This window comes from Chitinophaga horti (assembly GCF_022867795.2).
Taxonomy (GTDB): domain Bacteria; phylum Bacteroidota; class Bacteroidia; order Chitinophagales; family Chitinophagaceae; genus Chitinophaga; species Chitinophaga horti.
Window position 1 is genome coordinate 57,672 of record NZ_CP107006.1, and the last position, 115,343, is coordinate 173,014.

A 115,343-nucleotide genomic window follows, 5' to 3' on the forward strand; every position below is an offset into this window, starting at 1 on the left:
TGGTACGTGATGAATGCGATCCCTGTAAAATGGGAGGTGACCGGGCTGCACGCAGAAAAGGGGCAGGTCGCGATCGAATCGCTGACGCTCAGCTACAATTATTTTAAGATTATTTCCCCGGTATCACTGGCGGCAGGACTGACAGGAGGCCTGTCTGCCAGTGTATCGGTGGGAATTTAAACTTGCGATATGCCGGTTATTATACAGGAGATACAAATTACGGCCGAAGTGGGGCCTGGTAGCAGCAATACGTCTCTACCAGCACCCGCTGCGGGACCAACAGCCAGTGCCATCGACCGCGAGGCGATCATTGCGGCCTGTGTGGAAGAAGTAGTGCGTATCATGCGCGAAAAGCAGGAACGGTAACCTCTCACGGCCGATCATTTACCTCAAAATATACCAAAGCATATGTTCGACGAGGGTACACTGGAGAAGATGAAAATCATTCCCTGTTCTGATGCCAACTATACGGAGGCGCCGGGCATGGAGCCTTACCTGGTGCAGATCAACCCCGAATCGTATTCGCTCAGCCAGCAGATACGGTTCAATGAAGCACAGGCACAAGGCAACAGCGCCGCGCAGTTGCAATTCAGCAGCAGCAGCCCGCAAGAGCTGGAGTTCGACTTCATTTTCGATGGCACAGGGGTGATCAGTCAGGGTAACGCGCTGCTGAAGATTGCCAGCATTTTCGGTGCCGGCGAGAAGTTGAGCGTGCCGGAGGAGCTGACGAAGTTTAAAGCCGTGGTGCTGACTTACGTAGGTGATATTCACGAGCCTCGTTACGTGAAACTCGTGTGGGGAACGTTGTTGTTCAAATGCAGGCTTACAAACCTGCGTGTTACTTATAAACTGTTTAAGCCGGACGGTACGCCGCTGCGGGCTTCCGCGAAATGTACCTTCCGGGAAAGTATAGAGCCGGTGGAGCGTGAAGCGATCGAAAGTAATAGTTCTCCCGACCTCACGCATATGCGCGTGGTAAAAGAAGGCGACACGTTGCCGCTGATGACCTATCGCATTTACGGGGATAGTAAGTACTACCTGGAAGTAGCGCGGGTAAACAAGCTCGTGAACTTCCGCAAACTTACGGCCGGACAAAAAATCTATTTTCCACCTATTCAAAAATAAACCGCTTGAGTCTTAGCAGAACCATTCCCGTTAATGGACTCGCCTCCCGTGTATCGTTCGCCGTTAGTGTTGACGGTACGGAAGTGCCGCATACGGTGAACCTTATGCATATTACCGTGTACCGCGAAGCGAACCGTATCGCCCGGGCCACGCTGTTCATTATGGATGGCAATGCAGCTGCAGCCGACTTCCCGGTAAGCAACGGAGATACCTTTTTGCCCGGTAAAGAAATTACCGTACAACTGGGTTATAACAATGCCAACGAGAAAGTATTTATCGGCGTCATTGTGAAGCACAGCATCAAAGTGCGCACATCCGGTTCGCCCTTATTATGCATCGAGTGTATGGATAAACTGGCGAAGCTAAGCATCAGCAAAAAGAACAAATACTTCGCTGATATGAAAGACAGCGAAGTGATAGAAGAGATGGTGAATAACGCCGGCCTCATCTCCGATGTGGAAGCCACCGACGTAAAGCACAAAGAACTCGTACAATACTATGCTACCGACTGGGATTTCATTATGACGAGAGCGGAGGCAAACGGGAAACTTTGCTTCACGGACGACGGTGTGCTGGTGATTAAACGTCCCGACCTGTCGCAGGAGCCAGCGTTCGACCTGTTGTTTGGCTCTACCATCCTGGAGCTGGATGCAGAGATAGACGCCCGTCACCAGGTGATGTCCGTAACCACCAGCAGCTGGGACCCTGCGTCGCAATCCCTGATCACGGCGGCTGCGGAAGAACCGGGATTTCCGGAACAGGGCAATATTAACAGTGAGGACCTGGCAGCAGTATTCCAGGCAGATCCTTACGCGCTGCAACATGGGGGCGCGTTACCGGAAAGCGAATTACAGGCCTGGGCAGATGCGCAGCTGATGAAGTTTCGCCTGTCGAAGATCCGCGGGCGCGTAAGGTTCCAGGGATTTGCAGGTATTATGCCGGGACAGGTGGTGAACCTGGGCGGTATCGGAGAACGCTTCAATGGCAAAGTATATGTAAGCGGCGTGCGTCACGAAGTGAAAAATGGAGCCTGGCATACGGACGTTCAGTTTGGCTTGTCGCCGGATTGGTTCGCGGAAAGACATGCGGTTACACAACCTGCTGCCAGCGCATTATTGCCAGGAGTACAGGGGTTGCATATCGGCGTGGTGACCGACCTGGAAGATCCGGACGGCGCTTTCCGGGTGAAAGTGAAATTGCCCGAGATCGCCGTGCAGGAAGAAGGTACCTGGGCGAGGATCGCATCCTTTTATGCGGGTAATGAACGAAGCTCCTTTTTTCGTCCCGAGATAGGGGATGAGGTGATCGTGGGATTCCTGCATAATGATCCTAACCACCCGGTGGTATTAGGGGCGGTGCACAGTGCGGCTAACGCGTCGCCAGAGGCACATAGCAATGACAATTACATAAAGAGGATCGTGACGGCCAGCAACCTGGAACTGATCTTCAATGATGATAAAAGATCGGTGACCGTGCAAACGCCTGCCGGGAAAGTGATTACAGTGGACGAAGATGCGGGCATGATAAAGCTGGAAGATGAATACGGCAACAAAGTGACCATGGAGCAGTCGGCCGTGAAGCTGGAAGCCGTCGCTAACCTGGAACTGAAGGCCGGGGCAGAACTGAAGATTGCGGCACCGAACGTTTCGGTAAAAGCGGATGCGGCCTGCGAACTTAATGGCAGCGCATCCATGAAAGTGGCCAGCAGCGGCACCTGTGTGGTCCAGGGTGCGTTGGTGCAGATCAACTAAAAATAACGTATGTCAAAACCAGCAGCCAGAGTAGCAGATATGCACGTTTGTCCGATGGTGACAGGCACCGTACCGCATGTCGGCGGCCCGGTATTGCCCCCGGGATGTCCGACGGTGTTGATCGGCGGGATGCCTGCTGCCAGGGTGGGAGACATGGCTGTATGCACCGGTCCGCCCGATTCGATCGTGATGGGATCGGCTACAGTGATGATCGGCGGAATGCCGGCTGCGCGGATGGGAGATAGTACGGCGCACGGCGGCTCGATTGTGATAGGATGCTTTACGGTCTTGATCGGCGGGTAAAACCACAAATTGTAAAAACCTCAAAAATATTTCACCATGGCAGATCAACCTTTCTTAGGAAGAGGCTGGAGTTTTCCGCCGGTGTTTTCGAAAAGCGCCAGGCAGGTAGCAATGCTGGAAGGCGAAGAAGACATTCATAGCAGCCTGGATATATTACTGTCTACCACTTTGGGCGAGCGTGTGATGCAGCCGCGTTATGGCTGCGATATGAAAGACCTGCTGTTTGAATCGGTCAACACATCGCTGAAAGCCCTCATGGCCGACCGCGTAAAAACGGCGCTCCTGTTTTTTGAACCGCGTATCGAAACGGAAAAGATCGACATCCTGACTGATAATTCGCTCGAAGGACTCATACAGGTACAGATTGTATACCGCGTGCGCAGTACGAATAGCCGCATGAACTATGTGTTCCCTTTTTATCGTAACGAAGGCACCGAAATTCCCAGCAGTCAGCGCATGGCTGCAGGCGGTCCATCATCCTTTTAATGAATATCATGGCCCCCAAAACGCATATCAATACACATCTCCGCGATGGCGCCAGTCAGCTGGCGCGAAACAGCGCGGCGTTGCGAGGCGGATTTGTCAGCGTGGACGAGCGCAGTCTTACCGACCTGCTCAACTTCGCCCGGCAATATGCCCGCTCCGTGAAATACTTTGATCATACTGGTGCCGTACCCAACTCCGAGAACGGCTCCTGGGATGCCTTCTTCGACTTCGACAGCGCGGCGATCGAGCGGCAGCTTACTTCGCGCAACGACTTTGAGCCACACCTGGCGTTGTACCTCGCCTTTATACAATTGTTCCAGCACGCACGGCAGCAGGTAAACACCTTTACACAACAGCACCTCGACTTTTACTATCAGCAGGTGCTGGGCATGCAACCGCTTGCCGGCAGGCCCGACGAAGTGCATGTGGTATTCGAGCTGGCTAAAAACATCAGCGAGCAATTTCTGCCCGCCGGTACTGCGCTGGATGCGGGGAAAGGCCCCGAGGGGCATAAACTTTCCTACAAACTTGATAATGAGATCGCCGTCAACACCGCTGCCATATCCGCCTTACGCAGCACCTACGTGACAGCCGGCGAACCCGATGTGGTCCACTACGCCGCTATCGCTAACAGCAGTGATGGTATGGGCGGGAAATTGCCTGCGGATGCACCTTCGTGGGCGGCGTTCGGCAGAGATGGCGAGCCAGTGCTGCCTGTGCAGAAGACCGGCTTCGCGGCAGCATCTGACCTGTTGGCATTAAAGGAGGGCGACCGCACGGTGATCGCCGAGATGACCCTTTCAGTAGATGCGAGCTTTAACCTGGCGACGGCGAATACGTTGACCAGTGGCGCGTTCGAAGTGTTTTACAGTGGGGAGAAAGGGTGGATCGGTCCTAACGCGGCCACAGTGTCTTTTAAACAATCCGGTCAGCGTGTGATCATGACCGTTACGGATGCGGGGCTCACCAAAAATGCGCCCGCCGTTACCGGGTATGACGCAGCGCTGCTGGGTAAGGGTTTTAATACGACACTGCCGCTCATGCAGGTGCTGTTCTCCAAAACGACCACCGGCACTTTGCGTAAGATGTTGCAGAAGGCCGTGGTGCATAACATCAAACTAAAAGTGGATGTAAAAGGTGTGACCAGCCTGCAACTGCAAAACGACATGGGCGTACTCGATCCCAAAAAGGCTTTTATGCCCTTTGGTCCCATTCCCGTCAAGGGCGCAAGCTTTTACGTGGGATATGAAGAAGTGTTGAAGAAAAACATCGATACTTTTTCTTTCGATGTAGACTGGCAGGGGGCGCCGGTGAGTTTCAGGGATCACTACAAAAACTATTTTCCTCCGGCGATGATCCTTGGTTATTCCACCGGCGGCTTCTCTTATGTGGGTATTCACGCGATCAATAATATCGTGCTGAACAGCAGTTCGCCGGTGAAAGATAACAACTACTTTACGGCGAGCATCAGCATGAAAGGTCGCAATGATAAATTGGAAACGCGGTTGTTCGCCAATGATGGCACGGCTCACCTGCAATGGCCGTTCCGGGAGAACAATACGCCCGTGGTGACGAGCATTTTTTCTGATTATTCCAATCTCGCTACCACGTTTAATGCTTACTACCCAACACAGTTCAGCCTTTACTCGAATCCTAACTTCTCTGTTTATGCCGGACTGAGTTTGAACGCCATCTGGCAGATGCCGGTATTCAGTATTCTCAATCCTGCCAAACCGGTAGATACCAGTAAAGGTTTTGTGAGGATTGATCTGAACAAAGACTTCTTTCACAAAAAATATCCCTTAGTATACGCGACAAAAATGCGCGCGGAGGCGGATGAGGACGAGCTGCCGGCAGAACCGTACACGCCGTTGATCAAAACGTTTTCATTCAATTACACCGCGTCTACGAACGTGGTAGCTTTGGATACGAACAGCTTTGGCGCTTACAACACCCGGGGCATCCAGTTCTTTAGCGTGGATGTATTTGGCGTGGCAGAGCAACACCGATACCTGAAGGGCAGTCTGCAGGCGACTTCTGTAAATGTGCACCTGCTGCCGCAATACGAGGAGGGCGGCGCATTCTACATCGGGCTGGAAAAGGCTGCACATGGACAGTCGGTCAGTTGCCTGTTCCAGCTGGCCGAGGGCAGCGCAGACCCGGAGGCCGATACGCAGGACGTGGAGTGGAGTATTTTATGTAGCAATGAATGGCGGAGGTTATTGCCGGAGGAGATCGTGCTCGACCGGACCAACCACCTGTTACGCTCTGGTATTATACAATGGGCGATTCCCAACGAAGCCACTGCGGACAACAGCCTGATGGGTAAAGGTGCGTTCTGGATCCGGGGGCGGGTAAAACATCCGCCGGGCGTATGTAAAGTTGTGCAGCTCCATACACAGGCCGTGCGGGCTACGTTTATGGCCGAAAGTGGTACGCCGCTCATGAATACATTGGCGGCAGGCACCATCGCCAAACTAAAGGAGAAGCTGGCCACCATCAAAAAAGTAAATCAGCCCTACAGCTCCTCACAGGGAAAACTGCAGGAAAGTAACGAGGCATTCTCGATACGCGTGAGTGAACGGCTGCGGCATAAGCAACGGGCAATCATGGCCTGGGACTATGAACATATAGTGTTACAGCAGTTCCCGGAAATCTATAAAGTGAAATGTTTGCAGCACAGTGCGGGTGCCACCGCGTTTTGTTGCGCGCAGGAGGCGCCCGGCAATGTGACCCTCATCGTGGTGCCCGACTTGCGGAATGCGAACGCCATCCATCCGCTGGAACCGAAGGTGGGTAAGGATACGTTGGTACGGGCTGCCGGATACCTCCAGCAGCATTGCTCGTTCTTCACCACGGTGTTCGTGGAAAATCCACGGTATGAAAAGGTATTGCTTGAATGCAAAGTGCGTTTTACCACACAGGGAGCGAACGGGTATTACAAGAAACTGCTGAACGAAGAGCTGGTGCAATTCCTGTCGCCATGGGCCTTCGATAGCAACATCGACATCACTTTCGGTGGAGCGGTGCGCAAAAGTGTGCTGCTCAACTTTATCGACGAAAGGCCGTATGTCGACTTCGTAACCGACTGCCGCATGTATCACCTGGTGAACGGGCAGCGCAGCGGCGATGTGAGTGAGATCATCGTTTCAGACCCGCGCGCCATTTTAGTATCTGCCAGCCAACATACCGTTACCGACTTCACCCTACAAGATGTTTGTACATGAATAACGCCATCAGCATATCGCCCCAGCCACCGGTCGCCAGTAGCATGAATTACCAGCTGCTGCGTGAACAGGGATTGCAGTACATCGAAAAAATAGCCAGCGGTTTGTGGACGGACTATAATGTGCACGATCCGGGTATTACGCTGCTGGAGCTTTTGTGTTATGCCATCACCGATCTGGGCTACCGTACAGGCTTCCCGGTGGCCGACCTGCTAGCCACCCGCGACAATAACCGCGATACGTTTGCTAGCCAGTTCTATTCCGCTGCGCAGATATTGCCGGTACGGCCAGTGACTGTGAACGACTACCGCAAGTTGTTCATCAACATACGTGGTGTGAAAAATGCCTGGTTACGTAAAGGCTCGTACACGCTTCTGCATGACCTGAAGGATGATGTGTTGGTGGGCGCACCGCCCGAGGGGCACAAGTATGCACCGCTGTCGCTCAACGGTATTTATGATGTGCTGCTCGAACTGGATGCACCATCGCCTGAAGACGATGATGAAGAGCGCGCGGAAAATATTATCGCGCAGGCACGGGAAGTGTTTCACCGCAACAGGAACCTCTGCGAAGATTTGGGTAATGTTTACATTATCGAGGAACAACGTTTCCTGGTATGCGCGGATATAGAAATTACCGCCGCCGCGAACCCGGAAACCGTGATGGCAGAGATACTGTTCGTGATCGGCCAGTACCTGTCACCGCCTGTGCGCCAGTATTCCCTGCAAGACATGCTCAGTATGCAGCATGCCGACAGCACGCCTTATCGCACCGACGAAATATTTGAAGGCCCCTGGCTGGAGAATGGATTTATACCGGACGAGGAGCTGGAAAAAGCCATCCTGCGCACCAATATTTATACCTCTGATATCATTAGCCTCGTGATGGATATTCCCGGTGTGCGCTCGGTGAAAAAGATATTATTGAACTATTGCGATACGCCGGCCTCCAAACGTTATGAATGGTGTATACCAGTTACACCCTGGCGTAAGGCGGCGTTGTGTACCGATAAAAATGCCATCCATCTCTTTAAAGATGTGATCCCGGTAAGTGTAGATAAAGTGAAGATGCAGCAACAGCTGGATGCCCGCATACAGGCGGAGCAGGATGCGGCGGCTGTGGTGAAGAGCACAGACTGGCCCTATACATTCGGGACCCATCACCAGCTGGCGGACTATACACCACTGTTGCACCAGTTGCCCGCCACTTATGGTGTTGGTCCGGACGGGCTGCCCGCTAATGCATCGGCTGTGAGAAAGGCGCAGAGTAACCAGTTAAAAGGCTATCTCTCCTTTTTCGACCAGGTACTCGCGAATTACCTTTCGCAGTTGGCCAATGTGCGTGAACTGTTCCAGGTGCGTTTTTCTGATACCGAGCTGCTGGAAAAACCACAGACTTACTTCTTCCAGAAAATAGCGAAGCAAACTTTTCCAGGGGTAGATAAGCTGCTAAGTGATTACGACACTTTTGAACAATCTGCCCCCGGCGCACTTACACCGCATTTGCCGGAGCTGGTGGCGGAGTACGATGATGCGGTGGAACGATCGAACCGTTTTCTCGATCACCTGCTGGCGCGTTTCTCGGAGCACTTCTCTGACTATGTGATGCAGTTGTATTCGCTCTACGGCCAAAAAGCCGCGGGCGATGTAGTGACCGACAAACGTATCTTCCTGAATGAATACCCCAAGATCAGCGCGAACCGGGGCGGAGGATTCGATTATTACAATGAGGACGTAACCGTATGGGATACCGATAATGTGAGCGGAATGGAACATCGCATCGCGCGGTTGCTGGGCATGCCCAACTTTAACCGGCGCGTGTTATCGACCATCAAATACGAAATTTTCCAGGAGAAAGACAGCGATGGAAAAGACGAGTATCGCTTCCGACTGATGGACCCCGTGACCAATAAGATTTTATTGAGCAGCAGTACGAAATACTACATAAAAGCTGACTGTGAAGCTGTATTTAAAACCGCCATGCGCCTGGCCGCAGACCGTACCAACTATCGGCTGAAAACAACCGTGGATGGGAAGTTCTATTTCAACCTGGCGGATGAGACCAACGACGTTGTGGCGCGGCGCATCGAGTATTTCGATACAGAGCAAAAGATGGAGGACGCACTGGCTTTCCTGCTGCAGTTCGTCAGGAAAAACTATAGCGACGAGGGCCTGTTCGTGGTGGAACATCTGCTAATACGCCCCGACCTGGTATGGCTGGGTGAGCAGCCCGATGAGTTGCCGAACGCACAAAACTTCCTGCCTGTTTGTGCGGAGCAGGATTGCGCAGATGGCTGTGGGGAAGATCCTTACTCCTTCCGCATTACAGTAGTGTTGCCCGCAGAAACGGCACGCTTTCGTGATACCGGGTTCCGGCAATACATTGAGCAACTCATTCGTATGGAAACGCCTGCACACATACAGCCGAAGATTTGCTGGCTGAACGACAGGGAATTGCAGCAGTTCGAAGAGGCTTTTCGGAACTGGCTGGAAAAGAAACACTCCGGCGAGCTGAATACGCCCGAAGGCCTGGAAGCATTGCAACAGTTTGCCGCGGTACTGTATCGGGTGAAAAGCATCTACCCGCCGGGTAACCTGAGCGACTGCGCGCATCCTTCCGATACGCCGATCGTGCTGGGGCGCAGCAGCCTTGGCAGCCTGGACGCATAACATCAACTTAAAAATTATAAACAGCGATTTATGGAAAACGTTCCCGTAAAACTGAAAATAACCCCTCCGGCCCTGCATTATTTTGAGGATAACCAGGTGTTGACGGCCTCACAGCTGAACAACCTTGTGCGTTACTTCGATTACCAGGACCGCCTTACCCGCACCCGCCTCCTGGGCGCCGGCATTGTTTGCGGATTGAAAGTGGTGAACGGCAACGGTTCAATTACCGTCACGAAAGGTTGCGGTATTACGTCCGACGGAGACCTGATCACGCTGGAGCAGGACGTGCAGTATACACAGGCATTGCCCTTCGACGATAAAAAAGCGCAGTATGCATTATTTCACCAGGCAGAAAATACGCAGGTCGGGTTGTTTGAACTGTTGCCGGCCAGGGGAGATGGAGGCGGCAGTACAGAGGTGCAGCCGTTACGCAGCTTTTTTGCGAACAGGCAGCCGGCTGATTATGTAGTGTTACTTTACCTGAGCCAATATATAGAAGATACTGACATCTGCTCTTCCAACGATTGCGACAATAAAGGTATACTGATGCAATCGGCCTTAAAGCCATTGTTGATCAGCAAAGCCGACTACGATCGCATCCGGAAGGAAGATGATTGCTGCGGTGAGAGTTACTTCGGTTTGCCAGATGCTTATGTAACACGCCCGGTCTGGAACCCGGCGAACAATGGCATTTACACTTATGGTGAGATGTGGAACCGTTATAACCAGGCGATCCAAAGTTCTGCCAAGGTGTTGGACGTGGCATTGGCGCAGGCCGATGCAGTGGCTGCGTCGCTGGAGCGTTGCTTTGCGCAGAACGGGGAATTGCCGCAGGCTACTACGGTGATTACACGCACGACGGGCAATACGCCTACACGTGTTAACGAGATAGACGCAGTTGCCACCAGCATTGCCGGGTTATCGTTACGGTTGCCGGCCAGTTTGCTGAATCGCTTCCGCGCGCTGGCGGGAGCAGCAGCACCCTCGTTTAACGCGGCTTTGCAGCGGGAAGCACCCAAGGCGCAAAACGACTACAGCATCCAATATTTTTACGACTTCATCAAAGATATTACAGACGCTTACCAGGAGTTTAAAGATTCTACACTGGATCTTTGCCAGGGCTGCTGTCTCGACGCGGCGCTGTTCCCGAAACACCTGGCGTTAGGCCTGGTAGTGGATTCGTCCCCGGTGCCCAGCTGTCACTACCGGCAGTGTTTTATCGAATCGCCTATTTTAAATCATAAGGATGCGCAGATGCGCCGCTCGTTGTTTTTGTACAATCGTTTGGTGCAAATGATCCAACATTATCAATATGAAGAAAAAAATGTGAACGTGCTGCGGGTGACGCCCAGTGTAAGTTACAAGGGGGCGATCGGGGCGAGAAGTATTCCTGCTTACTACGAGGCCGGCTCCTTAAATGAAGAATGGGACTATGACAAATTCCGGCGTAACGAGACGGGTAAACACCTGTCGTATTTTGCTACCCCTTCCGCACCACCGCACATCGCCAATCCATTAGATTACGACCTGGATAAATTCGATTTCTTCCGGATAGAAGGGCACGTGGGAAAGACATATGAATCTGTATATGGACAGCTGAATAAACTGTGCCAGGATAGAGATCTTCCCTTCGATATACTGGGTTTGCAACTGGATAATAATCCCCGGTTCGTGCTGCCTAAATGGGACTTTACGCCGCCGCATCTCGATATGGTATTCGAGCTGCAAAAGTTCAAATTCAGTAATTACTTAGATAAGATGAAGTCGTATAACGACGAGCTGGAAAAAAACATCCCGGCTGAAAAAGACCTGGACGTGCCCGGTGTAACGGAGCATTACGGAAGCCCCAAACAACTGCGCTCATCGGCCATCGAACGGAAAAAAGCATTGGATACCGAGCTGGAAAATGTAAAACCATTTTTCCAGGTGACCGCCGCACAAGCTTCGCCCAACCAGTTCACGAATATTCATGCATCGATCGCAAACAAAGCGGCCGTGGTGAATAACAGTGCCAAGCTGCTTACACGCACCGCGCTGGCTACCCCGCTGCAGAACGTGGCACAGATCGCACATCCGGAGGCACTTTCGTGGCTCACCCAGCTGGTGGTAGATACACGTGAGGCATTAAAGCAATCGTACATCTTCTCCAACTTCATCCGTGTAAATCCGGGGGTGATCCATAATGCAGGCGTAACCAAAGGAGGTACCTTCCTGCTGTTATATACACAAACAACAGACGCCAACGGCACCACGCAACGTCGCGTGGTAGGCGACTTCTACCTGCCATACGCCGTGAAGCCCGAAACGATAGCGGCTACTACCGTGCCGCCCGTTCGTCCGGGTACGTTGCCTACGCCGCCGGTGTATATACCGCCAGACATCTTCCAGATCAGACCCGACCTGATCAAGCCGCCATTACTGAACGCCGATCTGTTGAAACTGAAAGACAATGTTATTCTCGACCGCACCGACCTGTTGAGCAAAGTGACCGACCTGCAAAGCTCCGTCAACACGAAACTGTTCGACATCAACGAACATGTAGATACACGCCTGAATGGCGTAGCGAAGAAGACAGACCTGGAAGATAATATCGCATCCGTGAAATCGATGATCAATAGTAACATGACCACGGTGGTGCAGAACTACCAGGAAACCTTTAATCGCGTAGTAACCTCGTACGACAACGTATTGAATAAAACCAAAGTGACAGCTCCCGGAAAAGTGGAAGTGGCTGACATGGGCCGCATGACCCTCGACGAGGCGAGCATCAAAAACATGAGCAAAGCCGAAATGGCACTGGTGGCTAAAAACTACCAGGACGCCCTGTCGCTCATGCAGAAGTCGCGCAATGACTTTGGAGAGTTTTTTAACATCAGGCAGTAACAGATGACTAGTGACAAGCAAACACATATTATCCGGAATATGCACCTCCGCCTGAAACTGCCGGCGGTGGACAAGGCCTTTCGCCTGCAACAGCAGCTGAAAGCCTGCCTGGATAGTGAATGGATGGACGCTTTAAGTCGAACCCTTGATCAATACGCAGGTGCGGCCGAGTACCTGCACGTGCCGCGATTGGAAATTGACCTCGCGCAGCTGCCTGAAGAAGACATAGAGAAGCACTTCCGGAAGGCTGCATTGGAGGCCGTAGAAAAGGCCCTGGTGGAACTGCTGCAACAGCAGGCGATGCAAAACGCCGCTCCGGCCACACCTGCAGCATCGGCTGTGCTGGCGCGGGTGTCGCTGGAACAACAGGATATGGACGGCTGGTTTTACTTTCTGGAAAAGGGCACATTGCCTTGGTGGATGGTGGCCGATCAAAAAACTGATCAACGCTGGATCGGGGCGATACGGGCAAAGCCGGCATTGTTTCGCGAACGTTGGAAGCAAGCCTGGCGGCATAACGAAATAAACGTGGTGCGCTGGGTGGAGCAAAGTTCGCCGGCCTTACGGCAGGTGATGCTGGAGCTGTTGTGCGATACCGTCCTGTACGAGCAATTCCGGTTGTTGCTGACAACGATCGAACAATGGTTACCGCGCCTGCCGCTGGCGAAGGTGCGATACACCAGCTGGCACTGTTTCTTCGACTTCATTGATAGTGAGGCGCTAAGTCGGCAGTCATTACGACAAACCGTAATAGGACGATTTACAACGCGATGGGCCACTTATTGCGGCCAGCCGCTGACAGCACAGCAAGTGGATATACTGCTGGGTCAGGGTGCGCCATCCCCGGCTATAGAAAGCAAAGCAACGTCGTGGCAAAAGGCAACAGCAGCAACGCCGTCGCAACAGGCAAAACCGGCAATGACGACGCTACCTGAAGAAGGCCTCGCGATCAATAACGCGGGGTTAGTATTGTTACATCCTTTCCTGGTACACCTGTTCCGCAAGCTGGAATGGTTAACCGAAAAGGACCATCAATTAAGAGAAGATGCGGTGGACCGCGCGGTACACCTGCTGGCTTTCCTGGCCAGTGGAGAAACTCAACTGCCCGAGTATGAGATGGTGTTGTGTAAGATATTATGCGGCGTGGCCCCGGAACGGGCCATCGTAAGAGAAGTAACGTTAACCGAGGAGGAAAAACAACAGGCGGAAACGCTGTTGCAAGCTGTACTGGAACACTGGACTCCGCTGAATAATACGAGCATCGCCGCACTTCGCGAAACGTTCCTGCAACGGCCAGGACTATTATTTAACAAGGATGGAGAGTGGGTTATACAAGTGGAACAACGTACGGTGGATGTTTTGTTGAATCGTTTGCCCTGGGGCGTATCCATTATCCGGTTGCCCTGGGTGCCGCAGTTGTTCCGTGTGAATTGGGCGCTTTAAAACTATTAATAAAACAGTGTTATGATTAGTCCCGAGATCAAAAAGAAAATCATCCGTATTGTAAATGTTTTCGAAACCGGTACCCCCGAAGGCCGGTACGAACAGGTCACTATTTTACCCGACGGCCGCAATGGCAGTCGCCAGATTACCTATGGTCGCAGCCAGACGACGGAGCAGGGGAACCTACGCAACCTGGTGGAAAGATATGTGCAATTACAAGGCACTTATGCCGACGAGTTTAGGGCGTTTCTGCCGAAGATTGGTGTGACTCCGCTGGTGGATAACAAGGCTTTCAAGGACCTGCTCCGCAACAGTGCCAAAGAAGATCCGCTGATGCGGCAGGCGCAGGACGAAACGTTTGAAGTGCTGTACTACCAGCCTGCACACCACTTCTTCGAATCGGAGCGCTTCACGCTGCCATTGAGTATGCTGGTGATTTACGATAGTTATATTCATTCGGGCAGCATTCCGCCTTTCCTGCGCAGCCGTTATCCCGAGCGTACGCCGTTACGTGGCGGCGATGAAAAGGCCTGGATACGCGCTTATACGAAAACACGGCAACACTGGCTGGCTACGCATAAACGCAGGGTGCTCCATCCCACTGTGTACCGCACCGAATGTTTTCTGAACGAGATGGATAAGGATAACTGGGGATTGGAGAAAACGGTACTTGCACATGGGGTGAAGGTGGAATAGGAAGAACAATCAACTTGTAAATGCTAAAACTAATACTGTATGCACCAGGCCCCCGAACCGGCTAAAACCGCTTCCCGCCAGCAGGAGGAAAGTCTCCGTAACGGGTCGCCCTTCTTTTCGTTTGACGCGCCTCAGCCGCCTCTCTTCTTTCAGACCAAACTTACCGTAAACGAACCCGGTGATGAGTTTGAAAGAGAAGCGGATGACGTGGCCGACAAGGTCATGCGCATGGAAAACGTGCAGGTGCAAAGGAAGTGTGCCGAATGCGAGCAGGAGGAAGAACAGGTTCACCGTTCTGCAGAAGGTGCCACCTCCATTCCGGCCGGTATGGAGGCCTCCCTGGCAGCGTCCCGCGGCGGAGGCCGGGGCTTGGAGCCGGAAACGCGATCTTTCATGGAGCGTAAATTTGGTGCAGGTTTCGGCGATGTGCGGATACATGCTGATGGAATGTCTGCTGGAATGAACCGGCAGTTGCAGGCCAGGGCTTTCGCGATCGGCACCGATATCTATTTTAACAACAATGAATATCAGCCGCAAACGCAATCAGGAAAACACCTGCTGGCACATGAACTAACGCACGTACTGCAACAGCGTAATGGGCTGAAGCAGGTATCCTGTTTTCGTTATAACGCCGGCACCACTGCCAACCCGGTGAATATCGAGATCGACTACAGTTTTTTGGATACGACCTACTTCGGCCATTACGACCGGGGCTGCGAGGCGCTGTATACGCAGCTGACCACTCGTCCGGCTACGCCGGTACAGGCGGCTATTGCAGCACTAACGCCCGGTCAGCAAAGATGGTTGTTGTTTGCGCTGGATATACTGATCGATAATCCGTTGCCAGGCTTCAATGTGACCAGGGCCGCTAACGCCTTGATCGCCTTTGCGCCACAGGCATTGTACCAGCCGCTGGATGGTACGCTCAGCACCACCTTCGAGAACGAGGTGTTACGGAGCAGTGGATGGTTTGAACGTGCATTTACCCGCGGACTGACGGCGCCTACTGCTACGGAGGTAGCCGCGTTGGACGTATTGTTTAACGGAACCTCCAGCGGTGGCAGTGCGGGCAGTTCCAGTTGTCCGGCTACGCGTATTGCGGCGCTAAATGAAGTGCGTTTACGGGCTGATACGCCAGGCTTGCTCACTAATTACCTCGCTACCCAGGTGGCGGCGGTGAGCGGTGCATCGGTGGCTTCTCAGAACACCTCCGACGTGCTGCCTATCGCTGACCTGGTACACCAGGAAGCGTTATCCTTTTTTAGTCCGTATATGGGCCGTGGCAGCTCGCGGCACTTCCTCGATAACTGGCGATACTCAAGTCATCTGCAAGCCAGCACGGCTCCCGGAGCGATCCCGCCCGATGTGCGCAGAGCGTATATCGATAACCGTGCGACCATGGAAGCTGACGCGAATGGCCTGTTAGCTGCTACGAACTTCGATCCGCGATGCGCGGCAGACGTCACTGTGTGGGATGATATCATCAACACGCTGGATGCCGATCCGGCGGTGCAAACGAGTGTAAATACGATCCTGGCCTGGCAAACCTTTACCGCGCACGGACCAACGGCAGCTGATGTAACGATCAACCTGCAATATCGCACCAGCGCGAGTGGCGGCGAATGCGGCGCGCGATGGCGTACCGTTAATACGCTTTGCCATGAACTGATGCACGTGTATCATCACCAACGTTTTTACAACATCAATAACGGCCGGCAAATCATTACAGAAGGTTTCCCCGAAATACTCGGCGATCAGTTGTTCGAGCATATTCGCGCTTCCGCAAACAGGAGTACGGCGTATCGCCAACGCTTCGAAGGAGGAATGGCGACAGGTGCGTGCATAGGCGTAAGTATTCCCGCGGCGCAAACCGGATACAGGCAGGCGGGGCAGCATGCAGAGGATGTGCGTGTGATGATGGGCGACGATCGTTTCCGCGCGGCCTTTTTCCTGGGACAATTCGGACTGGTGGGCTTACAGCCCAAGCTGGAACAGGGCGGGGCAGATAACGTTCATGAGCGTGAGGCAGATGCGATGGCAGACAGGGTAGTAAGTTTTCCTTCAAAAACACTTGTATGAAATATAAAAAACGCCAGCCGGACCTACATCAGTCACCGAAGAACGAACCGCCATTCTTTCCATCCACGGTGCAGCGTGCGGCCGAAAACACAGGCGCACCGTTACCCGACCACGTGCAGCAGTTCTTCGCGCCCCGTTTCGGACAAGACTTTGGTCATGTACGGGTGCATACGGACGAACAGGCGGCCAATGCGTTCGGTGCTAAAGCATTCACACAAGGCTCGCATATTGTTTTCAATCAAGGGCAATATAATCCTGACTCCCGCGAGGGGCAACGCCTGCTCGCCCATGAACTTACGCATGTAACGCAACAGCAAAGCGGCCGCACGCAAGGCGTACAGCGCGAACCGCTTGGCGGCAGCGACCAGGATAAAGCTGCTGCGTTATGGACATCCTATCAAAACTCGATAGAAATCGACAGCTTTGAATTTGGAACGGCTGCGCTCACGCCGGAACACATCGAACGTTTGAAAGAATATAAACAACGTATTACCGGGCTGCTGTTGCATTATCCTGATTCGTTCCTCACGCTCTGGGGCCATACCGATGCCGTGGATACAGAAGCGAAGAACGAAGCCCTCGGCCTCGCCCGTGCAGAAGCCGTAAAGCAGGAACTCACCAGTGGCGAAAGTGCGCTGCCGGACGCGATGATCAGCACCCGCACTGTTGGCGAAAGAGAGCCTGCCGTAAAATCATCCGGCCGCGAACCACGTAACCGGCGCGTACAACTGCTGCTATCCGCCCGAAGGTTCATTACGCCGCCCAAGCTCGACTGGACGCCGCAACCGCCGTTAAAAGGTGACTACAAACTGCCCGACTTTCACAATCCTTTCTGGCCTAAAGTACCCACGGAAGACGTGACGCCGGACTATTACCAAAAGATCCCGGACCTGCGGTTACCGCGTAAAACGCCGATTGAAGCCTGGGCGGAAGATGATCCCCTGCTGAAAACGCTGCTTACGCCAGGATTGAAGAAAGAACTGATCGACGCGATCAAGGATGGGGACGAGATCATCGCAGAAAAAATACTCGATGCCCTGCCGATAGAAGATAAACTCAAAAGTGCCCTGAAGGCGACTGCCAAAGGGCTGCTGCAATGGGCTAAAGGCAAACGCTGGACGCCGCCGGAGCCGCCGCTGCACCCGATGCCACCTTCCGGCGCACCGCCATATCAACCCGCACCGGGCGAAACCATCATTCCCGGACCTTCATTGAAATTTGATGAAAATAAGATCATAGATTGGTTCCGGAAATTGTAACGACACATGAATGAATTAATGCAGGCCATCAACCAGTTGGCCATCTTTATACAAGCCAGGTTGGCCGCTCACTTCTCTCATAAAGAAGTAGATACACAGGGTTACGTGAACGACATCGCCGAAAATACATCGGCCCTGCCAGCCTTTGCGCCTTTTTCTCCCACCGAACAGGTGATCCTGCTACTCGCGCTCATGCCGCATCTGCAACCAGGATTTTTCGAATCGATTATACAACAGTACCTGCCGCAGGGCGGTGATTTCCCGGAGTTCGGCGGCGCGAAAGGGAATAATCACCGCGGCATGTTGCCCACCGGCGAAACGGCGGTGTTCCTCCTGGCCGGAAGAAACATCTTTACGCGTCAACAACTACACGCCATTTTTGCGGATGAGGGAGTGCTTTACCAGGAAGGTGTGTTGACACTGGGTGGTGTGAAAGACGGGGAGCCTGCAATGAGCGGCCGGCTGGTGTTGTCTCCTGAATGGTTGCACCAGGTACTTGTAGGCAAGGAGCTGCAGCCACGCTTCAGTCCCGAGTTTCCCGCCCGCAGGCTGCGCACGAAAATGAATTGGGAAGATGCGGTGTTGCACCCGATTACCCGCGAACAGATCGGCGACATCCGCACCTGGCTGCAGTATCAGCATGAATTTAGAAACGATGCCAACCTGTCCCGCAAGGTAAAGCCGGGCTACAGGGCGTTGTTCTATGGCCCGTCCGGCACCGGCAAAACGCTTACGGCCACGTTGCTCGGCAAACAATTCGGCCAGGAAGTGTATCGCATCGACCTGTCGCAGGTAGTGTCCAAATACATTGGTGAAACCGAGAAGAACCTGGAGAAGGTGTTTACCCGCGCGGAGAATAAAAACTGGATACTGTTCTTCGACGAGGCCGACGCGCTGTTCGGCAAACGCACGAACGTGCAGAGCGCCCACGACCGTTTCGCGAACCAGGAAGTATCGTACCTCCTGCAACGGGTGGAAGAGTTCCCCGGCCTGATGATCCTGGCATCCAACTTCAAAAATAACCTGGACGAGGCCTTCCTGCGCCGCTTCCATGCGATCATTCACTTTCCTGTGCCTAATGAAGAAGAGCGCAGGCAGCTGTGGGAGAAATCATTGCCCGCCAGCCTTAAGTTGTCGCCCGGGGTGGATGTTAAGCAATTGTCAGCCCGCTTCGACCTCACCGGGGCGGCTATCCTGAATGTGATGCAATACGCCACCCTGCGCGCTTTTGCCCGGGGAGACGGCCAATTACAACTGCAGGACGTGCTGGAAGGCGTGCGTAAAGAACTGGCGAAGGAGGAGAAATCGCTTTAAGTTGTATTTTCGCTGTTAAACATTCCCTGTTTAGTATGAGAAAATTTTTGGTTTCGGGCCTGCTGGCGCTGTCGGCATTATCCGCTGCAGCACAGTCAGACAGGTGGCAGCAGCGTGTGAAGTATAAGATGGATATTGATGTGGATGCGGCGGCCAACCGTTTTACAGGTAAACAAAGCCTGCAATATTTCAACAACTCTCCGGATACGCTTCATAAAGTATTTTATCACCTTTACTGGAACGCGTTTCAGCCCAACAGCTCTATGGACGTGCGCAGCCGCGAGCTGGGCAAAGTGCTGCTCGGCAAAGATAAGAACGGCAATAACCGCTACGACTGGGACGGCCGCGTACTCGACCGCATCTCTAAATTAAATCCCGACGAAGTCGGTTACCAAAAGATACGCTCCCTCAAAATGAACGGCCGCCAGCAAAACTTCCGCACCCAGGAAACCATCCTGGTAGTGGAGCTGGACCAACCCATTCTGCCGAAAAGCAGCGTAACCTTCGATATGGAGTTCGACGCCCAGGTGCCCGTACAGATCCGTCGCAGTGGCCGTCATAACAAAGAAGGGGTTGACTTTTCCATGGCGCAGTGGTATCCTAAAATGTGTGAATATGATTATGAGGGCTGGCACCCTACGCCGTACATCGCCCGCGAGTTTTATGGGGTATGGGGCGACTATGAAGTGAACATCACCATCGATAAAGCCTATACGATAGGTGGTACCGGTTACCTGCAAAATCCTGCGCAAATCGGTCATGGATATGAAGCGCCGGGCACCAAAGTGATACCGCCCGCCGGTAAAAAACTCACCTGGCGTTTTGTGGCACCCAACGTGCACGATTTCGTGTGGGCCGCCGATCCAAATTACAAACACATCACTAAAAAGATCGACGATTTTACTGCGCATTTCTTCTTTATCGAAACCGATACCACCCGCAAAACCTGGCCACTGCTGCCAGACCTGATGACCAAAGCTTACGCTTATGCCAAAGCGCATTACGGTCCTTATCCATACAAGCAGTATTCCTTCATCCAGGGTGGCGACGGCGGTATGGAATATCCAATGGCCACACTGATACTCGGCACCGGCAAACTCGATGGCCTGTATGGCGTATCGGTACATGAATGGATGCACAGCTGGTACCAGGGCATGCTGGCCACTAACGAAAGCCTGTATCCGTGGATGGATGAAGGTTTTACCACATTCGGGGAAGATAATATCATACAATCCACATTGGATTCCAACGCCAATAAATGGGCACACGAAGGGTCTTACGCTAACTACTTCGGCCTGATCAGGAGTGGTCGCGAGGAGCCGATGAGCACACATGCGGACCATTTCAATACCAACAATGGTTACAGTGTGTCGTCTTATTCAAAAGGAGCCGTATTTCTCGAGCAGCTCGGCTACATCATTGGCGCCGCCAATCGCGATAAAGGCCTGCTGCGTTACTACTGGGAGTGGCGCTTCAAGCATCCTAACCTGAACGACTTTGTACGGGTAATGGAGAAAACGAGCGGCATTCAACTGGACTGGTATAAGATGTATTTCGTCAACACCACCAAACACATCGATTACGCGCTTGACAGCATGTACGAAAAGAACGGCAACGCTGTAGTCCGCCTCCGCCGCAAAGGCCTGATGCCGATGCCTGTTGATTTTGTAGTAGAAACAAAAGACGGCCGAAAAGTAAACCACTATATCCCCCTCGACCTGATGTTCGGCACAAAACCCAACGAAGACGCCACTATACAACGCATCGAACACGACGCCTGGCAGTGGGTAGCGCCTACGTATGAGATAAGCCTGAACGTGCCCTTCAACCAGCTGCGCAGCGTGGAGATTGATCCCAGCCAGCGGATGGCGGATATAGACAGGAGTAATAATAAGGCGGTGGACTAAGCTGCCGGAACATTTTTCAGCCGCCGTTGTGTCACTCACTTCAGCTTTGTTTCTCTTATCGACATCAAACAAAAAAGACCGCCTGTTACAGGCGGTCTTTTTTGTTTAAAATATCATTTCCTCCAAAGCACTGTTCCAGGGATTCTTTCGAAGCTGCTCCCGCGTTTGCAGGTCGTGCAGGTGGTGGGCGGTGTGATACGCGGTAAAGTACAATACCTCCCTTATCGTAATCTTGCCAAGTAACGGATGCGGTAGTACGTAATTGTCCAGCTCTTCTTCCGTCCAGCTTTCTATCTGTTGGATGAGGCGTTCCTTTTGTTGATAAAACTGTTTCAGCAAAGGTTCGCGGTGCGATAGTTCTATAATGCCCGGTATATATTCCCGGGTGGCGGCGAAACCTTTGGATAACTGCTGGCGATAGTCGTTCACCAAAGCTTCGTAACCACGGGAGGGCGTTTTAGGTTTGCCGTACCAGCGAAGTGCCAGTTTGGGCAGGCTTAAGGCCTTGTTCACTGGTTTGGTGCTGCGAAGTAAGTGGTCCAGTTGCTGCCCGGCCGACCATTTGCCTTCCGGCGAAACGGCGAAGCGGTGATTGGACAGTGAGTCTATAAAATGCGCAAATGCGTTAAAGTTTGTATTGAGAAGCGTAGCAATTTCATTCCTGTTCATAGTAAGCTGGTTTTTCGGTGAACAGTGTCGTACAGTTGACGGTTAATTATAAGGCGTGCTGCGTTGATACCGCGGTTAGCTAATGTACCATTCTTTTTGGTGCCGGCCTAATTTAAACCGGCTATTCCAGTATCTCGCACTGGTAGCCCTGCGCCTGTACGAACGCGATCATCTGTGCTTCGGTTACCTTCAGGTCAACGATGCGCAGTACCTTATCGCAATCTTCTATATCGACATTGCAAGGCCCAACGTCAAAGTGCTGGCGGATGGCCTTTAGTACGCTGTGGCTTTCGCCGGGTGTGCCGATGTTCGTTTTAAATATACCGATCATCGAGGTGTGGTTAAGAAAGGCGGTGGTCATGGTTAAATAGTTAGGTGTTAAAAGGCGTTCCGGCCCATGCAAAAGCCGAAACGCGGGGAAGCTTAGATAGATTTATCTTCGGGAGCCTGTGTATCGTGTTTTGTTTCTTCTTCCAGCTCGGACCAGCGTCCGCGCATGCATTTGGAAAGGCTTTGTTTCAGTTTAAGCTTTTCTTCCTCTGACATATGCTTCATTTTAGCCTTCATCTTATCCTTCCAGTGCTGACGGCTTTTTTCGCCCCAGGGAGCGCCGCCGCCTTTAGCAAAGCTGCCGAGCAGCAGTTTGCTAAGCACTAACAGGCCTAATGCCTGCCAGAAGGTAATTACCGGGCCATGGAAAAGTTCCGGCACCAGCCAGTTCCACAGGCCCATGGTCACGAAACCCAGCAGCGCACTACAGGCGGCCACCATCAGTATCACTTTAAGAACAAGGCCTACAGAAAATCGTTTCATACGTATTCGTTTAAGCATTTAAAAACTCTGTGTAAACAGCTGCCAGTCGTTCGCGCAGGTGTAAGATCGCATACCGCTTCCTCGACAGTAAGGTGTTCACGGATACACCCGTTGCTTCGGAAATTTCTTTAAAGGATTTGCCTTCCACTTCGTGTTGCAGAAACACGTAGCGTTGTTCTTCCGGCAGTTCGTCCAAAGCCTCGGTAACGGCCTCCATGGCTACTTTTCGCAGCAGGGGCGCATCGGCAGTGGCGGCCTTGTCGGGCAAAATATCGGAAAGGTATAGCGTGTCTTGCCCGTCTTCGCGTGCAACCTGGTAGTCGGAGAAGTTATCCTCCCGCTTCTTCCGGAACCAGTCCGTGATCCGGTTACGGGTAACGGCAAACAGCCAGCCGGTGATCGAATCCACCTCTGTACCCACTCTTAAATATTGGGTAAACTGGTAGAAAACATCTTGCAAAATATCTTCGGCATCGTCGGCATTATTTACCCGCTTCCGGATAAAATGCAGCAAACGTTTCCGTTCCTTTTGCACCGTTTCCTTTATTCGCTCGTTTTGTTCGGCTGCCATAGCTGTTTTTGTCAGGAGCAACTCTCTCATCTTAATTAGGAAGACGAGCAGGGGAAGCTGATATTTTAAAGGCCTGGTATTTTTTTTGAAAAAAGATGCGGCCACCTGTATGACCCGGCGCTAATCATCTCATTGTCAACATAAGACGCGCCGGCGCATTGCTTACCCCTATTAAAAGACGGCTATTTAACGCTAAGGATGTATTTATCCTTGAAAGATTCTTCGGGGAAAAGTCGGTAGATGTCTACTTTTTTGGGCCGGTAACCGCTTTCGGAAATTTCCTGGGCCAGGTCGCCACCTTTGAGGCAGATGAGGCCGGAGGGTACACCGTCGTTATCCTGCGGGGCCTTTTTCAGCACTGGTTTGCTCCAACGCATCAAATCGGCTAAAGGCGCCACCGCGCGGGACACTACGACGTCGAACTTGCGGTTCTTGATTTCTTCTGCACGGGTGTGCTGGAAGGTAACGTTTTTCAGTTGCAGGGCTTCCACCACAGCTTCCACCACCTTAATCTTTTTGCCGATGGAGTCTGCCAGGTGAAAATGTACGTCGGGAAAGAAAATAGCGAGGGGAATACCCGGGAAACCGCCGCCCGTACCCAGGTCCAGCACTTTCATGCCGGTAGGGAAGTTGGCCACGGCCGCAATGCTCAGGGAATGTAGCACATGTTTCTCATACAAGGCGTCGATATCCTTGCGGGAAATCACGTTTATCTTTTCATTCCATTCGCGGTAAACCGCATCCAGGGCCTTCAGCTGTTCGAGCTGAACGGGCGAAAAATCTCCGAAATATTTAAGGACGATATCCATATGTTATCTGTTCGCTACTTCCACTTGTTCTTCGACTTAAAGAACAATGCGGGCGTGAAGATAACATAATATAGGAACATGAGGATGTCCATCAGCCAGCTGTAGATGAATAAGTCCTTCTCATCCAGCTTTTTAAGTGCGAAATAAGTGATGACGGACTGAACGAGCAGCTTGCCGCCAATGATGCCTAACGTCCAGTACAGCATGGGCGGGTAAAAGATCGCCGCGATCATAGCCGGGTAAAACAGGAAGTGGGAGAGGGAGAAGAGGCCCAGCATCACTTTATGGCTAAACCGGTAAAACTTACCGGTGCTCATATGGCGCGTTTTCTGCCGGAACCAGCTCTTCCAGGTGTCTTTCGGCTCACTATAGGCAAAGGCCTGCTTGTGGATAACTACGCTGGTGTTGTGGCTGGTGGCGGCTTTGTTCACAAACAGATCGTCATCGCCCGATGCAATATGCTGGTGAGAGGTAAATCCTTTATGTCGGAAAAACAGCTCGCGTTTGTACGCCAGGTTACGGCCCACGCCCATGTAAGGCAGTCCGGCCATGGCGAACGACAAGTATTGCAGCGCAGCAAAGTAAGTTTCATAGCGGATCAGTTTGTTCAGGAAGCCGGGCTTTTTGTAATAAGGTCCGTAACCCAGTACGATCTCGGTACCGTTGGTAAAGCCCTGGCTCATCATCGACAGCCAATGCGTGCTGCCCGGCTTACAGTCCGCATCCGTCAGCAGCACGGTGCTGTTCTTAGCGCCGTTAATGCCCATGCTCAGCGGGAACTTCTTACCCGGGATGAACTGGGCAGATTGTTTCAACTCGATGTGGCGGTAATGGGGATAACCCGGTTCGATGGAACGCAGGTAATATTTAGTATCGTCCTCGGAGTTGTCGTTCACCACGATCACCTCGTAAGCCGGATTTTTATGCTGGTGGTAGCGCTGTTGCAGCACGGTAGGGAGGTTGCGCGCCAGGTTGTTTTCCTCGTTCTTGGCACAAATCACGACCGACATGTCGAGCTGGGGGGCCAGGTCCTCGTCGAATTTGCGTTTGTAAAAGGCTACCCGCGAAAAGAAAAACAGGTAATAAAGCGTTTGCACCGCGGCGGCGGCGGCGAAGATATAGAAGATAATAATACCGATCTGGTCAGACATAACGGGAGCAAAAATATATGTTTTTATTTGGCTATGTATTGCTGTGGAAAAAAAGAGGTTTTTCCCTTCTTTGTTTTTCCAATAGCTTTGCAGCCTGTATGGATTTTGAACTGATTTCTACCGATAGCGGCTCCAGCGCCCGGGCCGGCAAAATCACCACCGCACACGGGGTGATAGAAACGCCTATTTTCATGCCTGTAGGCACCGTGGGCAGTGTAAAAGCCGTTACGCAGGAGCAGTTGCGTGCCGACGTAAAAGCCCAGATCATCCTGGGTAATACTTACCATTTATACCTCCGCCCCGGATTGGATGTGATTTCCAAAGCCGGCGGCCTGCATAAATTTAATGGTTGGGACAGGCCTATTCTCACCGACAGCGGCGGCTACCAGGTATTTTCCCTGGCGGCGAACCGTAAGATCAAGGAAGAAGGCGTGGTGTTCCAATCGCACATCGACGGCTCGCGACACCTGTTTACGCCGGAGAATGTGATGGACATTCAGCGTACCATTGGTGCAGATATCATTATGGCTTTCGACGAATGTCCGCCGTACCCGTCCGAATACCGGTATGCCCGTAAATCGATGGAGCTTACCCACCGCTGGCTGGACCGCTGCATTAAACGTTTCGGAGAAACTGAGCCTGCGTACGGTTACGAGCAGACGTTATTCCCGATCATACAAGGTAGTACTTATAAAGACCTGCGCGTCGCATCGGCAGAATATATTGCTTCCCGCGATTGCGCCGGTAACGCCATTGGCGGCCTGAGCGTGGGCGAACCTGAGCAGGAGATGTACGACATGTGCGGACTGGTATGCGAAAAGCTGCCGGTAGAAAAGCCGCGTTACCTCATGGGCGTGGGTACCCCCTGGAACATTCTTCAGAACATCGGCCTGGGCGTAGATATGTTCGACTGTGTGATGCCTACCCGCAATGGCCGTAACGGCATGCTGTTTACCTGGGAGGGCGTGATCAATATCAAGAATAAAAAATGGGCCGACGATTTTAGCCCGATTGATGCCAACAGTACCAGCGCCCCCAGCCGGGAGTATACCAAGGCTTACCTGCGTCACCTGTTTGTGGCCGGTGAATTCCTGGCGCTTACCCTGGCGAGCATCCATAACCTGTCTTTCTACCTGGAACTGGTTACAGAAGCCCGTAAACAGATACTGGCCGGTACCTTTGCTCCCTGGAAAGCGAAAATGGTGCAACAATTGCAGGTAAGGCGCTGATGAAATGTATCAAAAAACTATAATTTTATACCTTCGGCCTTCCGTTCTTTTCCCGGAACGGATAACAACAGCGCAATGAAAAAATTAGACTGGTATATACTCCGCAAGTTCATCGGTACATTTGTTTACTCACTGGGTATCCTGCTGGTTATTTCGGTTGTGATCGACATTACCGAAAAGGTGGACGACTTCATGAAGCACGACTTGTCTTTCTGGCAGGTGGTGACGGAGTATTATATTGGATTTGTGCCGCACATTGCCGCGCTGTTATTCCCGCTGTTCATCTTTATTTCCGTTATCTTTTTTACCTCGAAGCTGGCTTACCGTTCGGAGATCATTGCGATACTCGCTTCGGGCGTAAGCTTCCGGCGCTTCATGCGGCCGTATTGGGTAGGGGCGATTTTGTTCGGTTCGATCCTATACCTGGCCAACCTTTGGGTGATACCAAGGGCCAATCGCATACGTACGACGTTCGAGAACAAATACGTAGGTAAACCGAAAGATGCAGATGGTATGCGGGATAAAACCCTGCGTATCGATACGGTTACTTACGTGACTTTCGGCTACTACGATCCAAAGTTTAAGACCGGCTCCAACTTCACCTTGCAAAAGCTGAAAGGCCTGCAGGTGGTATACAAACTGCGGGCGGAAAGTGTCGCCTGGGACTCTACCAAAAAGTCGTGGAAGCTCAGTTACGTATCCGAGCGCTCTATCAATGGCCTGAATGAAAAAGCTGCCAAGGTGGGGGACACGGTATTGAAAATCGCGCTCTCGCCCAGCGAAATGATTGAAGAAAAAAACATGCAGGAGGCCATGACCACGTCGGAGCTGAATGCTTACATCGCGCGTGAGGAATTACGAGGAGCAGAGGGATTGAGCACTTATTATGTCGAAAAATACCGACGCCTGTCAGCCGGTGTGGCCGTGATCGTATTAAGTTTGATCGGGGTGATTATGAGTAGCCGTAAGGTTCGCGGTGGTAGTGGTTTACACATGGCCATCGGTATCGTGATCAGTGCGAGTTACATCCTGTTCCTGCAGTTCTCCACCGTATTTGCTACCAAGGCCAATCTAAGCCCGTTGCTGGCGGTGTGGATCCCCAACTTTGTATTCGGTGCGCTTGCCCTCTTTTTATACCGGCGGGCGCCAAAATGATATAAACGACGAGGCTGTCCTTACGGGCAGCCTTTTTAATTTGAAGTCGTTGAGTCTTGTGACGAACAGATTTTGTAGAGATGCACTGCTTCCGGGCAGCCTTTTTATTTGAAGTCGTTGAGTCTCTTGAAGAACAGATATTGTGGGGATGCACTACTTACGGGCAGCCTTATTTCACTTAAAGTCGTTGGGCGTTGATCTCGGTGATTGACTGGTTAGCCTGCTCGCGCTGCGCCTCCTCCCGGTAACGGCGGCGCATCAGCGCCATGTACACCGCTGCCAGCACGGCGTTGACCAATAACGGCAGGGCACTTATCCGCGGCCAGAGCTGAATGGTTAATGCAATGATAGTCGCGCCGGCCACTATGATCAATTGCGGCAGCATACTCGCAATCATCCACCTCGTGTGCTGTTCCGGCTTCATACCTGCTGATGCCAGTGCGAACAGCAACGCATAATCTACCAGTATAAATGCTGTAAGCGCGCATCCGGCCACTACCTGGTATGCAGTTTCAAAATCGAACGTTGTGCCGGGCAACCCGGCGAATGGCAGGCCAATGGCCAGGAACAGGATATTGGCGAATGTATGCTGGAGAAATATGCGCCAGCGGCGGAGGAAGGGGATGCGTTTAATCATTTTGAGACATTGATGCTGTTGATGACTTCGTCGGTCTGACTAGGCAGCCGCCGGTTCTTTATCATATAGATGATCGTCATAACGATCGTATACGCGATCGTTCCGGCTAACATCGACACATCGTTACTAAAAGGCGACTCTGATTGAAACCGTGCACCTCTTGCGATATTGATCGTTAGCAGCACGCAGGGTAATGCCATGTAGCCGAGCAGCCAGTGAATACGTTGGTGCTGCTGCATGTTGAGCGATACCAGCGTAAACAGTCCTCCATAAACCACGGTAAAGGCGATTATTGCGAATACGCTGATAGCGGAGGCCTGGTAAATCATATCGCGGATGACAGAGCCCTGCGGTTCGCTTACAACATAATACAACTGGTCCAGGATGGTAAGGAAGAGCCATGTCGCCGCTAAATGCTGCACAAAAAACCAAAACCGCTGTTTAAAGGAAACGTATTCTTTTATGTGTTTCATTAATCGTTAACATTGATACTGTTAATCAGTTCGTCCGCCTCATCCGGCAGCGACCGTTCTTCTTTCTTGTAGGCTGCGGCGGTGATGATCGCGTATACCACGGTGGCCAGCAGCGACGTGAGCCTGTTGTCGCTTGCTCCTATCATTACCGCGTCGTCCGAGGTGACCATGGTAAAATAAGTGAATGCATTAATCGCAAAGGGTAATGCCAGCGCTGCAAGCATCCAGGCAATGCGTTGGCGCATTTTCATTTGAAAAGACGCCAGCGCGAACAGGTAGGCCACGATTACATAAATCGCCAGGCCGGTTCCAAACGACCAGAGCCACATGCTCAGCACAGGCCCGTCCGACCACAGTTCCGGGCCACGGCGCCCAAACACTAACAGGAAATTGATCGTGTTGGACATCAGGAAAGGAAACGTTAGGTGTTTCATAAACATGATGAGCCGTTTAGGCATAGCGATTTGTTGATTCATAGGTGCTTACTTTCTTCTTGGATGTTGATGCTGTTTAACAGGTCATCCGCGTTTACCTCCCGCTCTTTTTTACGAAGCCGGAAGTGAGCGATAATGCTGTAGATAGTGTTTGGGATAGATATCATTACGATCATGCCGAGCGTCATCGTAAGGCCGCCCTCTTCCCGTTCGGCCAGCCACGCAAAGATGGGGATCAGGTAGCCGGCAAACATCAGGTAGAGCAACATGTTACTCTCCTGGACGTTAAACCGCCTGGCAATCGTAGCGGTGATTGCACTCACAATGCACGACAGTAACAAAAAGCTTAGCACGGTGATCATAATTGCCCCTGCGCCAAAATCCGGGTTGGGGTTAAAAATGGCGGCAAGGCTTATAAGCGCTGTGGCGACCAGCGAGGGCAAAAAAGTTGCCCTGAAATAAATCGCGAACCGTTGATCATATGTTCGTTGCATATAGGGATGTGTGGGTTGTCAGATAAAAATACTCATTTTTTCGAAGTAGCCTCTATGCTCTTCAGTATCTCGTCCAGGTCGTCTGGGCGCTCTTCATTGCGCAACCGCCGCGATACAAAATAACTGTACACGGCAAACGGCGTGGCGGTGGCAATAAGTATCAGCACTACCGTGTCAGTCATCTCCGAAATAGCGCTGCTGATCCACAAAAAAAAGCATAACAACAGGTACCAGCCCGGTATCGATACAAATATCAGCCGACTGTCCCGCAGCTTAAATTCCCAGGCCAGCCTTGCCAGTGCGGCCCCTAGTACGCCTGAAAGCAATACGGAGATCAATGCAAACACCAAAAACACCCACGAGCTGGCCGGGTCCATACCGCCTATCAGCAGGAATATGGCTACCAGTACCATCAGCACCAGTTGAGGGATAAGGAAAGCACGAAAGTAAATGCCGAAGCGGTCCATGTAAGGTCGGTCCATAACTTACCGGGTTAAGCTGAATAATATAATGTAGCTGCGCACATAAAAGTATTCTTTTTTTAATATTAATAAGCGTCCGCTGCTTAATCAATTAAGTAAATCGTTGTAAGTCAGTTCCCACGTCGGCGCTATTTTCTTTCCAAATTTTAACCTCAATTTCATCTTAAATTTTGTCATTTATCGTTACTTTTGTACATTGATCGAATTAGTTTTTTGTCTTAAATAATTGCGTCAAAATGAGTTACATAAAAGAAAAATTCAAGGTAAAGGCAGATGAGCTGAGCACAGAGGTGAAAGACTTGCTGAAAAACCACGGCAGCAAGGTGATTGGAGATGTGACGATTGCCCAGGCATACCAGGGAATGCGCGGAATTACAGGGCTGGTAACAGAAACTTCCCTGCTTGATGCTAATGAGGGTATCAGGTTCCGGGGCTATTCTATTCCCGAGCTTCGCGACAACCTGCCTAAAGCGGTAGGCGGTGCAGAGCCCCTGCCAGAAGGTTTATTTTATCTCATGCTCATGGGCGAATTGCCCACAGAAGCCGACGTACAGCACCTTTCCAGCGTATGGGCACGCAGATCCCACGTTCCAAACCACGTTTTTGACGCAATTGAAGCCCTCCCCATCACTACCCACCCGATGACTATGTTTAACGTAGGCATCATGGCGCTGCAAACGGAATCGCTGTTCGCTAAAGCTTATGCAGAAGGTATCAACAAAAAAGATTACTGGAGCTACATGTACGAGGATTCGATGAACCTCATCGCCCGCCTCCCACGCGTAGCAGCTTATATCTATCGCCGCAAATACAAAAACGGTCAGCATATTCAGCCCGACGGTCTGCTCGATTGGGGTTCCAACTTCGCGCACATGCTCGGTTACGACGACGAAGGCTTTAAAGAACTGATGCGTTTGTATATGACCATTCATGCCGACCACGAAGGTGGCAACGTGAGCGCTCACACTACGCACCTCGTAGGTTCCGCCCTCAGCGACGCTTACCAGTCATTCGCTGCCGGTATGAACGGCCTGGCAGGTCCGCTGCACGGCCTCGCCAACCAGGAAGTGATCCGCTGGATACTCGCCATGCAGGAAGAACTGGGTGGTGGTACTCCAACCAAAGAACAGATCGAGAAATACGTTCGTAAAACACTGGCAGACGGTAAAGTAGTACCTGGTTATGGCCACGCAGTACTGCGCAAAACGGATCCACGTTTCACCGCGCAGATGGAGTTTGCGAAAAAACACCTGCCGGAAGACGAGCTGGTGAAAATCGTTTGGATGGTATACGACGTAGTGCCTGGTGTACTCACCGAACTGGGTAAAGCGAAAAACCCATGGCCTAACGTAGACGCGCACTCTGGCGCATTGCTGGTGCATTACGGCATGGTAGAATATGAGTTCTACACCGTACTGTTCGGCGTTTCCCGCGCCCTTGGCGTATTGGCTTCCCTTTGTTGGGACCGTGCCCTCGGCCTGTCTATCGAAAGACCTAAATCCGTTACCACAGAATGGATGAAGAACTTCGTAGAAGGTAAAGTTGAAGCAAGCGCTGAGTAACAATTCAGCCTATCATACCAGGGCCATTCCAGCAGGAATGGCCTTTTTTTGTGTTCCAACAGCATCACTTTCTTCAGCCCCCGTTGCGTCGCACACTTCAGCTGGTAGTTATCCTGCTCAGGCAACAAGAATTGCTCAGCAGAAAAGAAAAAGTACAAGCGTGCGACGCAATGGCGGCAGGGGAGCAGATTGCCGCTGGTGACATAAAGTAGCTTGTTGGCATTTTCTTGTTTTCGCTCAATGCTGTATTTTGCATCCTTAACCAAACGGAAAAACGATTTCCTACATCGCATCCATATTAAACAATCCGATCGAATACCTGAAGGGTGTGGGGCCGCAGAAGGGGGAGCTGTTGCGTAAAGAGGCCGGCATCTTCACCTTTCGCGATCTGCTGGAGTATTTCCCGTTCCGGTATGTCGACCGTACCCGCATCACGAAAATCACCAGCCTGCATATGCAGCTTGATTACGTGCAGGTAAAAGGTCGCATCGTGCATATGGAAGTGATGGGCGATAAACGAGCGAAGCGCCTGGTCGCCAGGCTGCAGGATGATACCGGTACGATCGATCTCGTTTGGTTCCAGGGCTGGCAATGGATGCAGAAGTCGCTGCGCGAAAATGTGCAGTACCTCGTATTCGGAAAGATTGCTGCCTTCAACGGAAACCTGCAAATGAGCCATCCTGAAATGGAGCTGCTGAGCGAGGCCACTATTGATGGCAAACGTCACCTGGAAGCGGTGTATTCCACCACCGAAAAACTCAAGCAACGCGGACTAACGGCAAAGGCTATAGGAAAATTGACGCAGAACCTGCTGGAGCAGATGAACATGAACGAGATACAGGAAAACATTCCTGCACCGGTGCTGCAGCAATATCGATTGATGCCCAGGTCCATGGCCTATTTCAAGATACACATGCCTGCCAGTGAGGAAGAAGCGAAACAGGCGCAACGCCGCCTGAAATTCGAGGAGCTCTTCCTGGTACAGATCAAGATCTGTCGCGTGAAAATGCGCCGTCAGGCACAGTCGCACGGCTTTGTATTCGGCAAAGTGGGCGAGTTTTTTAACGACTTCTATAACAACCACCTGCCGTTCCCGCTTACGGGAGCGCAAAAACGGGTGTTGAAAGAAATACGGCAGGACACTGCCACCGGTAAACAAATGAACCGCCTGTTACAAGGCGATGTAGGCAGCGGTAAAACCATGGTCGCCCTGCTGACCATGCTGCTCGCCAACGACAACGGTGTGCAGGCCTGTTTGATGGCGCCCACCGAAATACTGGCGCAGCAACACTTTAAGAGTATCGCTGCACAGCTGGAAAATATGCCGGTAAACATTGCTTTGCTTACGGGCAACATTAAAGGCAAACAACGTAAGCAGGTACTGGCCGCCGCAGCAGATGGCAGTTTGCACATCCTGGTCGGTACGCACGCCTTATTAGAAAAGGAGGTGGTGTTTAAGAACCTCGGCATGTCTATTGTGGACGAGCAGCACCGCTTCGGAGTTGCCCAGCGCGCCCGCCTTTGGGAAAAAAACACCACACCGCCGCATGTACTTGTGATGACCGCCACGCCGATTCCCCGTACGCTGGCAATGACCGTTTACGGCGACCTGGATGTATCTGTAATCGACGAGATGCCGCCCGGCCGTAAACCGATTACGACTGTGCATCGTACAGAGTATCAACGTCCCCAGGTGATGGACTTCATCCGCGAGGAAATAAAAAAGGGCCGCCAGGCATATATCGTTTACCCGCTCATCGACGAATCCGAGAAGATGGATTACGAGAACCTCATGAAAGGGTATGAGGAGGTAAAAGCCTTTTTTCCCGAGCCCAAATACAACATCAGCATGGTGCATGGCCGCCAGCCGACAGAGATGCGAGAGAATAACATGCATCGCTTTGTGATCGGCGAAAGCCAGATCATGGTGGCTACCACGGTGATAGAGGTGGGCGTAAACGTGCCCAATGCCTCTGTGATGGTGATCGAAAGTACCGAACGCTTCGGGCTCTCGCAGTTGCATCAGTTACGCGGCAGGGTAGGTCGTGGTGCGGATCAATCGTATTGTGTGCTTATGACGGGCAACAAGATCGGTAACGAATCGCGCGAACGCATTAAGGTAATGGTACAAACCAATAACGGTTTTATTATATCTGAGAAAGATATGGAGTTACGTGGCCCCGGCGATCTCGAAGGCACGCGTCAAAGTGGTATCCTGGATTTACGTTTGGCAGACATTGTGCAGGATAAAGCTATGTTAGCAGCTGCCCGGGAATGTGCCGAAAAAATATTAGAAGAAGACCCGGATCTGTTAGCCCCCGAAAATAAAGGTCTTTTCGACTTCCTGGCCAGCCAGAAAACAAAATCCCAGTGGAGTAAAATATCCTAAGGTTTTTTACGTTTATGGTGTAACCATGTTGGTGGGACATAGCCATCTGATAATTAATCGAAATCAGCTTCAGTAAAGGTTTTTTTGACGGAAACGGTAACATTGGGCGACCCCGTGCGTTAAAAAAAATAGTATATTAGTTGTAGTGAGATCATTTTAAATCTAGCCGCTTGAAAGCAATTTTCCCTATCGGTCTGTTTAGCGTTATGTTAGCAATGCTGGTACTTCCCGTTAATGCACAGGATGCCGGTAGTGACTTTACGCCGCTTGAGTTTGTTGAGAATAAGGGACAATGGAAAGGTGACTTCCTTTTTAAAACGGATCTTGGTGGTACCGCGATCTTCCTGAAAAAGACAGGCTTCACTTATCTCATGTTGAGTAAGGAAGATATGGCCCGCGTGCCGGAACTCAATCACGGACATAATCACAGCGCCGACTTTCATTTCGATCCTGCCGGCAAAGGTAACGCCGGTAGTAAGTCTGCGGCCAAACCAGGCAACAGCACACCACTTACCATGAGCCAGATAAGAGGCCATGCGTACGAGGTAACTTTCCTTAATGCCAATCCGAACCCACAAATCATTGCCGATAAACCATCTACCGGTTACAGCAACTACTTCATTGGTAACGATCCAAAGATGTGGGCCAGTAATGTGATGAGCTACGGCTCCATTACTTACAAAGACCTGTATCCGGGCATTGACGTGCACGTGTATTCCGATGGTGGTCAAATGAAGTACGACCTCATTGTGCATCCCGGTGCTGACCCATCCAAGGTGGCTTTGCAGTATACAGGAGCGGAGAAACTCAGTATCAAAAAAGAGCAACTCGTTATACAAACCAGCGTGGGCGAAGCCATGGAGCTGATGCCATTTGCGTATCAGTATGTGAATAGCGAGCGTGTGTCCGTCAAAGTGAGTTATCAACTTAAAGGCAATATTCTTACCTATAAAATTTCAGGCAGATACGATAACAGTAATCCGCTGGTGATCGATCCGAACGTGGTGTTTTCTACGCTCACGGGTTCACGGGCCGACAACTGGGGGTATACAGCGACCTACGATCCGGCAGGCAACTTTTATGCAGGCGGTATCGTGTTCGGTGTAGGTTATCCGGTTACGCCTGGCGCCCTGCAAAATGCCATGGGCGGCGGCGACTACGATATTGCGATCACGAAGTTTAATCCGGTTGGTACAGCTGCTTTGTATTCTACTTACCTCGGTGGTAGCGGTGAAGAGCAACCACATAGCCTGGTGGTAGATTCGCAGGGTAACCTGGTGATCTCCGGCAGGACCAACTCCGGCAACTACCCGGCACCCACATTAATCGGTACGGGCGGTGGCTACGACATGGTGATCACGAAACTAAATGCGACCGGTACTGGCCTGGTGGGCTCTATCAAAATTGGCGGTTCGGGCAACGATGGCGTAAATATGCGTCCGTCTAAATCCGGCGGTGCTTACAGCCTGCTGCGTAACTATGGCGACGACGCCCGCAGTGAAGTGATTGTAGACGGCGCGGATAATATTTACGTAGCCGGCTCCAGCCAATCGAGCAACTTCCCGGTAACGGCAGGTGTGTTCCAGGGTACTTATGGTGGTGGTTTGCAAGATGCGGTAGTGTTGAAGATCAATCCTGCCTGTAACGCGCTTACCTGGGGTAGCTTTTTGGGAGGCAATAAAGAAGATGCAGCTTATGTGCTGGCATTGAATATTGATAATTCATTGTACGTATCCGGCGCTACGGCTAGTGCGAACTTCCCGGGTACCAGCAGCGGTGTATATTCCGCTTACCGCGGTGGTATTTGCGATGGTTATATTTCGCACATCTCGAATAATGGTACAACCCTGATCAACGGCACTTATATCGGTTCGGATAATAACCAGGCCGACGAAGTATACGGTGTGCAGACCGACGTTGGGGGTAATGTATACGTGATGGGCACCACAGAGGGTACCTGGCCGGTGAAGCAACCTCCCGGAACAACGACTTTCTACAACGACAATTCCAAGCAATTTATCATGAAGCTGGAGGCGAACCTCGCGAACGTGGTATATTCTACCACCTTTGGTAAACAGGCTTCTTATCCAAGTATATCACCCACCGCTTTCCTGGTAGACCGTTGTCAGAACGTATACGTATCCGGTTGGGGCGGCGAATTGAACTCACAGGCCAAATACCCTAACTCCGGCACTTACGGGCTGCCTGTTACGCCGGATGCCCGTAAGGCCAGTACCGACGGTAGCGACTTTTATTTCTTCGTGATGGAGCGTGACTGTATTGGTCAGTTGTACGGCACCTTCTACGGCGGCAACCAGTTGCTGGAGCACGTGGATGGCGGTACCAGCCGCTTCGACCGCAATGGGGTCATCTATCAGTCGATTTGTTCGTCATGTGGTACAGGCAACCGTCCGCGGTTCCCGACAACGCCGGGTGCTTATGCGAGCGGGCTGCCCCCGAACTGTAACCTCGCAGCGCTTAAAATTGCCTTCAACCTCGATGGGGTGAAGGCCGGTTTCAAAACGCAGGAAAGGAAAAATAACTATTGCGTGCCCAGCACGATCACGTTCGTAGATACGACCAATTTGCCCGCAGTAAGCTGGGAATGGTCTTTTGGTGATAACTCCGCCCCTGTAACGACTAATACCGGCACTGTATCTTACACTTATAACCTGGTAGGTGATTACACTGTAAGGCTCATCAAATACGATCCGGCCAGCTGCAACGTACGCGATACCGCTTACCTGCCGGTACGCATACGCGCGGATCAGGCGCAGGTAGGTTTTACGGCGACGAGGATCATACCGCCTTGTACCAGCCTGCAATATGTGTTCGTCAATAATTCGACCGCACCGCCGGGCAAACCATTTACCAACCGTTCTTTCGTGTGGGATTTCGGTGATAACACACCAACCGTTACAGCAGATACCACCCGCCAGTTCCATCAATATGCAACGGAAGGGGTGTACAACGTAACCCTTACGCTCGTCGATACGAATTATTGTAACGCACCTGAAGTGATTACGCAACAATTGCGCGTGGCGGCTAATGTGGTGGCTCGCTTCGAAACACCGGCTGATGGTTGTGTGCCTTATACGGCAGTTTTCAACAATACTTCTTCCGGTGGCGTGACGTTTGAATGGGAATTTGGCGACGGTGGCACGTCTACCGACGTATATCCTGAGCATACTTACAATACACCAGGCACTTACACCGTGAAGATGCGCGCCTTCGACCCGAACACCTGTAACCTTGTAGACAGTACCACGTTTGATATAACAGTACACGCAATACCAGTAGCAGATTTTGATTTTCTGCCGCTGAAGCCGCAGGAGAATACACCAACAACGTTCACTAACCTCTCACAAGGGGCGAGCCTTTACTGGTGGACTTTCGGCGATGGTGATACCTCTACACTGGCAAATCCGGTGCACCAATACAACAAGACGGGCACTTACGATGTTTGTTTAGTAGCGGAGAACCAGTTCCAGTGTGCGGACACCATTTGTAAAACGGTAGATGCGATCGTGATACCTTTGTTCGATGTGCCTTCGGCATTTTCACCAAACGGCGATGGTGCCAACGACGTATTTATGGTAAGAGGCTTCGGTATCTCCAAGTTTAACCTGAAAGTGTTTAACCGTTGGGGCCAGCTGATGTTTGAAAGCAATGACCCAAGGGTAGGCTGGGATGGAAGATTTAAAGGACAAATACAACCCATGGACGCATATGCATTCACCGTCGTACTCGAGTTCAGTGATGGACAGAAGGGATCGCGAACGGGTAGTGTAACGCTCCTTCGATAACAGATTTAGTTACAGCCGATTTAAGTTGACAGGATGATCAAGCAGTTTGCAAAATATATTGGGATCGTGACGTTGTGCGTTTTCGCATGGGGGGATGCCGTTGCCCAGGACCTGCACTTTTCGCAGTTCTTTAATTCGCCCCTTACCACCAACCCCGCTAATACCGGCTTTATACCCGATGGAAACTATCGCCTGGGCGTAAACTACCGCAACCAGTGGTCGTCTATTCCGGTGCCTTACAAAACCATGTCGGCCTTCGGCGATTTCCAGTTGTTCCGCGAACAGCTGACTTACGGCTGGGTAGGCGTGGGCGGCATGTTCCTGCGCGACGTGGCGGGGGCGGGCGATCTTACATCCACCAAAGCCTATGGCTCCGTGGCATACCACCAGCTGATGGGCGAAAGCAGCCTGCTTTCCGCCGGTTTCAACGTAGGCATGGCCAACAAACGTATCGATATTACCAAACTTACGTTCGATAACCAGTGGAACGGTTACTTCTTTGATGGCCAACTGCAAAACGGCGAGCCGATCACGCAGAGCGGCATCACTTATTTCGACATGCAGGTAGGTATGAACTATGCTTATTTTCCCAGTGAACTGGTGTATATCAATGGCGGTTTTTCGGTTCATCACGTAAATAAGCCAAAAGAAACCTTCTACGCCTCCGATAACCAGATCGACAGGAGGTACATCGGGTTTTTGAATGCAAGTCTTAAACTTACAGATAACATCATCGCTAACCCGGGTGCGTATTACGCGGTACAAGCGAAATCGTCGGAACTGATGTTTGGTGGTTATGTACAGTATAACCTATCCGGCGATGGCGACAAACAATTACTGGGCGGCGCCTATTATCGCTGGAATGATGCGTTTGCCTTCCTGGTGGGGTACCAGATGAGTAATGTGCGGCTTAACTTCAGTTACGATGTAACCGCATCTTCACTGGCAATATACAATAACCGTCGCGGTGCTTACGAACTGGGACTGGTGTTTACAGGATTGTATCCTAACCGCAGCTTCAGTAACGCAAAACGTACCACGCTCTGCCCAACCTTTTAACCCGGTCTGTCCTACGTTCACTTGGAGCGAATTTGCTGCCTGCTGAGCAGGGAGAACTGCGTAATTCGGTAAAAATCTAATAATTTAGCTACTAAATCTCTTTCTTATGAAGCGAGTATTATTCGCGCTCCTGTTTTTGGCAGCTGCCAGTGCAGCTTCAGCACAGGATTCAACTTATCAGCGCCGTTCTTTCGATAAGCCGGAAGAAAAACAGAAAGGCTTCGACAGGTCACGCCTGTTTGTAGGTGGCGGCCTTGGCCTCGGCCTGGGTAACCGTACCTTCAGTGCAAACGTATCTCCCTTAGTTGGTTACCGCTTTTCCCGGTTGTTTGCAGCCGGCGCCAATATCAACTTCCAATATGGGTCCGATAGATGGGAATATGCCGAAGGCAACATCAAAAATTCTTATACCCTCGTTGGTGGTGGCGTATTTGGCCGCGTGTACCCGCTGGACATCATCTTCGTGCAGGTACAGCCGGAATACAACCACATCATGGCTAAAACGACCGACGAAACGGTGCGTCCCAAACAAGTATACAAAGACAGCTATACCGTGCCCAGCTTGCTGATGGGTGTAGGTTATGCACAACCGATCGGCGGTAACTCCGCTTTTACGATCATGGTGCAGTATGACGTGTTACAAGACGAACGCTCCCTGTATTACCAACGCCCCGTGTTTTCTGCGGGTGTGAATATCGGGTTCTAAGTCTTTCGTTATCAATATGTTGGGGCTGGCTGAAAGTAATAGTCAGCCCCTTTTTATTCGGGTGCCTGATGGAAGACCTGTCACTGTTTAAGCGATTCTCAAAGCCCTCTATTCACTTTGCTCAGCTCATTTATTGTATTTATCCGCAGGAGCCGATCCTGGTTTTAAACGACTCTCAAAGCCTTCAATTCACTTTGGTCAGCCCATTTACCATATTTACCCGCAGGAGCCGATCCTGCTTTTAAGCAATTCTTAAAACCCTCATCCGACTTTTTAGTCAGCCACTCATTGACGGCGTGCTGGTTTTATTTAATTTACGCCCCCGTCCATACCGGCGGCCCTAAGCTTATGGCTCCTGTTGTATTCCTGGCATGTATTGCCGCTTATTTTCTTGTGCTGTTGCTCGTATCCTACATCACTACGCGTAAATATGACGCGCAGTCTTACTTTACAGGCAACCGCAACTCCGTTTGGTACCTCGTCGCCATCGGGTTAATCAGCGATACGTTATCTGGCGTGTCGTTCATTTCCGTGCCTGGCAAGGTGGGCCTGGCGCAGTTTTCTTACCTGCAAACCATCCTGGGTTATATCGTCGGTTATTTCATCATTGCCGCAGTATTAGTGCCGCTCTTTTACAAGCGGGGATTAACTTCTATTTATTCTTACCTGGATGAGCGCTTCGGGCCGGTTACGCAAAAGATCGGGGCGGCGTTCTTTATCCTGTCGCGGCTCACCGGTTCGGCGGCCCGCTTATTCGTGGTGGCTGGCGTGTTGCAGCGGTTTGTGTTCAGCCATTATCACATTCCTTTCACCGTATCGGTAACGGTCATGGTGGCGCTTATGCTGGTGTATACTTATCGCGGGGGGATTAAAACCCTCGTATGGACCGATGCGCTGCAGTCCTTTTTCCTGCTGTCGTCGGTGGTGATTATTACCGTAATGGTGGCGCGCGAGTTGGATTGGACGCTTTTGTCTTTCCCCGCGAAACTAGCCGACAGCCCTTACTCACAGGTGTTTTTCTGGGATAACTGGAAGGCGCCGAACTTTTTTCCCAAAGACTTTTTCGGCGGGATGATGATTGCCGTTGCCATGACGGGGCTGGACCAGAACATGATGCAAAAAAACCTGAGCTGCCGCACGTTAGGAGATGCGAAGAAGAACATTTACACATTCAGCCTGGTGCAGGCGCTGGTGAACGGTGCTTTCGTGATGCTCGGCGGCCTGTTCTACGCATACATCAATAGCCGTGGTATCGCTTTACCGACAGACCCGGTGAGCGGCCGGTTGCTGACAGACAGCCTGTTCCCGTCCATCGCGCTGGACGGCATTGGCGGACTGGCCGCGATTGCATTCATCGTAGGACTTACTGCTGCCGCCTTTTCCAGTGCCGATGGGGTGCTTACCACGCTTACCACATCTTTCTACATAGATATCCTGGGTCGCTCTACAGAAAAGATGCTCCCTGAACAACAACGCGTGAAGAACCGCATTCACATTGGCATGGCCGCCGCCCTGCTGGCGACCATCCTGCTTTTCCAGGCGTATAATAACAGTGCATTGATCGATACGGTGCTGTTCCTGGCGGCAATTACCTACGGGCCTATGCTCGGATTGTTTGCATTCGGCATCCTGCACAGGCAAAAAATTTGGGATAACGGCTCCGTTATCATATGCCTGGTGGCGCCCGCTCTTTGTTTTATCCTCAGTAAAAATGCTCAGAATTGGCTCGCAGGCTATAAATTTGGTAACGAACTGCTGATTTTGAACGGTATGTTTACTTATATTGGGTTATGGTTGATCTCCGCGAAAAGCCATCAAACATTTACTAAATAAGATAGGTGATGAACGAAAGCATTATGAATTTAAAGGCTCGCGACTGGGCAGAAACACGTGCTCACTCCAGCTGGCAGATATTTAAAATTATGGCCGAATTTGTAGAAGGTTTTGAAGCCCTCGCTAAGATCGGTCCCTGTATTTCGATATTCGGATCTGCCCGTACCAAAGAAGGTAATCCATACTACGAAGCCGCATTACAGATCGCTGAAAGCCTGGCACAGGAAGGATTTGGTATCATTTCCGGCGGTGGCCCTGGTATTATGGAGGCCGCCAATCGCGGCGCTCAACGGGCAGGTGGTAAATCGGTAGGTTTAAATATCACACTGCCGCATGAGCAAAACCCAAACAGCCATATCGATAAAGATAAAAGCATCAACTTCGATTACTTCTTTGTGAGGAAGGTGATGTTCGCCAAATACTCGCAAGGTTTTGTGATGATGCCCGGCGGCTTCGGCACCATGGATGAATTTTTCGAAGTAGCTACCCTTATCCAGACAAAAAAAATGACCGAAACACCGATGGTGCTTGTCGGCAAAGAGTACTGGAGCGGCCTGCTGAACTGGATCGATACGGTGATGATGAAGAAAGAAAGCAACATTCACCCGGAGGACCTGAACCTGCTGAAAGTGCTGGATACGCCGGAAGAAGTGGTGGAATACTTCCGGGTTTTCTATACTACCAACAAACTGCGCCCTAACTTTTAGGGTTTTCCCTTTGGGCTTTTTGAAGTAGGTTTGCAAAAAATTAGTTGCATGGAGGTGATGCCTACAGTGGTACAGGAGTTCGCGGAAAAGTACACGACCAAAGAAGACGATTTGTTATATCGCCTTCACCGGGAAACGTATCTGAAAGTAGAACAACCGCACATGCTCAGTGGTCACCTCCAGGGCCGCTTTTTAACTATGGTAAGCCAGATGATGCAGGCTCGCCGCATCTTGGAGCTGGGTACTTACACCGGTTACTCCGCCATCTGTCTCGCGAAAGGAATGCCTGCCGATGGCCATCTGCACACTATTGATATCAACGAAGAATTGGAGGCCATGTGCCGCAAATACTTCGATGAAGCGGGGCTGGGCGATAAAATTACCCAGCATATCGGCCGCGCGCTCGACATTATTCCGCAGCTTAACGAAGTGTTCGATCTTGTTTTTATTGATGCAGATAAAGGCAACTACGGCAACTATTACGACCTGGTATGGGAAAAGGTTCGCCCCGGCGGCTTCCTGCTGGCCGATAACGTACTTTTTCACGGCGATGTCTTCGATGAACCCGCCAGCCAAAGCAACCAGGCCAAAGCCATGATACGCTTCTGCGAAAAAGTAACCGCAGACGGCCGCGCGGAACACTTATTGCTCACCTTGCGGGACGGACTCCTGCTAATACGAAAGAAAGATTAAATTCGTTGTATATAGAATTGTCCGCTCACTTACACCCGAACCATTAAATTCATGTTCATGCAGGTAAGAAAATATTTGCTGCTTCTTTGTTTTCTTATAGGCAGTGTGTCACTTACACAGGCACAAAACATTACCACGGCACAGTACATCAACACATATAGAAATGTAGCTATCGCCGAAATGCAACGTTCCGGCGTGCCTGCAGCCATCAAACTGGCGCAGGGGATTATAGAGACACAGTCGGGTAACAGCTGGCTGGTACAAAACTCCAACAACCACTTCGGTATCAAATGTAAAAACAACTGGACCGGCGCTTCCGTTAACTACGACGACGACGCCCGCCAGGAATGTTTCCGCAAATATGATAACGCCACCGCTTCCTGGAAGGACCATTCCGACTTCCTCCGCAGCAATCCCCGTTACGGTTTCCTCTTCGAATATGATCAAAAGGATTATAAATCCTGGGCTTACGGTCTTAAACAGGCCGGTTACGCCACCAGTCGCACTTATCCGCAGCAACTGATAGAAGTAATTGAACGCTACGACCTTAATCAATATACTTTACAGGGATTAGGTGAAGGTGGCGCACTCGTAAAAAATGATGGTCCGTTTATCGGCGATGACCAGCCTGTGTCGGGCAACATTGTCAATAAGGTAATTCCTAAAGCTGCGCCGGTTAATTATCCTTCGGGAGAATTTAAGATCAACGGCCGTAAAGTGATGTTCGCACCTGCAGGCACTTCGCTGGTGGTGTTAGCAAATGATAAAGACATCCGGGTGAGTAACCTGGTGCATTATAACGATTTGAAGGATGCAGTACTGCTGGAAGAAGATATGCTCATCTTCTTACAACGCAAGAATCGCACGGGTGCTAACGATTATCACATCGTAGCCGAAGGAGAAGACCTGCACAGCATTTCGCAGAAAGAAGGCATTATGCTTGAGTGGCTGCGCAAGCGTAATAAGCTGGACGAAGGGGAGGAGCCTGCTCCCGGTGAAAAATTGTTGCTCGACGGTTACGCTCCTGCTAAACCGAAACTCACGGCCAGCAGCGTAGCGATCATCAAAGAAGAAGACCAGCAGCCCAAAGACCTGAACCTAAAAAAGTTGGTAAGGGATGTGAAGGACGAGATATCCAAAGCGCGTGAAGGCAATGTGCAGGGGACGCCATCGGCCACTCCTGCTAAGTCGGGACCGGCGGCCCAGGAAACGAACAGCCTGCCACCGCAGATGGTAGAAGATCTGAAGAAGATCGATGGCGCCACCGTTAAGCGTGAAACCATGCCGGTTACGCGGCAGCCTTCGGCACCATCCAATACTAAATACCACACGGTACAGGAAAAGGAAACCATGTACGCGATCTCCAAAAAATACAATGTTACTGTAGCCCAGCTGCAACGCTGGAACAACCTGCCCGATAACAACATCAGGACCGGGCAGCAGTTGGTGGTAAGCCAGTAAATCAAACCGACAAAATCCGAATCGACATGTCTATCATTACCGTTCACGACAAACAGTTTCAGCCATATATTACAGCTGCGGACATCCAGCAGCGTATCGCCCAAATGGCGTCCGAGATCAACCGCGATCTGCAAGGCAAACGCCCGTTGTTCATCGCGATCTTGAATGGCAGTTTCATGTTTGCTGGCGATATGTTCAAACACATTACGATCGATGCGGAAATATCTTTTATCAAACTCGTTTCCTATAAAGGCACAAAGTCAACAGGCAATGTGATCACCTCCATTGGCCTGGACGAGGACCTGTACGGTCGCACGGTCGTGATCCTGGAGGACATTGTCGATACCGGCAAAACCCTCAGTATGTTCCTGCCTCAACTGGAACACCAGCAGCCAGAGCAGCTGCTCATCGCCTCCCTGCTGCACAAGCCCGACGCACAAACGCATCCCGTAAAAATCGATTACCTGGGCTTTTCGGTGCCTAACAAGTTTTTACTCGGGTACGGCCTGGATTATGATGGTTTGGGCAGGAACCTGCCGGAGATTTACCAGTTGGTGGATTAGCGGTGCGGTCTGACTAACAGCGTTGCGGTGCCCCGTTTGCGACCCGTATAAGGTGTACCGGCGAATCGCCAAAGAAGCCCTATTCCCGCCCGACGCAGTTTCGTCACGATACCGGCCTCGCGCCTGACGCAGTTTCGTCACGCTGCCCCCTCGCGCCCGACGCAGTTTCGTCACGCTACCGGCCTCGCGCCTGACACAGTTTCGTCACGCTACCCCCTCGCGCCTGACGCAGTTTCGTCACGCTGCCCCCCTCGCGCCCGACGCAGTTTCGTTACGCTGCCCCCTCGCGCCTGACGCAGTTTCGTCACGCTGCCCCCCTCGCGCCTGACGCAGTTTCGTCACGCTGCCCCCCTCGCGCCCGCCCGACAGGTTTTCGTCACGCTACCCGCCCCGCGCCCAACCAAAGGCGTTTCAACCGCGCTTAAGGCTACTCCGCTCGACCGCACTCAACCCACCGACACTAGTTACTGCATCTCGAAAGCAGTACGCCTCATAGTAATCACTTAAAAACAAGCTTTTAACAAGTTATTATTTTTTATTAACTTTATGATGGCTTCTGGCCGTCATATCGTTATTACTGATGCGAAAGCTCCTGTTCAGCCTATTTGTATTGCTGGGGAGCCTGCAGCTGGATGCGCAACAAATCAACTGGGTATCCGGCGCAGTGCAAGACAGCACTACACACAGTCCTATCGCTGATGTCGTTGTTTCCGTTATGAAAGACACCGGCAGCACAGTGAGCAACCGCTTTGGCCTTTTTCGTATAGCCGTCCGAAAAACCAACACCATCCTGCTTTTTCAGCATCCCAAGTATCTTCCTAAACAAATAAAAGTCGATCAACCGGCGCAACTGGTAATAGAACTCGCCCCTCGACCCAAGAGTGCCGATCCTATCGGGTTGGCGAAAGCGAAAGCACGTTTCGCCCGCAACTCCAATCCTAACTACGGTAATGTGGCCATGGGCGTTTCTTCCTTTTTTGATGAAACTTACGGACAGCTGTACGAGAATAAATTCATGGAGGTGAAGAAAGAGGCCAGTTCCACCTTCGCCATTGATGTGGACCGCGCGGCTTACAGCAACATGCGCCGTTTCATTCGCAACAAGGAGCGCATTCCGGCCGATGCCGTGCGGATAGAAGAACTGGTGAACTATTTCCCTTACAGCTATGCCTGCCCCGGTAACGACAGCATATTCGGCATTTACAGCAGTTATGCGGAATGCCCCTGGCAAAAGAAACACAACCTGCTGCAAATCGCCATCCGCGCGCAAAAGGGCGATATCGACAGTTTACCGCGCAGTAACCTGGTATTCCTGATCGATGTAAGCGGATCAATGGCGGATAAAAATAAGCTGCCGTTGTTACAGGCAGCCTTCCGCGTGCTCACCGCCAACCTGCGCGATAGCGATAAGGTGGCCATTGTAGCCTATGCCGGTACGCCTGGCGTTATCCTGGCCAGCACACCAGGCAGCGATAAAGGAAAAATCCTCGCCGCCATCGACAACCTGAGCGCAGGTGGTGCCACAGCAGGCGAGGCTGCTATCAAAATGGCCTATCAAATCGCGGAAGACAATTTCATCCGCGGTGGCAACAACCGTGTGATTTTGGCTACTGATGGGGACTTTAACGTGGGTCAGACGAGCGACCTGGATATGGAAGAACTGATCAGTAAGAAATCCGAAAGCGGCGTATTACTCACGTGTCTCGGCTTCGGGATGAAAAACTATAAAGACTCCAAGCTGGAAACGCTCGCAAGCAAAGGCAACGGCAACTTTGCCTATATCGACGATCTGGAGGAAGGCACTAAAGTATTTGCCCGCGAGTTCGGAGGAACACTGTTTACGGTAGCCCGCGACGTGCGTGCACAGGTATGCTTCAATCCCGCCAGGGTGAAGTCGTACCGCCTGTTAGGTTATGAAAACAAGTCCCTGAAAGATGGGGAGGAAGACACGATCAAAGTAGTGGGTGGCATCGTAGGCACGGGCCATTGTGTAGTCGCCATGTACGAAATAGAACCGATGACGCAGAATAATAATGCTGCGGACAGTTTGTTAGCACACGTGAAGTTATGTTATCGCACGCCGGAAGATACGACGGAACGCCACCTGCAACAGATCGTTTCCACGCCGCGCATGACGTTTGTAAATGCTTCGGAGGATTTTCGCTTTGCGTCATCGGTAGCGCTGTTCGGCATGCTGGTGCGTAAGTCGAAGTTTAAAGGCGATGGCGACGTGCAAATGGTACTGGATATCGGCAAAAAATCCCTCGGCAAGGACGAGGGCGAATACCGCTCGGAATTTTTAAAGCTCGTTAAAACAGTCTGGAAAAAAACGGATTGGCTTAAAGATCCGCCTGAACAATAGCCTTCGGAAAGAACCACCGCTCTATAAAACTCCCGCCGATCATCGCAATTGCGCTGGCCAACAGGCCAATCATCAGGGATGGAATACCACGCTCTACGCTTTCCGCAATAAAATAAGCCGCCGTACCTGCTATGATGGAACCGATCGCTCCCGCATTGGTGGCGCCTTTCCAGTAAAGTCCGGCAGTAAGCGGTACGAACAGCGACACTAAGCTCAATATGGAAGATGCGCCCACCAGTTCATAAATGTTACCGCTGCCGATGGCCATGATCAGTGAAAGAATAGATACCACTACTACGGACAAACGAATAATGAGCAGGAACTTTTTATCAGAGATATTTTTATAGAAAGGACGTATGATGTTTTCGCCTAACACCGTAGCCGGGGCGAGTATGGCGCCGCTGGTCGTGCTCATAATGGCCGACAGCAACGCACCAAAGAATAATATCTGTATAAATAGATTACCGTGTTGCAACACCATCGCCGGTAAGATTCCTTCCGGATCTTCGTTGAATAGTGCGGGATACAGCAAACGTGCGCACAAAATGATCAGCAACGGCAGCGACCCAATTGTAAAATACATAAGCGCACCGAGGTACGAGGAGCGTACCGCCACGCTTTCACTTTTCGCCGACATCAACCGCTGAAACACATCCTGCTGCGGAATAGAGCCTAAGCCAATAGTCATCCAGGCGGCCAGGTAATGCAGCCAGTCGTTCAGGTTACGATCTGGGAAGAAGCGAAAATAGGACGAAGGTGTTTGTGCAATAATGTTACTCATACCACCAGCCTGGTTCACCACGATAACGGTAATAATGATCAAACCGACAATGATCATGATCGTTTGAATAAAGTCAGTCACCGAAACAGACCACATGCCACCCATGTACGTGTAAGCCGTTACCAGTCCGCCGCTGGCAATCATAGCCACCGTTTCATCAATCCCCATTACTTTATTGATCACGATGCCCATCGCCACGATCTGCGCAGCGATCCAGCCGAAGTAGGAAGGTACCATCATGAATGCGGATACCAGTTCAGCCTTACGTCCGTATCGGATGCGAAAGAAATCGCAAAAGGTGAGGATGTTGAACCGGTAAAGCTTACGGGCGTAAAACAAGCCCACTAACACCAGGCACAACGAAGCGCCAAAAGGATCTTCCATGACGCCTAACAGGCCGTGTTGTGCATATTCGGCGGTGGCGCCCAGCATGGTTTCCGAACCGAACCAGGTGGCGAATATCACACAGGCGCTAATGCCTAATGGCAGGTTACGCCCGGCCACTACGAAATCGCTGGCGCTATGCACGCGTTTGGCGGCCCAGCGGCCAATCAGTACAGTTACGAGCAGGTAAACCAGCACAAAGGCGGTAAGCATCTACTTAATAATTTTATAGCACTTGCGGATAATCTTCCCTTCAAAATCGAACGGGATCGTTTGTTTCGTAATGTCCTGGATCGAAGTGGCGTTGATGTTCGGGGTATCCAATTCAAACTTGCGATAGTTGTTGCTGAAGATAATGGTGCCGCCCTTTTTCGTGGCCAGCAGCACTTTATTCAGTATGTCCACATGATCGCGCTGGATGTCTAAAAAGTCTTTCATGCGTTTGCTGTTCGAGAAAGTAGGCGGATCCAGTACCACCAGGTCGTAGGTGTTCAGCTTTAAAGTATCGAGGTATTGTAATACGTCCGCATGCTCAAACTGGTGTTTGGCGGGGTCGTACAGGTTGTTCAGTTTCATATTGTCTTCGGCCCACTGCAGGTAGGTTTTGGACAGATCAACGGAAGTGACCATCGCTGCATCGCCGGCAGCAGCATATACGGAGAAGGAACCGGTATAGCAAAAAAGGTTCAGTACTTTCTTGTCCTTCGCGTCCATACGCACCATATGACGGGCGATGCGGTGGTCGAGGAACAGGCCGCTGTCGAGGTAGTCGGAGAGATTTACTTTAAACGTGAGGCCGTCTTCCTGTACGTTAAACTCATATTTTTCCTCATCGCGTTTTTCGTACTGCGACTGGCGATTGGCTTTGCGTTTGCGCTGGCGTACATAGATCTTTTCGTCTTCCACTTCCATTACTTTGGAAATGATGCCGATGCAGGCTTCCAGCCACTGCTCGTGTTCCGCTTCCTCCATACCATGACGATGGTCGTACTCGGCTACGAACACGTGATCTTCATACACTTCAATGCTGAACAGGAACTCCGGCAGGTCGCGGTCGTACACGCGGTAGCAGGTGATGTTTTGCCGGCGCGCGGTCTTTTTCAGGTGACGGAACACCTTTACCAGGCGGTTTTCGAACATCGGCAATTTGTCGGTATACTGCATAGCTGTAAAAAAACTAAAAAAAACGGAGAAAGACGAGTTGACTGTCTTTCTCCGGTAATCTATCTGAATAAGTATATAAGCTTAGCTAAAGATGTCTCTCACTTTCTCGAAGAAGCCTTTTTCTGACTTTTCGGGATTCGGCTTAAAGTTACCTGAGTTTTGCATCTTTTCCAGCATGTTCTTCTCGTCTGAAGTAAGCGTTTGCGGCGTCCATACATTCACATGGATCAGCTGATCGCCTTTCTCATAGCTGTTTACAGACGGGAAGCCTTTGCCTTTCAGGCGGAAGATCTTGCCGCTTTGGGTGCCGGCTGGTATTTTGATTTTCGCTTTACCGTCGATCGTAGGCACTTCAACCTGCGTACCAAAGGCTGCGTCCGGGAAGGAAATGTACAGGTCGAAGGCGACGTTCAAGCCATCGCGCTGCAGTTCTGCATGCTGTTCTTCTTCTATGAGGATGAGCAGATCGCCCGGTGCACCACCACGTTCGCCCGCATTACCTTTACCGGTAAGGCTTAACTGCATACCCTCCTGTACGCCTGCCGGGATGTCGAGCGATACCATTTCCTCTCCGTACTGACGGCCTTCGCCTTTACAGGAGGTACATTTGTTGGTGATCGTCTGACCTTCGCCATTACAGTTAGGGCAGGTGGTAACGGTTTGCATCTGGCCGAGAAACGTTTGGGTTACTTTTCTCACCTGGCCGGAGCCGCCGCAGGTATTACAGGTGTGGAAGGCATTTTTATCTTTTGCGCCCAGGCCGTCGCAGGTGTTACAGGGCACATACTTCTTTACCTTAATCTTTTTGTTGGCGCCTTTCGCGATCTCCTCGTAGTTGAGGCGGATCTTCACCCGGAGGTTGGAGCCCCTGGTGCCTCTGCCGCGTCGCTGACCACCACGGCCACCGCCGCCGCCAAAGAAGCTGCCGAATATATCGTCCCCGAAAATATCACCGAAGTTGGAGAATATATCGTCCATGTTCATGCCGCCGCCGCCACCGAAGCCGCCGCGGTTGCCCATGCCTGCATGGCCGAAACGGTCGTACTGGGCCCGTTTGTCGGCATCGCTCAGCACTTCATAAGCCTCTGCGGCTTCTTTGAATTTCTCTTCCGCCTCTGTGTTGCCCGGGTTTCTGTCCGGATGGAACTGCATGGCCACCTTACGGTATGCCTTTTTGATTTCATCCTGCGAGGCGCCTTTGGCAACACCCAATACCTCGTAGTAATCTCTTTTTGCTGACATTGTTGGATACTTGTTAGCCTGCTCAATGAGCAGGCTTTTGTGATCAGTGTAATATGTTACATAGCAATCCGGTCTGAACAGTCGCAATTTCCTGTCAGATCGTCATATTTCTCTACTTTCCTACTACCACCCTGGCGTGACGGATCAATTTGTCATTCAGGTAATAACCTTTCTGCAGTTCATCCAGCACTTTTCCCTGCAAGTCGGCTGCAGGAGCGGGAATTTCGGTAATGGCCTCGTGCAGGTCGGCATTAAACTCGGTGTGCAGCGTTTCCATAGGTTTCAGGCCTTTGCCGGTAAGGGTGTTCTTCAATTTACCGAATACCAGCTGTACACCTTCCTTCACGGATGCCACGTCGGTAGCGGTATCCAGCTGTTTCTGGGCGCGTTCCATATCGTCCAGCACATCCAGCATGGCGATGATCACTTCTTTGTTGGCAGTCTGGATCAGCTCCAGGCGCTCTTTCGCATTCCTTTTTTTGAAGTTGTCGAACTCCGCTACCAGGCGTAGGTATTTGTCACGCATTTCTGCAGCCTGCTGTTCTGCCTTTTCCAGGGCACTTTCCTCCGTTAATGCATCGTTCAGGTGGCTGGTTCCGCTCACATTTTCATCAGCATTAATATCTGGTACGTTTTCCTGTATATCTTTCTCTTTGTCTGTCATAATCGGTAATAATTGTTCGCAAAGGTACGACGGACAATAATTTTGCCAAGCGTCCGGAGCCGACAAATTGACACAAGGCGCGGAGGGCCTCATTTTTCTTACCTTTGCGGCTCGAAGTACATATACATGACCAAAGTTTTTTTAAAGAAGAAGATACAAAGCCGCATTCTGACCGGCCATCCATGGATTTTCGGGAACGAAGTAGGCGAAACGTCCGGACCGGTAGAACCCGGCGATATCGTGTCTGTATTCACCCATAACGGTGTTTTTGTAGGCAAAGGTTACATCAACCCGCAAAGCCAGATCCTGGTGCGCCTGTTAACGCGTGATAAGGATGAAGAGATCAATGATGACTTTTTCCTGCACCGCCTGCAAAAGGCCTGGGAGTATCGCAAAAAGCTGGGCTACGTAGAAAACTGCCGACTGGTATTCGGTGAGGCCGACGAACTGCCGGCGCTCATCATCGATAAGTTTAACGACTACCTGGTGATCCAGACGCTCGCCCTGGGTATGGACCGCTGGAAGGATGCGATCTGCAAGGCGCTCACTCAAATATTCAACCCCAAAGGTATTTATGAGCGTAACGACGTGCCTGTTCGCGAACTGGAAGGCCTGAAGCAGCAGAAGGGCTTCCTCAGCGAGCCTTTCGATACCAACGTGATCATCAATGAAAACGGCCTCAAGTTTCATGTGGATATCGTAAACGGCCAAAAAACCGGTTACTTCCTCGATCAGCAGGACAATCGCCGGGAAATCAAACATATTGTACAGGGGGCAGACGTACTGGAAGCTTTCTGTTACACCGGCACCTTCTCCTGCCATGCAGGGTATTACGGTGCTAAAAGCGTACTGGGACTCGATATTTCCGAGAATGCGGTTGCCACTGCCCGTCGTAACGCGGAGCTCAACAACCTGCAGGACGTGTGTAAGTTTCAGGCGGTGAATGCGTTTGACGTGCTGAAGCAGTGGAGTAAAGAAGAGAAGAAGTTCGACGTGGTGATCCTCGATCCGCCGGCCTTTACCAAAAGCCGCGAGAACATCCAGAAGGCCATTACCGGTTATAAGGAGATCAACCTTCGCGGTATGAAACTGCTGAAGCCCGGGGGCTTCCTGGTAACAGCATCGTGTACCAACCTGGTGCCACCATCCCTGTTCCTCGAGATCATCGATATGGCGGCTAAGGACGCCCGTAAAAAGATCCGCCAGGTCTCTTTCCAGACGCAGGCAAAAGATCACCCGATCTTATGGAATATCGAAAATACTACCTACCTCAAATTCCTGATCATAGAAGTATCTTAACATAAGAAAGGCCGCATTTCAAATGCGGCCTTTCTTTTATCTACTATGTTGATTGTTGAAATTACTTCACTACGTTGAACTTTCCCGATTCTATCAACCCACCCGTAACCTTGTCGCGCAACTGGAAAATGTAGATGCCCGGATAGTAATTATCGAGGATTAACTCGTTCTTACTGTTCAGGTTCTTCAAATGGTCCATTTTCTTGCCAAGGAAATTGTACACAATAAGTTCATATCCCTTCTCGTTATTACCTTGAATTTGAAAATTCACCTTCGAGGTAGCAGGGTTTGGGTACAACTTAACGACCTTCTCCTTGTCCTCCGAACCGGAAGGGCCGCTTTTGGACTGTGACCAGGCCGGGACGGCCAGGGTACAGAGAGTGAGTAAAAGTATAAGGGTAAAGTTTCTCAACATAGTATTTCAAAGATAATGATTTTTTTAAATATCTATTAAGAAAGTCGAACCATAGTTCTATGTAAAAATAACAAACGGCGAGCCAATTAGATGGCTCGCCGTCGCTTTTTTTGGAAAAATTTAACAAGATATTAGTTCAGTCCTTCCAGTGTTGTCTTAACTGCCTCAAAATTAGGCACATCGCTCGCTTTCTCCAGTACTTCCGCATAACGAACCACGCCATCTTTGTCCAGCACAAACGCCGAACGTTTAGATACGCCTTTCAGGTCCAGTACAAAGTTCTCGTAAATAGAACCGTAAGCAGCAGAGGCTTCTTTGTTGAAGTCCGACAGCAGGGGGAAGTTCAGGTTCTGGTCGGTTTTGAATTTGCCCAGGGTAAAAGGAGAATCTACAGAAATGCCGAACACTTTCGCGTTCAGGTTATTGTAGGTAGATATGTTGTCTCTTACGGAGCACAGTTCGGTCGTACAAACGCTGGTAAATGCCATTGGGAAGAACAGCAGTACTACGTTCTGGCCCTGCAGCTCGCTGAGCGTTACTTTGTTTTTGTCGGTATCGTACAGTGCGAACTCGGGTGCTTTAGCGCCTATTTCCAGTTTCATGCGGTGAGTTTTAGTGGTTTAATGAATGGGCGTAAAAGTACGATATTCAGATTAAAAGCTCGGGCAGTTCGTAGCATCGAGCGTAGAATTGCGGCTGTTCAGGAAGTTTTTGAATACGAACGACAGTTCAAATCCCCCGAAGGAGCGGCTGGCACTACGCAGGGTGGAGATGTTTACATCGTAGCTCATCGCCAGTTCGTAAGCACCCATGTCTATTTTTACCACAGGCACCAAGGCATCGTTCCACCGCAGGAACAAGCCGCCATATACGCCATGGTCCGATTCCAGGCCTTCGTCATACAGGCTGTAACCCAATAGCGCGCCGCCGATGTACTCGTTGTAAGTTCCCTGGTGCATCTGGTTATACTGTGCGATCAATTTAAATTTCTCATCGAGCGGTACGGTAATACCTGCGTTAAAAGACCACTTCTGTGGCAACTCTACGCCCTTATCTCCGTAAAAAGACACCTTTGGTTTGTTGAAGTGGTACAGGGCTGCGCCGATGTAGTAGGGAATGTCCTCACCGATCAGGCTGTTGTAGCTGAGGCCCACGCCCGCGTCGAGGTAGGTGTAGCCTTGTTTGGCCAGGCGCCCTTCTTCGCCGGTAGGAGCGCTGGCTTCAAAGCGGCCGTTAGTATACTGGTTATTGAAAGTAAGATGCGAAAGATTGAACTGGCGCTGCACGAAACCGCCCATCACCCCCAGTGACAGATAACTGCTCTTATCCTCACTCAGCGATTTGTGGTAGTTCAATGCCGGTAACACCTGCACCGATTGTAACTGCGACTGGCCAGCCCGGTCGAACGACATTTGCAGGCCAGTGGTTACGTAATCGTAATACTGCCCAACAGGAAACTTCAGCTCCCCGCTCAGTGTGCCGGTCTGGTAAGGCGTGGTGATGCTGTTCCACTGGTTGCGGTATACCGCCTGCACCCGCACATCACCATTGAAAATGCCGATGAGTGCCGGGTTACGGAGGATGGGCGTTTCGTAGAACTGTGACATATGTATGTCCTGCGCGGCCGAACGCAGCATTGCCAGCTGGCACATCATCACAATCACTATGGTCCTCAAGGTTTTCATGGTCACTGGTTAATATTTAGCGTATTAAGGATATGTTGCCTTTCATCTGGAAAATATCGTTACTGTCACAAATTGCTTCTATCATGTACACGTATACGTCCTGCTGCAGCGCTTTGCCGTTCAGGATGCCGTTCCAGCCGGCATTAATATCATCGATGTTAAATCGTTCACGTTTAAATACCTCCTGTCCCCAGCGGTTAAAAATGCGCAGGTAACGGATCTGTTTCACACCCTTGCCACGGATGTAGAAGATGTCGTTTTGCCCATCGCCGTTAGGCGTAAAGCCTGTAGGGATAAACACTACGCTCTGATCACACAGCAGGCGCACGTCCAGCACATCCGTTTTCGTACAGCCGGCGTTGTTAGTCACTGTCATACTGTAAGTCATGTGCTCACGTGGTGTGGCCGTCGTAACCGGACAAGTGGCGCAGTCGATGTAAGTAGAAGGCGTCCATTCCCATTTCACCACATCGGCGCTGTACGTAGCGTTCAGGTTGATCACGCTGCCCACAGTTACAAACTGGTTGCGGCCTGCGTCGAGCGTAGGTACGGGTTTCACTTCCACCGTAACGTCTGCAATTACCGCCGGACAACTTTGATCGTTGCGCGCAGCCACGGTATAGGTTGTGTTTTGCGTAGGTGTAACGATCGGTGAGGCCGAAGTAGCCCCGTTGATCTCGCCCTGGTCGGACGTCCACGCGTAGATGCTGCCGCCTGTAGCGCGCAGTTGTACGGATGCACCCTGGCAAACGGCTGTATCGGCATTAACGGTGAGCGTTACGGCAGGTACCACGGTGATGGCTACCGTATCTGCCGCCGTGCAACCCGCGGCATTCGTAGCGACCGCAATGTATTGTGTATCCCGTAGCGGTGTAATCACCGGGTTCGCACAGTTGTTACAGCCAATGTTGTAAGCGGTGGTCCATTGCAGCGGTGCGTCTGTCACGGCCTGCAGTGTAAGGCTCGCGCCTTCGCACAACTTCGTGCCAGGCGCATAGATCTGCATGAAAGGCGTGGAGCTGATCGTCACCTGCTGCGTTACCGAATCGCGGCAATTGCGTGCATCCGTTACCACCAGCTTTACAGGGAATTGTCCGCTATTGTTATACGTGGTAGCCGCCGGTGTTTGTAAGGCCGACTGCGTACCGTTCCCTAAATTCCACGACCAGTTCGTAAATGGAATACTGGGCGATGGTATGGAGGTATTGTTGAACGTTACAGGCTTGCCTTCACAGGCCGGTGTGTTCATCGTAAAGGCCGCCACTGGCGCGATCACACTCACATGGTTTTGCTTTACGATCGTATCGCGGCAATATGCCGCATCATTGTAGGAAATGATCAGCGTATCGGTATAAGTGCCTACAGCGTTAAAGGTTTTGGTGATATCCACCGCGGTCGTGTTTAGTACTGTTCCGTCCCCAAAATGCCAGCTGTAATTTGTCACCAGCGAAGAAGGAACATGCACTACGCCGAAAGGGACACTGGTGCCTCGACAAACGGTACTTACGCCGGTATTGAAGTCGGCGATGAATACGCGCACCGTCTGGAACGTAGTGCTCACGCACCCATTACCGGCGTTGCGCACGCTAAGCCTCACCGTGTACGTTCCTTCTGCTGTGTAGAGGTGCTGTGGACTGGCGTTTGCTTCCAGTGGCGTGTTGTCTCCAAAATCCCATTCATAAGTATCGGTGGGGTCGCCGATGGAGGTATTATTGAACTGATAAAGACTTTTGTTATTGCAGCTGCGGGCATAAGTAAATCTGGCTACGGATGCGCCTATCTGCACGTTCACAGGTGCGGCATTTACATAACAGCCGTTGTTACCGGCACGCAGGTTAACGGCCAGGTTGCCTGTCTGCACAAAATTCCGCGTAATGTCTGCTTCCGTTCCCTGCCTGGTAATACCGTCGCCAAAGTCCCAGTTGTAATGAGTAGCATTGGTGGCGGATGCGAGTAACCTTACCGGTGTAGCCGCACAGGTAACCGCCGGTGTAGCAGTAAAACTTACGCCCGTAGGTGCTGTGCCGGTGCGGATATGCTGATTGAAAGTACGGGTGGCCGTACAGCCTTGTTGCGTAGTAATTGTCAGGCTTACGTTATAGGTGCCCGCCGTTGTATAGGCATGATTCACCGCAGGTGTAGCTGTGGTTTGGGAGATACCATCACCGAAGTTCCAGGCGTAGGTCGTCACCGGATCGCTGTCGATATTGGAGGAAACAGCGTTGAACTGCGCGTTAAACGGGATACATCCTTCCCTGGTATTGTTGGCAAGATCCAGTGCCGGCGTTCTGATGATGATGTAGTCGTTCTTACGCACCGTTTGCGAACAACCATTGGCGTTCGTAGTGGTCAGTACCACATCGAAGGTGTCTGCCGCATTGTATTGGTGCTGCACGGTAGGTGTATTGACCGTTACGCCGGTGCCATCGCCAAAGTCCCAGGTGCTCGAAGTGGCGCCGGGAGTGAGGTTAGTAAAAGTAACCGTATAACTGCCGCAACCGGTGCGGTCATTGGCTGCAAAGTCGGCCGCTGTTATGCCATTTACGGTAACGACTGAGCTGATGTTACTGGTCGTCGCCTGGTAGTAAGCGGTTAACGTAATAGTGTAGGTGCCGGGTGTACTATACGTAATTACCGGATCCTTTTGTTTGGAGGTGCGGCCATCGCCGAAACTCCACGTATACGAGATAGGATAACCGGTGGTGGTATTGCTGAATGTGAATGTGGCCGGCGCACAGTTACTCGCAGGGCTTGCCGTGTAGGTAAACCCGGCCTGCTGACCGGAGGCTTTTGCTCCCAGTAGCGTAAATCCTAGCAGGGAAGAAAAAACTTTACACATAACCATTAGGTTTCTCATAGGTATCCGAGGTTTTTCCAGTTCGGGATAAGGTCTTCTATAATATATGAATTATACAAATATATAATATAGCTGCCTCATAACCTCTTTTTTAATAATGTTAATTGATATTCAGTGTCTTATATTCAGAATTGATGTCTTTTAACGCAGTAATGTCACGTTCCCCTTTAATAACAGCGGCTCGTTATTGTCGCAAACGGCCTGCACATAGTACACGTACACATCGGGCACCAACAGCTGCCCGGCATGCCTGCCATCCCATCCAAAAGCAATATCGTCGATGTTGAAGTTTGCGCGCTCAAATACCAGCTCGCCCCAACGGTTAAAGATGCGGAAGGTGCGAACGGATTTCACACCGCGGCCGCGTACGTAAAACACGTCGTTCTGCCCGTCGCCGTTCGGTGAGAAGGAGTTAGGCAGGAAGGTAACGCTGTTTAAGCATTGCAGGCGGATCGCAATTTCCTCGGTGCTCGTACAGCCGTAGACGTTCGTGGCCAACACATTGTAAGTAATGTTTTCGCGTGGCGTGGCGGTCGGTTGCGGACAATCGTAACAATCGAGGTACTTCGCGGGTGACCACTTCCAGGTAATGACATCCGGACTGCTTTGTATGTTGAGCGGAACGACGGAGCCTGCCGGCACGGTGCGATCACCGCCAGTTACCAGTTTCGGCTTGGGGTTTACCGTTACGGTGGCCCAGGCAGTGTCGGTGAAACAGGCGTCCTCGCCATAACCAACCACGGCGTAACGGGTAGTTACGGTTGGGTTTACCAGCGGCGTAAGTACGTCGGTACGGTTAATGGTCGGTGACGGCAGCCACTGGTAACGGGTGGCATTGCCCGTAACGGCCAACTGCGTCACATTTCCTTCACAAATGGTCGCATCGCCGGTACGTATTTCATGCGGCTGCGTAACCGCAATGCGTACATTGTCTTCACTGAAACAACCAAACTGGTTCACGGCTACTACATGGTACAAGGTATCGGTAACCGGATCAACGATCGGTGTTTGACTGTTTACGTTGGAGATGCGGTAGTTCGTCCATGTAACCTGGCTTTCCGGTACGTTCGCGTTAAGCTGGATCGACTGGCCGCGACATACGGTAACGTTTTTCGGCGTGGCGGCCAGCGCTGGTTTCGGGTTTACGCGCAGGTTCATCACGCTGGTGTCAGAACAGGTGCCTTCCTGGTTTTTGATGATCAGTTTTATTTCGAACAGACCAGCTTCCGGGAAGTTCAGGCTCAGGCTTCTCAGGTTAGGATAATTTTTACCGCTATACTGCCAGTTCCACTCCGTATTAGGCAGGTTTTTCGCATCACTGCCGTTAAAGGTGATGGTGTCGCCAGGACAAATAGCTGTTCTCGAAGCAATATTGCCATTCGGTTTTTCATCTACCCGGATAGACGTTGTTGCACTGTCCACACAACCGATGGCGCTGGTCACTTTCAGTTTCACTTCATAAGTACCGAACTGCTCGTACCGGAACACCGCATTGGGCGTGGTGGCCACATCGTTCGTACGACCCGGCACCCCGAAGTCCCACTGGTAGCGGAAAGCCTGTCCGAGTAAATCTTTTGTAAGACCCGCACTCATGTCCGCCACACGCATTTCACCCGCGTCGCATATCACAGAAGGCGTAGCGGTAAATGATGCTTTCACCTGCTCGATCAGCACCGTGTCGGCCGGGCCCTGGGCAATTACCTGGCAACCCTGCGCATCTTCCAGTACCACGCGCGGGAAATACAATCCTTCCCGGGTGTAGCTGTGAGAACTGGCCGGAGTAGTGGTGGTTTGCACGGTACCGTCATCATAGTCCCAGATGTATTTTACTGCGTTAGCAGAGGTGGCGGAGAAGCTCACGGTCTGCGGTGCGCAACCTGTTTTATCAGTGATGGTGCGGGTTCCGCGCGGACCTTTGATCTCCACCTGCTGGCTGGTACTATCCACACAATTCCCTTCTGCATAAGCAAATAGTTTGATTGTGTAGGTGTCGGGCAGGGTGTATACGTGCGAAGCATTGGCGATCACAGAGCGGCTGCCATCCCCAAAGTCCCAGATCACGCGGTTGCTGCCGGTGCTTTCGTTGGTGAGTTGTACCAGAACGGGCGGACAATTAGCCAGGTTTGCCGGCAGGGTAAAGGCTGCCTTCGGATTCGGCACCAGGATATAGTCCGCTTCGGACTGTGTATCCGTACAACCGATCGCGTTAGTCACCGTGAGGGACACGTCGAACAAACCGGCAGTGTCGTAGCGTTTGCCCGGGTGTGCTTCGGTGGATGTGGTGCCATCGCCAAAGCTCCACAGGTAAGTGAGCGGGCCTCCCTGCGAACTGGTGCTGTTAAAGCCCATAGAAGAATTAAGACAAACCACTGATGCATTGCGGCCGATCACGGCTTTCACCCCGATTACGGATACTGCTTTAGCGATGGTGGTACTACAACCGGAAGCATCGGTCACGGTGAGTCGTACGTTATAGTTGCCCGCATTTGCAAACGCGTGCGCGATGCTGACTGGTTTGGTGGTGAAGGTGTCGGGCTTCGATCCGTCGCCATAATCGAATACCCACTGCGTAAGGGCGTTACCGTTGTTAGCGGCCGAATTGTCGCTGAAACGCTGCTCATCGCCTTTACAGTTCCTGCCGGTGTAAGTGAAATCGGCCTTTGGTCCGTTTACGGTGATAGTAAGCGGGGTGGAAGCGGTGCGGCAATTATTGCTGTCGAGTACCGTAAGTACTACGTTGTAAACGCCCGGCGTGCTGTAACGTTTGTTCCAGGTAAGATTACGCGTTTGAGTGCTGGTATTGTCGTTCCAGTTCCAGGAGAAGCTGGCGATGTTGCTGTCGTTGATGTTGCTGCGGGTAAAGGTGATCGTACCACCTGCACAGATCGTAGTCGCGTTGGCGCTGATCACCGGCTGCTCGTCGATTACGCGCACGCTGCCGGTAAAGGTGTGCTGACAGGTTCCATTGCTTACGGTGAGCGTTACGCGGTAGAATCCAGCGGCAGCGTAACGGTGCGCGGGAGACTGTTCGGTAGATGTTTGTCGGTCTCCAAAGTCCCAACTCCAGTTGCGGGTAGTAGGGGCATCGCCAAAATCAGAGTTGTCGGTGAACTGTACCAAAAACTTGTCTGTACAGCTGGTGGCCCTCGTAAACGAAGCGATAGGCGGCTGTATCGTGATGAAGTCTGTTTTGGTAAGCGATCGGATACAACCGTAGTTGTTGACGATCAGCGTTACGTCGTGCAGCCCCTCATTCCTGAACGTGTACAGTGGGTTTTCCTGCGAGCTGACCCCGTTATCTTCCGGGAATAGCCAACTCCAGCTGGTGCCCCTGGGGGTGGATTGATTGGTAAACTGTACCGGCGTAGCGGCACATGTTATTTTCGGATCTGCATCGAATTGTACTACCGGTATATTACCTGCCCTCACGGGGATGGAGCTGGAGTCTTTACAGCCACCGGCGAAGGTAATCACCACTTTCACGTTAAAGGACCCCTCGGTGGTGTAAGTATGGGCAGGAGTGGCTGCTGTCGATGTAGCGCCATCGCCAAAGTCCCATTGGTACCCCGTAACTGCACCGCCGTTCGTAATGTTGGCGCTGAGGGTCGTGTTGAAGGGTATACAGCCTTCAGGCGGTGCGGCGCTGAGTACGATCGTGGGCCGGCGCACGCGGATGTAAGCAGGTTTGGTGATAGAGTCCGCGCAGCCCTGTGCATTGGCTGCCCACAGCTTTACCGTGTAATCGCCTTCGGCATTGTAAGTATGCTCCGGATTCGCGGTGGTGCTGGTGGTGTTGTCACCGAACGTCCAGCGGTATTGTGTGCTGCCGGGTGCCAGCGCGTTGAATTGCGTCGTAAACGGCACGTTACAACCTGTAATAGGTGTAGCGGAAAAGTCCACCGCAGGTTTGGCGGCAATGGTAATTGTTTTGATCGTCGTTTGCGTACAGCCAGGCGTTCCGGATACGAGCGTTACCTGGTAGTTACCCGGTGCTGTAAAGACTTTACTGGCGTTAATGCCCGTTTGCGAGCTGCCATCCGGGAAGAACCAGGTAGCGACGGTAGGGGCGGGCGTGGTGGTATTGGTGAACTGCACCGCCGATCCCACACAGCTGTTGCTGAAGGTAAAATCGGCGACCGTACTGCGGATAACCACCAGGTTTGATTTGGTGACAACGGCTGCACAACCCTCAGAAGTCGTGGCGGTGAGTGTTACGGTATAGCTGCCCTCGCTTGTATAAGTGTGCGACGGATTTGCTAATGAACTGTTATTAGCGCTTCCAGCTGCCGCATCGCCAAAGTCCCAGTTGTAGGTAACACCGGCGGGGGCGCTGGAGGTAAAATTAACCGTCATAGGCGTGGTGCAACCGCTGGTCGGACTGGCGGTAAAGTCGGCTACCGGGGTGGATTGTACCTTAACCGGCGTAGGTAAAGTATAACCCGACGTACAGCCGAAACTGTTGGTTACAATGCTGCCTACTGTGTAGTTGCCCGGTAGTGTATACGTATGCGCAGGGTTGGCCGTTTCGCTAGTTACGCCATCTCCAAAGTCCCAAAGTACGCGGGCAATGGTGCCGGAGCCGGGAGTGGATTGGTCGGTGAAACTAACGGTGAGGGGGGTACAGCCGCTTAGGGGCGAAGTGGTGAAAACGGCCGTGGGGGCCTCGTATACGGTGATTGTTTTGGTAGCGGTTTTGACGATGTTGCCGGGGTAGGTAACGGTGAGGACTACGTTATACGTGCCTGCCACCGTGAATATCTTGGCGGGATCTTTTTCGGGAACGGCTGCGCCCAGCCCGAAGTTCCAGTTGTAACTGACTGCCCCGGGATCGGATAAATTGCTGAAGCTAACGGTTAGCGGTACACAACCTGAGAATTTATCTGCAGTAAAATCTACAGTTTGCCCTACAGTACGATGAGCGCATAGCACGATCATAGCCAGTAGTAATACTCGGTGTATATAGCGGTTCCGCAGCGTTTGCGGCTGCTGGTTTTCCATCGGTTAGGTTTCTCGAGTAGGTATATAGAATAATAATGCCAAGATAATGTTAATTGGTTGTTAAAGAACATATTATGGAAACAATTATCTGTATGCATTAACATACCGTTTTCAAACCCTGAAGCGATTTATGTGTTATTTGCCACAAGAATGGGACCCGCATGCCAGCGGAGGATGGGTCATGCAACTGAAACAATTTTTATGATGACGGATACACCTGCATTAAACAAAGAATATTGGAACCAGCGCTATAGAAACGGGGAAACAGAATGGGATATGGGCGAAGTATCGCCGCCACTGAAAGCCTACATAGATCAATGTTCCAACAAGCACCATCGTGTACTGATACCCGGTGGGGGTAACAGTTATGAAGCACGCTATTTGTGGGAAAACGGATTTAAGGATATAACGGTAGTGGATATATCGGGCGTGCTGATTACACGGCTGCGGAAGGAGTTTGAACAGACAGGCATCCGTTTCGTGGAAGGTGATTTTTTCAAACATGAAGGCGAGTATGACCTGATCATCGAACAAACGTTTTTCTGCGCCCTTGAACCGTCTATGCGCCAGGACTACGCCCGTCACATGCACGACCTGATGTGGGACGAGGGGCGTTTCGTAGGCCTCCTCTTCAATCGTGAGTTCGAGAAGGAGGGGCCGCCCTTCGGAGGTAACGTAAAGGTGTACCGCCGCCTGTTTGAGCAGTACTTCAACTTTAAAACCTTTGCTCCCTGTCATAACTCACATCCGGCAAGGAAGGGCAAAGAGCTGTTTTTCAATTTCCGTAAACAAGACGCACCCATCCTTAACAAATGGAATAAATAGCCGAAATTTGAGGGATGAATAGGTGTATTTTGATGATGGCTTTCGTGTGCCTGCGACTCTCCCTGCTGGCGCAAACCGTGGATGTAACCACGTTCGAAAAAGGAATGAAGGGAGAAGAGGTGCAACTGCTCGATGTGCGCACCGCCAAAGAATTTAATACTGGTCACCTGCAAGGTGCTTTGCAGGCCGATTTCAATAAAAAGCCCGAGTTCCAGGATCGCGTACAGTACCTGGACAAGTCCAGGCCCGTATACGTATACTGCCTGGCTGGCATCCGCAGCGCAGGAGCTGCCACCTGGCTGCGTGAGAACGGGTTTAAACAAGTGATCGAAATGGACGGCGGCATCAACGCATGGAAACAAGCCGGCAAACCACTCGACGGCGCTAATCCCGCGCCCCAGATGACGACCGCCGAATTTATCCGTGCAACCGCCAATGGCACTGTCCTCGTAGATGTAGGAGCCTCCTGGTGCCCTCCCTGCCGCAAGATGGAGCCGATCATCGCCGAACTCCAGGCTTCGAACTCTGTCAATTTCTCGCTTGTTAAAGTGGATGGCGGCAACGACACAGATGTCATGAAAAGTATCACCGCCACTACACTGCCCACCTTCATCATTTACAAAAACGGTCGCGAAACCTGGCGTAAAGCTGGCCCGGTAATGCTCGGTGAGTTGAAGGCCGCGCTGGCGCAGTAGCTGCCCCACGAACTTTCTTAGCAGCCCCGCTTGCGGGGCTTTTTTATTGGTTCTTCCTATTGGGTTAGAAAACGCACGTTCGTACGAGGGCTATCTCATCAGGTAGATGATGCGTCATGGATGCTATGCAACTACCAAGGTGCCAATGCTGACAATTTGATGCGGGATAAAACTTTAGCCCCGTTCCGCTGAACCTTTGCACGTTTAGTGCAGCGTATTTTAGTTATAGTCTAGTTCGCTTATGATGTTAGCCGCCATGGACGATGTTGTAAACCTTTATACGGATTAACAAATACGGGTGTAAACCTTAATCCGGACTATCTCACACGGGTGTAAACCTATTTTAGGACGTGACAGTCGTCTATATCGTCCGGGCATCCTTCGAGGCTCCTTCATACATCCTTCGTACATCCTTCGTACATCCTTCGTATATCCTTCGTATATCCTTCGTATATCCTTCGTATATCCTTCGTTCATCCTTCGTATATAAACCTAGGATGAACGAAGAATGAACCTAGAATTAACGAAGGATAAACCTAAGATATACGAAGGATCCTTAAAGGATGGTGCAAGGATGCAGCATGTTCCTATAGGAGAACGGGCATCGTTTTCGGCACTATTGCAGGGGGGAGGCGACGGCCGAAGCAGTCTCCGCCATTTGAAAACATAAGATGCCACCAGCCACGCCGGAGTGCGCGCTGCCGCTGAAGGGAGTGACACAACGGGGGCTTAGGAAAGGGCTGAAAGATGGCTAGAAAAGAAAAAGGCTGCCATCACCGGCAGCCTTCCCGAATCATTTGAATTTCTCCTCCGCATACCGCAGGAAATGGCGGAACTGGAGTGGTTCGCCGGTGACCTTTTCGCAAAGTTCGTTCGAGGTGTATTGGCGGCCGTACTGGTGAATGTTGCGGCGCAGCCAGTCGAGCAGGTTGGCGTACCGGCCGTTCGAGATTTCCTGGTCGAGGCCGGGAAGCTGTGTTTGAGCGGCATTGTACAATTGGGCGGCATAGAAGCTGCCCAGCGAATAAGTAGGGAAGTAGCCGAAGCTGCCGTGCGACCAGTGAATGTCCTGCAGCACGCCGCGAACGTCGTCGGGTACGTCTACGTGCAGGTATTGCTTATAATATTGGTTCCAGGTGTCGCGCAGGCCGTCGGTGCCGATGCTGCCGTCGATCAGGCCTTTTTCGATCTCGTAGCGGATCATCACATGGAAGTGATAAGTGAGTTCATCGGCCTCGGTGCGGATCAACGAAGGCTGCACGAGGTTGATGGCGCGATAGAAATCCTGCAATGGCACATTGCCCAGGTTTTCAGGGAACAGCGCTTGCAGGTCGGCGTAGTAATGTTGCCAGTAGCCCAAACTCCGGCCTACATTGTTTTCCCATAACCTGGACTGCGACTCGTGAATGCCCAGGCTGGCGGCTTCGCCGAGGGGCAGGCCGTATTCGCCGGTGGGTAATCCCTGCTCGTACAGGGCATGGCCGCCTTCGTGAATGCAGCTCCAGGTCATGTTGCCAAAGTCGTTCTCGTCGATGCGGGTGGTAACACGCACATCTTCCGGGTTGAAGCTGGTGGTGAACGGATGCTCCGAAATGTCCTGCCGGCCGGCGGCCATATCGTAACCCATATCCTTTAGCAGGCGGAGGCCGAATTGCCATTGTTTGTCTTTATCGTAATGTTTGTGCAGGAACTGTTTGTCCGGCAACGGCTGTGCGGCCACCTTCTCCAGCAGGGGAGAGAGGGAGCTGCGAACGTCGGCAAATACCGTGTCGAGCATCGTGGTGGTAGCGCCTCTTTCGTATTCGTTCAGCAGCGCGTTGTACGGGTGGCCGGTATAGCCCAGCAGCTCCGTTTCCTGGCGTTTCAGCAGGATCATCTTGTTCAGCGGCGTTTCAAAGGCCTCGTAGCTATTCAGCTTGCGGGCTTTGATCCAGGCGTGATAACAGGCGGAGGTGGTTTGCGACATCTCGGCCACGAAGGCTGCGGGGTATTTTTTGTTCTTATCGTAATCTTCGAGGGATAGGGCAATGTTTTTCTGTTTGCGCTCATCCAGGTCGGTGCGGGAGGCCAGTTCATGCAGGATGTTGCCCAGTTCCGCATTGGTGAACAGTTCGTGGGCAATGGTGCTGAGCGTGGTGATCTGTTGTCCGCGGAAGGCGGATCCTTTTTCGGGCAGGTATGTTTCCTGGTCCCAGCTTAACACGGCAATGGCGTTACGCACGTCGGCTACCTGTTCCATTTTGGTCTTATACTCGGCGTAAAGCTCGGCTGTGGCTTTTTTCACTAACATATGATCTGATTTTTTACGTAACGGTCAGAAATCCTTAATTTCAGCCCCGAAGGCATGAAGATAACAATTAAAGACATCCTGCGGGTGATAGAGGCTTACGCCCCACCCGCCTACCAGGAAAGCTACGATAACGCCGGCCTGCTCTTCGGGGATGCAAGCTGGGAAGTGACGAACGTACTGCTTACCCTCGATACCACTGAAGCGGTGATAGACGAGGCGATCGCCAATAACTGCAACCTGGTGATCGCGCATCACCCGATCGTATTCGGCGGGCTTAAAAAGATCAATGGAAAAAATTATGTGGAACGGGTGGCGATAAAAGCCATCAAACATGATATTGCCGTATATGCCGCGCATACCAACCTGGATAATGTGCACAACGGCGTAAGCGCCATGATGGCGGAACGACTGGGTTTAACAGGCAGCCGTGTATTGCAGCCAAAGAAGCAATTACTGCGTAAGCTGTACACCTTTGTACCGGTGGCCGACGCGGAAATCGTTCGTAACGGCCTGTTCATGGCCGGTGCCGGTCATATCGGCAATTACAGCGAGTGCAGTTTCGGGCAGGAGGGCACAGGCACCTTTAAGGGCGCGTCCGGTACGAATCCCTATGTGGGAGAGCCGGGCAGCCGGCACCAGGAGGCCGAGGTGAAGCTGGAAGTGATATTTCCCGCCCATCTGGAAGGGAAGGTGGTGGAAGCTTTGCTGAAGTGCCATCCTTACGAAGAGGTGGCCTACGATATTGTGGCGCTGGAGAATTACCACCCGCGGGTAGGCTCCGGGCTGACAGGCGACCTTCCGCAGGAGATGGACGAGATGGCCTTCCTGCAATTTGTGAAGGAACGTTTCGGAACGGGCTGCGTGCGGTATACGCCGTTAAGAGGCCGCCCGGTGAAGAAAGTGGCGGTATGCGGTGGTGCGGGTAGTTTCCTGTTAAAACATGCCATTGCAGCCGGTGCAGATGCATATGTATCGGCCGACTTTAAGTATCATGAGTTTTTTGATGCTGAAAATCAATTAGTTATTGCAGATATCGGACATTTTGAAAGCGAACAGTTCGCAGTCGAATTATTTTATCTTATATTGACTGAAAATTTCCGTAATTTTGCGCCTCTTAAATCAGTCATTCGAACAAACCCGGTAAATTATTTATAATACATGGCTACAGTTAAAGAATACTCTGTTGAGGAAAAATTGGTGTCTGTACTGAAGTTGCAGAAAATCGATTCCAAACTGGACGAAATCCAGATCCTGAAAGGGGAATTGCCTATCGAAGTAAAGGATTTGGAGGATGAGATCGAAGGACTTAACCACCGCCAGCACCATATCGAAGATGAGATCAGGGGCATCCAGGATTTCGTTAGCAACAAGAAAAACGCCATCAAGGACTCTGAAGCGCTCATCAAAAAATATGAGAAGCAACAGAACAACGTAAAAAACAGCCGCGAATTTGAGGCTATCAGCAAGGAGATCGAAATGCAGGCGCTGGAGATCAAATTGTCTGAAAAGCACATCAAAGACGCTACCGAAGAAATAAAAGACAAAAACCGCGTACTCGAAACTGCTAAAAAAGCAGTTTCTGATAAAGACCTGAACCTGAAACATAAAGCAGGTGAACTGGAAAAGATCATCGGTGAAACCGAGAAAGAGGAAACCGGTTTCCGCAAACTGAGCGAAGAAGCCCGCACGAAAGTGGAGCCTCGCCTGCTCGCTGCTTACGAAAAGATCCGTAACAACTACCGTAATGGTCTGGCTGTGGTTTCTATCGTACGTGATTCCTGCGGTGGATGCTTTAACGCCATTCCTCCTCAGCGCCAGGCAGAAATCCGCCAGCGTAAAAAGATCATCGTTTGCGAACATTGCGGCCGCGTACTGGTAGATAATGACCTGGACGCATCCGTGACGATCTAAGATCAATACTGGGTTATTATATAGCTGGAGAAAGGAAGGAGAGGGCAGTTACCTTTTCTTCCTTTCTCCTTTTTATTGCCCCCGAATCGTACTTTTGCGCCAAAACCGGTAACAGGGTATGTTATTTGCAGGAGATGTGCCGCCTTTATTAATCCTTCGTGACTTATGCGTGTTTTATTAGCAACGATCCTTTTGTTAAACTTATCCTTATCCCTTTCCGCCAGACAGAAGGTGTTTGATTTTAATCCCCGCTGCCAGCAGGCCTACGATGCCATCATGCAATTAAGACTGAACGTTGGACTGCAATTGCTGAATGAAGAAAAAAAAGACAACCCTGATAACCTCATTCCGTATTACCTCGATAACTACGCCGATTTCTTTCAACTGTTTTTCAACGAAGATCCCAACTTTTATTCCCAGCGGAAAAAGATGCGGGCAGAAAGATTGGAGCTGATGGCCGAAGGCCCCGGTGAATCGCCTTATTACCTGTACACACAGGCGGCCATCAAATTTCAGTGGGCATTGGTGAAAGTGAAGTTTGGCGAGCGTTGGGACGCCGTATGGGAAATACGTCGCGCCTACACGGCGTTTCGCGATAACCAGAAAAAATATCCGTCGTTCGTGCCGAATAACATGATGGTAGGTGCGCTGCAAACCGTGTTTGGTACCATACCGGAAGGCTATAAGTGGATCACGAACATACTCGGCTTACGCGGCAGTATTAAACAAGGCATGCAGAACGTGCAGCTGGCCGTGGATAGCAATTCGCCGTACGCGCAGCTGTTCCGCGAAGAATCCTACTTCTACTATTGTTACCTGAAACTTTTTATAGAAAACAAACCCGAACAGGTTTGGCAGCTGATCAACGAAAAAAAGCTGGACACCAAAAACAACTACCTGTATGCTTTGATGGTGGCACAGCTGTCGATGAACAATCAGAAGTCGCAGCAGGGGATTACCGCGCTAACAGAGCGTAACCGCAGCGCCGAATATGTAGACATTGCCTGGGAAAACTACCTGCTCGGCCAGTTAAAACTCAACCGCCTGGACGATGACGCCACCGCGTACCTCGAACGTTTCCTCGCCCGCTTCAAAGGCCGCTTCTTCGTGAAAGAAGCATTGCAGAAGTTAAGCTGGGGCTACTACATCAAAGGTAATCTCGATATGGCCAATAAGTATCGCGCACAAATTCTTACCCGTGGTGGTACGGATACCGATGCGGACAAGCAGGCGTTGAAAGAGGCGAAAGCCGGTACCTGGCCCAATCCATTGTTGCTGAGGGTGCGTTTGCTGAGTGATGGTGGTTTTTATTCCGAAGCATTAAAATTGTTGCAGGGCAAAAAAGCCGGTGACTTCTCCACTTCATCCGACCGGTTGGAGTATGCGTATCGCCTCGGCCGCATTTATGATGAAATGAATTACGATCAGAATGCGATCTCGATGTACGAGGTAACCGCGCGCCTGGGTGCAAACCGTACCGAATACTTCGCTGCGCGTTCCTGCCTGCAGCTCGGGTACATCTATGAAAAACGTGGCGACAAGGCCAATGCGCAGGTGTGGTTCCAGAAATGCCTCGATATGGAAGGGCACGACTATAAAAATTCGCTCGATCAGCGTGCTAAAGCCGGCATTCTTCGTCTTAGCGGTAATTAATATCCACAAATTTGGGCTTTGTAGATTTTTTAATTGAAATTTGATGGACTAAGAGAATGACGTTACTTCATCTATGTTGCACCGACTTATAGTTCAGAACTACGCAATTATCGAGAACCTGGAGATCGACTTCTCCGGCAACCTGAATGTGATTACCGGCGAAACCGGTGCGGGTAAATCTATCCTGCTCGGTGCGCTGTCGCTCATCCTGGGCGAAAGAGCCGATCCCGGCGTGTTGTTCGATAAAAACAACAAGTGTGTGATCGAGGGCATCTTCAAAGTAAAAAAATCGCAGGTACAACACTTCTTCGACCAGTATGAACTGGATATGGAAGATCAGCTGATCATCCGTCGCGAGATCAGTGCGGCCGGCAAATCGCGCGCTTTTGTAAACGATACGCCGGTAAACCTTTCCCAACTGAATGAATTGAGCCGCCTGCTTGTAGACCTGCACCAGCAGTTCGACACACTCGACCTTGGCCGTTCCGACTTCCAGCGCGAAGTAGTGGACGCACTGGCCGGTCAGCCCGAAGTATTGCAGCAATACGCGCAGCTGTTCTCAAAATACACCTCGCTGCAAAAGGAACTGAAAGACCTGGCAGCGCAGCGCGACAATGCGAACAAAGAATACGATTATAACAAGTTCCTGCTGGATGAACTGGAAGAAGCTGCGTTCACTGAAAACGAGCTGGAAACCCTGGACACCGAGCTGAAGGCGTTGAGCCATGCGGAGGAGATCAAAAATTCACTTTCCAAGGTTTACTACCAGCTGAAAGAGGACGAGCAGCCCGTACTACAGGTGCTGAAGCAAATGCAGTCATCCCTGCAGGCCTTGTCTGGCTTTCATAAGGAGATACCCGCCATCGCCGAACGTTTGCAGTCCAGCTACGTGGAGTTGCAGGACATAGCCGGCGAGGTAGAGCGCATCAACGACCAGCTGCAATACGACGGCAAACGTATGGAAGCGTTGAATGAGCGGCTGGCATTGGGTTACAGGCTGTTTAAAAAACATGCCGTCACATCCACCAATGAACTGATTGCTATTCACAAAGCCCTCAGCGAAAAACTGGAAAACGTGTTGAACCTCGACGAGCGTATTAACTGGCTCGAGAACGAGGGCAAACAATTACAGGCCCAGTTACAGCAAAAGGCGGAAGCCATCAGCAAACAACGTAAGGCGCAGCTGCCTGCGTTCGAACAGAAGGTGAACGCCCTGTTAGGACAGGTAGGTATGCCGAATGCCCGCCTGAAAGTAGAAATGACTGTCGTGCCCTTAAACACGTTTGGGTTAGATCATATCGAGTTCCTGTTCGATGCGAACAAAAGCAATCATTTTGCGCCGATCCGTAAGGTGGCTTCAGGTGGTGAGCTCAGCCGGTTGATGCTGTGTATCAAGTCGCTGGTGGCCCGTTCCGTAGCACTGCCCACCCTCATTTTCGATGAGATCGATACCGGTATTTCCGGCGAGGCGGCGCGACAGGTAGGGGTGATCATGAAAGAACTGGCCGGCGGTATACAGGTAATTTGTATCACCCACCAGCCGCAAATCGCCGGTAAGGCGGATGCGCATTACTTCGTTTACAAAACCGAAATGGGCGGTAAAGTGACTACCAGCGTGCGTTTGCTGGAGCAGGAGGAGCGTATTAACAAGATAGCGCAGATGCTCGGCGGCGAAAAGCCTACGGCGGCGGCATTAGAGAACGCACGGGAAATGGTGCTGAACTAGGAAAGGTGCCGGCTGTTTTGCAACGGCTAACGTATGAGAAATTTTTAGCTTTAGATATTCATTATTAACAACTATTTTTGCCAAAATTTAGAACTAAATGGCTCATAACTTATTACAAGGAAAAAAAGGTATCATCTTCGGCGCGCTGGACGCAAATTCCATTGCATGGAAAATTGCTGAGCGCTGTGTAGAACAGGGCGCGCAGATTGTGCTGACCAATGCTCCTATTGCCATGCGGATGGGTGAGATCAAGAAACTGGCTGAAGCCTGCAACGCGCCGATCATCCCGGCCGACGTGACCAGCAACGACGATATCAACAATCTCATCACCAAATCCATGGAGCATTTCGGCGGTAAGATCGATTTTATCCTTCACTCTGTAGGTATGAGCATGAACATCCGTAAAGGTCGCAACTACATGGACCTGGATTATGACTTCAACCACAAAACGAACGATATTTCTGCTACTTCCCTGCACCGTTTACTGCAAACCTGCTACAAGCTGGACGCACTGAACGAGTGGGGTTCTGTAGTGGCGCTTACTTACATCGCAGCGCAGCGTGTATTCCCTGACTATGGTGAAATGGCGGATGCTAAATCCCTGCTGGAGTCTATCGCCCGCAGCTTTGGCTACCACTATGGTAAGAAAAACAAAGTTCGCGTTAACACTATTTCACAGTCTCCAACCCGCACCACTGCTGGTAGCGGCGTAAAAGGCTTTGATGGTTTTATCTCTTACGCAGAAAAAATGAGCCCGCTGGGTAACGCTACTGCCGACCAGTGTGCAGATTATGCGGTTACCTTGTTCTCTGACCTGACCAAAATGGTAACGATGCAGAACCTGTTCCATGATGGTGGTTTCTCCTTCACCGGTGTATCCGCTGAGGTGATCGAGCAGATGGAAAAATAACATTACCGTAATACAGACTACGGGTAAAAAATAAAGCCGTTCCAGTTGGAACGGCTAATTTTTTCGGTAATGGCTACCGTTGGGGGCGGTAAACAACAAGTCGACCCTGAATTAATATTCGTCTTCGTTAAAGAAGAAGTCGTCCTGTGAGGGATAGTCGGACCAGATGTCTTCTATGCCTTCGTAAATTTCCCCTTCGTCCTCCAGTTCCTGCAAATTCTCGATCACTTCGATTGGTGCACCGGAACGGATGGCGTAGTCAATAAGTTCGTCCTTAGTAGCGGGCCATGGAGCGTCCTCCAGGTAAGATGCTAATTCGAGAGTCCAGTACATATAATAAATTTTACTTTCTCTAAATTTTCGCAAAAGTATTATTTAATTTGAAATAAACAACTTTATCTATTTTAATGGAGAAAATTGTTTTCTTTGGGTATGCTTACTGCTCGCAATCTGACCAAAAATTATTCCAACTTACAGGTGCTGAAAGGCGTTGACGTAACCGTCAATAAAGGAGAAATCGTGACTATTGTAGGCTCTTCGGGGGCGGGCAAAAGCACTTTATTACACTTACTGGGTACATTGGATACTCCTACTTCCGGTGAGGTATTCCTGCACCAGGAGAACATTACCCGCCTGAAGGGCAAAGCCCTGGCAGACTTCCGCAACCGTCACATAGGTTTTATTTTTCAGTTTCACCATTTACTTCCCGAGTTCTCGGCGATCGAGAACGTGTGCATTCCCGGGTATATAAGGGGCCATAAGAAGGCCGAAGTAAAAGAGCGGGCCATTTTCCTGCTGGAGACTTTGGGACTCAAGGATCGCCTGGATCACCGCCCTAACCAGCTTTCAGGTGGAGAGCAGCAGCGTGTGGCTGTAGCCAGGGCGTTGATCAACAACCCTGAGGTGGTGATGGCTGATGAACCTACCGGCAATCTGGACTCACATAACGCCCGCGAACTGCACCAGTTGTTTTTCAGCCTGCGCGACCAGTTCGGGCAAACATTCATCATCGTTACCCATAATGAAGAACTTGCTCCTCTAAGTGACCGGCAGCTGGTGATGAAGGATGGGAGGATCGTATAAGTAAAAAGCGGGGCAAACCACATGGTCTGCCCCGCTTCGTTATATATTGTCGGAAGTTAGCTTTTCAGGCATTCCTCCAGGCTATCCCTCCAGTACGGGATTTCCAATCCGAAAGTAGTACGGATCTTCTCTTTGTTTAACACACTGTACGCCGGCCTTGGGGCAGGAGCAGGGTATTGTTCGGAGGTAACCGGAGAGATGTTGCAGCTGGCGCCGCTGATATCGCGGATCGCTACGGCGAAGTCGAACCAGCTGGTTACGCCTTGATTGCTATAGTGATATACACCGCCGAAGTCCGTTCCCGGCGCTTCGAACACTTTTGTGAGGATGGAGAGCAGGGCAGCGGCCAGGTCGGGCGCATAAGTAGGCGTACCAGTTTGGTCTACCACTACGGTGAGCGCTGGTTTGTCCTGCATCAGCTGTTTGATCTTGTTGACGAAGTTAACGCCCTCTTTAGCATACACCCAGGAAGTGCGCACCACGATCGATTTCGGGTTCAGGTCCAGCGCGGCGGCTTCGCCTTTCAGTTTGGAGCTGCCGTATACGGTGCGTGGCCCGGTTTCGTCGGTTTCGCGGTAGGGACGGTTGTTAGCGCCATCGAATACGTAATCGGTGGAAATGTGCAGCAGCTGCGAATTGTGTTGCAGGCAGGCTTCGGAGAGGTACAGCACCGCCAGGAAGTTCTGGGCGAATGCATTGTCTTCGTCGCTTTCGGCTTTGTCAACGGCCGTGTAGGCGGCGCAGTTGATGCAGGCATCTGGCTGGTGTTCCGCAAAGTAGCGGTTAACGGCGTCCTGGTCCGCAATATCCAGCGTTTCGCGGTCTGCAAACAGGAACTCGAACCCGGCATATTGTGATGCGAGGCCCCTCAATGACTTCCCTAACTGGCCGTTAGCCCCGGTAACAAGTATCTTTTTCATGATAAACAGCGGATTATGGCTGGTAAACAAAATTATGAACGCAATTGGCCAGGGTAGGCAGCACCAGGTCTTTGTCAGATACCACGGCGTCTTTCAGGTCGAAGCCCCAGTCGATGTTAAGCGCAGGATCGTTGTAGATGATGCCGCCTTCGGAGGCTTTGTGGTAAAAGTTGTCGCATTTGTACATCACTTCAGCGGTTTCACTGAGAACAGAGTAGCCGTGCGCAAAGCCCTTCGGTACGAGCAGCTGCTTTTTATTTTCCGCACTCAGTTCGATAGCGAACGATTTGCCGTAGGTGGGCGACCCCTTGCGGATGTCTACTACCACATCGAGAATGCGGCCTTCCAGCGCGCGAACGAGTTTCGTTTGTGCGTACGGCTCCTGCTGGTAGTGCAGGCCACGTAATACACCGTAAGTGGAGCGGGCCTGGTTGTCCTGTACAAATTTGTACTCGGTGCCACACTCCGCAAAGGTGTTGGCATTATAGCTTTCGAAGAAATATCCCCTGCTGTCGGCAAACACTTTGGGTTCAAACACCAGCAGTCCGGGTAATCCTGTTTCCGTAAAAGGCATGTCTTAAGTTATCGTTTCTGATATTGTGTTTCGTAATATTGTTGATAGGAACCGCTGGTTACGTTGTTCAGCCATTCTTCATTTGCCAGGTACCAGTCTACGGTTTTCTCCAGGCCTTCTTCAAACTGTAAGGAAGGGCTCCAGCCCAGTTCCCTATTCAGTTTGGTAGCGTCGATCGCGTAACGCATATCGTGGCCGGCGCGGTCTTTTACAAAGGTGATGAGTTTTGCTGACGTGCCTTCGGGGCGGCCCAGCTTTTTATCCATCACTTTGCAGAGCAGTTCAATCAGGTCGATATTTTTCCACTCGTTAAAACCACCAATGTTGTAGGTTTCGCCGATACGGCCGTTGTGGAAGATGGTATCGATCGCGCGGGCATGATCTTCTACGAACAGCCAGTCGCGTATGTTTTCGCCTTTACCATATACAGGTACGGGCTTATTGTTTTTGATGTTGTGGATCGCCAGCGGGATCAGCTTCTCGGGGAAGTGATTAGAGCCGTAGTTGTTGGAGCAGTTCGACAATACCACCGGTAAGTGGTAAGTATGATAATATGCTTTTACAAAGTGGTCGGAGCTGGCTTTGGAGGCGGAGTACGGCGAGCGTGGATCATACGCGGTTTCCTCTGTGAAGAAGCCTTCTGCGCCGAGGGAACCGTATACTTCGTCGGTAGATACATGATAAAACAGTTTGCCTTCCATGTTATCTTTCCAGTGCTTTCGGGCGGTGTTGAGCAGTACGGCCGTACCCAAAACGTTGGTTTTAATGAAGGCCAGCGGATCGAGGATGGATCGGTCTACATGGCTTTCAGCAGCCAGGTGGATCACGCCATCGAACTGGTATTTGGTAAACAGTTCATCGATAAAGGTTTCATCCGTAATGTCTCCTTTTTCAAAAACATAATTCGGTTTATCCTTGATATCGTTCAGGTTTTCGAGATTGCCTGCATAGGTGAGGGCGTCGAGATTTACCAGCTGGTAATCAGGGTATTTATTAACGAAGAGTCTAACAACGTGGGAGCCGATAAATCCGGCTGCACCCGTAACCAGTATTTTCCTTTTCATGCGGTAAAGTTATGATATGGTACTTAAACACAAAAACAGCACTTCCTGAGGGAAGCGCTGTTTTTGCGTGGTCATTCATTTATTTGCCAAGGGCTTGTTTGAAATATTCATAAGTGATCTTCAGCCCCTCTTTACGATCTACTTTCGGTTCCCAGCCCAGTATTTCCTTTGCTTTGGTAATGTCCGGCTGACGTTGTTTTGGATCGTCTTTCGGCAGCGGATGATATACTATTTTCTGAGAAGTGCCGGTGAGTGCTATGATTTCTTCCGCGAACTGTTTCAGGGTGATTTCGGACGGGTTGCCGATGTTCACCGGGAGATGGTAGTCGCTGAGCAGCAGGCGGTAAATACCTTCTACCAGGTCGTCTACATAACAGAAAGAACGGGTTTGAGAACCATCGCCAAACACGGTGAGGTCCTGGCCGGTAAGGGCCTGGCTCATGAACGCCGGCAGTGCACGGCCGTCATCGAGTCGCATACGCGGACCATAAGTATTAAAGATGCGGATGATGCGCGTTTCCAGGCCATGGAAGTTATGGTAAGCCATGGTAATGGCTTCCTGGAAGCGTTTTGCCTCGTCGTATACGCCACGGGGGCCGATTGGGTTTACGTTACCCCAGTACTCTTCCGGTTGCGGATGTACGTTAGGGTCGCCATATACTTCTGAAGTAGAAGCGATGAGCATACGCGCTTTTTTCGCTTTCGCTAGGCCCAGCAGGTTGTGCGTACCCAATGAACCTACCTTCAACGTCTGGATAGGCATTTTCAGGTAATCGATCGGGCTGGCCGGTGAGGCGAAGTGCAGGATGTAATCCAGTTCTCCGGGCACGTGCACGAATTTGGAAACATCGTGGTGGTAATATTCGAATTCCTTCAGTTTAAAAAGGTGTTCGATGTTTTTGATGTTACCGGTAATCAGGTTGTCCATGCCAATTACATGGTATCCCTCTTTTATGAAGCGGTCGCACAGGTGCGATCCGAGGAAGCCGGCGGCGCCGGTAATCAGTATTCTTTTTTTATCGCTCATGTGCTGAGGTTTATTTGGCAGCCAGGCGGCCAACACTTTCGTAATGGAAACCGAGTTCTTTCATACGGGAAACTTCGAAGAGGTTCCTGCCGTCGAAGATCACTTTGTTTTTAAGCGTACCGCTGATCTGGTCAAAATCCGGCGTTCTGAACACGCTCCATTCGGTAGCGATAATCAGTGCATCGGCGTTATCCAGGCACTCGTACTGATGTTCGGCGTAAGTCACTTTATCACCTACTACACCTTTCACGTTATTCATCGCTTCCGGATCAAAAACGCTAACGGTAGCACCGGCTTTGGTCAGTTCGTCGATGAGGTACAAGGCTGGCGCTTCGCGGATATCGTCGGTGTTAGGCTTAAAGGCCAGTCCCCACAGCGCGAAGTGTTTACCTTTCAGGTCGTTATTAAAGTAGTTGAAGATCTTCGGCATGAGGAACAGCTTTTGTTTCTCATTCACGTCCATTACCGCGTTGAGGATGCGGAAGTCGTAGGCCACTTCTTCAGATGATTTCACCAGTGCCTGTACGTCTTTCGGGAAACAGCTGCCGCCGTAACCGATACCGGGGAACAGGAAGCGTTTGCCGATACGATCGTCGCTCCCAATGCCGCGGCGTACCATATCCACATCAGCACCCAGCTTTTCGCAAAGGATGGCGATCTCGTTCATGAAAGAGATCTTAGTGGCGAGGAAAGAGTTAGCAGCGTACTTGGTCAGTTCGGCTGATTTCTCATCCATATAAATAACCGGATTACCCTGACGTACATACGGAGCGTACAGGTCGCCCATGATTTTGCGGGCGCGTTCGGAAGAAGTACCGATCACTACGCGGTCGGGTTTCATGAAGTCTTCCACCGCTACACCTTCGCGCAGGAACTCGGGGTTAGACACGACATCAAACTCCACTTTCGCGTGTTTAGCGATAGCAGCAGTTACTTTTTCGGCAGTACCTACTGGTACGGTGCTCTTGTCCACGATCACCTTGTAATCTTTCAGGATTTTACCAAGTTTATCGGCAACTCCCAGGATGTAGGAAAGGTCGGCGGAGCCGTCTTCACCGGGAGGCGTAGGCAGTGCCAGGAAAATCACTTTGGCGTCTGCAATACCTTCTTCCAGGTCGGTGGTGAAGTGGAGGCGGCCTTCTTTCAGGTTACGCTCGAACAATTTCTCCAGTCCGGGTTCGTAAATAGTTACTTCGCCGTTGGAGAGCTTTTTTACTTTGTTTACGTCGATGTCTACACAAGTGACGTTGTTACCTGTTTCGGCAAAACAGGTTCCGGATACCAATCCTACGTAGCCGGTGCCTACTACTGTAATTTTCATGCGGGGTCTATTTTAAGAATGATTTAACTGATTCAATGATGTGCTGCAGCTGGTCCTCGTCCATCTCTGTGTGAATGGGCAGGGATATTACCTTGCCTGTAAGCGTATCTGTAACCGGTAAATCAAACTCACTACTTCCGAAAGAAGCGAACATTTTCTGGCGGTGTGCAGGTACGGGATAATATATCATGGCTGGCACGTTACGTTCCTGCAGGTATGTTTGCAGTTTGTTCCTGTCGGCGCCTTCCAGCTGAAGGGTGTATTGGTGAAATACGTGGTAGCTGTACGGAGCGCGGTAAGGTGTAACGATTTGCGGAACGTCGGCAAAAGCTTTATCGTAAGCGTCGGCGACTGCCCTGCGGGCGGTGATGTACTGGTCCAGCAGGGGCAGTTTAATTTTCAGTACGGCCGCCTGGATGGTGTCGAGGCGGGAGTTAACACCCACTACGTCGTGGTAGTAACGGGCACTCTGACCGTGGTTGGCTACCATCCTGATTTGTGCAGCCAGGGCGTCGTCGTTGGTAAAGATCGCGCCGCCGTCGCCATAGCAACCCAGGTTTTTGGATGGGAAGAAGGAGGTGCAGCCAATATGGCCGATACCGCCCGCTTTCTTCTTAGTGCCATCCTTATAGGTATAGTCGGCACCAATGGCCTGGGCATTATCTTCAATAACAGGTATGTTATGTTTCGCGGCCACTTCCATAATGGCTTCCATATCAGCTACATGGCCGTACAGGTGCACCGGAACGATGGCTTTGGTTTTAGGTGTGATGGCCGCTTCCAACTTCGTGGCGTCCAGGCAGTAAGTCTTAGGATCAACGTCCACGAACACTGGTTTCAGGTTCAGGAGGGCGATTACTTCAGCAGTGGCGATAAAAGTAAAGGAAGCGGTAATTACCTCGTCGCCCGGTTGCAGGCCCAGGGCCATCATGGCTATCTGGAGCGCATCGGTGCCGTTGGCGCAGGGGATGACGTGTTTTACATCCAGGTATTTCTGCAGGTCCTGCGAAAATTGTTGAACGGGTCCACCATTGATATATGCGGAACTTTCCAGTACTTCTGTGATCGCAACATCTACTTCTGACTTTATTTTCGCATACTGGCGTTTGAGATCCACCATCTGAATAGGAACCATCTGGATATATATTTTTATTTTTTAAGCTCGCAAATTTACAAAAATTGAGATAGGCAGGCGATTATCTTTGTGAGATATTCAATTTATCCTATAAAGTGACAATTTCGTGGGATTATCGGTAATTATTTATAATATGGGAATCGGGTTGTACCGGTTGGGGGTAGGCATCGCTTCCCTGGCAGGTAATCCGAAAGCGAAGAAGTGGATTGCGGGGCGAAAGCCCGTTTGGGACGAGTTGGCTACGCTGAACGGAGCGACAGGCGTAGTATGGGTACATGCCGCCTCCCTGGGCGAGTTTGAGCAGGGCAGGCCCGTGCTGGAGGCCGTGAGGGCACAATACCCTGACAAAAAGATCGTACTCACTTTCTTTTCCCCTTCGGGATACGAGGTGCGCAAAAACTATCCGGGGGCAGACGTAGTTTGTTATTTACCACTAGATACCGCAGCCAATGCCCGTCGTTTCGTCGCGACCTTGCAGCCAGCAGCTGCCATCTTCATAAAATATGAGTTTTGGTACCATTACCTGGCCGAGCTTTCGCGAAGCAAGGTGCCAACGATACTCATTTCCGGTATTTTCAGGCCTAACCAATTGTTTTTCAAGCCGCAGGGGAGCATGTTCCGTCGCTTATTGCAGGGGATGGACCACCTGTTTGTGCAGAACCAGGAATCGGTAGAGTTGCTTAAAAGCATTGAAATACAAAATGTTACGCTCTCCGGCGATACCCGCTTTGACCGGGTTTGGCACCTACAGCAACATCCGACAGACTTGCCGGTTATCGCCCGGTTTTGCGGTGAGAACAGGAATGTGTTGGTGGCAGGCAGTACCTGGGAGGCTGACGAATCCATGCTAGCAGAATGGTGGTTAACACAAAACGGCAACGGTCGGCAGCTGATCATCGCGCCGCATGAGATTACGGAGGGGCATATCAGTAAAATTTTGCAACAATTCCCCGGGGCGGTTAAGTATTCGGAGTTTGCGGCGCATCCACAGCCGGCAGAGGTATTGATCATAAATAATGTGGGCATGCTGTCGGCGATGTATCGTTACGGGAATATTGCTTACGTAGGCGGCGGCCTGGGCAAAGGGGGCATTCATAATCTCCTGGAGCCGGCGGCTTACAGCAAACCGGTGATCATCGGGCCGAATTATGAGAAATACTATGAGGCGGTGCAGCTTGTGGAGTTAGGTGGGGCTATTCCGGTGGCGGATCAGGCCTCTTTTGCCGCGACAGTCGCCTTGTTGGACGAGCCAACCGTTTACGCCGAAAAGGCTGCCATTGCCGGTCGCTTCATCCGCGATAACCAGGGGGCTACGGGAAAGATCATGACTTACCTGGATAAGAAGGGATGGTTGTATACCCTCATAAACAAGACAAAGGGCAACTGGAAAAGTCGTGACTTACCAGGATGAACAGGGATAGTTATAAAAGAGAGGGCCATGTATACATGGCCCTCTGGTATTATTTATCAGGAAAAACGTTTCTTCACTAAGGTGCAGAACTGCTGTACCAAAGGATTATCGTCCAGCCAGCCCTCCTTTATTTTAAGTTCGCGCTCAATCCAGTTATTAGCTTCCTGCAGCGAGGTGCACTCATTAATCGTTTTGATGGAACGCTCGTACATGTTCTTCTCGCCCCGGAATAGTTCCTCAATAAAACGGAAGCGGTCGTTAATGCCGATGGCCGTCCGGAGGTCCTGGATGCCCATCTCGCCCAGTCGCTGGCCAACTTCCACATTACTCTGGCGCAACTGATCATTCAAAGAAGCCCCGTTCCTGGTTTTATGTACCAGTTCGTTGATATCTTTGCGGAGACTGGCTGCCGGTTCGTGGTAGCTATTGTGCTGCGGCTTTTCGGGCATGTCGAACAACGTAGGCCGTTTGGGCTCCTCGGGTTGACGGGCCCTGGCGGGTATACGATCCGGGTGATAGCCGTTTTCGCGACGGTCCTGAAATGCCGGTACTTCTTCCACAGGCGGAGGAGGTGTTGGCTGAATCATCTGCGGCGTAGCCGGAATGTAAGGTTCATGTGCTGGTGGCGGAGCGGGGGCCGGAGCAGGTTTTTCTGCTGCAACGGTTTGTACCGCGGGGGCGGGAGCAGGTTTTTCTTCGGCGGCAACAGTTGCTACCACGGCAGGTTGAACGGGAAGTATCACCGCAACGTGTCCGTGTGCGCCGGAGGTTAAATCACGCTCTCTTTGCAAAATATTACGTTGGTGTAATATTTCGGCCTGCAGCAACTGAGAGTAGTAGGATATAGTTTGCAGGTTTGCCTGTGCATTTTTTAACTCCTGTAACTTATCAATTAAGGCATTAATTTTTTCCATGCGTTAATTGTTTAACGTGCTGATGGGTAAAATTATTTTATTTGCATAAAGTTAGCCAATTTCTAATTATCTGATGATCAAAATACTATCATATGTTTATTGAGCCGGTGATGGCAGGTAGAAAAAGCGGTTGGATCGAAGTGATTTGCGGCTCCATGTTCTCGGGCAAAACCGAAGAGCTGATACGCCGTTTAAAGCGGGCGAGGATTGCCAACCTGGGGGTTGAAATATTTAAACCGGGAATAGATATACGGTATGACGAAGCGAACATTGTGTCGCACGATACGAACAAAATTCTCTCCACACCTGTAGACAGTTCGCAACAGATTTTGCTGCTGGGTCAGGGCGTAGACGTGGTAGGAATCGACGAGGCGCAGTTTTTTGATGCGGGACTGCCGGAGGTGTGCGAACAACTGGCGCTGAAAGGCATCCGCGTCATCGTAGCGGGATTGGATATGGATTTCCAATGTAAACCCTTTGGCCCGATACCCGACTTACTGGCGAAAGCGGATTATATCACGAAACTGCACGCCATCTGTGTAAAATGTGGCAACATCGCTAATTATTCTTACCGCAAAACGGCCGATAAAGGAAAGGTAGTATTAGGAGAAAAAGATGTGTACGAGCCCCGTTGCAGGTCATGTTATAACCTGGCCGACTGATCTTCGGCCAGTTCGGCTTCTGCATCAACAGCCTGTACTTCGGACATCGGTACAGGTTGTTCTTTGAATGTAAAACGCTTCTGCGTAATATAACTGAACGACACCACGAAGATGGTGGTCAGGATTTTAGAAACGGTGGGGTAGAATCCGCAGTACTTCACGAAAATGGTAAGGAAAGCCCAGTTCATACCGATACAAACTGCGACCAGCAGGAAGTAACGGATCAGCTGTACCCTGCCGCGCAGGTTGGATTCCGTAAACGTAATATATTTAGATAACAGGAAGCCTGTAGGGAAAGTCACCGCAAAAGCCATCAGGAAAGCCACGATCGCGCCCTGTATAGCGAAGGGGCCGGCGTAAATTACCTCCTGCTCCAGCAAAATGTAATGCCAGCTGATATAATATAAAACGATATCCAACAATGTATTACCGCCTCCACAGGCCACGTATTTGAAGGTCTGGAAGGGGAGTTTCTTCGCAAATGGCTTATGGAAGAATTGGAGGATATTTAGAATCAGCTGTTGCATAGTTATCCGGGTGCAAATTTAGCTGCTTTTTCGCACGGTTGCCCCTGATCGATAATTTTTTTAATCCTTTTTTAACGCAAACTCCTGCGCAGCTTCCAGTTAGAAGGCTGGGGGATAGGTTGTTGTACGGCGGCGCTCTTCTGCCATAACTGTACGGCCAGCACCGCAGCGGCTTTAGCGGCTTCGGTGTTTTCTGCCCGCAGTGACTGCGGCGTAAAATAAGTGCCGATGAAGTTAGTATCGAACTGCCCGTTAATGAAAGCCGGTTGTTGCAGCGCCCATTTGCCGAAAGGCAGCGTGGTACGGATGCCTTTCACCCGGTATTCGTTGATGGCACGGATCAGGCGCTCGCGGGCTTCCTCGCGGGTTTGGCCCCAGGCGATGAGTTTGGAGATCATCGGATCATAATAGATAGGAATGTCCATCCCCTGCTCGTAACCATCGTCTACGCGTACGTTGTTGCCCTGCGGACGAATGTACGTTTCGAGCCTGCCGGTATCGGGCAGGAAGTTGTTGGCAGGATCTTCCGCACAAATCCTCAGCTCGATGGCGTGACCGTTAATGGTCAGGTCTGCCTGTGTAAAGCTGAGCTTTTCGCCACGGGCGATATGAATTTGTTCTTTTACCAGGTCGAGGCCAGTGATCATTTCGGTTACCGGATGCTCTACCTGCAGGCGGGTATTCATTTCGAGGAAGTAAAAATTCAGCTGCTCGTCCACCAAAAACTCCACGGTACCAGCGCCATAGTAATCGCAGGCACGGGCCACATCGACCGCACACTTGCCCATGGCTTCGCGGATGGCGGGGGTAAGACAGCTGGATGGTGCTTCTTCGATGAGCTTCTGGTGCCGGCGCTGAATACTACACTCGCGTTCGAACAAGTATACATAGTTGCCGTGTTTATCGCCCAGCAACTGTATTTCAATATGGCGCGGGGAGCCAACATATTTCTCAATAAAAACCGAGTCGTCGCCAAAGGCATTTTTTGCTTCGCTCTTCGCCAGGCCGATCTGTTCTTCCAGTTCCGATTCCTGGTTTACCACGCGCATTCCTTTACCGCCGCCGCCTGCGGAGGCTTTGATGAGGATAGGGAAGCCGGTACGTTTTACTACTTCGCGCGCCTCTGCCAGGTCGCGGAGAGGAGTTTCGGTACCTGGCACCATTGGTACGCCGAACTGCTGGGCGGCCTGTTTGGCGGCCAGTTTACTGCCCATCGTCTCAATAGAGGAAGGAGAGGGGCCGATAAAAGTGAGCCCTGCGTCCTGCACCAGTTGGGAAAAAGCTGCATTTTCACTTAAGAAACCGTAGCCTGGGTGAATGCCGTCTGCACCGGTTTGTTTGGCTGCTGCAATGATCTTGTCTGCCACCAGGTACGATTGGTTAGAGGGTGCCGGACCGATACATACTGCTTCGTCTGCATATTGCACAAAAGGCATTTCGCGGTCTGCTTCGGAGTAAACGGCTACCGTGGCAATTCCCATTTCTTTGGCCGAGCGCATGATCCTGAGGGCGATTTCGCCTCTGTTGGCGACAAGTATTTTCTTCATTGCTTAATAGTAAAGGGATAAAGATAAGGTATTTGCCATTTAGCTTTACCTTTGCACGCGTGAAAACATATATCTCACAAATCATTACCCTGGTTAAGAAGGACCTGGTGCTCGAATGGCGCCAGAAGCATGCATTTTTCGGTATCGTACTCTATATATTTGCCACCGTTTTCGTGATCAATCTGATGATCATGAAGCCGGAAGATAAAATCTGGAACGCCCTGTTCTGGATAGTGCAGTTGTTCGTGTGTGTGAATGCGGTAGCCAAAAGCTTTTTGCAGGAGAGTCGTGGCCGGCTTTTATATTTCTATTCGCTGGTACATCCCCGCCAGTTCATCATTGCGAAACTGATCTATAATGCCATACTCATGTTATTCATGAGTATTATGTCGCTCGTGTGTTGTATGATGTTGCTGGGCAATCCCATCGTTTCTCCGTACTACTTTGTGGGCGTGGTATTACTCGGCGGACTCAGTCTTTCGTTGATTTTCACCATGTTGGCGGCTATTGCTGCCCAGGCCAGTCAGAATGCCGCGCTGATGGCCATTATGGGTTTTCCGCTCATTATGCCGTTCCTGATGTTGCTCGGCAGCATTTCCCGTTCGGCCTTCGAACCGGTGCTGCAACCAGGTTTGCCGATGATGTTCATGCTTTTGGCCGGATTGGATGTACTGGTGGTGGCGCTCGCATTAATCCTTTTTCCGTATCTCTGGAAGGAGTAAAAAGTGTTAAAGTATTACTAATTAACCCCTTTCATTTTATCTTTTTCAATAAACTTATCGTTTGGCTGCATGTTTAATTAACATTCTCCATCCCTTTTGCATGATTGCGAAAATCGCCGAAAGTCTTTGCGGTTACCTATAAAACGTGTAGGTTTGCCCCCACATTTAGCATCGGAATAATGGCAAAACATTGGTGGAAAATTTTAAGCGTTATCATCATTCTTTACACGATCATCGTAGGATTGAGTGTAAAGATCCCGATCATCGCGAATAACGAGGAAACATCGCGTAACCTGTTTTATCATGTACCCATGTGGATTGCCATGTATACACAGTTCACGATCTCGTTGGTGGCTTCCATTATGTACCTGGCCAGCAATGATCTTAGGAAAGATATCTGGGCATCGAGTGCAGGCAGTGTAGGCGTATTATTTGGGTTGATGGGATTTGCCACTGGTTCACTGTGGGCGACTTATACCTGGGGCGGTACCATTACCGATGATCCGAAACAGATCAGCACCGCACTGGCCTTACTGATTTACCTGGCCTACCTCGTATTACGCTCCTCCTTTCATGATATTGACAAACGGGCACGCGTATCGGCGATCTTCAACGTATTTGCTTTCGCGCTGTTGATACCGCTGACTTATATTATTCCGAGAATGGTGGACTCATTGCATCCGGGCAGCACCAGCAGTCCTGGTTTTAAAGCTGCAGATACCGAAGGCACCATGATGCGTATATTTTATCCTGCCATGATCGGATGGGCGTTGTTCAGCGTGTGGCTGGCCACACTCCGCGTTAGATTCAGAAAACTCGCGCTTAAAAAGATTATACATGCGTAATAGAACATTCTCCTTTTTTATCCTGACAATATTTTCCCTGCTGATGAGTACCGTAGCTTTCGCTCAACAGCAAAACACAGAAACCGGCGCATTCAATGAAATGATGCGTTCCAATGGCAAGATCAATGTAGTGATCGGCGTGTTGGTAATCATTTTCATTGGAATTTTGTTATACCTGGTAAGACTCGAGCGCAAGCTCAACAAACTGGAACAGGAAAAATAACCATCGAGATAACCAAAACAATACCTTAAACAATTTTTTATGGCAACAGCTACAGCACCCGTGCAGGAAGCTCACTACAGCTTTTTTAAGAGCGTAGAAGAAAGTTTCGACAAGGCTGCCAAGTTCACCAAATGGGAAAAGGGCATCCTGGAGCAGATTAAGGCGTGCAATGCGGTATACCGCATGAAATTCCCCGTTAGGATGGAAGGCAACCGGATTGAAGTAATCGAAGCCTACCGCGTACAACACTCTCACCACAAACTGCCTTGTAAAGGTGGTATCCGCTTCAGCGATGAAGTAAACCAGGACGAAGTAATGGCCCTGGCAGCTTTGATGACTTACAAATGTGCCATCGTGAACGTTCCGTTCGGCGGCGCTAAAGGAGGCATCAAAATCAATCCCCGTCACTACACCCCGTTCCAGCTGGAAAGCATCACCCGCCGTTATACTGCGGAACTGGTAAAGAAAAACTTTATCGGCCCCGGCGTTGACGTACCTGCCCCTGACTACGGTACAGGCGAAAGGGAAATGAGCTGGATACTGGACACTTACACGAGCCTTCGCCCCGGCGAAATTGACGGTGCTGGTTGCGTTACCGGTAAACCTGTTGCACTCGGCGGCGTTCGTGGCCGTAAAGAAGCCACCGGCCTCGGTGTATTCTACGGTCTGCGCGAGCTGTGCAACGTAAAAGAAGACATGGAGAAGTTAGGTCTGACCCCAGGCCTGGAAGGTAAAAAAGTAATCGTACAGGGTATGGGTAACGTAGGTTACCATGCTGCGAAATACTTCCACGAAGCAGGCGCAAAAGTTGTTTGCCTGATCGAGTGGGACGGTGCTATCTACAACGAGCAGGGGCTTAATCCTGACGAGGTGCTGAAACACCGCAACGACACCGGTTCTATCGTTAACTTCCCGGGTGCACAAAACCTGGCGAAAAATACCGATGGCCTGGAGCAGGATTGCGACATCCTCATCCCCGCTGCGCTGGAAAACGTGATCCACGGTGGCAACGCCGACCGCATCAAGGCAAAAATCATCGGTGAAGCCGCTAATGGCCCGCTGACGCCTGAAGCCGACGAAATCCTGAACGCAAAAGGAGTGATCGTTGTTCCGGACATGTTCCTGAACGCCGGTGGTGTAACCGTATCTTACTTCGAATGGTTGAAAAACCTGAGCCACGTTCGTTACGGCCGCCTGGGCAAACGCTTCGACGAAAATATGAACATCCACATCCTGAGCGTTATTGAAGAGATGACCGGCAGGAAAGTGAACGAGCAGGAACGTAAGTTCATCGCTCACGGTGCCGATGAGGTAGACCTGGTATATTCCGGCCTGGAAGAGACTATGATCGCTGCATTGCACGAAGTTCGCGACGTGATGAATCAAAATAAAGACATCAAAGATATGCGGACCGCCGCGTATGTATGCGCCATCAACAAAGTAGGCGTTGCGTACGAGTCACTGGGTATCTTCCCTTGATATTTACTGTATATCGTTTACAGGGGCCGGCCATTGTGCCGGCCTTTTTTATGATGATGCAAACCTGCTCTCGGCTTGCCCAGTGCCATTCCATGTTCTATCGCTGGCTCTACCCAGAACGTTCGCTCTTCGTCTTACGTGTTCTACTTGCCCGTTCACTGGATCGTTAGCCCTTCGATTTCCCGATGCCATTCCATATTTATTGCTCTTCACGCGGAAATTAGCCATCCGCCTCAAGGCCACCGGCGTTTCATATCCTTGCCCCACCTGGAAACTTCAGTTCTTCGTCTCTCAATATTCATCGCCGCAGCTAAGCGCTTGTGACTCAATACCATCCTCTGCAATAACATAATATTAACGGCTTCCATTATGTTAATAAAATTATCATATGAAGACTAAGTGTTATTTTTGACGACATTTTATCCCGAATCACTGTGAAATCTATCCCGACCCTTTTTTCTCCGTTTGGCAGATGGTGTTGTTTGGTTATACTGGCTTTATGTTCGACGGTCGCCGCATCTGCCCAGGTGACGGCCGCATTCACCACCGATGGCCCTGCCAGTGGGTGTTCGCCTTTAATCGTGAAGTTTAAGAACCAGTCCACCGGCGCCACGTCCTACACCTGGGACCTCGGTAACGGGGCTACCTCCACAGAGCTCAATCCGAGCGCCAGTTACACGACGCCAGGCACTTATACCATCAAACTCACCGCGAAAGGTGCTGCCGGTACTGACGATGAAGTGAAAACAGCCTATGTTACGGTTTATAAAAATCCGGTAGCCGACTTCACCCTCGACAATAATAAAGGGTGTTTGCCGGTAGCGGTAAAATTTGCTACTGACAAATCCTCAGCGGGCGACGGCAGCATCAGCAGCTATGCCTGGGATTTTGGGGACGGCGCACCCGGCATCGGGGCATCTCCCGCTCATACCTATACTTTTGCGCAGACCTATACGGTGAGCCTCACCGTTAAGAATAACCACGGTTGTTCCAACACGAAAACAGTGCCTAACGCACTTACGGTATCGCCTAAACTAGTGGCCGATTTCAGTGTTCCCAATACGTATTTGTGTGCCGCACCAGCCACTGTGCCGCTCACCAACTTATCCACCATCGGTGCCGATGTAGTGTATGCTTGGGATTTCGGAGACGGCACAACGGGCGATCAGGCGCAACCGGCCAATCACGTGTACCAAACTAAGGGCACTTATGCCGTGAAGCTGGATGTGAGTAACTCCATCGGTTGTAAGGCCTCTAAAACGTCGGCGACACCTATCAACGTTGCTAATTTTAGTGCAGACTTCACCCTGCCGGCCAACATTTGTCAGAACGCTATATTGTCCGCCACCGCAACTACCGACCCAACGCCATCGTCGTTTGTGTGGTATGTAGATAATTATCAGGTGGGGTATGCTTCGAATTTGTATACGACCATGTACAGCGTAGGCAAACACACCGTAACGCTCAGCGCTATGTTCGGCACCTGCGAAGCTAAAGTGACAAAAGAGATTGACGTGAAGCCCATACCTGCGGCGGCTTTTGATATAGAGGATAAGCCTTACTGCACGCTGCCGATCGACGTGAAGTTCACGGATAAAACGCCGGGCGCTACCAAATGGTCGTGGACGTCCGGGACGGGTTTAACATCTACAGAAGCCAGTCCGTCTTTCACATATAAAAGCGAAGGTTTCTTTTATCCATCTCTCACGGTTACGAACGCCGACGGATGCTCTACTACAGTGGGCCGCTACATCAATATATCAGAACCAGAAGTGTTTATTTACTATAACACCAATGACTTTGGTTATTGCGAAGGTGCGGAGGTATCGTTTTATACTTATGGAGATGAGTTGGTAAGTTATGAATGGAACTTTGGGGACGGCTCGCCGGTGTCTACAGATGCGCGGCCTAACCACGTGTATCCCACAGCGGGCAGTTATCCCGTATCGCTGAAATACAAAACAAAAGACGGTTGTGAAGGTACGGTGGTGATACCTAATAACATCAACATTTATAAGAAGCCAAAACCAGATTTTACCGCGCCCACATCTGTTTGCGGTTACAATGCAGCGCAGTTCAATGACCTTACGCCATTGCCGCATACCAGTCGTACCTGGGCCTGGGGCGATGGGTTTATTACCTTAAATGACCGCAATCCCCTGCATGCTTTTGAGGACGGGCCGGCTGATTTTTATGTAACGCTAACGGTATACAACGAAACCTGTTTTAATACGGTGACGAAAAAGATTACCGTAACGGCGCCGTATCCGAAGTTCGTTGTTCATCCGGTTGACTGTAGTGACAGGCTGCGTGTAAACATCACCGATAACTCCGTAGGGTCTACCACCACCACCTGGGATTTTGGAGATGGGAAAACGGAAGTATACGCAGGTGTTGCGCCCAGGCAAATCACGCATCTGTATGATAAAAGCGGTTTATACACCGTTAGAATCACCGTTACCGACGGCACCTGCACCAGCTCGCGCGAACAAAATGTGAGAGTGATCGATGTAAGTCCGATCACGATCGCGTCAGAAAAAAGTACGCTTTGCCGTAACGAAACGGTGTTGGTAAAAACGACGGTGAACGATAATACAATTCACTCCTATTACGACTGGTTTTACAACGGTATGTACGCCAACTGGTCCGCCAGCTCGACTACGAATACGTATAGCAATCTCACGCCGGGTAAAGCCTCCTTTAAAGTGCAGTCTTATAACCCATTAGGCTGCCTGGACGTGTCGAACGAAGTAACGGTAGACGTAACCGGCCCCACTGCGAAATTCAATTTCCCATCGACCACCGTTTGTCACGGCACGCCGATGTACTTTACCGATGCGTCGGACACGCAGTTCAGCGCACCGCTCAAAACCTGGACGTTTAACTATGGTGACGGTTCGAAAGAAGAAACTTATACCACGAACGGGCCCTTCAGCCATGCCTACGATCGCGCAGCTTATTATACGGTAGGCTTAAAGGTAACGGACGAAAAAGGTTGTTATCATTCCTATTACGAATCGCGCCAGGTAACGATCGTGGGACCGAATGCGGATTTCACGGCGCCGACGTTGATTGGTCCTGGTATCGACTTCAATATTTATAACAATACCGAAACCTGGTTAAGCACCGGCCCGCAAACCTACAAGTGGGATTTTGGCGACGGTACTACGTCTGCCCTCATGTACCCGGGCACGAAAAAGTATGCCACCAAAGGAACGTACACGATCATTCTTACTGTGAAGGATGCATTGGGTTGTACCGATACGATCAAAAAAGTGATCAAAGTATCGGATGTAAGCGCTGATTTTTCTTATACGTTGGATAAGCCAGATGCCTGTCCGCCAGTAACGGTGCAGTTCACCAACAAATCCGTGAACGCCAAAACGATCCTTTGGGATTTTGGAGATGGCAGCAGTTCGAGGATCCTGAATCCATCGCATACTTACACTTATGCCGGTGTATATAAAGTAAAGCTGTCGGTAGTCGGAGAGGCTGATAATACGGATGAAAAGATAGAGATCATCGAGTTCAAAGGTCCAAAGGGAACGATCAGTGCCTCCGCGAATGGTGGTTGTTTAACAAAAGAAATCACCTTTAAGGTAGAAGCCGATAACGTAACCAGTTACTCGTGGGACTTTACAGACGGCCAGGTAATTGAGGCGAAAGACAAAACGATTTCGCATACCTTCAAAAACGCTGGCATTTATAATCCACGCCTGATCATGGGAGATGGATCTGCCTGTAAAGGAGTAGCCTTCCTCGACGAGCCGATCGTGATCGATAAACTTGACCTGAAGCTGAAAACCATGCCGCTCGTCGTTTGTGACAGTGGTTTGTTTAATCTCGAAGTGGCTTACAACAGCTTCTCCATCGACGACCGCAACGAACCAGGCGTATACACCTGGACGGTAGGCGACGGTTTCACTATGAGTGATGAAGACACGAAAACGCCCAGCGTGTATGCTAATAAACTGGGTAACCCGGAAATCAAGCTGCACGTACTCACCCAATACGGCTGCGAACAAACGGTTTCCCAGGTACTGAAGGTGGCTGAAAAGCCGATCATTGGTATTACCGGTCCGCTGGAAGCCTGCGCTAAATCGGAAGTATTATTCGATTATGACCTGGTGAAGGGAGATGCGGCTACCACGAAATGGAAGTGGGATTTCGATGGCAGCGGCAGCAGTACATTGGCTACGCCGAAGGCGCAGCAGTTTAATCATGCGGGCAGTTTCGATGTTCAACTCATCGCCAATAACGATAATGGTTGTTCTGACACTGCGAATCATACGATCAACATCTGGCCCTTGCCGATCCCGAAAGCTGCCGCATCCGCCCCGACGATCTGTTTAGGCGAAAGCACCGCGTTAACTTCAGAAGGTGGTGTGTTGTATCAATGGGATAATGCCGCTTCGCTGAACAACGCGTCATCTGCCTCTCCAACTGCCAGTCCGGAATATACCACTACATACACCGTGAAAGTGGTGGACGCGAAAGGTTGTGAAAATACAGACGAGGTGAACATACGTGTAGTGCGTCCGCTTACGGTCGACATTGCGCCGATCAGTAATTTTTGCCTGGGCGATCCGCTGCAGTTGCAGGCCAGTGGTGCTGATACTTACGTATGGACGGGCGATGCGCTCAATAATCCGAACATTGCCGCACCTGTTTCAATGCCGACCGTTACCGGCGTGTATACCTATAAGGTAGTTGGTTACGATAAGGAAGGTTGCTTCAGTGATGAAAACGAGATATCAGTTACCGTAGAACCAGCGCCCACCGTGGATGCCGGGATGGATCGCATCACTCCGGGTGGCGCGGCCATCACCCTTTCGCCCATCATAAGCGGCGATGTGGTGCGCCTCACCTGGGTGCCCGACCGCTACCTGAGTTGTAACGATTGTCCCAACCCGCAGGCGCTCCTTAACAAATCGACCACCTATACGATCACGGTAGAAAATGCTTACGGTTGTAAAGCGCAGGATGAGGTGGACGTGAAGCTTGTGTGTAACCAGGGTGCGGTATTTATTCCAACCGGGTTCTCGCCGAACGCCGACGGTAAAAATGACCGCTTCTTCCCATTGGGTAGTGGTATTCGCGAGATACGTTCTATGCGCATTTATAATCGTTGGGGTAATCTGATGTACGAGCGGCGTGGCTTCCAGGTGAATGACAGGAGTGTGGGCTGGGATGGGACCTTCCAGGGGAAGAAGGCCGCAGCCGGTTCTTACTTATATTTTATCGAAGCAGAATGTGAAGAAAATACGTTGTTCGAGTATAAAGGATTTATCATGCTGGTGCGATAAATTGCCAATGTAAAGCAGATGCTGCCAATTATCTATAAAAAAATCGGATCAAAAATCGCTGATAATTTCAAGCAGCTAACCCGAATAAAAAGCGGGGAGTGTCCCAAAAGTAGTTTGATGGTTATGAGAATCGTGTAAACGAAAAATCTCTCCATCAGGTACCCGAATTACTTTTGCGACAGTCCCCTCTGTTTTTATTCGAAAACAGGCAGATCCGCTACAAACTCCGGCACGTCATGTGCGCCTTTCAGTTTACAGCAAAACGTATTTGTGCCGTTCGTGATGACCAGGTAGGAGACGGGCAGCGCCATGTTATAACGCACGATCTGCTCCAGTACTGCCAAATTAAGGGGCACGTCCATCTCCTTGCATTCTACGATCATCCAGGGTTTGCTGTTGCGGTTGTACACAATAATGTCGCAACGCTTTTTCATCTCCCCGAGAAAAATCTCTTTTTCCACCCCCATCAGCGAAGGCGGATAGCTTTTTATCTTCGACAGGAAGTTGAGGAAGTTCTGACGCACCCACTCCTCCGGCGTTAGCACTACGTAACGCTTGCGGTACGCATCAAAAATAAGCTGATTGCCGCCTTCAGTAACGATCTTAAAGTCCGGCGGAGGAAATTGGATGGCGATCATGCCGCAAAACTAGGCAACCAGACCTTATTCGGCAAAAAACCTTATATTTACTTGTCAAAAGCTATGAAGACAAAAGAAGAAATTGTAGCTAACTGGCTCCCACGCTACACCGGACAGAAACTCGAAGACTTCGGCTCGCATATCCTGCTCACTAATTTCAGCAACTATGTTGAATTGTTCGCGAAATGGAACAATGCCCCGATCGTAGGCAGTGATCGTCCCATGCAATCAGTTACCGCAAACGATATTACCCTCATTAACTTTGGAATGGGCAGTCCTGGCGCCGCTACGGTAATGGACCTGCTGAGCGCTATATCGCCCAAAGCGGTATTGTTCCTCGGTAAATGCGGCGGCTTAAAGAAGAAGAGTAACATCGGCGACCTGATTCTGCCCATTGCAGCCATTCGCGGCGAGGGTACTTCTAACGACTACTTCCCTCCGGAAGTGCCGGCTTTACCCGCGTTCGCCTTGCAGAAAGCAATATCGACCACCATTCGCGAATACGGTTGTGATTACTGGACAGGCACCTGTTACAGCACCAACCGCCGGGTGTGGGAACACGACCTGGAGTTTAAGAAGTACCTGGAACGCATCAGGGCTATGGCCATTGATATGGAAACGGCTACCATCTTTTCTGTAGGTTTTTATAACAAGATCCCTACCGGTGCGCTGTTGCTCGTATCCGATCAGCCCATGATCCCTGAAGGTGTGAAGACTGAAGAAAGCGATAAAAAAGTGACAAAGGAATACGTAGAGCGCCATCTTAAGATCGGCATCGAATCGCTCAATAACCTGATCAACAATCACATTACCGTTAAGCATCTCCTCTTTTAATGCCTGCACCCTTAGCTGTTATTAACGACCTGCGCGTGGATTTTTCCGGCGAAACCGGTACGGTAACCGCTGTTAATGGCATTTCGCTTACCATCAATAAGGGTGAAATACTGGGCATCGTAGGCGAAAGTGGCTCCGGCAAATCGGTCACCGCGCTTACCTTAATGCGGCTGATTCAAACACCAGGACGTATATCCGGCGGCAGCATCACCTGGCATGGCGGTGCAACGCCCGTCGATCTGTTAGCGGTACCTGAAAACGAGATGCGCCGCTTTCGTGGGGATGAGATCGCGATGATCTTCCAGGAGCCGATGACTTCCCTTAACCCGCTGTTTACCTGCGGCTCCCAGGTGGCAGAAGCCATTCGCCTGCATAAGAAAGTTTCTGCCCGCGAGGCGAAGGCCCAAACGATTGCTCTCTTTCAAAAAGTTAAATTACCTGCCCCGGAACAAATATGGTCACGTTACCCGCACGAGTTGTCGGGCGGGCAAAAACAACGGGTGATGATTGCCATGGCGATCAGCTGTAAACCCCGGCTGCTCATTGCGGACGAACCCACAACCGCGCTAGACGTAACCGTGCAAAAGACTATCCTCGAACTGCTCAAAGAATTGCAGGCGGAGATGGACATGAGCGTTGTGTTCATTACCCACGACCTGGGCGTGATCGCCGAACTGGCCGACCGGGTAACGGTGATGTATAAAGGAAATATCGTAGAACAGGGGGCGGTAAACGACGTGTTTTATCACCCGCAACATCCCTATACGAAAGGTTTATTGGCCTGTCGCCCCCCGCTTGACTATCGCCTGCGCCGCCTGCCGATGATCCGCGACTTCATGGAAATAGGGCCCAACGGTGCTATTACCGAAAAGGCGACGGACGTGCCGGCGTTTGTACGATCGCTCGTGCTGGACCATGAGGCGCAGCAGGAACGTTTGCAGGAGTTACGACAAAGCCCGCCGTTACTGGAAGTGAAAGGGCTGAAAACCTGGTTTCCCGTTAAGAAAAATATATTCGGCAAGGTGGAAGCCTGGGCCAAAGCAGTCGATGATGTAAGTTTTGACGTAAAAGAGGGGGAAACCCTCGGCCTGGTAGGCGAGTCTGGTTGCGGTAAAACCACCCTCAGTCGCAGCTTGCTGCGGTTGGTGGAGCCGACCGCCGGCAGCATCTTGTACCGGGGTAAGAATCTATGTGACCTGTCGGCCGCCGACATGCGCGATGCCCGCCGGAACATACAAATCATCTTCCAGGACCCTTATTCCTCGCTTAATCCCCGCCTCACCGTGGGACAGGCGATACTGGAGCCTATGCAGGTGCATGGTTTGCATGGCAACGACCGCGACCGTCGTGAGCAGGTGCTGAACCTGCTGGACAAGGTGCAACTGCGGCCCGAGCATTTTAACCGTTACCCGCATGAGTTCTCTGGCGGCCAGCGACAAAGGGTGGTGATTGCCCGTACGCTGGCGCTGCATCCGGAGTTTATTATTTGCGACGAATCCGTGTCTGCATTGGATGTGAGCATCCAGGCGCAGGTGTTAAACCTGCTGATGGAGCTGCGCGAGGAGTTCAATTTCACGTACATCTTTATCTCCCACAACCTGTCGGTCGTTAACTTTATGAGCGACCGTATGATGGTGATGAACAAGGGTAAGCTGGAGGAGATAGGGGAGGCGGAACAGGTGTACCGGTCACCACGATCGCCCTATACCCAAAAGCTGATCGCGTCCATCCCCGGGATGACTTCCTGATATTTTTTGCTCGTGTTAATATTATACGTACCTTCGCCCACTTAAAATTCATTCATACCGTAATATGAAACTATCACAGTTCAAATTCGACCTCCCTTTAAATCTGATCGCACAGCACCCATCCAAAACAAGAGACGAGTCTCGTCTGATGGTCGTAAACCGCGCAACAGGCAAAATCGAACACAAGCTTTTTAAAGACATCATCAACTACTTTAGCGATAAAGACGTGATGGTTGTGAACAACACCAAAGTATTCCCTGCAAGGTTATATGGCCGCAAAGAGAAGACCGGTGCAAAAATCGAAGTGTTCCTGTTACGTGAGTTGAACAAACAAAACCGTCTTTGGGATGTGATCGTTGATCCCGCAAGAAAGATCAGGGTAGGTAACAAATTGTATTTTGGAGATGACGAATCGCTGGTAGCAGAGGTGATCGACAACACTACTTCCCGTGGCCGTACTATCCGCTTCCTGTTCGAAGGTAACGACGAAGAGTTTAAGCAAGTGCTGGACAGCCTGGGCGAAACACCACTTCCAAAGTATATCAAACGTAAACCCGAAGAAGAAGATAAAGAGCGCTACCAGACCGTTTACGCTAAGTACGAAGGTGCTGTGGCTGCTCCGACTGCAGGTTTGCACTTCAGCCGCGAGCTGATCAAACGCCTGGAGATCAAAGGTGTTAAGTTCGCAGAAGTAACCCTTCATACAGGTTTGGGCACTTTCCGTCCCATCGAAGTAGAAGACCTTAGCAAGCATAAAATGGATGCGGAATACTTCCACATCGATGAGTATGCTGTAAAAATCGTGAACAAAGCGAAAGAAGAAAGCCGCAAGGTTTGTGCGATCGGTACTACTACCGTTCGTGCCGTTGAATCCTCTACCACTGCACAGGACCACCTGAAAGCAGCAGAGGGTTGGACCAACACTTTCATTCACCCGCCTTACGATTTCGCTATTCCGAACGCATTGGTGACTAACTTCCACCTACCTAAGACCAGCCTCCTGATCATGGTTTGCGCCTTTGCCGGTTACGACCTGGTGATGGAAGCTTACCAGCAGGCGATCAAAGAAAAATACCGTTTCTTCAGCTACGGCGATGCCATGCTGATCCTTTAATAAACTTATGTTTTTTGAGAAAGTCCCGCACCTGCGGGACTTTTTTTATCCCGATATTCGCCATATGACAACTGCATCTCATCAGAAAATAGCCATTATTGTAGCCGGCGGTTCCGGCCAGCGTATGGGCACCTCGCTCCCTAAACAGTTCCTGGAGCTGGCGGGTAAGCCCGTGCTGCAACATACTATCATGGCTTTTTATCATGCTTATGAAGATATGCGCGTCGTATTGGTGTTGCCAGATGCGCATCGTGGTTATGCAGAAAAAGCAATGCGGTTGTCGGAACACTTTCCGCAGCTTACCGTGATTGCCGGTGGCGAAACCCGGTTTCATTCCGTGAAGAACGGATTGGCTACCATTGCCGGCCCGTCTGTTGTGTTTGTGCATGATGGTGTTCGTCCGTTGGTGTCTACAGCTTTAATCAATCGTTGCTACGAAGCGGCTTTACAGCACGGCAGCGCTATCCCGGCTATCGATCTGAAAGATAGCATTCGCGAAGTACACGCCGACGGTAATGTAGCCGCCGACCGTTCCAGGTTCAAGATCATACAAACGCCGCAAACGTTTTTATCAGAAGTGTTGTTGCCCGCATTCGATTTGCCTTATGATCCCTTGTTCACCGATGAAGCGACGGTGGTAGAGCGGCTCGGGCACAAAGTGCATTTGGTAGCGGGCGAGGAGCGTAATCTTAAAATCACCCGTCCTGAGGACTTGGTGATTGCGGGGGCGTTACTGGATTAAAAAAAGCGGCATTTATCCATATTTGCACCGATTAATTCTCTGTTTGTCCTTTGCCGATCTCCTGTAAGACATAATGACTGTCTCGGCGGCGCCGGACAAAAAAAGCGGCACCATTCAGCGCCGCTTCCTACCCATATTTGCAATACGATTAGTTCTCCGTTGGTTAATCGCCGATCTCCTGTAAGACATAATGACTGTCTCGGCGGCGCCGGACGAAAAAAGCGGCACCATTCAGCGCCGCTTCCTATCCATATTTGCAATACGATTAATTCTCTGTTTGTCCCCTCCCGATCTTCTGCAGGATCTGGTGCGCTACTTCCACCGCCTGGAAACCATCGATCACATTTACGTGCACGGGTTTGTTTTGTAAAATAGCATCGCGGAAAAGCTCCAGTTCCATGCGGATCGCGTTCGATTGTTTAATTTCCGGGTTTTCGATTGCGATCGTTTTTCTGCCTGAATTGGTTTCGATATCCAGCGTGAACAGGCCTTCATCTTCCGGCGTTTTCAATTTAATGATTTCCGTCTTTTTGTCCAGGAAGTCAATGCCGATGTAGGCATCTTTCTGGAACAGGCGCATTTTGCGCATTTTTTTCAGGGAGATGCGGCTGGACGTAAGATTTGCCACGCAGCCATTATGGAACTCGATACGCACGTTGGCGATGTCGGGGGTATCGCTCATTACGGCTACACCACTTGCGGAGATGCGGCTGATAGAGGATTTCACAATGCTTAGTACAATGTCGATGTCGTGGATCATCAGGTCGAGGATCACGCTTACGTCGGTGCCGCGCGGATTAAACTCGGCCAGGCGATGTACTTCGATAAACATTGGTTTCAGGTCGTATTCTCTGAGCGCAAGGAAGGCAGGGTTGAAACGCTCCACATGGCCCACCTGGAATTTGATATTGGCTTCTTCCACCAGTTTCACCAGTGTTTTGCCCTCATCGATGGTGTTGGTCATGGGTTTTTCCACGAACACGTGTTTACCATTCCGGATCGCCATCTGGCAAAGCTCAAAGTGCAGGGTGGTAGGCGCAACGATGTCGATGGCATCCACAGCCATGATCAGCTCTTCGGCGCTTTCGTAACGACGGAGGTTTGGGTAAAGTTCATGTACGCCGGCTGCGTTTGCGTCGCTGGGGTCAAAGAATCCCGCCACTTCCACGTTTAACATCGTTGAGAGTTGTGACAGGTGGATTTTGCCTAAGTGCCCTACGCCAAACAAGCCGATTTTGAGCGTTGTCATTGATTTTGATTTGAAATTCGTGGATACGATAAAATAATAGTTTGCAAATTAATGGTGTTCTACTTAAACAAGAAAGAAAAATATATTACACAGGAATATAATTCCATCTTCGATGCTTGCAAAACGATATTGGAAACGACTTTCAGGGTCGCAATACGAGTTACGCACATATGTGCGTAACCTCAAAACAGCCGGGAGTGCTGTAAGCTGCAACTTACGGGACGCCAGCGAATGCGTGGCTCAGGAGAATAGCTGCCCGCCTCACAAACGGTGGGAGTGCTGTAAGCCGCAACTTACGCGACGCTCGTGAATCCGCGGCCCCACGAAGAGCATGGTCAACAGCTACCCCGACGTTGGCAACGGTGGCTCACCCCTCTGTTGCTTCTTCAACCGATTACAACAAGCCGTTTTCGCAGAAGCTGAAATAACTTTCGTCGGTAAGAATGATATGGTCGAGTAATTCGATTTCGAGCATTTCGCCGGCGGCTTTTATTTTGTTAGTAATGGCAATGTCGGAATGACTGGGCCGCATATTGCCTGAGGGATGGTTATGCCCGAGCATAATGCGACTGGCTTTTTGCAACAGCGCCTGCTCAAATATTACTTTGGGATCTACGACGGTGCTGGCCGTGCCCCCGTGGCTGATGCAGGTGTAGTGGATCAGTTTATTACCCCGGTTGAGGAAAAGCACATACAGGTGCTCGGTATGCTGATCGCCGATGAGCGGCCGTAAGATTTTAATGGCATCCTGGCTGCAGGTAAGCGCAGGCTGTACTGGAAGCTCGCTCGCACTGCGGCGCCGCCCAAGTTCGAGGGCGGCAGCAATAGCGACAGCGCGTGCATCTCCAATGCCTTTTATTTTTCTAAATACCTTAATGTCTTTTTGCCCCAGTTCGTGAAGGTTATTACTGGCCAGTTGCATGAGCTCACGCCCTAATTCTACGGCTGATTTATCGGTACTGCCACTACCCAGTAAAATAGCGAGTAGTTCGGCATCACTTAAAACCTGCGCGCCCTGGGACAGTAGTTTTTCTCTTGGCCTGTCGTTGATTGCCCAGTTTTTAATTGGGGCTTTTGGTGCTTTCGGGGACTTCTTTGGTCGGTTAACAATCATACATTCATCAATTTATCCAAATATACATCTTGCTAAAGAAATTAGCAAATCTCCCGTAACCTTTTACCGTATAAAAAAATTACGCGAGATGCCCCGAAAAGTCATAATTTCGCAACTTCTTTTCCATTTATGAATCCATCTGTCAAAATATTTACAGGCAACAGCAATCCGGCTCTGGCCGCGAAGATTGCTGCCAGGTACGGTAACGGTCTTGGTAAAGTGAATATCCAGAAATTCAGCGACGGTGAATTTCAGCCGGTTTTTCTGGAAAGCATCCGGGGCGACTATGTTTTCCTGGTGCAAAGCACGAATGCGCCCACAGACAACCTGATGGAGCTACTGATGATGATCGACGCCGCGAAGCGTGCTTCCGCCGGCTACATCACTGCGGTAATTCCGTATTTCGGGTTCGCCAGGCAAGATAGGAAGGACAAACCGCGTGTGGCCATCGGGTCTAAGCTGGTAGCCAACCTGCTCACCACTGCCGGTGCTAATCGTGTGATAACCATGGATTTGCATGCTCCGCAGATCCAGGGCTTCTTCGACATCCCGGTGGATCACCTGGATAGCTCGGCGATTTTTATCCCATACATAGAGAATTTGAAGCTGGAAAACCTTACCTTTGCGTCCCCCGACGTAGGTAGCACCAATAGGGTGAGGGAAGTAGCTTCTTACTTCAATGCTGAAATGGTTATCTGCGACAAACACCGTAAACGGGCGAATGAAATCGCTTCGATGGTGGTAATCGGGGATGTGAAAGGGAAAGATATTGTGCTGATCGACGATATCGTGGATACAGCCGGTACGCTTACGAAATCAGCGGGATTGCTGATGGAAAAGGGAGCAAGAAGTGTAAGAGCTTTCTGTACGCACCCGGTGCTGAGCGGCAAAGCCTACGAAAATATTCAAAATTCTGTACTCGACGAACTGGTGGTATGTGATACCATCGCGATCAGGGAAGATTGTCCGAAGATCAAACCGATCAGTGTAGCAGAATTGTTTGCCGTAGCGATCCGCAACATGCACGAAAACAAATCGATCACCAGCCTGTTCGTTCACAGCCACAGGAAAGGTTGATTCTCAACAACGGATTTTTTTAAAAACATAAATGTTTAATCAATGAAAACAATAACCATCGAAGGAACTCTCAGGAGCGAATACGGCAAAAAAGCCACCCGCGCGCTTCGTTCTGAGGGACAAGTGCCTTGTGTTATTTACGGGGGTGCAGAAACCGTGAGCCTTTCCGCTCCGGCGACCGCTTTCAAACCACTCGTGTACACCGCACAATTCCAGCAGGCAGAAATCAAAGTAAACGGTAAAATTTACAAAGCGATCCTGAAAGATCTGCAGTTTGATACCGTTACTGACGAACTCACGCACATCGACTTCCTGGAACTGGTAGAAGGTAAGCCAGTAGTAGCTACCCTGCCGCTGAAATTTGTTGGTCAGTCACCCGGCGTTAAAGCAGGTGGTAAACTGGTTACCAAAATGGCTGCAGTGAAAGTGAAAACTACACCTCAGTACCTCCGCGAAAACATCGAAGTAAGCATCGACGGTCTTGAGCTGAACTCTAACATCCGCGTTGAAGACATCAAGTTGGAAAACGTAGAAATTCTCAACTCTCCCCGTATTCCCGTAGCATCTGTGGTAATGACCCGTCAGCTGCGTCAGGAAGAAGCTGCTGCTGATAAGGATGCTAAGAAAAAATAAATTGGCAAAAGATTTATATTTAAAGCCCGGCTGTATTATGCGCCGGGCTTTTTATTTTTGATAGCAGTTTTGGAAATCGGTTTATGAAGTATTTAATTGTCGGATTAGGAAATATTGGCACGGAGTATGCGCAAACTCGTCACAATATAGGGTTTGACGTGGTAGACGCTTTTGCCCGTAAACACGATGTTTCTTTTAATCTGGACCGGTTAGCCGATGTAGCGGAATGTAAATGGAAAGGCAAAACTTTTGTCCTCATAAAGCCTACCACTTACATGAACCTGAGCGGCAAAGCCGTTAAATACTGGATGGATAAAGAAAAGATAGCAATAGAAAATGTGTTTGTCATTGTGGATGATCTGGCCCTGCCGCTGGAATCACTGCGTATACGCCCCGGTGGAAGTGATGCCGGGCACAATGGACTTAAGAGTATTCAGGAAGTACTGGGAACCAACCAATATCCACGTTTACGCTTCGGGATCGGGAACAATTATCCGAAGGGACGACAGGTCGATTTTGTTCTCGGCAAGTGGAAAGACACGGAAATGCCAATCGTCTTACAGAAAATAGACAAGAGCTGCGAAATCATCGAAAGCTTCGCGGCCGTTGGGACACAGCGCACTATGAATAATTATAATAACCTGACTTTTTGATTCGTACAGGAAATTGTATATTTCATGCTTGAAGGTCCCCAACCTTAACCACTATAGACCATGATAATGTTCATTGATTGCTGATGATCCCGGCCGTGCATTCGCGAGAAGGAAATCACGCACTTAAATGGTACACAACCGATGGACTATGGGATTAACCATAGGCTTTATTAACCTTACAAAATACGCATTATGAAAATTATCTGCGTTGGAAGAAACTATGCCAAACATGCAGAAGAATTAAAGAACGAAGTGCCCTCCGAGCCCGTGATTTTCATGAAACCCAAAAATGCTTTATTGCAGAATAACCACCCATTTTATTATCCGGAGTTTACGGACAATCTTCACTTTGAATGTGAACTGGTGTTGCGCGTGTCAAAAAACGGCAAGCATATCCAGGAAAAGTTCGCCTCCCGTTACTATGATGCCATTTCTGTAGGGATTGATTTTACTGCGCGCGATTTGCAGGAAAAGCAGAAGGCAAAAGGCTTGCCATGGGAAATAGCCAAAGCGTTCGATAACTCCGCGGTTGTGGGCAAGTTTATTCCCCTCGAATCAATAGAAGACAAGGCCGACATGAATTTTTGCCTCTATAAAAATAAAGAGATCACCCAACAGGGAAATACCAGGGATATGCTGTTCTCTTTCGATCAGCTGGTAGCCTATATCTCCCGGTTCTTTACTTTAAATATTGGTGACCTCATTTTTACCGGAACGCCCGAAGGTGTGGGCCCCGTAGAAATAGGCGATAAGCTGGAAGCTTTTATCGAAAATGATAGTCTGCTCGAATTTATGATCAAATAGCATCATATAGAAAGGGAGAGAAGAACATGCATAATGCTCTCTCCCTTTTTATCTTTTATCGGGATGGGACGTTCGCATAAATGGCGTCCAGTATCCGCGTGAGTTCATTGTAGTCATCCTCTGTAAGGTCCTTCCAGCCTACTTTGCGCATCTCCAACACAATTGGTCTTACATCTTTGTACTTTTTGATACCCGCATCCGTGAGGGTCAGAAACACTTTCCTGCGGTCTTCTTTCGACACTTCGCGCTCCACCAACTCCTTTTTTACCAGCAATTCGATGATACGGGATACTGTTGTAATATCCTTGGCCGCTTCACGCGCCAGTTCATTGTGAGTAATCTTCTTAAACTTATAAATGTTCTCCAGTAGCAACCACTGGTCTACTGTAATATCCTTTTTCAGGTCGTCGAAGGTTTTCTGCCAATAGTTACGCAGCTTCTTGAGGGTCGAATCCAACTTAAAAAAAGAGGGATTACTGACAAAAGTATCGGGCATATCGCTTATATTTGTAATAGCAATAGTTGTTATAGCAACTATTAATAACACTGCTGATTCCACCAAAACAGTCTTACCGTGACTAAAGATAGTATAAGCACTCCAACTTTGAAAGCGGCAGACAGCCGCCACGACCGCGAGAAGGCTTTATTACTTCGCGCTTATCGCCTGATGTGCATGTCCATGGCTATGACGGACAAGTACGAGGCCAACCGTTCCATTTGCAAATATGTTCATTCCACCTCCCGCGGGCACGAGGCCATTCAGCTAGCCGCCGGGTTATTACTGCAGCCCTGTGATTACGTTAGTCCCTATTACCGGGACGATAGCATGATGCTGGCCATGGGTTTCACCCCTTATGAACTGATGTTGCAGCTATTGGCCAAAAAGGACGATCCTTTCAGCGCCGGCAGGTCTTATTACTGCCATCCTTCCAGCCGCCAGCCTGACAAGCCTATTATTCCCCACCAGAGCAGCGCTACCGGCATGCAGGTAATCCCAGCCACCGGCATGGCCCAGGGCATCCAGTACCTGGAGCGCAGTGGTTTGGTGCAAGGAGAGGAGCGCCCCGTTGTACTTTGTTCCTTGGGCGATGGCAGCGTAACAGAGGGGGAAGTGAGTGAAGCCTGGCAGTTTGCCGTGCTGAAACAATTGCCCATCATCTATCTGGTGCAGGATAACGAGTGGGGTATTTCCGTCAGTTCCGCTGAAGCCCGCGCTATGGATGCTTATGAATATGCAGCAGGTTTTAAGGGGATGGAGCGGCTTCGGGTCGATGGCAGCGACTTTGAAGAAAGCTACCAGGCCATGCAAACCGCCATCGACTATGTTCGTTCGGAACGTAAGCCTATCGTAGTGCATGCCCGCGTGCCGCTGTTAGGCCACCATACCTCCGGTGTTCGAAAAGAATGGTACCGCACCCCCGAAAATTTAGAACGCCACGCGCAACACGATCCCTTTACAAAAATATGTCAGCGCCTGTTGGAGAAAGGCGTACAGGAAACCGTATTAACCGACGTAAAATCAGAAACCAACAAATACATCGCCTCCCAGTTTGATATGGCTCGTCTCGCCGATGATCCTGATACATCATCCGTGCGTGACCACGTTTTTGCCCCAACACCCGTGACCGAAGAACAAGGCGTACGCTACCCACGTGGCGGCGCCAAAGTCGTAATGGTCGATGCAGCCCTGCACGCTATCGAAGAACTCATGCGCGAACATCCGGAAGCTATTTTATATGGTCAGGATGTGGGTGGCCGGCTTGGCGGCGTATTCCGCGAAGCCGCCACACTCGCCTCCAAATTCGGTGACGAAAGAGTGTACAACACAGCGATCCAGGAAGCCTACATCATCGGTAGTACTGTCGGCTTATCCGCAGTAGGCGTGAAGCCGATCGTGGAAGTGCAGTTTGCCGATTACATCTATCCCGGCTTCAATCAATTGGTGAGTGAAATATCAAAGTCATGTTACCTCACCGCCGGCAAGTTTCCTATACAAGCGTTAATCCGCGTACCGATCGGCGCCTACGGCGGCGGCGGCCCTTATCATTCCGGATCCGTAGAAACAACCTTACTCAGCATCAAAGGCATCAAGATCGTTTATCCCTCCAACGCCGCCGACATGAAAGGCCTCATGAAAGCCGCCTTCCTCGATCCCAACCCCGTCGTGATGCTCGAGCACAAAGGTCTGTACTGGAGCAAAGTACCCGGCACCCAGGATGCCATGACCATTGAACCTGATTCAGATTACATTTTGCCCTTAGGCAAAGGCGCAGTAGTGCAGGAAGGCGAAGGGATGTGTATTGTCACTTACGGAATGGGCGTATACTGGGCAAAAGCTGCAGCGGCCCGCTATCCCGGGCAGGTGGCCATTATCGATTTGCGTACACTATTTCCGCTGGACGAGTCGCTTGTGTTTGAAACCGTTCGTAAGCTGGGCAAATGTTTGGTGCTTACAGAAGAGCAGTTGAATAACTCCTTCGTGGTCATTCGCCGCGCGTATTCAACAACAGTGTTTCCGTTACTTGGACGCGCCAGTTTACACATTCGGTGCGCTGGATTTACCGGCGGTACCGTTGAACATGGATTTAGAGCAACAGATGTTGCCGAATGCCGAGAAAGTAGCGACGTTGATAGCAGAGATACTGAATTATTAATTTTTTGAAAATCTCTTTTGGATTTCAAGATTTTGCCGTTATCTTTGCACTCCCTTAACGGGGAAATGGCGAGGTAGCTCAGGTGGTTAGAGCGTTGGATTCATAACCCAAAGGTCTCGGGTTCAACTCCCGATCTCGCTACAGAACCCGATAACAAATAAAACTGTTGTCGGGTTTTTTATTTACATACCGCCGTTCTAAATCCATTCCCAATTCCGATCCCCATTGTTATTTGCACAACTTCATACCCCCAAAGCCTAAGCCGTTTTCAGCTTATCCCCCAAAAATCTGAATGAAAGTATTTACATGCTACACCGAACAGTACCCCAATCCTGAAAAACGAAAAATCCCGTTTTTAGGGGATTGCCTTCCACTTGCGAAAAATTCAGATTTGTGTTCGAAAATAACATCAACGCCCCGACACCGGCTCTAATACTTAACAAAATGAAGAACAAACCGTACATCCTCACATTGCTGCTAACTTTGATTGTAAGCGCATCCCAGGCGCAGCTATTGAAAAAGCTGAAAGAAAAGGTAGTAGATAAAATTGAAAGCGGAACTGATAAGCTGTCAAAAAAAGACCAAAGTAACGACGCTAAATCGGGTGCCAGTCCCGCCAAAGGAAATGATTCGCCAACAGAATCGAACACCATAAAGGTGTTCAGCAAATTCGACTTCATTCCTGGCAAAACAGTTATTTATTACGATAACTTCGAACAAGATAATATCGGAGAAACACCTGCCGGATGGCTTACCTCCAACTTAAGCGAAGTGGTAACAATTGAAGGCAACGAAGGTAAATGGATTACACTGCTACAGAAGTCAGGCGCTATTAATATCATCAGGAATAAAAAACAATCCTGGGGCGATCATTTCACGATTGAGTTCGATGTTTTTATGGATCCGGCACAAACTCAATCGGCAGACCTGTACGTTATGCTCACCAATTCCGGCGGTAGTATGGTTACAGACGAAAGCCTGATCGGAGATCTGAGCACAAAAGAACAGATCATGGTGCAGTTCAGGATTGAAAAAGATGGATCAACATATGACTTTAGCAGCGCTAGAAGTTCAGGTAATAATGGCGGTGAAAATACGCGTTTTATAGACCGCGAAAGATTGTACCAATCATTTAAAAAACCGGCACATATAAGCATTGCCGTTACAGGCAAGCGTTTCCGCTTTTGGTTCAATGATAAAAAAATACTGGACGTAAATAATGGTGTAAGGCCCGAAGCCATCCCCAATTTACTGGCGTTTTCGGCACATTACAATACCAACGCCCGCTTCTACCTGAGCAATATCCGCGTAGCCAAAGACGTGCCCGATACCAGGGCCGCCTTTACCCAGGGAAAGATCATCAGCAATTTACTCTTCTACACCGCCTCCGCCGAAATGCGCCCGGAAAGCATGGGCGCCTTGAAGGAAATAGCTGCCGTGTTAAAAGATGCCACAGAACCTTTAAAAATTGTCGGCCATACAGACAGTGATGGCGAAAACGCTGCTAATCTTAAGCTATCGCAGCAAAGGGCCGAAACGGTAAAACAAATACTCGTTAAAGAATTTGGATTGAGCAACGATATGCTGCAAACGGAAGGCCGCGGAGAAACTCAACCCATTGCAGACAACAATTCGGCTGAAGGTAAAGCACAAAACCGCAGAGTGGAATTTATCATAAAAGCAGCAGCGGATACCTACAGAGGCACCGCATCGTCGGCTGGTAGAACCGCATCCCCGCAGGCCAAGGCAACCACCAGCACTGTTTCCTCTACAGGAGAAGGCGCTGTTAAATTGCAAAGTAAATCTTTAAACACCCCCTCCAATATGCCTTTTTTATGAAATCGGGGAGCGACCGATTCAAACTGGTTGCATCAAAAGAGGAAGGAAACAGCAAGGAAGATTTTTTCGAAATTGAAATACAGTCGGTTACCAATGAATTAAAAGCCGGCACTTATACGTACAAAGAAGCGCAGGAGGCCAACGGCAAACAACTCCCCACAATTCTGCAAACAAAGGCAAAATTGTACTATGATGCCACGAGGAATAATCATATCCAAAATTTTGTACCCTTTATCGCCAACGGCCACAAAGCCAACTTCTACACAGACGGGCTGCAGGATAAATTACCCAAAGCAAGCCCCAATTGCAAACTAGTGATAGAGAAAGTGGAAAACGGCAAAGCGAGCGGTTATTTTATTTTAGGTGCTGAAGCTACCGGCTTCAAAAAAATTGTAAAAGGAGATGCCATGACCAAAACGTTTTCAACAGGTTTTCTGGGGGAAATGAAAGCACAGTTCTCCGATATAGCCATCCTCTGAAAATAACCGTAGCACCTCCACGCCATCTGGCGCTGGTTTTCTTTTGCCGTTTTCTATCCTGTTCAAGTGTAAAATCTATCGATAATTCCCCATCTGGTGTCTGATAAATAATGATCTGATTATTTTCCATCTTGGTTTCTTATCGTTATAAAGTTAACGGATCAATACAGAGCAAATCGTCAAAAGCTAGCAAACTATGTAATGATTGGTTCAACACTTCTCCTGATATCGCTACAGAAAGGGTATTTTCAAGAAAATCTTGGAAATGCCCTTTTTCTTTTTCCTCGGAGCAAAAGTTCCAGGCAGCTATAATCCGCCTGTCAGCGCATAATGATTAAAGAAACCGTTTTCGCATGCACTACGGGGGCAATTAGCCCCCAATAATCGGGAACCATAACATGAGGCGCTGATCAAAAGTAATGGTCAGCTTTTTTATTCAGGTGCCGGATCAAGTCGATCTTGGTTTTGAGCAATGCTTAAATCTTTCATTCAACTTTTGATTCAGCCATTATATCGCCACAATCCCATGCTTCACCGCATACAACGCCATCGTAACCCGCGTCTTCACTCCAAGCCGCTTAAACAGCGATCTGCCGGAACTCACGATCAAGAAAGTAGCCACCTTTTTGAAAAACTAACCATACACCCGATGAACACACGACAAAAACGAGTGCAGATAAAAAAATACTTTTCCATCTCGAAAGCAACACCCCTCGTGGTATTTTGGGTGCTTCCCCTAATGGCATATGTAACTTTTGATAATAAGACCGCCCCGGATGCCAGCCATGTATCTCTCCTGATGCTATTCGTATCTTCCGCCCTGCTTGCCTACAAGCTGTATATGTTGATGTCCGCACCTTCGGATGCCGAGATCGACGCCTGGCTGCACGAGGGCGTGTCCGGGATCGTAGAAGAATCGTATGAAAAGTTAGGTATCGACAAACAAACGCAATTGCGTAATCCCCTGGTCATCGTATCTCCCATTTACTGGAAGTGGCGGGGCATTACACAGAAGGAATTGATGGTACGAAGAGGAAAGGATCGCGCGTTGCGTTTCTCCGTTTACCAGGTAACCATCCTTCATTTGCAGGAGCATCAGTTATGCGCTTACGCCTGCACCTACCAGTTCGTTCGTCACCACACGCTGAATGAAATGACCTTTGAATATCATTATAAGGACATCGTTTCGGTAGCTACTAAAGAGATATCGGGCACTTATCGCCTGCCACAAGGCCAGCGCGCGATCCCAGTGCAGGAGTTTCGTTTATCCGTGGCCAGTGGCGAAGGCATTAACGTAACAACCGGATTAGACACCGTTGCCGCAGAGAAGCGTGCCACCTTGTTGCCAACCGGCGTAGAGGAAGCTGTTATAGCGATCAGGGGAGTGTTAAGGACGAAGAAGGTGGCGTAATAATCACCAATCAAGTTCCTCTAAGCTAAATAGATCATCCACTTTACAGGCCAATACAGTGGCGATCTTAAAGGCCAGTATCGTCGATGGTACAAACTTGCCCGATTCAATGGCGATAATCGTCTGTCTGGCAACTTTAACCTTATCGGCTAACTCCGCCTGCGTTAACTGCTGCCGCGCTCTTTCAACCTTAATAAAATTCCTCATTCCCCCTCATTTGAAGTGACTCGTCGCTTTAACCAGTAAAAATAGCCGGTCGCTAATAAAAGTGTCAAAGCTAAATATTGATAGGCCGAAAGGGAAAGGATGTTGCCTTTGCCTCTTTCAAACTGCCAGTTAAGGAAGAAGTAGTTGTACATATGCGTTGCAAAAAACGCGATGATGATAGATCTGGTCAGGGCTTTGAACTTGAGGCTTTGTACCATTTCATCATCCGTCCGTTCTTTCGAAAAGAAGATGAAGACCAGTCCCCAGCTAAGTCCGACAGCCAGATCGTTGAAGTCATACACGTGCCTGCGGTGATGTTGAAAAAAGAAGCTGAAGACGCCGGCTAGCATGATCAATCCCCCCAGTACTTTCGTCCAGTAAGCATACGGAAATGGATGTTTGCTCATAATGTAATGTTTACATTACTAAATGTAATGTATAGTTTACATTTTAGCAAGTATTTCTTATGATCGGGTCTTACAACATCGCTCCCCTTATCAACACCATTCTGCTCACCGACGCCTCCTTTAAGTGTAGGAATTGCTTCCGCTCCTGATCCCGGGCAAACGCCTGGAAATCGTCTTCCGTATCAAAACTCACCAGGTGAACTTCATACGGGGTTTCCCACTCGCCGGCGATGAGTTGCTGTGGTTCCGGGCGTAGTCGTAGTAATAATTTGCCGTGATGTTTGGCTAACACTGCCAGGGCCAAATCTTCAAACTGGTGAAAGGTAGCCTCTTTGCCAGGGTGTATGTAAATGAGTTGTGTGAAGTAGAGCATAATCCCTAAGTTACAAATCAAAGGTCGATCCTGACGCTGGAAAATGATATGCCAATAGTCATCCTGTACCCTGTGTATATCCTGCGTATAAGCAAATTTCCTGAAACCCGCTCCAGGCGAGGCGGCATGCCTATTTTGGATATACCTTGACCCTATGATGCCTATCTGGTTGTTAAGTTGCAGCTCACCGGGTGTTTATGTATACGCAAGGGGATGTCAGGCACTCCCTCGCTTTTTATAACGGTTATCGACAAACGGCTTATCTTACGCATCAAATTATAACCAATGCGCCTGACAATCAGTATTCCCGTCAACTAAAACCAACCACTATGAAACTGAAAATCGCCCTGCTGGCATTACCGATCATTATCCTGATATATGTCTTCCTCATCCGCGACCACCTGAGTGCAGGTAACTCCATAGGCGGCGGATCATACGATCTGACTAAAATGTATACACTTTTTGGAATGGGCTTGTACCTGCTGATCTATAACGTCACTTTATTGCTGATGGGTATACGTGGCAACGGGCCGCTCTTGCTGATCGGTGCGGCGTCATTGGTGCTGGTGATCGTAACGGCAGTGCGTACGTTCTAGCGGAACGGGTCTGCCGGTGTTTGCAGTATTTCCCAGCTGCCTTCTTCGATCTCGGCATCCAGTTCTCCAACATCCCAGCCACAGTAACCCATGAAAATTTTGATATCCTGCTCACTCAGCTTACCGGCCGCTATATGTTGCACGGTGGCTTTAAAGTCGCCGCCCAGATAGGTGTTGCCGTCAATATGTGTACCATCAGGTATCAGGTCGGGGCGTTGGTGAATGAAGTAGAGATGTTCCTGGTCTACCGGGCCGCCCACGTAAAGCGGGAAGGGTTGCAGGTAACTGAATTCCTGCAGTTCGTTCAGGCCGCGGGCAAAGCGTTGGTTTACCACGAAACCTAAAGCGCCTTTGGCGTTGTATTCGGCAATGTACACTAACACGCCTTCGAAAACGGAGTCGTCGAGTAGCGAGGTGCTTTTAATAAACAGGCCAGCTTTCATGAGGCAAAGGTAAGTTTCCTGGCGGACGTAAACACCTGCGTAACATTCGAGCCTTGTCTATCACCATCTGGTATTCCATTTTTACCACTCGAAGTGAACCAGGATGCGTTTCATGCATCAATTCGCTACATTCGCCCCGCGAAACCATGCATTCTGTAAGTCTCCGAAAGCACCCCAAAAACAAACATCCCAACATGAGAAAGTTACTCCCGCTATTGCTCGTGGCAACGATTGCCGCCTGCAAAAAAGACAAAGACAAGGACCCCGGCCAACAACCTGTGCCTGTTCCTGAAATTACGAGCTTCAACCCCACACACGGTATTCCTGGTGCGGAGGTGACGATTACCGGTAAAAATTTTGCGAACAATGCCAATGGCAACCGCGTAACGTTTAACACTACGGTGGCTACGGTGACGTCGTTCAGCCCCACCCAATTAAAGGTAACGGTGCCCGCAGGCGCTACTACCGGCAAACTGAAGGTAACGGTCGGACTACAAACCGGTACTTCGGTCACTGATTTTGTGGTAGATCCGATAGGACCTGCTATCACTGATTTCACACCTAAAGAAGGGCCTTTCGGTACGGTGGTGACTATCACCGGGCGCGACTTCGGTACAGATCCGATCGTGAGGGTGGGCCTTAACCCGATAGATGTGATCAGCAAATCGGCCACGGAAATCAAGGTAAAGGTGCCCTCGCTTAACAACCTTACTACTTTCAAATTCAATGTACAGGTAGGCGCTACAGGGTTACAAACGGCGTCGGACTTTACGGTAAAAAATACCGGCGTGCTGGCAGAATGGGTGAACAAACCGATCAATTCGGCACCAGCCGGTATCTTCTTCAACGGGGTCTCGTTCGCGTACAATAAGAAGTTATACTGGGGTTTTACCAAACTCACGCAAGGCGAAACGCAGGCAGGCTACATGACCTGCGACCCGGCAGCCGCCACGCCGCAATGGATTTTCCAGTTCGTGCCGGCCAATATGATGGGGCCTGATCATACATCGGCTACGGCTGCGGTGCATGGCGGAAAGGTGTACATCGGTTCTGGGTTAGATGGTAATGCTACCGCTAAATGGTGGCGCTTTAATCCGGATAACAATACGGCAGATGTGTTGCCGGATTTACCGGTGGCCACTGCTTCTTCTTTGTCATTTACACTAAATGATGTATTGTATACTGGCTTTGGCGGCGTCAATAAGGACCTGTACAAATTTGACGCAGCGGGCAATGGAAGCTGGACGAAAGTGCTTACCGGCAACTTCCGTGAGCTTACAAGGGCCAATGCACTCGTAATCAATAACGATGTATTTGTAGGCCCCGCACTGATCGATCTTAACGGCACCCGCCATGGCATGTTCCGTTTTACGGCGCCCAATACTCTCGTACGGGTAACTGATATTCCTGAACCGGCGGTGGGCCTCAGTACACCGGCATTTGCCTTAAACGGGAAAGCGTATTTTATTATAGGCGCCAAAACATGGGAATACACGCCGGACGCAAGCGGCGGCACCTGGCGCCTGGTGATTGACGGTACGGGCAACCTGATCATCTCATTCGTGAATGTGATCGATGGCGTGCCTTATGGAATCACTTCCGGAGGTCGTTTGTTCGAGTTTAAATTCAAGCCGTAAGGGTCGATGGCGCTACGCCATATTGTTTCTTAAAAGCAAAGGAAAAATGGGAGAGGTCCTCGAAACCGAGATCGAGGTAAATATCCGAAGCCATTTTTCCTTTTTCTTTGATGAGATGATATGCCTCCCGTAGTCGACGGCTCACCAGCCAATGACTGGGCGTATCGTGAAATATCTTCTCAAAATCCCGTTTAAAGGTGGAAAGACTTCTGCCGGTTAAATAGGCAAACCGCTTCAGCTCTATATTGAAGTGATAATTCTGTTCCATAAAGGCTTCCAGGTCCAGCTTACCGGGTTCGGAGAAGTCGAACAGTATGTTTTGCAGTTCAGGTTTAGTTTGCAGGAGTAGCAGTAATGCTTCTTTTCTTTTTATGTTGAGCAGATGATCTGCCCCGGGTGCACTTAATACATTTTCGTAAGCCTGCAGGCTTTGCATGTATTGGCCTAATAGAGATTGCTCATCGAGATGAAAAAAGCCAACGCTGTCGGCAGCAGCAGAGGCGTGATACTGATACTCGAGGCTGAACTGGCGTAAGGTTTCCTGTTCGAAGTAGATAGATAGGGAACGAAATTCGCCGTTGGTTCCGGGTTCCTTGCTGAACCTGGCCAGGCTGTTGCGCCGCGCAAAATACAGATCGCCTGCTTCAAAGGTATAGGTCGCAGTGCCGTCGTCTACGGTGAGACAGCCCGATAATACATATCCCAGCGCATGTTCCGCTACCCAGTTTTCGCCCGCCCTGCTTCTCGTAAAGTAGCAGGAAAACTGGATGGGTAAACGCGATATGCCCGTGCTCATAGCATGTGATTTTAAGAAGGCCGGAAACACTCGATTCCCGGCCAATGAAATTAATACTTATATCAATATGGTTTTCGGCTCCAGGTAGGCTTCCAGTCCGTATGCGCCAAACTCCCTGCCTAAGCCAGATTGTTTGAAACCGCCGAATGGCGCCTGCGGATCATGCTTGAAACCGTTCACCATCACGCGGCCGGCATGCAGCTGCGCCGCAATGTGTAAGGCCCGTTGCTCGTCCGCCGAGCTTACATAAGCCGCCAGGCCGTAATCGGTGTCATTGGCGATTGCCACCGCCTCTGCGTCATCTTTATAGGTGAGGATGGATAATACCGGACCGAATATTTCCTCGCGTGCGATACGCATCTTGTTATTCACCTGCACAAATACCGTAGGTTTCACAAAGTTGCCGGCTTCCAGTCCTTCCGGGTGGCCGATGCCG

At 50.5% G+C, this 115,343-nt stretch carries 99 protein-coding genes and 1 tRNA gene (2 of these 100 cut by a window edge); 59 read left to right on the forward strand and 41 right to left on the reverse strand.

Features of this window, described 5'->3' with window-relative positions; genetic code table 11:
• The 15 genes in view from MKQ68_RS00255 to MKQ68_RS00325 are tightly spaced (at most 42 nt apart) and all read left to right on the forward strand, a layout consistent with a single transcriptional unit that may run on beyond the window.
• Window positions 1-180, forward strand: partial view of a phage tail protein gene (locus MKQ68_RS00255; RefSeq protein ID WP_264281591.1) — the final stretch only. Its footprint begins 327 nt before the window's first position; 180 of the gene's 507 nt are visible here — the last part of the coding sequence; its start codon lies beyond the left edge, outside the window; the stop codon is at window positions 178-180.
• A 9-nt stretch (window positions 181-189) separates the two neighbouring features.
• Window positions 190-366: a DUF5908 family protein gene (locus MKQ68_RS00260; RefSeq protein ID WP_264281592.1), complete on the forward strand. Its 177-nt coding sequence runs from the start codon at window positions 190-192 to the stop codon at window positions 364-366.
• Between the two features lie 42 nt (window positions 367-408).
• Window positions 409-1,125, forward strand: coding sequence for a CIS tube protein (locus MKQ68_RS00265; protein WP_244840950.1), 717 nt, complete (start codon window positions 409-411; stop codon window positions 1,123-1,125).
• Between the two features lie 5 nt (window positions 1,126-1,130).
• Entirely contained in the window at window positions 1,131-2,876 is a 1,746-nt protein-coding gene (gene vgrG, locus MKQ68_RS00270; RefSeq protein WP_264281593.1) for a type VI secretion system tip protein VgrG, read from the forward strand.
• A 9-nt stretch (window positions 2,877-2,885) separates the two neighbouring features.
• Complete coding sequence (locus MKQ68_RS00275) at window positions 2,886-3,179, forward strand: PAAR domain-containing protein (protein ID WP_264281594.1); 294 nt, start codon at window positions 2,886-2,888, stop codon at window positions 3,177-3,179.
• 36 nt (window positions 3,180-3,215) lie between these two features.
• A complete protein-coding gene (locus MKQ68_RS00280; RefSeq protein WP_264281595.1) occupies window positions 3,216-3,665 on the forward strand; it encodes a GPW/gp25 family protein in 450 nt (149 codons plus the stop codon).
• An 8-nt stretch (window positions 3,666-3,673) separates the two neighbouring features.
• Window positions 3,674-6,892, forward strand: coding sequence for a baseplate J/gp47 family protein (locus MKQ68_RS00285; RefSeq protein ID WP_264281596.1), 3,219 nt, complete (start codon window positions 3,674-3,676; stop codon window positions 6,890-6,892).
• Window positions 6,889-9,561, forward strand: coding sequence for a baseplate wedge protein (locus tag MKQ68_RS00290; RefSeq protein ID WP_264281597.1), 2,673 nt, complete (start codon window positions 6,889-6,891; stop codon window positions 9,559-9,561). The genes MKQ68_RS00285 and MKQ68_RS00290 overlap by 4 nt, the downstream gene beginning before the upstream one ends.
• Window positions 9,562-9,591: 30 nt before the next feature.
• Window positions 9,592-12,444 (forward strand): hypothetical protein, encoded by a 2,853-nt coding sequence (locus MKQ68_RS00295; RefSeq protein WP_264281598.1) that lies wholly within the window; start codon window positions 9,592-9,594, stop codon window positions 12,442-12,444.
• Between the two features lie 3 nt (window positions 12,445-12,447).
• Window positions 12,448-13,887, forward strand: a complete 1,440-nt coding sequence (locus tag MKQ68_RS00300; protein WP_264281599.1) for a contractile injection system tape measure protein — start codon at window positions 12,448-12,450, stop codon at window positions 13,885-13,887.
• A gap of 21 nt (window positions 13,888-13,908) precedes the next feature.
• Window positions 13,909-14,583: a chitosanase gene (locus tag MKQ68_RS00305; protein WP_264281600.1), complete on the forward strand. Its 675-nt coding sequence runs from the start codon at window positions 13,909-13,911 to the stop codon at window positions 14,581-14,583.
• A 39-nt stretch (window positions 14,584-14,622) separates the two neighbouring features.
• A complete protein-coding gene (locus tag MKQ68_RS00310; RefSeq protein WP_264281601.1) occupies window positions 14,623-16,662 on the forward strand; it encodes an eCIS core domain-containing protein in 2,040 nt (679 codons plus the stop codon).
• Window positions 16,659-17,921: an eCIS core domain-containing protein gene (locus tag MKQ68_RS00315; protein WP_264281602.1), complete on the forward strand. Its 1,263-nt coding sequence runs from the start codon at window positions 16,659-16,661 to the stop codon at window positions 17,919-17,921. Before MKQ68_RS00310 ends, MKQ68_RS00315 begins: the two co-directional genes overlap by 4 nt.
• A gap of 6 nt (window positions 17,922-17,927) precedes the next feature.
• A complete protein-coding gene (locus tag MKQ68_RS00320; protein WP_264281603.1) occupies window positions 17,928-19,235 on the forward strand; it encodes an ATP-binding protein in 1,308 nt (435 codons plus the stop codon).
• Window positions 19,236-19,270: 35 nt separating this feature from the next.
• Window positions 19,271-21,142, forward strand: coding sequence for a M1 family metallopeptidase (locus MKQ68_RS00325; RefSeq protein ID WP_264281604.1), 1,872 nt, complete (start codon window positions 19,271-19,273; stop codon window positions 21,140-21,142).
• A 105-nt stretch (window positions 21,143-21,247) separates the two neighbouring features.
• Here the strand turns inward: MKQ68_RS00325 and MKQ68_RS00330 are convergent, their stop codons facing one another.
• From MKQ68_RS00330 to MKQ68_RS00355, 6 genes are all read right to left on the reverse strand, one after another.
• Window positions 21,248-21,811 carry a DinB family protein gene (locus MKQ68_RS00330; protein WP_264281605.1) on the reverse strand — a complete coding sequence of 188 codons (564 nt, stop codon included), beginning with the start codon at window positions 21,809-21,811 and terminating at the stop codon, window positions 21,248-21,250.
• Window positions 21,812-21,932: 121 nt separating this feature from the next.
• Window positions 21,933-22,172: a hypothetical protein gene (locus MKQ68_RS00335; RefSeq protein WP_244840875.1), complete on the reverse strand. Its 240-nt coding sequence runs from the start codon at window positions 22,170-22,172 to the stop codon at window positions 21,933-21,935.
• Between the two features lie 62 nt (window positions 22,173-22,234).
• Window positions 22,235-22,624: a hypothetical protein gene (locus MKQ68_RS00340; protein WP_264281606.1), complete on the reverse strand. Its 390-nt coding sequence runs from the start codon at window positions 22,622-22,624 to the stop codon at window positions 22,235-22,237.
• Window positions 22,625-22,634: 10 nt separating this feature from the next.
• Window positions 22,635-23,195 carry an RNA polymerase sigma factor gene (locus tag MKQ68_RS00345; protein ID WP_264281607.1) on the reverse strand — a complete coding sequence of 187 codons (561 nt, stop codon included), beginning with the start codon at window positions 23,193-23,195 and terminating at the stop codon, window positions 22,635-22,637.
• 182 nt (window positions 23,196-23,377) lie between these two features.
• Window positions 23,378-24,004 carry a 16S rRNA (guanine(527)-N(7))-methyltransferase RsmG gene (gene rsmG / locus MKQ68_RS00350; RefSeq protein ID WP_264281608.1) on the reverse strand — a complete coding sequence of 209 codons (627 nt, stop codon included), beginning with the start codon at window positions 24,002-24,004 and terminating at the stop codon, window positions 23,378-23,380.
• Window positions 24,005-24,018: 14 nt separating this feature from the next.
• Complete coding sequence (locus tag MKQ68_RS00355) at window positions 24,019-25,155, reverse strand: glycosyltransferase (protein WP_264281609.1); 1,137 nt, start codon at window positions 25,153-25,155, stop codon at window positions 24,019-24,021.
• 98 nt (window positions 25,156-25,253) lie between these two features.
• On the opposite strand from MKQ68_RS00355, the gene tgt reads away from it, so the two are divergent.
• Both tgt and MKQ68_RS00365 read left to right on the forward strand, forming a co-directional pair.
• Window positions 25,254-26,384: a tRNA guanosine(34) transglycosylase Tgt gene (gene tgt / locus MKQ68_RS00360; RefSeq protein WP_264281610.1), complete on the forward strand. Its 1,131-nt coding sequence runs from the start codon at window positions 25,254-25,256 to the stop codon at window positions 26,382-26,384.
• Between the two features lie 75 nt (window positions 26,385-26,459).
• Window positions 26,460-27,539, forward strand: coding sequence for an LptF/LptG family permease (locus tag MKQ68_RS00365; protein WP_264281611.1), 1,080 nt, complete (start codon window positions 26,460-26,462; stop codon window positions 27,537-27,539).
• Window positions 27,540-27,717: 178 nt separating this feature from the next.
• Here MKQ68_RS00365 and MKQ68_RS00370 read toward each other — a convergent pair whose 3' ends face one another.
• From MKQ68_RS00370 to MKQ68_RS00390, 5 genes are read right to left on the reverse strand one after another with little or no spacing between them, the layout of a single operon-like run.
• Window positions 27,718-28,176, reverse strand: a complete 459-nt coding sequence (locus tag MKQ68_RS00370) for a hypothetical protein (protein ID WP_244837467.1) — start codon at window positions 28,174-28,176, stop codon at window positions 27,718-27,720.
• On the reverse strand, window positions 28,173-28,649 hold the full coding sequence (locus tag MKQ68_RS00375; RefSeq protein WP_264281612.1) for a hypothetical protein: 477 nt from the start codon (window positions 28,647-28,649) through the stop codon (window positions 28,173-28,175). Before MKQ68_RS00375 ends, MKQ68_RS00370 begins: the two co-directional genes overlap by 4 nt.
• Window positions 28,649-29,083, reverse strand: coding sequence for a hypothetical protein (locus MKQ68_RS00380; protein ID WP_244837465.1), 435 nt, complete (start codon window positions 29,081-29,083; stop codon window positions 28,649-28,651). Before MKQ68_RS00380 ends, MKQ68_RS00375 begins: the two co-directional genes overlap by 1 nt.
• Before the next feature lie 38 nt (window positions 29,084-29,121).
• Window positions 29,122-29,577: a hypothetical protein gene (locus tag MKQ68_RS00385; protein ID WP_264281613.1), complete on the reverse strand. Its 456-nt coding sequence runs from the start codon at window positions 29,575-29,577 to the stop codon at window positions 29,122-29,124.
• Window positions 29,578-29,609: 32 nt separating this feature from the next.
• Window positions 29,610-30,059, reverse strand: coding sequence for a hypothetical protein (locus MKQ68_RS00390; protein WP_264281614.1), 450 nt, complete (start codon window positions 30,057-30,059; stop codon window positions 29,610-29,612).
• Window positions 30,060-30,295: 236 nt separating this feature from the next.
• Between MKQ68_RS00390 and MKQ68_RS00395 the strand changes: the two genes are divergently transcribed.
• The 11 genes from MKQ68_RS00395 (at window position 30,296) to MKQ68_RS00445 (ending at window position 47,200) form a co-directional block, all read left to right on the forward strand.
• Entirely contained in the window at window positions 30,296-31,621 is a 1,326-nt protein-coding gene (locus tag MKQ68_RS00395; RefSeq protein ID WP_264281615.1) for a citrate (Si)-synthase, eukaryotic, read from the forward strand.
• Window positions 31,622-31,949: 328 nt separating this feature from the next.
• Entirely contained in the window at window positions 31,950-34,010 is a 2,061-nt protein-coding gene (recG, locus tag MKQ68_RS00400) for an ATP-dependent DNA helicase RecG (RefSeq protein WP_264281616.1), read from the forward strand.
• Between the two features lie 170 nt (window positions 34,011-34,180).
• Window positions 34,181-37,816 carry a DUF7948 domain-containing protein gene (locus MKQ68_RS00405; protein WP_244837457.1) on the forward strand — a complete coding sequence of 1,212 codons (3,636 nt, stop codon included), beginning with the start codon at window positions 34,181-34,183 and terminating at the stop codon, window positions 37,814-37,816.
• Between the two features lie 66 nt (window positions 37,817-37,882).
• Entirely contained in the window at window positions 37,883-38,875 is a 993-nt protein-coding gene (locus MKQ68_RS00410; protein WP_264281617.1) for a PorP/SprF family type IX secretion system membrane protein, read from the forward strand.
• A 106-nt stretch (window positions 38,876-38,981) separates the two neighbouring features.
• Entirely contained in the window at window positions 38,982-39,581 is a 600-nt protein-coding gene (locus MKQ68_RS00415) for a hypothetical protein (protein WP_264281618.1), read from the forward strand.
• A gap of 348 nt (window positions 39,582-39,929) precedes the next feature.
• Complete coding sequence (locus MKQ68_RS00420; RefSeq protein WP_264281619.1) at window positions 39,930-41,414, forward strand: sodium:solute symporter; 1,485 nt, start codon at window positions 39,930-39,932, stop codon at window positions 41,412-41,414.
• Between the two features lie 23 nt (window positions 41,415-41,437).
• The gene (locus MKQ68_RS00425; RefSeq protein WP_244837452.1) at window positions 41,438-42,121 is read left to right on the forward strand and encodes an LOG family protein; all 684 of its coding nucleotides are present in this window, start codon (window positions 41,438-41,440) and stop codon (window positions 42,119-42,121) included.
• Window positions 42,122-42,169: 48 nt separating this feature from the next.
• Complete coding sequence (locus MKQ68_RS00430) at window positions 42,170-42,814, forward strand: O-methyltransferase (protein WP_264281620.1); 645 nt, start codon at window positions 42,170-42,172, stop codon at window positions 42,812-42,814.
• Between the two features lie 57 nt (window positions 42,815-42,871).
• Window positions 42,872-44,275, forward strand: coding sequence for a glucosaminidase domain-containing protein (locus MKQ68_RS00435; RefSeq protein WP_264281621.1), 1,404 nt, complete (start codon window positions 42,872-42,874; stop codon window positions 44,273-44,275).
• Between the two features lie 26 nt (window positions 44,276-44,301).
• The gene (gene hpt / locus MKQ68_RS00440; protein ID WP_244837447.1) at window positions 44,302-44,838 is read left to right on the forward strand and encodes a hypoxanthine phosphoribosyltransferase; all 537 of its coding nucleotides are present in this window, start codon (window positions 44,302-44,304) and stop codon (window positions 44,836-44,838) included.
• Between the two features lie 580 nt (window positions 44,839-45,418).
• Complete coding sequence (locus tag MKQ68_RS00445; protein WP_264281622.1) at window positions 45,419-47,200, forward strand: vWA domain-containing protein; 1,782 nt, start codon at window positions 45,419-45,421, stop codon at window positions 47,198-47,200.
• Here the strand turns inward: MKQ68_RS00445 and MKQ68_RS00450 are convergent.
• The 4 genes from MKQ68_RS00450 to MKQ68_RS00465 form a co-directional block, all read right to left on the reverse strand.
• Window positions 47,178-48,578: a high affinity choline transporter 1 gene (locus MKQ68_RS00450; RefSeq protein ID WP_244837443.1), complete on the reverse strand. Its 1,401-nt coding sequence runs from the start codon at window positions 48,576-48,578 to the stop codon at window positions 47,178-47,180. The two genes, MKQ68_RS00445 and MKQ68_RS00450, sit on opposite strands and share 23 nt — an antisense overlap.
• Window positions 48,579-49,529: a class I SAM-dependent methyltransferase gene (locus tag MKQ68_RS00455; protein ID WP_244837442.1), complete on the reverse strand. Its 951-nt coding sequence runs from the start codon at window positions 49,527-49,529 to the stop codon at window positions 48,579-48,581. It lies immediately after the preceding gene.
• An 81-nt stretch (window positions 49,530-49,610) separates the two neighbouring features.
• Entirely contained in the window at window positions 49,611-50,771 is a 1,161-nt protein-coding gene (dnaJ, locus tag MKQ68_RS00460; RefSeq protein ID WP_264281623.1) for a molecular chaperone DnaJ, read from the reverse strand.
• A 112-nt stretch (window positions 50,772-50,883) separates the two neighbouring features.
• Complete coding sequence (locus MKQ68_RS00465) at window positions 50,884-51,435, reverse strand: nucleotide exchange factor GrpE (protein WP_244837441.1); 552 nt, start codon at window positions 51,433-51,435, stop codon at window positions 50,884-50,886.
• A gap of 126 nt (window positions 51,436-51,561) precedes the next feature.
• Between MKQ68_RS00465 and MKQ68_RS00470 the strand changes: the two genes are divergently transcribed.
• A complete protein-coding gene (locus MKQ68_RS00470; RefSeq protein WP_264281624.1) occupies window positions 51,562-52,734 on the forward strand; it encodes a class I SAM-dependent rRNA methyltransferase in 1,173 nt (390 codons plus the stop codon).
• A gap of 61 nt (window positions 52,735-52,795) precedes the next feature.
• Here MKQ68_RS00470 and MKQ68_RS00475 read toward each other — a convergent pair whose 3' ends face one another.
• From MKQ68_RS00475 to MKQ68_RS00495, 5 genes are all read right to left on the reverse strand, one after another.
• Window positions 52,796-53,005: a T9SS type A sorting domain-containing protein gene (locus MKQ68_RS00475; protein ID WP_244837438.1), complete on the reverse strand. Its 210-nt coding sequence runs from the start codon at window positions 53,003-53,005 to the stop codon at window positions 52,796-52,798.
• Between the two features lie 275 nt (window positions 53,006-53,280).
• Window positions 53,281-53,751, reverse strand: a complete 471-nt coding sequence (locus MKQ68_RS00480; protein ID WP_244837437.1) for a redoxin domain-containing protein — start codon at window positions 53,749-53,751, stop codon at window positions 53,281-53,283.
• Between the two features lie 51 nt (window positions 53,752-53,802).
• Window positions 53,803-54,834 (reverse strand): PorP/SprF family type IX secretion system membrane protein, encoded by a 1,032-nt coding sequence (locus tag MKQ68_RS00485; RefSeq protein ID WP_264281625.1) that lies wholly within the window; start codon window positions 54,832-54,834, stop codon window positions 53,803-53,805.
• Between the two features lie 16 nt (window positions 54,835-54,850).
• Window positions 54,851-57,673: a T9SS type B sorting domain-containing protein gene (locus MKQ68_RS00490; protein WP_264281626.1), complete on the reverse strand. Its 2,823-nt coding sequence runs from the start codon at window positions 57,671-57,673 to the stop codon at window positions 54,851-54,853.
• A gap of 159 nt (window positions 57,674-57,832) precedes the next feature.
• Window positions 57,833-62,689 (reverse strand): PKD domain-containing protein, encoded by a 4,857-nt coding sequence (locus MKQ68_RS00495; RefSeq protein WP_264281627.1) that lies wholly within the window; start codon window positions 62,687-62,689, stop codon window positions 57,833-57,835.
• Window positions 62,690-62,890: 201 nt separating this feature from the next.
• On the opposite strand from MKQ68_RS00495, the gene MKQ68_RS00500 reads away from it, so the two are divergent.
• Both MKQ68_RS00500 and MKQ68_RS00505 read left to right on the forward strand, forming a co-directional pair.
• Window positions 62,891-63,514, forward strand: coding sequence for a TPMT family class I SAM-dependent methyltransferase (locus MKQ68_RS00500; protein ID WP_264281628.1), 624 nt, complete (start codon window positions 62,891-62,893; stop codon window positions 63,512-63,514).
• A 14-nt stretch (window positions 63,515-63,528) separates the two neighbouring features.
• Complete coding sequence (locus MKQ68_RS00505) at window positions 63,529-64,209, forward strand: rhodanese-like domain-containing protein (protein WP_264281629.1); 681 nt, start codon at window positions 63,529-63,531, stop codon at window positions 64,207-64,209.
• Between the two features lie 793 nt (window positions 64,210-65,002).
• Here MKQ68_RS00505 and MKQ68_RS00510 read toward each other — a convergent pair.
• Window positions 65,003-66,499 (reverse strand): carboxypeptidase M32, encoded by a 1,497-nt coding sequence (locus MKQ68_RS00510; RefSeq protein ID WP_264281630.1) that lies wholly within the window; start codon window positions 66,497-66,499, stop codon window positions 65,003-65,005.
• A gap of 54 nt (window positions 66,500-66,553) precedes the next feature.
• Between MKQ68_RS00510 and MKQ68_RS00515 the strand changes: the two genes are divergently transcribed.
• The 5 genes from MKQ68_RS00515 to MKQ68_RS00535 all read left to right on the forward strand — a co-directional run bounded on the left by MKQ68_RS00515 (window position 66,554) and on the right by MKQ68_RS00535 (window position 72,699).
• Window positions 66,554-67,654: a Nif3-like dinuclear metal center hexameric protein gene (locus MKQ68_RS00515; RefSeq protein ID WP_264281631.1), complete on the forward strand. Its 1,101-nt coding sequence runs from the start codon at window positions 66,554-66,556 to the stop codon at window positions 67,652-67,654.
• 3 nt (window positions 67,655-67,657) lie between these two features.
• Window positions 67,658-68,410 carry a zinc ribbon domain-containing protein gene (locus MKQ68_RS00520; RefSeq protein WP_264281632.1) on the forward strand — a complete coding sequence of 251 codons (753 nt, stop codon included), beginning with the start codon at window positions 67,658-67,660 and terminating at the stop codon, window positions 68,408-68,410.
• A gap of 165 nt (window positions 68,411-68,575) precedes the next feature.
• Window positions 68,576-70,063 (forward strand): tetratricopeptide repeat protein, encoded by a 1,488-nt coding sequence (locus tag MKQ68_RS00525; RefSeq protein ID WP_264281633.1) that lies wholly within the window; start codon window positions 68,576-68,578, stop codon window positions 70,061-70,063.
• Window positions 70,064-70,136: 73 nt separating this feature from the next.
• Window positions 70,137-71,789 (forward strand): DNA repair protein RecN, encoded by a 1,653-nt coding sequence (gene recN, locus MKQ68_RS00530; RefSeq protein ID WP_264281634.1) that lies wholly within the window; start codon window positions 70,137-70,139, stop codon window positions 71,787-71,789.
• A 97-nt stretch (window positions 71,790-71,886) separates the two neighbouring features.
• A complete protein-coding gene (locus MKQ68_RS00535) occupies window positions 71,887-72,699 on the forward strand; it encodes an enoyl-ACP reductase FabI (RefSeq protein ID WP_264281635.1) in 813 nt (270 codons plus the stop codon).
• A 111-nt stretch (window positions 72,700-72,810) separates the two neighbouring features.
• Here the strand turns inward: MKQ68_RS00535 and MKQ68_RS00540 are convergent, their stop codons facing one another.
• Complete coding sequence (locus tag MKQ68_RS00540; RefSeq protein ID WP_012794455.1) at window positions 72,811-73,032, reverse strand: DUF2795 domain-containing protein; 222 nt, start codon at window positions 73,030-73,032, stop codon at window positions 72,811-72,813.
• A gap of 99 nt (window positions 73,033-73,131) precedes the next feature.
• Here MKQ68_RS00540 and MKQ68_RS00545 point away from each other — a divergent pair, with 99 nt between their 5' ends.
• On the forward strand, window positions 73,132-73,782 hold the full coding sequence (locus MKQ68_RS00545) for an ABC transporter ATP-binding protein (protein ID WP_264281636.1): 651 nt from the start codon (window positions 73,132-73,134) through the stop codon (window positions 73,780-73,782).
• Between the two features lie 56 nt (window positions 73,783-73,838).
• Here MKQ68_RS00545 and rfbD read toward each other — a convergent pair whose 3' ends face one another.
• From rfbD to MKQ68_RS00575, 6 genes are all read right to left on the reverse strand, one after another.
• Window positions 73,839-74,702 carry a dTDP-4-dehydrorhamnose reductase gene (gene rfbD / locus MKQ68_RS00550; protein WP_264281637.1) on the reverse strand — a complete coding sequence of 288 codons (864 nt, stop codon included), beginning with the start codon at window positions 74,700-74,702 and terminating at the stop codon, window positions 73,839-73,841.
• Window positions 74,703-74,715: 13 nt separating this feature from the next.
• The gene (gene rfbC / locus MKQ68_RS00555; RefSeq protein WP_264281638.1) at window positions 74,716-75,276 is read right to left on the reverse strand and encodes a dTDP-4-dehydrorhamnose 3,5-epimerase; all 561 of its coding nucleotides are present in this window, start codon (window positions 75,274-75,276) and stop codon (window positions 74,716-74,718) included.
• An 8-nt stretch (window positions 75,277-75,284) separates the two neighbouring features.
• Entirely contained in the window at window positions 75,285-76,340 is a 1,056-nt protein-coding gene (gene rfbB / locus MKQ68_RS00560; RefSeq protein ID WP_264281639.1) for a dTDP-glucose 4,6-dehydratase, read from the reverse strand.
• Window positions 76,341-76,419: 79 nt separating this feature from the next.
• Window positions 76,420-77,367: a UDP-glucuronic acid decarboxylase family protein gene (locus MKQ68_RS00565; RefSeq protein WP_264281640.1), complete on the reverse strand. Its 948-nt coding sequence runs from the start codon at window positions 77,365-77,367 to the stop codon at window positions 76,420-76,422.
• 10 nt (window positions 77,368-77,377) lie between these two features.
• A complete protein-coding gene (locus tag MKQ68_RS00570; RefSeq protein ID WP_264281641.1) occupies window positions 77,378-78,688 on the reverse strand; it encodes a UDP-glucose dehydrogenase family protein in 1,311 nt (436 codons plus the stop codon).
• Between the two features lie 7 nt (window positions 78,689-78,695).
• On the reverse strand, window positions 78,696-79,823 hold the full coding sequence (locus MKQ68_RS00575) for a DegT/DnrJ/EryC1/StrS family aminotransferase (RefSeq protein ID WP_264281642.1): 1,128 nt from the start codon (window positions 79,821-79,823) through the stop codon (window positions 78,696-78,698).
• A gap of 133 nt (window positions 79,824-79,956) precedes the next feature.
• On the opposite strand from MKQ68_RS00575, the gene MKQ68_RS00580 reads away from it, so the two are divergent.
• Window positions 79,957-81,234: a 3-deoxy-D-manno-octulosonic acid transferase gene (locus MKQ68_RS00580; protein ID WP_264281643.1), complete on the forward strand. Its 1,278-nt coding sequence runs from the start codon at window positions 79,957-79,959 to the stop codon at window positions 81,232-81,234.
• A 56-nt stretch (window positions 81,235-81,290) separates the two neighbouring features.
• Here the strand turns inward: MKQ68_RS00580 and MKQ68_RS00585 are convergent, their stop codons facing one another.
• Window positions 81,291-82,148 carry a DUF8457 domain-containing protein gene (locus MKQ68_RS00585; RefSeq protein ID WP_264281644.1) on the reverse strand — a complete coding sequence of 286 codons (858 nt, stop codon included), beginning with the start codon at window positions 82,146-82,148 and terminating at the stop codon, window positions 81,291-81,293.
• 92 nt (window positions 82,149-82,240) lie between these two features.
• Between MKQ68_RS00585 and MKQ68_RS00590 the strand changes: the two genes are divergently transcribed.
• Window positions 82,241-82,810, forward strand: a complete 570-nt coding sequence (locus MKQ68_RS00590) for a thymidine kinase (RefSeq protein ID WP_264281645.1) — start codon at window positions 82,241-82,243, stop codon at window positions 82,808-82,810.
• Here the strand turns inward: MKQ68_RS00590 and MKQ68_RS00595 are convergent.
• Window positions 82,792-83,337, reverse strand: coding sequence for a GtrA family protein (locus tag MKQ68_RS00595; protein WP_264281646.1), 546 nt, complete (start codon window positions 83,335-83,337; stop codon window positions 82,792-82,794). The genes MKQ68_RS00590 and MKQ68_RS00595 overlap by 19 nt on opposite strands.
• Window positions 83,338-83,408: 71 nt before the next feature.
• The gene (gene accC / locus MKQ68_RS00600; protein WP_264281647.1) at window positions 83,409-84,884 is read right to left on the reverse strand and encodes an acetyl-CoA carboxylase biotin carboxylase subunit; all 1,476 of its coding nucleotides are present in this window, start codon (window positions 84,882-84,884) and stop codon (window positions 83,409-83,411) included.
• Window positions 84,885-84,943: 59 nt separating this feature from the next.
• Between accC and MKQ68_RS00605 the strand changes: the two genes are divergently transcribed.
• The 5 genes from MKQ68_RS00605 (at window position 84,944) to MKQ68_RS00625 (ending at window position 93,459) form a co-directional block, all read left to right on the forward strand.
• The gene (locus MKQ68_RS00605; protein ID WP_244837402.1) at window positions 84,944-85,606 is read left to right on the forward strand and encodes a heme exporter protein CcmB; all 663 of its coding nucleotides are present in this window, start codon (window positions 84,944-84,946) and stop codon (window positions 85,604-85,606) included.
• A gap of 179 nt (window positions 85,607-85,785) precedes the next feature.
• Entirely contained in the window at window positions 85,786-86,451 is a 666-nt protein-coding gene (locus tag MKQ68_RS00610; protein WP_264281648.1) for a cytochrome c biogenesis protein, read from the forward strand.
• On the forward strand, window positions 86,444-86,674 hold the full coding sequence (locus MKQ68_RS00615) for a CcmD family protein (protein ID WP_264281649.1): 231 nt from the start codon (window positions 86,444-86,446) through the stop codon (window positions 86,672-86,674). Before MKQ68_RS00610 ends, MKQ68_RS00615 begins: the two co-directional genes overlap by 8 nt.
• 39 nt (window positions 86,675-86,713) lie before the next feature.
• The gene (locus MKQ68_RS00620; RefSeq protein ID WP_264281650.1) at window positions 86,714-88,153 is read left to right on the forward strand and encodes a Glu/Leu/Phe/Val family dehydrogenase; all 1,440 of its coding nucleotides are present in this window, start codon (window positions 86,714-86,716) and stop codon (window positions 88,151-88,153) included.
• Window positions 88,154-88,734: 581 nt separating this feature from the next.
• Window positions 88,735-93,459 (forward strand): PKD domain-containing protein, encoded by a 4,725-nt coding sequence (locus MKQ68_RS00625; protein WP_285892324.1) that lies wholly within the window; start codon window positions 88,735-88,737, stop codon window positions 93,457-93,459.
• Window positions 93,460-93,653: 194 nt separating this feature from the next.
• Here MKQ68_RS00625 and MKQ68_RS00630 read toward each other — a convergent pair whose 3' ends face one another.
• Window positions 93,654-94,097, reverse strand: coding sequence for a type I restriction enzyme HsdR N-terminal domain-containing protein (locus MKQ68_RS00630; RefSeq protein WP_264281651.1), 444 nt, complete (start codon window positions 94,095-94,097; stop codon window positions 93,654-93,656).
• Window positions 94,098-94,160: 63 nt separating this feature from the next.
• Here MKQ68_RS00630 and MKQ68_RS00635 point away from each other — a divergent pair, with 63 nt between their 5' ends.
• The 4 genes from MKQ68_RS00635 to MKQ68_RS00650 all read left to right on the forward strand — a co-directional run bounded on the left by MKQ68_RS00635 (window position 94,161) and on the right by MKQ68_RS00650 (window position 98,535).
• Window positions 94,161-94,931 (forward strand): AMP nucleosidase, encoded by a 771-nt coding sequence (locus MKQ68_RS00635; RefSeq protein ID WP_264281652.1) that lies wholly within the window; start codon window positions 94,161-94,163, stop codon window positions 94,929-94,931.
• Entirely contained in the window at window positions 94,931-96,679 is a 1,749-nt protein-coding gene (locus MKQ68_RS00640) for an ABC transporter ATP-binding protein (RefSeq protein WP_264281653.1), read from the forward strand. Before MKQ68_RS00635 ends, MKQ68_RS00640 begins: the two co-directional genes overlap by 1 nt.
• A 64-nt stretch (window positions 96,680-96,743) precedes the next feature.
• The gene (gene queA, locus MKQ68_RS00645; RefSeq protein WP_264281654.1) at window positions 96,744-97,793 is read left to right on the forward strand and encodes a tRNA preQ1(34) S-adenosylmethionine ribosyltransferase-isomerase QueA; all 1,050 of its coding nucleotides are present in this window, start codon (window positions 96,744-96,746) and stop codon (window positions 97,791-97,793) included.
• 64 nt (window positions 97,794-97,857) lie between these two features.
• Window positions 97,858-98,535, forward strand: coding sequence for a 2-C-methyl-D-erythritol 4-phosphate cytidylyltransferase (locus MKQ68_RS00650; RefSeq protein WP_264281655.1), 678 nt, complete (start codon window positions 97,858-97,860; stop codon window positions 98,533-98,535).
• 265 nt (window positions 98,536-98,800) lie between these two features.
• Here MKQ68_RS00650 and MKQ68_RS00655 read toward each other — a convergent pair whose 3' ends face one another.
• The gene (locus MKQ68_RS00655) at window positions 98,801-99,784 is read right to left on the reverse strand and encodes a Gfo/Idh/MocA family protein (RefSeq protein WP_264281656.1); all 984 of its coding nucleotides are present in this window, start codon (window positions 99,782-99,784) and stop codon (window positions 98,801-98,803) included.
• 394 nt (window positions 99,785-100,178) lie between these two features.
• On the reverse strand, window positions 100,179-100,898 hold the full coding sequence (radC, locus tag MKQ68_RS00660; protein ID WP_264281657.1) for a RadC family protein: 720 nt from the start codon (window positions 100,896-100,898) through the stop codon (window positions 100,179-100,181).
• Window positions 100,899-101,027: 129 nt separating this feature from the next.
• Here radC and MKQ68_RS00665 point away from each other — a divergent pair, with 129 nt between their 5' ends.
• The 4 genes from MKQ68_RS00665 (at window position 101,028) to MKQ68_RS00680 (ending at window position 104,065) form a co-directional block, all read left to right on the forward strand.
• Entirely contained in the window at window positions 101,028-101,975 is a 948-nt protein-coding gene (locus MKQ68_RS00665) for a ribose-phosphate pyrophosphokinase (RefSeq protein ID WP_264281658.1), read from the forward strand.
• A gap of 42 nt (window positions 101,976-102,017) precedes the next feature.
• Window positions 102,018-102,608, forward strand: a complete 591-nt coding sequence (locus MKQ68_RS00670) for a 50S ribosomal protein L25 (protein WP_264281659.1) — start codon at window positions 102,018-102,020, stop codon at window positions 102,606-102,608.
• Window positions 102,609-102,691: 83 nt separating this feature from the next.
• Window positions 102,692-103,261, forward strand: a complete 570-nt coding sequence (gene pth, locus MKQ68_RS00675; RefSeq protein ID WP_264281660.1) for an aminoacyl-tRNA hydrolase — start codon at window positions 102,692-102,694, stop codon at window positions 103,259-103,261.
• Window positions 103,262-103,453: 192 nt separating this feature from the next.
• Window positions 103,454-104,065 carry a fumarylacetoacetate hydrolase family protein gene (locus MKQ68_RS00680; RefSeq protein ID WP_264281661.1) on the forward strand — a complete coding sequence of 204 codons (612 nt, stop codon included), beginning with the start codon at window positions 103,454-103,456 and terminating at the stop codon, window positions 104,063-104,065.
• 55 nt (window positions 104,066-104,120) lie between these two features.
• Here the strand turns inward: MKQ68_RS00680 and MKQ68_RS00685 are convergent, their stop codons facing one another.
• Window positions 104,121-104,561, reverse strand: a complete 441-nt coding sequence (locus tag MKQ68_RS00685; RefSeq protein WP_264281662.1) for a MarR family winged helix-turn-helix transcriptional regulator — start codon at window positions 104,559-104,561, stop codon at window positions 104,121-104,123.
• 78 nt (window positions 104,562-104,639) lie between these two features.
• Between MKQ68_RS00685 and MKQ68_RS00690 the strand changes: the two genes are divergently transcribed.
• From MKQ68_RS00690 to MKQ68_RS00710, 5 genes are all read left to right on the forward strand, one after another.
• Window positions 104,640-106,727, forward strand: a complete 2,088-nt coding sequence (locus MKQ68_RS00690; protein WP_264281663.1) for an alpha-ketoacid dehydrogenase subunit alpha/beta — start codon at window positions 104,640-104,642, stop codon at window positions 106,725-106,727.
• Window positions 106,728-106,786: 59 nt separating this feature from the next.
• Window positions 106,787-106,860, forward strand: a tRNA-Met gene (locus MKQ68_RS00695).
• A 303-nt stretch (window positions 106,861-107,163) separates the two neighbouring features.
• Window positions 107,164-108,558, forward strand: a complete 1,395-nt coding sequence (locus MKQ68_RS00700) for an OmpA family protein (protein WP_264281664.1) — start codon at window positions 107,164-107,166, stop codon at window positions 108,556-108,558.
• Window positions 108,555-109,037, forward strand: coding sequence for a hypothetical protein (locus MKQ68_RS00705; RefSeq protein ID WP_264281665.1), 483 nt, complete (start codon window positions 108,555-108,557; stop codon window positions 109,035-109,037). Before MKQ68_RS00700 ends, MKQ68_RS00705 begins: the two co-directional genes overlap by 4 nt.
• Before the next feature lie 649 nt (window positions 109,038-109,686).
• Entirely contained in the window at window positions 109,687-110,448 is a 762-nt protein-coding gene (locus tag MKQ68_RS00710; protein ID WP_264281666.1) for a hypothetical protein, read from the forward strand.
• 3 nt (window positions 110,449-110,451) lie between these two features.
• On the opposite strand, the gene MKQ68_RS00715 is transcribed toward MKQ68_RS00710, so the two are convergent.
• The 3 genes from MKQ68_RS00715 to MKQ68_RS00725 form a co-directional block, all read right to left on the reverse strand.
• On the reverse strand, window positions 110,452-110,655 hold the full coding sequence (locus tag MKQ68_RS00715; protein ID WP_244837372.1) for a helix-turn-helix transcriptional regulator: 204 nt from the start codon (window positions 110,653-110,655) through the stop codon (window positions 110,452-110,454).
• A complete protein-coding gene (locus MKQ68_RS00720; RefSeq protein ID WP_264281667.1) occupies window positions 110,652-111,062 on the reverse strand; it encodes a hypothetical protein in 411 nt (136 codons plus the stop codon). The genes MKQ68_RS00715 and MKQ68_RS00720 overlap by 4 nt, the downstream gene beginning before the upstream one ends.
• Window positions 111,063-111,132: 70 nt before the next feature.
• Window positions 111,133-111,435, reverse strand: coding sequence for a DUF1330 domain-containing protein (locus MKQ68_RS00725; protein WP_264281668.1), 303 nt, complete (start codon window positions 111,433-111,435; stop codon window positions 111,133-111,135).
• Window positions 111,436-111,764: 329 nt separating this feature from the next.
• On the opposite strand from MKQ68_RS00725, the gene MKQ68_RS00730 reads away from it, so the two are divergent.
• A complete protein-coding gene (locus MKQ68_RS00730) occupies window positions 111,765-112,031 on the forward strand; it encodes a hypothetical protein (RefSeq protein ID WP_264281669.1) in 267 nt (88 codons plus the stop codon).
• Here the strand turns inward: MKQ68_RS00730 and MKQ68_RS00735 are convergent.
• Window positions 112,028-112,474 (reverse strand): YqgE/AlgH family protein, encoded by a 447-nt coding sequence (locus tag MKQ68_RS00735; RefSeq protein WP_264281670.1) that lies wholly within the window; start codon window positions 112,472-112,474, stop codon window positions 112,028-112,030. The genes MKQ68_RS00730 and MKQ68_RS00735 overlap by 4 nt on opposite strands.
• A 194-nt stretch (window positions 112,475-112,668) precedes the next feature.
• Between MKQ68_RS00735 and MKQ68_RS00740 the strand changes: the two genes are divergently transcribed.
• The gene (locus tag MKQ68_RS00740; RefSeq protein ID WP_264281671.1) at window positions 112,669-114,111 is read left to right on the forward strand and encodes an IPT/TIG domain-containing protein; all 1,443 of its coding nucleotides are present in this window, start codon (window positions 112,669-112,671) and stop codon (window positions 114,109-114,111) included.
• Here MKQ68_RS00740 and MKQ68_RS00745 read toward each other — a convergent pair.
• The gene (locus tag MKQ68_RS00745) at window positions 114,101-114,907 is read right to left on the reverse strand and encodes an AraC family transcriptional regulator (protein ID WP_264281672.1); all 807 of its coding nucleotides are present in this window, start codon (window positions 114,905-114,907) and stop codon (window positions 114,101-114,103) included. The two genes, MKQ68_RS00740 and MKQ68_RS00745, sit on opposite strands and share 11 nt — an antisense overlap.
• Window positions 114,908-114,964: 57 nt before the next feature.
• Window positions 114,965-115,343: the end of an aldehyde dehydrogenase family protein gene (locus tag MKQ68_RS00750; RefSeq protein WP_264281673.1), read on the reverse strand. Its footprint extends 1,037 nt past the window's final position; the window shows 379 of its 1,416 coding nt (coding positions 1,038-1,416); its start codon lies off the right edge, out of view; its stop codon occupies window positions 114,965-114,967.

Excerpts from the sequence above, each read along its gene's own strand:
- MKQ68_RS00260 (WP_264281592.1), top strand. The coding sequence starts at position 190 with ATGCCGGTTATTATACAGGAGATACAAATTACGGCCGAAGTGGGGCCT.
- MKQ68_RS00265 (WP_244840950.1), top strand. The coding sequence starts at position 409 with ATGTTCGACGAGGGTACACTGGAGAAGATGAAAATCATTCCCTGTTCT.
- MKQ68_RS00275 (WP_264281594.1), top strand. The coding sequence starts at position 2,886 with ATGTCAAAACCAGCAGCCAGAGTAGCAGATATGCACGTTTGTCCGATG.
- MKQ68_RS00280 (WP_264281595.1), top strand. The coding sequence starts at position 3,216 with ATGGCAGATCAACCTTTCTTAGGAAGAGGCTGGAGTTTTCCGCCGGTG.
- MKQ68_RS00285 (WP_264281596.1), top strand. The coding sequence starts at position 3,674 with ATGGCCCCCAAAACGCATATCAATACACATCTCCGCGATGGCGCCAGT.
- MKQ68_RS00290 (WP_264281597.1), top strand. The coding sequence starts at position 6,889 with ATGAATAACGCCATCAGCATATCGCCCCAGCCACCGGTCGCCAGTAGC.
- MKQ68_RS00295 (WP_264281598.1), top strand. The coding sequence starts at position 9,592 with ATGGAAAACGTTCCCGTAAAACTGAAAATAACCCCTCCGGCCCTGCAT.
- MKQ68_RS00300 (WP_264281599.1), top strand. The coding sequence starts at position 12,448 with ATGACTAGTGACAAGCAAACACATATTATCCGGAATATGCACCTCCGC.
- MKQ68_RS00305 (WP_264281600.1), top strand. The coding sequence starts at position 13,909 with ATGATTAGTCCCGAGATCAAAAAGAAAATCATCCGTATTGTAAATGTT.
- MKQ68_RS00310 (WP_264281601.1), top strand. The coding sequence starts at position 14,623 with ATGCACCAGGCCCCCGAACCGGCTAAAACCGCTTCCCGCCAGCAGGAG.
- MKQ68_RS00315 (WP_264281602.1), top strand. The coding sequence starts at position 16,659 with ATGAAATATAAAAAACGCCAGCCGGACCTACATCAGTCACCGAAGAAC.
- MKQ68_RS00320 (WP_264281603.1), top strand. The coding sequence starts at position 17,928 with ATGAATGAATTAATGCAGGCCATCAACCAGTTGGCCATCTTTATACAA.
- MKQ68_RS00325 (WP_264281604.1), top strand. The coding sequence starts at position 19,271 with ATGAGAAAATTTTTGGTTTCGGGCCTGCTGGCGCTGTCGGCATTATCC.
- MKQ68_RS00330 (WP_264281605.1), bottom strand. The coding sequence starts at position 21,811 with ATGAACAGGAATGAAATTGCTACGCTTCTCAATACAAACTTTAACGCA.
- MKQ68_RS00335 (WP_244840875.1), bottom strand. The coding sequence starts at position 22,172 with ATGACCACCGCCTTTCTTAACCACACCTCGATGATCGGTATATTTAAA.
- MKQ68_RS00340 (WP_264281606.1), bottom strand. The coding sequence starts at position 22,624 with ATGAAACGATTTTCTGTAGGCCTTGTTCTTAAAGTGATACTGATGGTG.
- MKQ68_RS00345 (WP_264281607.1), bottom strand. The coding sequence starts at position 23,195 with ATGGCAGCCGAACAAAACGAGCGAATAAAGGAAACGGTGCAAAAGGAA.
- rsmG (WP_264281608.1), bottom strand. The coding sequence starts at position 24,004 with ATGGATATCGTCCTTAAATATTTCGGAGATTTTTCGCCCGTTCAGCTC.
- MKQ68_RS00355 (WP_264281609.1), bottom strand. The coding sequence starts at position 25,155 with ATGTCTGACCAGATCGGTATTATTATCTTCTATATCTTCGCCGCCGCC.
- tgt (WP_264281610.1), top strand. The coding sequence starts at position 25,254 with ATGGATTTTGAACTGATTTCTACCGATAGCGGCTCCAGCGCCCGGGCC.
- MKQ68_RS00365 (WP_264281611.1), top strand. The coding sequence starts at position 26,460 with ATGAAAAAATTAGACTGGTATATACTCCGCAAGTTCATCGGTACATTT.
- MKQ68_RS00370 (WP_244837467.1), bottom strand. The coding sequence starts at position 28,176 with ATGATTAAACGCATCCCCTTCCTCCGCCGCTGGCGCATATTTCTCCAG.
- MKQ68_RS00375 (WP_264281612.1), bottom strand. The coding sequence starts at position 28,649 with ATGAAACACATAAAAGAATACGTTTCCTTTAAACAGCGGTTTTGGTTT.
- MKQ68_RS00380 (WP_244837465.1), bottom strand. The coding sequence starts at position 29,083 with ATGAAACACCTAACGTTTCCTTTCCTGATGTCCAACACGATCAATTTC.
- MKQ68_RS00385 (WP_264281613.1), bottom strand. The coding sequence starts at position 29,577 with ATGCAACGAACATATGATCAACGGTTCGCGATTTATTTCAGGGCAACT.
- MKQ68_RS00390 (WP_264281614.1), bottom strand. The coding sequence starts at position 30,059 with ATGGACCGACCTTACATGGACCGCTTCGGCATTTACTTTCGTGCTTTC.
- MKQ68_RS00395 (WP_264281615.1), top strand. The coding sequence starts at position 30,296 with ATGAGTTACATAAAAGAAAAATTCAAGGTAAAGGCAGATGAGCTGAGC.
- MKQ68_RS00415 (WP_264281618.1), top strand. The coding sequence starts at position 38,982 with ATGAAGCGAGTATTATTCGCGCTCCTGTTTTTGGCAGCTGCCAGTGCA.
- MKQ68_RS00420 (WP_264281619.1), top strand. The coding sequence starts at position 39,930 with ATGGCTCCTGTTGTATTCCTGGCATGTATTGCCGCTTATTTTCTTGTG.
- MKQ68_RS00425 (WP_244837452.1), top strand. The coding sequence starts at position 41,438 with ATGAATTTAAAGGCTCGCGACTGGGCAGAAACACGTGCTCACTCCAGC.
- MKQ68_RS00430 (WP_264281620.1), top strand. The coding sequence starts at position 42,170 with ATGGAGGTGATGCCTACAGTGGTACAGGAGTTCGCGGAAAAGTACACG.
- MKQ68_RS00435 (WP_264281621.1), top strand. The coding sequence starts at position 42,872 with ATGCAGGTAAGAAAATATTTGCTGCTTCTTTGTTTTCTTATAGGCAGT.
- hpt (WP_244837447.1), top strand. The coding sequence starts at position 44,302 with ATGTCTATCATTACCGTTCACGACAAACAGTTTCAGCCATATATTACA.
- MKQ68_RS00445 (WP_264281622.1), top strand. The coding sequence starts at position 45,419 with ATGCGAAAGCTCCTGTTCAGCCTATTTGTATTGCTGGGGAGCCTGCAG.
- MKQ68_RS00450 (WP_244837443.1), bottom strand. The coding sequence starts at position 48,578 with ATGCTTACCGCCTTTGTGCTGGTTTACCTGCTCGTAACTGTACTGATT.
- MKQ68_RS00455 (WP_244837442.1), bottom strand. The coding sequence starts at position 49,529 with ATGCAGTATACCGACAAATTGCCGATGTTCGAAAACCGCCTGGTAAAG.
- dnaJ (WP_264281623.1), bottom strand. The coding sequence starts at position 50,771 with ATGTCAGCAAAAAGAGATTACTACGAGGTATTGGGTGTTGCCAAAGGC.
- MKQ68_RS00465 (WP_244837441.1), bottom strand. The coding sequence starts at position 51,435 with ATGACAGACAAAGAGAAAGATATACAGGAAAACGTACCAGATATTAAT.
- MKQ68_RS00470 (WP_264281624.1), top strand. The coding sequence starts at position 51,562 with ATGACCAAAGTTTTTTTAAAGAAGAAGATACAAAGCCGCATTCTGACC.
- MKQ68_RS00480 (WP_244837437.1), bottom strand. The coding sequence starts at position 53,751 with ATGAAACTGGAAATAGGCGCTAAAGCACCCGAGTTCGCACTGTACGAT.
- MKQ68_RS00485 (WP_264281625.1), bottom strand. The coding sequence starts at position 54,834 with ATGAAAACCTTGAGGACCATAGTGATTGTGATGATGTGCCAGCTGGCA.
- MKQ68_RS00490 (WP_264281626.1), bottom strand. The coding sequence starts at position 57,673 with ATGTGTAAAGTTTTTTCTTCCCTGCTAGGATTTACGCTACTGGGAGCA.
- MKQ68_RS00495 (WP_264281627.1), bottom strand. The coding sequence starts at position 62,689 with ATGGAAAACCAGCAGCCGCAAACGCTGCGGAACCGCTATATACACCGA.
- MKQ68_RS00500 (WP_264281628.1), top strand. The coding sequence starts at position 62,891 with ATGATGACGGATACACCTGCATTAAACAAAGAATATTGGAACCAGCGC.
- MKQ68_RS00505 (WP_264281629.1), top strand. The coding sequence starts at position 63,529 with ATGAATAGGTGTATTTTGATGATGGCTTTCGTGTGCCTGCGACTCTCC.
- MKQ68_RS00510 (WP_264281630.1), bottom strand. The coding sequence starts at position 66,499 with ATGTTAGTGAAAAAAGCCACAGCCGAGCTTTACGCCGAGTATAAGACC.
- MKQ68_RS00515 (WP_264281631.1), top strand. The coding sequence starts at position 66,554 with ATGAAGATAACAATTAAAGACATCCTGCGGGTGATAGAGGCTTACGCC.
- MKQ68_RS00520 (WP_264281632.1), top strand. The coding sequence starts at position 67,658 with ATGGCTACAGTTAAAGAATACTCTGTTGAGGAAAAATTGGTGTCTGTA.
- MKQ68_RS00525 (WP_264281633.1), top strand. The coding sequence starts at position 68,576 with ATGCGTGTTTTATTAGCAACGATCCTTTTGTTAAACTTATCCTTATCC.
- recN (WP_264281634.1), top strand. The coding sequence starts at position 70,137 with ATGTTGCACCGACTTATAGTTCAGAACTACGCAATTATCGAGAACCTG.
- MKQ68_RS00535 (WP_264281635.1), top strand. The coding sequence starts at position 71,887 with ATGGCTCATAACTTATTACAAGGAAAAAAAGGTATCATCTTCGGCGCG.
- MKQ68_RS00540 (WP_012794455.1), bottom strand. The coding sequence starts at position 73,032 with ATGTACTGGACTCTCGAATTAGCATCTTACCTGGAGGACGCTCCATGG.
- MKQ68_RS00545 (WP_264281636.1), top strand. The coding sequence starts at position 73,132 with ATGCTTACTGCTCGCAATCTGACCAAAAATTATTCCAACTTACAGGTG.
- rfbD (WP_264281637.1), bottom strand. The coding sequence starts at position 74,702 with ATGAAAAAGATACTTGTTACCGGGGCTAACGGCCAGTTAGGGAAGTCA.
- rfbC (WP_264281638.1), bottom strand. The coding sequence starts at position 75,276 with ATGCCTTTTACGGAAACAGGATTACCCGGACTGCTGGTGTTTGAACCC.
- rfbB (WP_264281639.1), bottom strand. The coding sequence starts at position 76,340 with ATGAAAAGGAAAATACTGGTTACGGGTGCAGCCGGATTTATCGGCTCC.
- MKQ68_RS00565 (WP_264281640.1), bottom strand. The coding sequence starts at position 77,367 with ATGAGCGATAAAAAAAGAATACTGATTACCGGCGCCGCCGGCTTCCTC.
- MKQ68_RS00570 (WP_264281641.1), bottom strand. The coding sequence starts at position 78,688 with ATGAAAATTACAGTAGTAGGCACCGGCTACGTAGGATTGGTATCCGGA.
- MKQ68_RS00575 (WP_264281642.1), bottom strand. The coding sequence starts at position 79,823 with ATGGTTCCTATTCAGATGGTGGATCTCAAACGCCAGTATGCGAAAATA.
- MKQ68_RS00580 (WP_264281643.1), top strand. The coding sequence starts at position 79,957 with ATGGGAATCGGGTTGTACCGGTTGGGGGTAGGCATCGCTTCCCTGGCA.
- MKQ68_RS00585 (WP_264281644.1), bottom strand. The coding sequence starts at position 82,148 with ATGGAAAAAATTAATGCCTTAATTGATAAGTTACAGGAGTTAAAAAAT.
- MKQ68_RS00590 (WP_264281645.1), top strand. The coding sequence starts at position 82,241 with ATGTTTATTGAGCCGGTGATGGCAGGTAGAAAAAGCGGTTGGATCGAA.
- MKQ68_RS00595 (WP_264281646.1), bottom strand. The coding sequence starts at position 83,337 with ATGCAACAGCTGATTCTAAATATCCTCCAATTCTTCCATAAGCCATTT.
- accC (WP_264281647.1), bottom strand. The coding sequence starts at position 84,884 with ATGAAGAAAATACTTGTCGCCAACAGAGGCGAAATCGCCCTCAGGATC.
- MKQ68_RS00610 (WP_264281648.1), top strand. The coding sequence starts at position 85,786 with ATGGCAAAACATTGGTGGAAAATTTTAAGCGTTATCATCATTCTTTAC.
- MKQ68_RS00615 (WP_264281649.1), top strand. The coding sequence starts at position 86,444 with ATGCGTAATAGAACATTCTCCTTTTTTATCCTGACAATATTTTCCCTG.
- MKQ68_RS00620 (WP_264281650.1), top strand. The coding sequence starts at position 86,714 with ATGGCAACAGCTACAGCACCCGTGCAGGAAGCTCACTACAGCTTTTTT.
- MKQ68_RS00630 (WP_264281651.1), bottom strand. The coding sequence starts at position 94,097 with ATGATCGCCATCCAATTTCCTCCGCCGGACTTTAAGATCGTTACTGAA.
- MKQ68_RS00635 (WP_264281652.1), top strand. The coding sequence starts at position 94,161 with ATGAAGACAAAAGAAGAAATTGTAGCTAACTGGCTCCCACGCTACACC.
- MKQ68_RS00640 (WP_264281653.1), top strand. The coding sequence starts at position 94,931 with ATGCCTGCACCCTTAGCTGTTATTAACGACCTGCGCGTGGATTTTTCC.
- queA (WP_264281654.1), top strand. The coding sequence starts at position 96,744 with ATGAAACTATCACAGTTCAAATTCGACCTCCCTTTAAATCTGATCGCA.
- MKQ68_RS00650 (WP_264281655.1), top strand. The coding sequence starts at position 97,858 with ATGACAACTGCATCTCATCAGAAAATAGCCATTATTGTAGCCGGCGGT.
- MKQ68_RS00655 (WP_264281656.1), bottom strand. The coding sequence starts at position 99,784 with ATGACAACGCTCAAAATCGGCTTGTTTGGCGTAGGGCACTTAGGCAAA.
- radC (WP_264281657.1), bottom strand. The coding sequence starts at position 100,898 with ATGATTGTTAACCGACCAAAGAAGTCCCCGAAAGCACCAAAAGCCCCA.
- MKQ68_RS00665 (WP_264281658.1), top strand. The coding sequence starts at position 101,028 with ATGAATCCATCTGTCAAAATATTTACAGGCAACAGCAATCCGGCTCTG.
- MKQ68_RS00670 (WP_264281659.1), top strand. The coding sequence starts at position 102,018 with ATGAAAACAATAACCATCGAAGGAACTCTCAGGAGCGAATACGGCAAA.
- pth (WP_264281660.1), top strand. The coding sequence starts at position 102,692 with ATGAAGTATTTAATTGTCGGATTAGGAAATATTGGCACGGAGTATGCG.
- MKQ68_RS00680 (WP_264281661.1), top strand. The coding sequence starts at position 103,454 with ATGAAAATTATCTGCGTTGGAAGAAACTATGCCAAACATGCAGAAGAA.
- MKQ68_RS00685 (WP_264281662.1), bottom strand. The coding sequence starts at position 104,561 with ATGCCCGATACTTTTGTCAGTAATCCCTCTTTTTTTAAGTTGGATTCG.
- MKQ68_RS00700 (WP_264281664.1), top strand. The coding sequence starts at position 107,164 with ATGAAGAACAAACCGTACATCCTCACATTGCTGCTAACTTTGATTGTA.
- MKQ68_RS00705 (WP_264281665.1), top strand. The coding sequence starts at position 108,555 with ATGAAATCGGGGAGCGACCGATTCAAACTGGTTGCATCAAAAGAGGAA.
- MKQ68_RS00710 (WP_264281666.1), top strand. The coding sequence starts at position 109,687 with ATGAACACACGACAAAAACGAGTGCAGATAAAAAAATACTTTTCCATC.
- MKQ68_RS00715 (WP_244837372.1), bottom strand. The coding sequence starts at position 110,655 with ATGAGGAATTTTATTAAGGTTGAAAGAGCGCGGCAGCAGTTAACGCAG.
- MKQ68_RS00720 (WP_264281667.1), bottom strand. The coding sequence starts at position 111,062 with ATGAGCAAACATCCATTTCCGTATGCTTACTGGACGAAAGTACTGGGG.
- MKQ68_RS00725 (WP_264281668.1), bottom strand. The coding sequence starts at position 111,435 with ATGCTCTACTTCACACAACTCATTTACATACACCCTGGCAAAGAGGCT.
- MKQ68_RS00730 (WP_264281669.1), top strand. The coding sequence starts at position 111,765 with ATGAAACTGAAAATCGCCCTGCTGGCATTACCGATCATTATCCTGATA.
- MKQ68_RS00735 (WP_264281670.1), bottom strand. The coding sequence starts at position 112,474 with ATGAAAGCTGGCCTGTTTATTAAAAGCACCTCGCTACTCGACGACTCC.
- MKQ68_RS00740 (WP_264281671.1), top strand. The coding sequence starts at position 112,669 with ATGAGAAAGTTACTCCCGCTATTGCTCGTGGCAACGATTGCCGCCTGC.
- MKQ68_RS00745 (WP_264281672.1), bottom strand. The coding sequence starts at position 114,907 with ATGAGCACGGGCATATCGCGTTTACCCATCCAGTTTTCCTGCTACTTT.